Origin of the sequence: Pseudomonas sp. G34 (assembly GCF_031119625.1) — a bacterium.
Lineage (GTDB): Bacteria > Pseudomonadota > Gammaproteobacteria > Pseudomonadales > Pseudomonadaceae > Aquipseudomonas.
This window is the reverse complement of sequence record NZ_JAVHZV010000029.1, coordinates 388,571-498,207: the sequence shown is the minus strand read 5'-3', so window position 1 is coordinate 498,207 and position 109,637 is coordinate 388,571. Positions and strand designations below refer to the sequence as shown.

The following is a 109,637-nucleotide window of genomic DNA, read 5'->3' as shown; positions in this document are numbered from 1 at the left end:
ATTGATTGGAACAGCTTTACCCCCTGGGCTTCCCTGGGGGGCGGGGCGTTGATCGGGTTGGCGGTTAGTGTGTTCATGGTCGTCAATGGCCGCATCGCCGGGATCAGCGGTTTGCTGGCCGCCGCACTGCAACGCGGCAGCGACGGCTGGAGTGAGAAGGTGTGCTTTCTGCTCGGGCTGCTGCTAGCGCCGCTGCTGTGGGGCGCATTCGCCGCCTTGCCGGAGATCGCAATCGATAGCGGCTGGCCCGCATTGATCCTGGCCGGCGTGTTGGTCGGGGTGGGCGTGCGTTATGGCTCGGGTTGCACGAGCGGTCATGGGGTATGTGGAATCTCGCGGCTGGCCCCGCGCTCGCTCGTTGCCACGGTATGCTTCATGGCCACCGGTTTCGCCACGGTGTACCTGATTCGTCATGTGCTGGGGGCTTGAACATGGCCAGGGTGAGCGCATTTTTCGCCGGGTTGCTATTCGGCCTGGGCCTGCTGTTGGCCGGTATGGCAAATCCCGCCAAGGTACTGGCCTTTCTCGATGTGGCAGGCGCCTGGGACCCGTCATTGGCCCCGGTCATGGTCGGGGCCATCGCGGTGGCCGCGATTCCCATGAATTGGGCAGGCAAGCATAAACGCTCGCTGTCAGGTACGCCCATGCAGCTGCCGGCCAGGCGTGAGGTGGATGCCCGCCTGGTCGGTGGCAGCCTGTTGTTCGGTGCGGGCTGGGGTATCGCGGGAATCTGTCCGGGGCCTGCGGTGGTGCTGTTGCTGACCTGGCATTGGCAGGCCCTGTTATTCGTGTCTGCCATGCTGGCTGGCATGTACCTGTTCGCTGCGCTGGAAAGGCAGCGCTCGGCCTGAGTGCAGCGTCGAGCTGCCAGCTGGACAGGCTGCTGCGCAGCAAGCCGGGTTCATTCGCTGGCGGCCCTCTTGAGCCATCAAATGGGCGTTGAATAGCCGCGCATCATGTCTCTCTCACACACGGTTTCTAATCGGGGGCTGCTGCCCCATCCAGCTACCGTCTGTCTCGTTGTACGAATGGCGAATTTTTCGCAACTCTTTGATATAAAAGATAAAAACTAAGAATATCGTTAGGGTATTGCCGACTCTTCCTTGTAGCGCTTTATTTCATATGATCATTAGTGTCATTTTAATACTACTGTAATGTTCATCAGCCGTGGCTGCTGTAGCGTGACCGACAAGGAGGCGTTGGTAATCGACTCCTCCTTATTGGTGCACCAAATGTCTTTTCGGAATTTCAACATCGCCCCTCGGGCGGCTTTTTGCTTCGCCTTGATTTCGCTCCTGGTCGTGGCACTGGGTTTTTTTTCGTTATCCAGGCTCACTGATCTCTATCTTGCCGAACAGGATATCGAGACCAACTGGATGGCCAGCATCCAGGCATCGGGTGAAATGCAGAAGGATCTGCTCAACATTCGTCTGGAAACCTTACGGGTTCTGGCTTCGAGTGAAGGCACGAATGCAGGGGGTGTGGATGACACTGCAATACAGGGCTACCGCTCCTCGCTCGAGGAGGTTCTGGCCCGTTATCAACGCGACTTGCTGATGCCCGGAGAAGAGGGCCAGGTTTTTCAACGCGTATTCGACAGTGCCCAGCGCTATCTCGATATGCAAAAGCAGGTGATGGATCTGTTGCGCCAGCAGCAAACAGCCCAGGCGTTGAGCCTGGTCAACGGCAGCGGCCGCGAACTAGGTGCGACGCTGCAGCAGCAACTCGACGCATTGATTGCCTTCAACGCCGCTGGTGCCAAGCAAGCTGGCGTCAACGCCAGCGAAACCTATAACCACGGGCGAACTGGGGTAATGGTAACCATCGCCGTTGCCTTGGTTCTGACCATTTTACTGGCCACCTTGCTGACCCGCTCGATCTCCAGGCCCATCAATGAAGCCATGCTGAGTGCGGAGAGTATCGCGGCGGGCGATCTGACCAGAACCATCAGCGTCACTGGCAAGGACGAAGCCAGCCGCCTGCAGGCCGCCCAGGCGCTCATGCAACGAAATCTCAATCAGGCGATTCGGCAAATCAGCGAGTCGTCCACGCAGTTGGCATCTGCCGCGGAGGAGATGGCCGCGGTGACCGAGGAAAGCACGCGGGTGATGCAGAATCAGAACGCGGAAATTGATCAGGCGGCGACAGCGGTTACCGAGATGAGCGCCGCTGTCGAGGAAGTATCGCGCAACGCGAGCGGTGCCTCGGATGCCGCCCGCGAATCCACGGGGTCAGCCAAATCCGGTTATCAGCATGTAGAACGCACCGTGTCGGCGATCCGCAAGCTGTCGGACAACGTGCTCGATTCCTCCGCGCAGGTTGAGGGCCTGGCGGCACAGGCACGGGATATCAGCAAGGTGCTGGATGTCATCCGCAATGTGGCGGACCAGACCAACCTGCTGGCCCTGAACGCAGCGATCGAAGCGGCGCGTGCTGGCGAACATGGCCGTGGTTTCGCGGTAGTTGCCGATGAAGTGCGTGGCCTGGCCCACCGTACTTCGGCGTCGACGCAGGAAATTGAACAGATGATCGGCGCCATACAAACTGGCACCGAAAGCGCGGTGCTGGCCATGCAGGCCAGCAGCAACGAGGCCACCAATACGCTGCAAGTGGCTGACGAAGCCGGCCGCTCGCTGGAGCAGATCGTCGAAGCCATCGGCCAGATCAACGAACGCAACCTGCAGATCGCCACCGCATCGGAAGAGCAAGCCCATGTGGCCCGTGAGGTCGATCGCAACCTGGTCAGTATTCGCGATCTGTCGATACAGAGTGCTTCAGGCGCCAACCAGACCGCTGCCGCATGCAGCGAGCTGGCTCGCCTGGCGCTGGACCTGAATGTTCTCGTTGCCCGCTTCAAGGTCTAGAAACGAGCTGGCTGGTGCAGTGGCTGCAACCAGGGGGCGATAACGGTAGCGATCGCCCCCTTACGGCCCGCACTCCCACTTGCCTTGCACCGAGCGCATCGCACTGTCGTTGCGAATGTAGGTGAGCGTGGCGGGCGGGTAGGCAGACGCGCCATCACCATCGGCCTTGCGGGGCTGCTCGGCAAGCTTAACCTCGGCTACCAGTCGTTCACCCTTGAATGTCGTGCCGTGCAGCATCTGATCGAAACCACCGGGCGCCCGCACCGTCATCACCTGATCGGCGAACTTCACGATGGCGTCAGCATCAGCCTGGCTGGCGACGTTGCCGGCGGCATAGAGCAGCGTGCTGCGCCCCACCGAAAAGGCGCAGATCAATTCGCCCTTCAGCGGGTTGGCGGCGATGTCCTGTTCATCGAGCGGGGACAGCTTGGTGCTGGTCGAGGCAGGGGGCGAATCTTGCGAAACCGCCTCGTCCCCGCTTTCGTCGTTGGCTGCGCAGCCGGCGAGGAGTACAAGGCTGGCCGCCACCGCAAGCACGCTAGCGGCTCCCCGGCAAAACCGGCTGACTGTGGCGAGCGGGCAAAACGTTGCATCTTTCATGGGTACCCGGGGTCCTGATACGTGGCACTGAGGTGTCGAGCGCCTGTGCCTAGATCGACCATGAGTGCCGGGATACATTGCGGTTAATTCACCCCGGTGAATGCTTCGCTGTTTTCTTCGCCTGTGCCTCAGGCTTCGTCGAAGCGCACCCGCGCGCTGCGAAAATCCTCGGTGTGTTCGAGCAGCCACATCCACAGCGGCACCATACGTGCCAGAAAGCTGCGGCCCAGCGGTGTCAGCTGGTAATCGACCCGCGGTGGCACTTCGCCGTGGTCGAAGCGGCTGATCAAGCCGTCTCTTTCGAGCTGCCGCAGGCTGCGGGTCAGCATGCGTTGCGTGACGCCCGGCAAGCGTCGACCAAGCTCGGCATGGCGCAGTTTGCCCTGGGTGCCCAGCGCGTGAACGATGCCCAGCGACCAGCGATTGCCGGCGTGGGTCAGCACCTCGCGCTTGAGCGTGTCGTCTTCGTCACTGAGGGCATCGCAGGCGGCCTGGGCAACGCGAATCACCTCATCCTCGGTCATCGTATCCATGCGGTATCACGCGTGTGCCTTCTTCTGAATGTTCGTCAGGGGTGACAGGATGAACGCATCTTACTGAGCGTTCTACGGGAGTCTGCGATGCAACCAAGCCCTCTGGCAACAACCGACAACATCCTGGTACTGGGCGCCGGGGAGCTCGGCATGGCCCTGCTGCATGAGCTGGCAGGCCAGCCTGGCGTACGGGTAACCGTCATGCTGCGGCCCTCGGCACCGGGCGCTGCGTCAGCCGATAAACGCCAGCTTCTCGCCGAGCTCGACAGGCTCGGGGTCAGCGTGGTGACGGCAGATGTGGTGAACGACAGCGAGCAGTCGCTCGCCACGCTGTTCAGTGGCTTCGACAGGCTGATCAGCTGTCTTGGCTTCGTCGCCGGGCCGGGCATGCAACTCAAGCTGACCCGTGCGGCCCTGCGCTCGGCGGTGAAGCACTATGTGCCCTGGCAGTTCGGTGTGGACTATGACCAGATCGGCTACGGCAGCCCCCAGGACCTGTTCGACGAACAGCTCGATGTACGCCAGTTGCTGCGCGCCCAGTCGCGACTGCAGTGGCAGATCATCGCTACCGGCATGGTCACCAGTTTCCTGTTCGAGCCGGCGTTTGGCGTCGTCGATCTGCAGCACGATCGGGTGCGTGCCTTGGGCAGTTGGGATACGGCGGTCACGGTTACCACGCCCGAAGACATCGCCCGTCTCACTGTCAGCCTCCTGTTCGATCCCGAACGGGTCAACCAGGTGACCTTCACGGCTGGCGATACGGTCACCTACCGCCAGCTTGCAGACATCATCGATCAGACCCTGGATCGCCAGGTTGAACGCGTGGCGTGGACGTTGCCCGTGCTCGAAGCCGAACTGGCTGCCCATCCCGATGACTCGATGCGTAAATACAGGGCGGTTTTTGCCCAGGGGCAAGGGCGTGGCCTGGCCCAAGGCGCAGACCTACAATGCCGAGCGCCAGATCGAAACCACCACCGTCAGCGAATGGCTCATCGAGCAGCTACGATAAGTGTTGCGTGCACCGCACGACTGGCCTGTTAGCCGCGCAGGCAGGTGGCTGGCTACAGGCGCGGCCGAGCATTCATGACCCCAGCTTTGCGCGCCAGTGAACGACCAGCGCCTGCTCAGGTCGGAGCAAGCGAGGTGCCATGGTTTGCCTGGCCGGGCAATGGCGCAACACCACAGCGCAATGGCGGAGGGAGGCAGCTAATGATCACCCAGGGTAATTGGAGCGATGGAGTAACCCTCTGGCTCTACGTGCTGGTGCTGGGGGCAGTTGCCCTGCGTGTGCTGTACCGGTACTTCACCTCCGCGAGTCGCAAGTCGTCCAGGAAGAACGACACTGCCGACTCGAACAGCTCCAGCAGCGCGATGGTCGATAACGACCGCGGGTGCGGCGGGGGCATTGACGGACACTGCACAGGTGATGGCGGCGACGGCGGTGGCGGCGACTGAGCGCGCCTGTCCAGCTTGTGGACGCTGCCCGGATGCTTCATTCAGCGTCGTGGTGCGGTAAAACTGCCGACGATAGTTGGCGTTTTCCGTTTTCTCAACTAGAACAATAGCTTGAGCCTTCTGTAGCGCCTGCTGGTGCTCGGCCGCCATCGGTGCGGCTGGCCGCTACGCGGCAAGTGGAAAACCCCACGTCAGGCGCACCTGCATTTCCAGCGTCTGGCACCCACCAAGGACCGATCATGAACAAGCTGCTGTTCGCCAGTCTCAGCCTCGTCGCCTGCACCTGGGCTCAAGCCAACGACAAGCAGGTGCATTTCTACAACTGGTCCGACTACATGGGCCCCGACACCCTGAAGAACTTCGAGAAGGAGACGGGCATCGCCGTCGCCTACGACGTTTTCGAAACCAACGAAATGCTCGAAGCCAAGCTGCTCTCCGGGCACTCGGGTTATGACCTGGTGGTGCCGTCCAGCCAGTTCCTGTCCAAGCAGATTCGCGCCCAGGTGTATCAGCCCCTCGATCGCAGCAAGCTGAGCAACTGGTCGCACCTCGACCCCCGCCTGATGCAGCGCCTGGAGGCCGCCGACCCCGGCAACCGGTACGCCGTGCCGTACATGTGGGGTACGGTAGGCATCGGTTACAACGCCGAGAAGGTCAGGGCGGCGCTGGGCGAGGGCGCGCCGGTGGACTCCTGGGAGCTGGTGTTCAACCCCGCCAAGCTGGCCAAGCTCAAGGGCTGCGGCGTAGCCTTTCTCGACGCGCCGGTAAAGATCATTCCCCAGGCGCTGCATTACCTGGGCCTGGATCCCAACAGCCTGGAGCCCGACGACTACGCCAAGGCCTCGGCGCTGTTGCAGAAACTGGCCCCCTCGGTGACCTACTTTCATTCGTCGCGCTATATCTCCGACCTGGCCAATGGCGACATCTGCCTGGCGGTGGGCTACTCCGGTGACGTGATGCAAGCGCAAAGCCGCGCCAGGGATGCCGGCAAGTCGCTGGACATTCGCTACGTGATTCCGAAGGAGGGCGCCAACCTGTGGTTCGACATGCTCGCCATTCCCCGCGATGCACGCAACGCCGACGGCGGCCACGCACTGATCAATTATCTGCTGCGCCCGGAGGTCATCGCTCCGGTGAGCGATTACGTGGGCTATGCCAATCCCAACAAGGATGCCACTGCACTGCTTGAACCCAGCGTGCGTGACAACCCGGGTATCTACCCGGCGGATGAGGTGATCGCCAAGCTGTACGTGTCTGCCGACCTTCCCGCACCGATCCAGCGGATCATCACCCGCGAATGGACGCGGATCAAAACCGGCCGCTGAGCGGCGAGCCATGGCCCTGCGGTCGGCGTCTTGAACGCGCCGACGGGCCTCGTCTGGCGGTGCCACAGCCGGCCGCGGCGAGGCTCAGGGGCTGGTGCCTGGGCCAATCATCTGTGTAGGATGGCGCCCGGGTGTTAACCGCATAGGGCGGCGATACAGGTCTTGTTGCGTTGGTCGGGCCGCCACGCGGAGCTCGTTCGCCGATGAAAACGCGCCCGTCGTTTCAACACATTCCCCGTGCCCAGCATTTGGCCGAACAGGCTTTCGCCGCCTTTCGCGGCCTGTTGCACCGCGAGTCCTTGAGCGGTGTGGTGCTGCTCCTGGCCACTGCCGTCGCGCTGTTCTGGGCCAACTCGTCCTACGCCCATAGCTATCACGCGCTCTGGCATGCCCCGCTGACCTTCGGCGTCGGCAGCTTCGCGATTTCCCAGTCCCTGCATTTCTGGATCAACGACGGGCTGATGACCCTGTTTTTCCTGGTGGTCGGCATGGAGATTCGCCGCGAGATGCACCAAGGTGCCCTGGCGGATCTACGCCAGGCATCGTTGCCTATCGCCGCCGCCTGCGGCGGGGTGATCATTCCGGCATTGATTTACGCCTCGCTCAACCACCAGGGGCCCGGCGCCGGTGGCTGGGCGATTCCGGCAGCCACGGACATTGCCTTCGCGGTCGGCCTGCTGGCCCTGCTCGGTAAAGGCATCCCTTCCGGTGTACGGGTCTTTCTGCTGACCCTGGCGGTCATCGACGACGTGATCGCGGTGATCCTGATTGCCGTGTTCTATTCCAATGGCCTCGATTACAGCGGCTTCGCCCTGGCCGGCCTCGGTGCATTAGGGGTGCTGGGGCTGCAGCGCATCGGCGTCGGCTCGGCCTACGCCTATGTGCTGCCGGGGCTGCTGATGTGGGGCGGGCTGTTGCTGACCGGCGCCCACCCGACGCTGGCTGGGGTGATCCTCGGCCTGATGACGCCAGTGGCGGCGCTGCCCCGCCGCGAATTACCGCGCGATGCCGTTGGCCGTATCGCCCGTGAGCTGGAAGACGCGGCGTCCGGTGCCGCGGCCCATTCCCTGCGTGAGCTGCGCATCGCCCAGCGCGAACTGATGCCGCCGGTGGTGCGTGTGCAGCTGGCGCTACACCCCTGGGTGACCTTCGCGCTGATGCCGCTGTTCGCCCTGGCCAATGCCGGGGTCAGCCTCGGGGATACCGATCTGTCCCAGGGCGCCTCCCATTGGGTCATCACCGGTGTGGCCGTGGCGCTGCTGGTGGGCAAGCCCGTCGGCGTTATCACCTTCAGCTGGCTGATGGTGAAGCTTGGGCTGTGTCGGTTGCCGGCCGATCTGTCGTGGTCGGCAGTGGCCCTGGTCGGGTTGCTGGCTGGCATCGGTTTCACCATGTCGATCTTCATCGCGAACCTGGGCTTGGCCGACGGCAACCTGCTGGGCGCGGCCAAACTGGGCGTTCTGGCCGGCTCCTGCGCGTCAGCGCTGCTGGGGCTGACCTGGGGTGTGCTGTATATGCGCCAGCTACGTGCGCTGCGCTGATCGGCAAGCCTCCGCCTTGTGGGGTGTCAGCGCCGTGAACGGGCTGATTCTCGCGTAGAAAAAAGGGTTTTTTCGCGCTGCGCTTTTGGGTAAAGTGCGGGCCTCTTTGGGGAGTAGCCTGCTGCCGGTGTTATTCGGCAGCGTTCGTATCAACATTCTCGGCAGCAGCCGTGGTACGAACACCGTTCGGTTGGTGAGACCAATGACAGATACGTGCCTAAGGTCGGGCGCGTGTATCCGTCATTGACTCACAGCCCGACCGAGACGCAACCGTGAGCCTCCTTTCTCTTGTCTTGCTGGCCTTCGCCATGTCCACCGATGCCTTTGCCGCCGCTGTCGGCAAGGGTGCGGCGCTGCATAAGCCCAGATTCCTCGATGCACTGCGTACCGGCCTGATCTTCGGCGTGATCGAAGCCATCACGCCCGTGGTCGGTTGGTTCATCGGCCAGGCCGCGGCGGGGTACGTGGAGGAGTGGGATCACTGGATCGCCTTCACCCTGTTGCTGCTGCTGGGCGGCCACATGATCTACGCCGGCTTGCGGCCCGAGACCGACGAGGCTGAAGAGAAGCCCAAGTCGCATTCGTTCTGGGTGCTGGCTGCCACGGCATTCGCCACCAGCATCGATGCGCTGGCGGTGGGTATCGGCCTGGCATTCGTCGATGTCAACATCTGGGTCGCCGCCCTGGCCATCGGCCTGGCCACCATGACCATGGTCACCATCGGCGTGCTGCTCGGCCGCCTGATCGGCACGGCTATCGGCCACAAGGCGGAGATCCTTGGCGGCCTGGTGCTGATCGGCGTGGGCGCGGCGATTCTGTACGAGCACACCCTTTAAGGTCGCCCACCCGTGCTGTTCATGTCGCGTGCAACGAGCGAGTAGATTGGCGTCTGGATCTTGTTACGGCTGGTTCGAGTGAGGTGGTTGGCCGGCGGCCGTTGCAGAGGCTGCCGGCAGGCTGAAGGGAAGGGCGGTTGGAATGCGCTGGGGTGATACCGCCAGAGGGGGCTACCCCTTGTTCTTGCGCTGCGGCTTGGGTCGCCCCTGCACGCACTTGAGGCGCGGCGCGGTCTTGCAAATCACGTAGATTCGCCCTCGACGTTTGACGATCTGGCAGTCGCGATGACGCCCCTTGGCCTGTTTCAACGAGGCGACGACTTTCATGCTTTGGCGCCTGCAAAGCCGGCGAAGCGCTTGTTGAAACCGGCCACGCGACCTTCGCTGGTGACCTGGCGTTGCTGGCCGGTGTAGATCGGGTGCGAGGCACTGGACACGTCCAGGGCGACATAGGGGTAGGTGGTGCCGTCACTGTGCTGGCGCGTCTTGTCGGTGTCGACTGTGGAGCCGATCAGCCAGTAGGCGTCAGCGCCCACGTCGTGGAACAGCACAGGGCGATAGGTGGGGTGAATGTCGGGTTTCATGATGGCTCCATTGATTACGTTATAAAGTAACTATTTTAGTCTTGATGATTTTAATTCTCATTACAAGCCTCGTCCGTCAATTTCCTCGGCACAGGGAACCGCTGCAGGGCGTTGCCTAAAATGCGCTTGCTAAAATGTTATGTTGTAACAATAATGGCGACGCTTTTCGTAGGCCGTTGTGGGCGCCTGGCTGAACAGGCCAGGTGTCGTCAACGGAAAACAGCGGCAAAGCGCTGCAGGCGGATCACTTAATCGTTTAAGATGCCGCCGCCGGTTTCCGTGAGGAATTAATAGGGAATCCGTCGCCACCTCGGGTGGCCAAACGGAACTGCCCCCGCAACTGTAGGTACCGAGCAGCGCTGCAATCGTGTCACTGGAGCCACTTCCGGGAAGGCCGCAGCGTTGCGCAGACGTACCAGTCAGGAGACCTGCCGGCATGGGTCTGATCCGCTTCTGGCGGGCAGGCGCCAGTAATCGAACCGCCGGCGGGGTGTCCGGGAGGGGGCATCCGTGATCACTTCCCGCAAGGGACAGGTGCGGCCATGGCCGCGCGGCGTGATGTGTTCTCCAGCCTACGCACTGCCGTTATGCGTATTTGTTGATTAGGAGATCACCCGCATGTTCGTGTCACGCCTTGCCCTCATCGGCGCCGCCCTGACGTTGTCTTCCATGGCCCATGCCGCCGGCCCGACCCACTATCCCCTCACGCTGCAGAACTGCGGGCAGTCGCTGACCTTCGCGAAAAGCCCCGGCAATGCCGTGACCATCGGCCAGGCGGGCACCGAAATCCTCTATTCCCTGGGCCTGGGCGAGCGCCTGGCCGGCACCTCGCTGTGGTTCAGCCATGTGCTGCCCGAGTTCGAGGCGCAGAACGCCAAGGTTCCGCGCCTGGCCGACAACGACCCGAGCTTCGAATCGGTGATCAACAAGCGTCCGGGCCTGGTGGCCGTGCAGTTCGAATGGATGGTCGGCGAGCAGGGCGTGGTGGGGACACGCAAGCAGTTTCACGACCTGAACATCCCCACCTACATCATGCCCACCGACTGCGAAGGCAAGGACAACCTGGTCGGTGCCGACGGCACCCGCCTGCAGCCGTTCCAGATCGACAGCCTGTACAAGAGCATCAACCAGCTGGCGCAGATCTTCGACGTGCAGGACAAGGGTGAGGCCCTGGTCGGCGACCTGCAGAAGCGCCTGGCCACGGCGGTGGCCGGTGCCGAGCAGCGCCAGGCCAGGGATATTTCCGCGCTGTTCTGGTTCTCCAGCCCGGACATGGATCTGGATCCCTACGTGGCGGGCCAGAAGGGTGTGGCCGACTACATGATGAAATCCCTGGGCCTGCGCAACGTGGTCGAGTCCAGCGAGGAGTGGCCGAGCGTCGGCTGGGAAACCCTGGCCAAGGCCAACCCCACGGTGTTGGTGCTGGCGCGCATGGACCGCCGACGTTTTCCCGCCGACGACGTCGAGAAGAAGCTCGAATTCCTGCGCAACGACCCGGTTGCCAGGCACATGGACGCCGTCAAGAACGGGCGCATCGTGATCATCGATGCCGATGGCATGCAGGCCTCGCTGCGCATGATCACGGGCATCGAAACCCTCGCCAAGGCCGTTGACGGATTCCAATGATCGCGCGCAGTTCTCGCCTGTTGCTGCTGACCATCGCCTGCCTGCTGCTGCTGGGCGTGGCGGTGGTCGCCGGGGTCGCCCTGGGCGAAACCCGCATCCCGCCCTCGGTGGTCTTCCAGGTGTTGGCCAACAAGCTGTTCGCGGCGGGCTTCGTGCTCGACCCGATCGATGAGGGCATCGTCTGGAATTATCGCCTGACCCGCGCCCTGGTCGCTGCCAGCTGCGGCGCCGGGCTGGCGGTGTCCGGGGTGGTGCTGCAGGCGTTGTTGCGCAACCCGCTGGCCGACCCCTACCTGCTGGGCATTTCTGCCGGCGCCTCGACGGGCGCGGTTTCCGTTGCGCTGTTGGGCGTCGGGGCCGGCATGTTGTCGCTGTCCATGGGCGCCTTTCTCGGTGCGGTCGCCGCCTTCGGGCTGGTCGCGCTGCTGGCCCGGGCGGCAGGCGGCGGGGCGATCAGCGGCAGTGCGCAGATCATTCTCGCCGGTATCGCCGGCTCCCAGCTGTTCAATGCGCTGACCTCGTTTCTGATCACCAAGTCGGCCAGCGCCGAGCAGGCCCGCGGCATCATGTTCTGGCTGCTCGGCAACCTCAGCGGGGTCAACTGGCAGGATGTGCTGCTGGCCGTGCCGATGGCGCTGGCCGGGGTTCTGCTGGTGGCCTGGCACACCCGGGCGCTGGATGCCTTCACCTTTGGCGCCGAGTCGGCGGCCTCCCTGGGTGTGCCGGTGCGCCGCGTGCAAGCCACGTTGATCGCCTGTACCGCGCTGGTCACGGCGGTGATGGTGTCGATCGTCGGCTCCATCGGTTTCGTCGGCCTGGTGATCCCGCATGCCGCGCGGCTGCTGGTGGGCGCGCGACATGGCCGGCTGGTGCCGGTGTCGGCGCTGATCGGCGCGGTATTCCTGATCGCCGCCGATGTGCTGTCGCGTACGGCGATCAAGGGCCAGGTGCTGCCGATCGGCGTGGTTACCGCGCTGGTCGGCGCGCCGGCGTTTGCCGTGATTCTGGTGCGCGGGAGGCGGGCGCGATGAGCACCGTGTTGCAGTGCAGCGACCTGGGCTGGTCGGTAAAGGGCCGGGCGATCGTGGCCGGGGTCGACCTCGAAGTGCGCCAGGGCGAAACCCTGGGGCTGATCGGGCCCAACGGCTCGGGCAAATCGACCCTGCTCAAGCTGCTCTCCGGGATTCGCGTGCCGGGCAGTGGCCAGGTGCAGCTCAATGGCAAGCCGCTGGCGGGCCTGAGCCGCCGCGAAGTGGCCCGGCAACTGGCCTTCGTCGAGCAACAGGCCGATACCAGCGACGCGGTGACGGTGCGCGATGCGGTCGAGCTGGGGCGCACGCCCTGGTTGTCGGCGCTGCAGCCATGGTCGGCCGAGGACGAACGCAAGGTCATGCAGGCGCTGGCCGATGTGGATATGGCCCACATGCACGAACATGCCTGGAGCACCTTGTCCGGCGGTGAGCGGCAGCGCGTGCACATCGCCCGGGCACTGGCCCAGCAGCCCCAGATTCTGTTGCTCGACGAGCCCACCAACCACCTGGATATCCAGCACCAGCTGTCGATCCTCAACCTGGTGCGGGCGCTGCCGGTCACCACCCTGATCGCCCTGCATGACCTCAACCAGGCCCTGGAATGCGACCGCCTCGGGGTCATGGAGCGGGGCCGCCTGGTGGCACTGGGCGAGCCCGACCAGGTGCTGACCACCGAACGCCTGCGCGACACCTTCGGGGTGCGCGCCCGGTACCTGACCGACCCGGAAGACGGCGCCCGGGTCCTGCGTTTTCATCCTGCCTGACACGGACGGTTCCCATGCCCATTCGCCCTGCCATCACGCTTCTGGCAACCCTGTTGTGCACCGCGGCGCTGGCCGAGGTGCACGAAGTGAAAATGCTCAACCGCGGTGCCTCTGGCGCGATGGTCTACGAGCCCGATTACCTGGCCATCGCCCCGGGCGACAGGGTCAGGTTCATCGCCAGCCACCCGAGCCACAACGCCGCCAGCCTGCCGGGCTTGCTGCCCGAAGGCGCCGAGCCGTTCAAGGGCAGGATCAACGAAGAGATCGAGGTGACGTTCGACACGCCCGGCTTGTATGGCATCCAGTGCATTCCGCACCTGGCCATGGGCATGGTGATGCTGATTCAGGTCGGCGACCGCCAGGCCAGCGAAGTGCAGCTTCCCGCCTCGCTGCCGGCACGGGCCAAGGCACGTTTCGAACAGATCCTCGAACAGGCCAATTCGGCATACTGACTGCCTTTTTTCTCAAGAGTGTCGTGCCCTGATGCGCCGTGTTCTGACCACCCTGACCTCGCTATCTCCCGCTGCGCGTGTGCTGATCCTCAATGGGCTGACGTTCAACTTCGGCTTCTACATGCTGATGCCGTATCTGGCTGGGCATCTCAGCGAGAACCTCGGCCTGGCCGGCTGGGCCGTGGGCCTGGTACTGGGCATCCGGGTGTTCAGCCAGCAGGGGTTGTTCCTGCTCGGTGGCTTGCTGGGGGATCGCATCGGTTACCGGCGCGCCATTCTGATTGGCTGCGCGGTGCGTTGTGTCGGCTTCGCGGTGTTCGGCTTTTCCGAGAGCCTCGCGGTGCTGCTGCTGGCTGCCTGCCTGAGCGGTTTCGCCGGCGCGCTGTTCACGCCCTGTGCCCAGGCCTACCTGGCCGATGAATGCCAGGATGCACAGCTGCGCAAGCAGGCGTTCGCCTTGCACAACATGGCGAGCACCGCCGGCATGCTGCTCGGCCCGCTGGCCGGGCTGCTGTTCATCAGCGTGGATTTCTCGGTGACCGGCAGCGTGGCGGCGGCGCTTTTCCTGGTGATGACACTGGTGCAATGGCGCTTCCTGCCGCTCAAGGATCTGGTCTCGGGTGAAGAGCCGGTGACCATGCTGCGCCAGTGCCTGGACATGCTCCGGCAATGGCCGTTCCTGCGCTTCGCCTTGCTGGCGGCGGCCTATCCGCTGTTGTTCCATCCGTTGTACCTGGCGGTGCCGGCCTACAGCCATGCCTATGGCGGCGGTCAGGAATGGATCACCCAGGTGTTCGTGATCACCGCTGTGGTCGGCGTGTTGCTGCAGCTGCCGGTCAGCACCCTGCGCCAGCGCTGGATCAGCGAAGGGCAGGGCATGGGCATTGGCCTGGCGCTGATGGCGGCCAGCTACGGCCTGCTGGCCGAGCCGCTGGTCACCCTGCTGGGCGCGCACCTGGCCGTGCAGTTGATGGCCGCGCTGTTCAGCCTCGGCAGCCTGCTGGTGTTGCCGCTGCTGTCGGCCCATGTGCCCCATTACGCCAAGCGCGGCCAGCTGGCGGCCTATTACGGATTTTTTGCCGGCGTCGGCGGTTTGGTCGCGCTATTCAGCAACGTGTTGATCGGTCGCTTCCTGCCGGCCGACCAGGCGCCGCCACAACTCTTGTGGTGGACCTTGATGGGCATCGGCATGGCGGCGGCATTCAGGCTTTGCCGGCACATGAATTCAATCAAGGAGCAATCATGAATAGATCCTCCCTCGGTGCGCTTGCCGTAACAGCATGCTGCCTGTCACCCCAGGCATTGGCTGCGAGCGACGAGCAGGCGAAAAGCGCCGGCTTCGTCGACGACGCCACCTGGAGCCTCGTCAACCGCAGCGTTTACGAGAATCGCGATTACCGAAATGGCGGGCGCAGCAATGGCGCACGCAACGCCTACAAGCCGCGCGACAGCCGTAACGGTTATGCCGAGGAGTGGGGTTACGGCATGCAGGGCGAGGTGAAATCCGGGTTCACCCAGGGCACCGTCGGTTTCGGGCTCGATGGTCATCTGTACCTGTCACACAAGCTCGATGGCGGCGGCGGGCGGGCCGGCAAGATGCGCCACATGCCGGTGGACAACGACGGCTACGATCAGAATGAAGTTGCTCGCGGCGGTGCAGCCGTCAAGGCTCGGTTGTCATCGACCTGGGTGCGCTATGGCGAACAGCGTGTCAAAACGCCGATCTTTTCCTCGTCGGACAGCCGTCTGCTACCGGAAACCCACACCGGCTGGTTTCTCGACAGCCGCGAGATCGATAACCTGGTGTTGACCGGCGGGCACTTCACCGGCTCGGCGGATCGCAATTCGCGCAGCAACAACAATCCGCTGATCATCAACTATGCAGACCCCGGCAGGCCGTTGGGCAACGCCTTCAGTTTCGTGGGCGGCACCTACACGGGCATGCCGGCGCTAACGCTGAGCCTGTATGGTGGTGAGCTGGAAGACAGCTGGCGCACGGGTTACCTGGGCGTCAACTACATCCATGCATTCACCCAAAGGCGCGCGCTGAGCGCCGATCTCAATCTCTACCGCAGCCGCGATACCGGCCAGGCGCTGGCGGGTCGGGTGTCCAACACCACCGCCAGCCTGCTGCTCGGCTACAGCGAGGGCTTTCACAAGATCGCCCTGGGTTACCAGAAGGTCGATGGCGACAGCCCCTTCGATTATGTGAGCCGAGGCGCCATCTGGCTGGGCAATGCCGTGCAGCTCTCCGACTTCAACGCGCCCAACGAGCAGTCCTGGCAACTGGCCTATACCTACGACATGGCCGGACTCGGTCTCCCCGGGCTCAGTGCCGGCGCCGCCTATGTGCGCGGCAGTGGCATCGATGGCAGCGACGTGGACCCGAACGGCAGCTACGCCTGGCTGGGCTACGGCAAGGGCGGCAAGCATTGGGAGCGCGATTTCAACCTGCGCTATGTAGTGCAGTCCGGCACCCTGAAAGGGCTCAATGTGCTGCTGCGCCAGAGCGTGCACCGCGGCAACGCGGCGCAGGCCGAAGGCGACACCGACCAGCTGCGGCTGGCGGTCGAATACCCGCTGACGGGTCGGTTCTGAATGATCTGCTAGGCTGGCGAACCCGATTGCGAGTGAATGCCGTGTTGCGCTCGATTACTACCGTCCTGTTGCTCTGCCTGAGCGTGTCGGCGCATGCCGCCTTCACCTTGCCGGGCGACGCCATGCGCTGCACCCGCAGCGCGACGCTGCTCAACTGCACGGATCGTTTCGGTAACCACTACGGCATCGCCCAGCAGGGCAATGACACCCTGATGCGCGGCTTCGACGTGATCAGCGGGTTGAGCTGGTCACAGACCAGCACCACCTATGGCCGGCTGCAACTGTTCACCGGTGTCAGCGCCGACGGGCAGGTGTGGTTCGGTTCCAGCCGGCGCATCGGCTGGAACGTGGTCAGCCGCCTGTCCAGCTCCCAGGGGGATCGCGACCGGGTCAACTGCAATCGCCTGACCGGCTGCCGTTGACCCATCGCTTACGCTGCATCAGCTGAAGCGCGGCAGGCGCTGATCCTGCGTGTCGCTGTCCGCCTCGGGTTGCTGCGCAACGCCGGCTACCTTCAGGGTCGGCATGCGCTCGCCGACCAGGCGCAGATCGCGGCGTGGCAGGGCGAAGCGCACATCCAGTTCACGTAGCGCATCGAGCAGTTGCAGGTTGATCTCCTGCTGGATGTCCATGTACTGGTTGTAGTCCGAGCTTTGCACGATATACACCACCTCGAAGGTCAGCTGGCTCTCGTCGAAACCCAGGAAGTGCGCGCGGTCGAACCGGGTTTGCGGCGTGGCGCGGATGATCTCGCCGACCCGTTCCGATACCTGGCGTACCTTGTCGCTTGGCGTGTCGTAGCTGATGCCGAACTTGAACACGATGCGCCGGGTGTCCATGCGCTTGTAGTTGTGCACGATCTGGCGCAGCAGGTCGGCGTTGGCGCAGACCACCTGCTCGCCGCTGAGGCTGCGGATCCGCGTGGTCTTCAGGCCGATATGCTCGATACTGCCGGCCACTTCGCCGAATACCACGAAATCGCCGATCTCGAACGGCTTGTCGACGCCGATCGACAGCGAGGCGAACACGTCGCTCAGCACCGTCTGCACGGCCAATGCCACGGCGATACCACCGACGCCGAGGCTGGCCACCAGGGCGGTGATGTCGACGCCCAGGTTGGCGAGGATCGACAGCAGCATCACCGACCACACCACGATCAGCACCATGATGCTGATGATGGTGGTCATCACCGGGTTGTAGCCGCTGCCGCCGTGCTTGCCGACCACCAGGCTGCGCGACCACAGGCGCACGCCGGTATCTACCCAGAGGGCGATCTGCAGCGCCAGGGCGACGAACCAGGTATGGCTCAGGGCGGCCTGCCAACTGCCGGGCAGGTCGGGCAGGCGCAGGGCCAGCAGCAGCGAGAACGCCAGCAGCAGCGTGCGGTTGGTACGCCCGATCACCACCGCGACGAAATGCTGCCAGTTGCCATCCTGCCCCTTGGACCAGGTGGTCAGCCGCTTGTGAACGATGCCGACCAGCGCGCGCAGCAGGGTATAGATCGCGGCGGTAGCGGCCACCACGATGCCGATGGCGATCCACAGGTCGCGATCCAACCAGATGTTCCACTGTTCCATACGGGGGTCTCCTGATTAAAGCCGATACAGGTTTCTGTAGGCCTCAGGGCGCAGAAGTTCAGGTCAATGGCCTGACGGAGCGGGCGCTGGGGTCGCCGGCATGCGGCAGGCTGTCGCATGTCGGCATGCCAATGGCCGGCAGCTGCGCTATGGTAGAGGGGTGATCTGCAGGCTGCGCCGCGCAACCGGGTAGTGGTCACTGGCCTCTGTCGCCGCAATCGATGCGGCACGGGTAACCCTGATGCGGGCACCAAGCCTGTCCGCCTGGAGAATGACGTGACCTTCTATAGCCTTGATCTGCTGCTGATTCTTTGCGTGGTTACGCTGTTGTTCACCGCTTTGCCGATCATTCTGATGCGCAGCCTCTAGGCCCGGTCAACACCTGCCCACGACCGCGACGGTGTTATCAGGGCCCGGCAGCCCTTGTCGCGCTTCAGCCGGAGATGGCCTGCCCCAGCAACTGGCGAAAGCTGTCGGGCTGTACCTCGCGAATCAGTAGCAGGGCGCCTACCGTGCGTGCTGGCGTATTGGGCAGGGCGTGGGCGGGAATGGCGATGGGCAGCTGCGTTTGCCAGGTACGGATCAGGTCGATGGGGTCGCTGCCAGCAGGCAGCAATTCGTCGAGGCGGACCTCGATACCCATCTGCGCGGCCAGCTCGGCCGACGCCTGCAGCAGTACCTCGGCCATTTCATACTGCTCCACCGGCGTGGCCGCTTCGAAGCATGCCAACCACTCACTTATCTGCTTGCGGCATTGCGCTGCCGGGCTGCGCGCGCGCTGTAGCAGCAAATAGACCGCGCCGACCAGGACGAGGGTTATGGCAGTGAAGAACAGTTCCATCCTGGCTCCGACGCGTGAAAACGTTCAGCCCGCTGGGCTGCATGGCGGCGAAACTAACCGAACGGTCATGCGCGCTCAAGCAATTTAATGGCTAGTGGCCATCTTTGCGTCGAAGGGATCGACCTGGGCAGGCGGCCAGGCGGCAGAAATGCTGGCGGAGGCGGTGGGAGCCGGGCGACCCTCAGGCCGCCCGGTCGAGCCTCAGACCTTGAGCACCAGCTTGCCGAAGTTCTCGCCCTTGAACAGCTTGAGCAGGGTTTCCGGGAAGGTTTCCAGGCCCTCGACGACGTGCTCCCTGGACTTGACCTTGCCCTCGGCCAGCCAGCCAGCAATTTCTGCCGCGGCGCTGGCGAAGTTGGCGGCGTGGTCCATTACCACGAAGCCTTCCATGCGCGCGCGGTTGACCAGCAGCGACAGGTAGTTGGCCGGACCCTTGACCGCGTCCTTGTTGTTGTACTGGCTGATCGCGCCGCAGATGACGATGCGTGCCTTGGGTGCCAGGCGACCGAGTACGGCGTCTAGGGTGTCGCCACCGACGTTGTCGAAATACACGTCGACGCCCTTGGGGCATTCTCGCTTGAGCGCTTCAGGCAGGTCTTCGCTTTTGTAGTCGATGGCTGCATCGAAACCCAGCTCGTCGGTCAGGTAGCTGCATTTCTCCTTGCCGCCGGCGATGCCGATCACGCGGCAACCCTTGAGCTTGGCGATCTGCCCGGCGATGCTGCCCACCGCGCCGGCCGCACCGGAGAGCACCACGGTGTCACCGGCTTTCGGCGCGCCGACATTGAGCAGCGCGAAGTAGGCGGTCATACCGGTCATGCCGAGGGCCGACAGATACACCGGCAGCGGGGCGCGCTTGGGGTCGACCTTGTAGAAGCCCTTGGGCTCGCCGAGAAAATAGTCCTGCACGCCCAGGGCGCCGTTGACGTGATCACCCACTTTGTAATCCGGGTGGTTGGATGCCACCACTTCACCCACACCCAGCGCACGCATCACGTCGCCCAGGCCAACCGGGGCGATATAGGACTTGCCTTCGTTCATCCAGCCGCGCATGGCCGGATCCAGCGACAGGTAGAGGTTCTTGACCAGAATCTGTCCATTGGCCGGTTCGCCGAGGGGTTTTTCCACGTAATCGAACGTATCGCGGCTGACCATGCCGGTCGGGCGTTTGGCGAGCAGGAACTGGCGGTTGAGCTGAGTGGACATGGGTAGCCTCCGTTGAAATAAGCTGTGGTGATAATCCTCGGCCTGCGGTTGGACAAGGATGTCGCAGTGGCCGAATGTTCATCGATCCATTGAACTGATGGGGCAAGGTTAGCCGCCGCATTCGCATGCGAAGCGACAATTGCCCGCTACAGTGTGGATCACGATCATGGACGTCTGACCACGCCGAGGTAGCGATGACTGCAAGTCCCTTGCTGAGTGTGTTTCTCCCCATGGCCCTGGGCATCATCATGCTCGGCCTGGGCCTGTCGCTGACCCTGGCGGATTTCGCCCGGGTGGTGAAGTACCCCAAGCCGGTGCTGATCGGGCTGTTCTGCCAGTTGCTGCTCCTGCCGCTGGCATGTTTCTTCATGGTTCAGGCGTTCGGCCTGGCGCCGGCGCTGGCCGTTGGCATGATGCTGCTGGCTGCCTCACCCGGCGGCACCTCGGCCAACCTGTACAGCCACCTGGCCCATGGCGACGTGGCGTTGAACATCACCCTGACCGCGGTGAACTCGGTGGTCGCGGTGCTGACCATGCCCTTTATCGTCAACCTGTCGCTGGCCTACTTCATGGAAGGCGATCAGGCGATCCCGCTGCAGTTCGCCAAGGTGCTGCAGGTGTTCGCCATCGTGCTGGGGCCGGTGGCCATCGGCATGTTCCTGCGCAGCCGCTTTCCGGGTTTTGCGCTGCGCATGGAAAACCCGGTGAAGATCATCTCGGCGCTGTTCCTGCTGCTGATCATCATCCTGGCGCTGGTCAAGGACTGGCAGACGGTGCTCGATTATGCGCCGGTGGTGGGCGCCGCGGCGCTGGCCTTCAATCTGCTGAGCCTGGCGGTGGGTTACCTGGTGCCGCGCCTGCTCAAGCTGAGCCTGCGCCAGGCCATCGCCATCGGCATGGAGATCGGCATCCACAACGGCACCCTGGCCATCGCCCTGGCGCTGAGCCCGGTGCTGCTCAACAACAGCACCATGGCGATTCCCGCGGCGCTGTACAGCATCATCATGTTCTTTACCGCCGCGGCGTTCGGCTGGTGGGTCAACGCCGCCCATGGCAAGCAGTTGAAGGCCGAGGCGTGAAGGTCGGGTAGCGACTGATACAGGGCAGGTGGAGTGGCTTTAGCCTCGATTTTGCTTTGCTAGGCGTAAAAAGCTCGAGGCTAAAGCCTCTCCCACGAGATCGCGAAAGACCGCTTCTGCCCTATGCCATTGGCCTCAAGCGGTACGTTTCCCGCCTTTGAGCAGCACCGACGTCAGAACTGTAGGGTGGGCTTCAGCCCACCAAGTGGTGCCCGCAGTCAATGGCCGCTATCGCTATACCACTGGCTTCAGGCCTCGCGTTTCCCGGCATTGAGCAGCACCAGCGTCAGCAACCCGGCGACGATGCCCCAGAACGCCGAGCCGACCCCGAACAGGGTCATACCCGATGCGGTGACCAGAAAGGTGATCAGCGCCGCTTCACGCTCCCTGGGTTCGCCCATGGCCTGGGTCAGGCCGCCGATGATCGAGGCGAACAGCGCCAGGGCGGCGACCGACAGGATCAGCGCCTTGGGCAAGGCGGCGAACAGGGCGGCGAGGGTGGCACCGAACAACCCGGCGATGCCGTAGAAGATCCCGCACCAGACTGCTGCCGTGTAGCGCTTGCGCGGATCCTCGTGGGCTTCCGGGCCGGCGCAGATCGCCGCGCTGATGGCGGCCATATGGATGCCGTGGGCGCCGAAGGGCGCCATCAGGATCGACACCAGGCTGGTGGTGTTGAGCAGCGGTGACGCCGGCACGTCGTAACCGTTGGCGCGCAGCACGGCCATGCCAGGCAGGTTCTGCGAGGCCATGGCGACGATGAACAGCGGGATGCCGATACTGATCGCCGCAGCGATGGAGAAGCTCGGCGTGGTCCATTCCGGCGTCGCCAGCTGCAGCTCGAACTGCGAGAAGTTCAGCAGGCCCAACACGCCGGCCAGCACGCAGCCGACCACCAGCGCGCCCAGTACGGCGTAACGCGGCTGCAGGCGTTTGCCCAGCAGGTAGGTGAACAGCATGGCGATCACCAGCAGCGGCTGCTGCTCGGCAGCCACGCAGATTTCCAGGGCAATCTTGAACAGCACGCCGGCCAGCAGCGCCGCGGCGATGGAGCCGGGAATGTGGCGCATGATGCGGTCGAAGCTGCCGGTCAACCCGCACACCAGAATCAGTGCCGAGCAGACGATATAGGCGCCAATCGCCTCGCTGTACGGCACGCCGGGCAGGCTGGTGACCAGCAGCGCGGCGCCGGGCGTCGACCAGGCGACCATCACCGGCGCGCGGTAACGCAGTGACAGGCCGATGCAGGTCACCGCCATGCCGATCGACAGCGCCCAGATCCACGAGGAAATCTGCCCGGCGCTGAGCCCAGCAGCCTGGCCGGCCTGGAACATCAGCACCAGGGAACTGGTATAGCCCGTGAGCATGGCGATGAAGCCAGCCACCACTGCCGACATCGAGGTGTCGGCGAGCGGGCGCAAGCGCGGGCGTTGGGCGTCCAGCATTACAGCACTCCTTTGATGTCGGCGAAGATCGGGTACAGCGATGCTACCAGCAGTATGGCCATGCCGATGTTGAAGGCGCGCAGCACCGCGGCGTTACGCAGCCAGTTGCGCAGCAGCGAGCCGGCTACCGTCCATACCCCTACGCTTGGGCAATTCACCAGGGCGAAAAGACCGGCGATCAGCAGCACATTGAGCAGGAAATTCTCCTGCGGTGTGTAGGTGGTAATGGCGCCAATGGCCATCACCCAGGCCTTGGGGTTGACCCACTGAAAAGCCGCTGCCTGCACAAAGGTGAAGGGTTTGCGCTGCTCGCCTGCGCTACTGTCCGGTGCGCCGGAGCCGGCGATCTTCCAGGCCAGGTAGAGCAGGTAGGCCGCGCCCAGGTAGCGCAGCAGGGTATGCAGCAGCGGCACCTGCTCGAAAACCTGGCCCAACCCCAGGCCCACGCAAATCACCAGCACCATGAAGCCCAGGCTGATGCCGAGCATGTGCGGCACGCTGCGGCGCAGACCGAAGTTCACGCCCGAGGCGAGCAGCATCATGTTGTTGGGGCCTGGGGTGATCGAGGTGACGAAAGCGAAGGCGACGAAGGCGAGCAGCAGTTCCGTTGTCATTGCAGGTTCTCCTGATTGAACGACGACGATAAGGGCATTGGCCCCACCCGTCGCCGTACAGCCCTCGCGATAAGTGACCATACAGTTGTGTTTACATCACTCGGCAGCGTGACCTGTACCGCTAAGCGCCTTGTTCACCGCCATCCAACCGTCCACCGCGTGCTTGCCGCTTTCATCGAAGGCGCGCTGCAGCAACTTGACCTGCTCGCGGCGCAGCGCCCGCTCCAGTTTGGCGCCCTCGGCAGTGAGGCCGAGCAGCCGTTTGCGCTTGTCGTCCTCGGCGGTGACGCTCTGGGTCAGGTGCATTTCCATCAGTTGGCGCAGCGGAATGCTCAACGCCTGCTTGCTCACCCCCAGATAACCGAGCAGTTCGCTGACGCTCAGCCCCGGGTGACGAGCGATGAAGAACAGGATGCGCTGGTGCACCCGCGACAGGCCACGGCGCGCGAGCATTTCGTCGGCCTTGGCGGTGAACGCCTGGTAGCCGAAAAAGAAGGCTTCCATGGCGGTTTGCTGATCGGCTGAATTTTTAAGGTCAATCATGTTGACGTATATGTCTCGGGCGTCGTAGTTTCGGTCAAGCAGTTTGACCTAGTTTTCACGACTTATCACCTGGTGACCCCATGGCCTTCTCCGAACGCATCACCCGCCTGAAAAGCTCACTGATCCGCGAAATTCTCGCGGCTGCCCAGCGCCCGGAAGTGATGTCGTTCGCCGGTGGCCTGCCGGCCGAGCAGATGCTGCCGCTGCTCGACTGGTCGCCAATGCCCAGCAGCATGGGCCAATACGGCATGAGCGAAGGCGAACCGGCGCTGCGCGAAGCCATCGCCGCCGAGGCGCGCCTGCTGGGCGTGCCCTGCGAGGCCAGCCAGGTGCTGATCGTCAGTGGCTCGCAACAAACCCTGGATCTGGTCAGCAAGCTGTTCGTCGACCCGGGTACCAAGGTGCTGCTCGAGGCGCCGACCTACCTGGCGGCACTGCAGGCGTTCCAGCTGTTCGGCGCCGACTGCGTGGCCGTGCCCCAGGAGGCGGACGGCCCGCAGTTGCAGGCGCTCGAAGCGCAGCTGGAGCGCCAGCGCCCAGCGTTCGCCTACCTGATCCCGACGTTCCAGAACCCCAGTGCGGTGCGCTACAGCGAAGCCAAGCGTGACGCCGTGGCCGCCTTGCTGGACCGTTACCAGGTCACGCTGATCGAGGATGAGCCCTACCGCGAACTGGTGTTCGACGCCGGCAGCGCCACGCCCATCGTCAGCCGCCTGCGTCAGGCCAGTTGGATCTATACCGGCACCGTTTCCAAAACGCTGCTGCCCGGATTGCGTGTGGGCTACCTGATCGCCTCGGCGGATCTCTATCCGCATCTGCTGCGTCTCAAGCAGTCGGCAGACCTGCACACCAACCGGGTCGGCCAATGGCAGGCGCTGCAGTGGCTGGGCACCGAGCGATACCGGGCCCACCTGGCCGAGCTGCGGGATTTTTATCGCCTGCGCCGTGATGCGATGCAGGCAGCACTCGTCGAACACTTCAGCGACCTCGCCGAGTGGCAGGTTCCCCAGGGCGGCCTGTTCTTCTGGCTGCAGCTCAAGCAGCCTCAGGACACGCGCCTGCTGCTCGACGCGGCGCTGGCGCAGAACGTGGCGTTCATGCCGGGCGAGCCGTTCTTCATCGACCCGGATCGCCAACCCGGTTACCTGCGGCTGAACTTCAGCCACGTAGCGCCGGAGCGGCTGGGAGAGGGGCTGCGCCGGCTGGCAACGGTGGTGCGGCAGGGATTGGCCGCCGCCGCGGCGTGATTATCGGCGGCTAACGTTCATCGACTTCAGGAGCGAACATGTACAAGGTGTATGGCGATTACCGCTCGGGCAACTGCTACAAGATCAAACTGATGCTGGCCCTGCTTGGCAAACCCTGCGAATGGGTGCCCATCGACATTCTCAAGGGCGACACCCAGAGCCCCGAGTTTCTGGCCAAGAACCCCAACGGCAAGATTCCGGTGCTGGAACTGGAAGACGGCAGTTGCCTGTGGGAGTCCAACGCCATCCTCAACTTCCTGGCCGACGGCAGCGAGTTCCTGCAGACCGAACCGCGTTTGCGTACCCAGGTGCTGCAGTGGCAGTTTTTCGAACAATACAGCCACGAACCTTATGTGGCGGTGGCGCGCTTCATCCAGCTGTACCAGGGCATGCCCGCCGAGCGTCAGGAGGAGTACGAGGTCTGCCAGGTGCGCGGTCACAAGGCGCTGCGGGTGATGGAGCGGCAGTTGCAACAAACCCCGTACCTGGTGGGCGATCGCTACACCATCGCCGACATCGCCCTGTACGCCTACACCCATGTGGCTCACGAAGGCGGCTTTGACCTGAGCGGTTATCCGGCAGTCAATGCCTGGCTGGCGCGGGTCGCCAGTCACCCGAAGCATGTGACCATGTTGGGGTGATTAACCTTAAACCTTACGCAGTCACTCGTAGGTGGGGCGGGCCGCGTAGGTGCAACTCATCAAATAGGTGATGGGTTGCACCCATCTACGGATGAATCGCCGAGGTGATCACTCCTCTTGTGGGAGCGGGCCATGCCCGCGAAGCTGTCGCGCGCATGGCGCGCTCCCACGATGGGGCCGTGGGACAGGCCGGGTTTCGGTCCTCCCATTGCTTACTTTCGCAGCAGCCGCAGCCCGTTGAACACCACCAGCAGGCTGACGCCGACATCGGCGAACACCGCCATCCACATGGTGGCGTGGCCGGTGACGGTCATGGCCAGGAAGATCGCCTTGATACCCAGGGCCAGCAGGATGTTCTGCTTGAGGATCGCCGCCGTCTGTTGCGACAGGCGAATGAACGCCGGAATCTTGCGCAGATCGTCATCCATGATCGCCACGTCGGCGGTTTCGATGGCCGTGTCGGTACCGATCGCCGCCATCGCGAAGCCGACATCGGCGCGCGCCAGGGCAGGGGCGTCGTTGATGCCGTCTCCGACCATGGCCACCACGCCTTGCTGCCCGAGCAGTTTCTCCACGCTGGCCAGCTTGTCAGTGGGCAGCAGGTCGCCGCGGGCCTCGTCGATGCCGACCTGGGTGGCGATGGCCTGGGCGGTAGGCTGGTTGTCGCCGGTCAGCATGACGGTCTTGACGCCCATGGCGTGCAGGCTGGCGATTGCCTCGCGACTGCTGTCCTTCAGCGTGTCGGCGACGGCGAACAGGGCCAGGGCGCGAGCTTGGTCGCTGAGCACGATCACCGTCTTGCCCTGGCGCTCGAGTTCATCGAGGCGGTTTTCGATCTCGGCCGTGCACAGGCCGAGCTCCTCGAGCAGCCGGTGGTTGCCCAGCTGATAGCGCTGGCCAGCGATCGTACCCTGCACACCGCGACCAGCCAGCGCCTCGAACCCCTGCACGTCGAGCAACTCGACATTCCGTTGCTGCGCTGCGCTGGCCACCGCCAGGGACACCGGGTGATCGGAGCGGGCCGCCAGGCTGGCGGCCAACTGGCGATAGCCCTCGGCATCATCGGCGAGCGCCAGGTAGTCGGTCTGTACCGGTTTGCCGTGGGTGAGGGTGCCGGTCTTGTCCAGCGCCAGATGGGTGATGTGCCGGCCGTTCTCCAGGTGCACGCCGCCTTTGACCAGGATGCCCTTGCGCGCCGCCGCGGCCAGGCCGCTGACGATGCTGACCGGCGTGGAGATCACCAGCGCGCAGGGGCAGGCGACCACCAGCAACACCAGGGCGCGGTACACCCACTCGAACCAGGCGCCGCCCAGCAGCAGCGGCGGCACTAGCGCCACGGCCAGGGAAAGCAGGAACACCAGCGGGGTATAGATACGCGCGAAACGATCGACGAAGCGCTGGGTCGGCGCCCGTGCGCCTTGCGCCTCTTCCACGGCCTTGATGATGCGCGACAGCGCGCTATTGCTGGCCGCGGCGCTGACCTGGTACTCCAGCGCGCCGCCCTGATTGATGGTGCCGGCGAACAGGGTATCGCCCAGGGTTTTCTCGACCGGCAGGCTTTCCCCGGTGATCGGCGACTGATCCACCGTCGAGTGCCCGTCGAGCACCTGGCCATCCAGGCCGATACGCTCGCCCGGGCGTACCCGTACCACGCTGCCGATGCTCACCTGGGTGACATCCTGCGCCTGCCAGCTGCCGTCAGCCTGGCGCACCGTGGCCTGCTCCGGGGTCAGCGCCATCAGGCCACGGATGGCATTGCGCGCGCGATCCAGGGACTTCGCCTCGATCCGCTCGGCGATGGCGAACAGCACCATGACCATGGCCGCCTCGGGCCACTGGCCGATCAGCACGGCGCCGGTCACGGCGATGCTCATCAGCGCATTGATGTTCAGGTTGAGGTTCTTGAGGGCGATCCAGCCTTTCTTGTAGACCTCGAGGCCGGCGGTGAGGATGGCGCCCAGGGCGATCAGCGCGACCACCCACTCCGGCGCGCTGTCGGTGAAGTGCACCAGCTCGGCCATGAACGCCGCCACACCTGCGCCGATCAGGCGCCACGGCAGCCCGTTGTCCGCTCGTTCGAGAGGCGCGGGCTGGCCTTCGCCGCGCTCTGGCTGCGGGGTGAAGCCCAGTTCACGGATCGCTTGCAAGGCCGGCTCGAGGGCATCCGGGCGGTGGCGAATGGTCAGCACCCGCTGCATCAGGTTGAATTGCAGCGCCTCGATACCGGGCTGACGGGCCAGCTTGTCGCTGATCAGGCGTTCTTCGGTGGGGCAATCCATCTGCTCGATCCGTACCCGGGTTTCGGCTGCCAGGGGCTGGGCCTGCATGCCCAGGCTGGCGATGGCCTGGATCAGCCGCGGCGCCGCGCCGGGCTGGTGCTCTACGCGCAGGGTGCGGTCGAGCAGGTTGAACTGCAGGCCGTGTACCTCGGGCATGGGCTGCAACTTGCCGCGGATCAGGCCTTCTTCGGTTGGGCAGCACATCTGCTCGATGCGCAGGGTGCTGTTTTCCACCGCATGCGCTGCCTGGGTGGCCCCAGGCTCACTGATCCCGGCGACCAACGAGTTATCCGCCGAGCAGCAGGATGCCTCGGGGCGTGCGGGTTTCGGGATGTGGTCGTGATCGCAACAGTTGGCCATGATGCTTCTCCAAAATGTCCTGTTGCAGAGTGAACACCCTGTAGCCACTATAGGGTCAAGCACCAGGAGGAAGCGATCATGAAAATTGGTGAGTTGGCGACGATTACCGGCTGTCAGGTGGAGACCATCCGTTATTACGAGCGCGAAGGATTGCTACCCGCGCCGCAGCGTAGCGAAGGCAATTACCGCCTGTACCTGCCGGAGCATGTCGAGCGGCTGACCTTCATCCGCAACTGCCGCACCCTGGACATGACTCTCGACGAGATACGCGAGCTGCTCAGCCTGCGCGGCCGGCCGGCGGAAAACTGCGAGGCCATCAACAGCCTGATCGACGAGCATATCGAGCACGTCAATGCACGTATCGCCAGCCTGCAGTCGTTGCAGGGGCAACTGGTGGAACTGCGCAACAGCTGCCTGGCGGATCAGCAGTCGTCGCCCTGCGAGATCATTCGCCAGCTCAGCACCAGTGACACCCTGCATGCCGACAAGGATGTCTCCCATGTCGGACGCAGCCACCAGCACTAAGAGGCTTTTCAGCCCAGATTCGCCGATTTTGGCAGCTAAGTGGCGCAAACGGACGTTCGACCTGTAGGGTGGATGGCGCTTTTTTCATCCACCGTTGCGATTGCAGAGCGGTGGACGGGTGAAGCGTCGTCCACCCTACAAAGAAGCCCTGCTCGCCGTCTGCTTTTGCCTTTTAGCTGCTACTTCAGGCGCATAAAGGTCGTGAACAGGCATCTAAGATGCCGCTAAGGAGCGCCTGTGTTTCAGCCGTCTAGGGGCGCTTCACACCGCGAAGCGCTGATCCAGGTAGGCGGCAATCGCCTTGGATTCGTACAGCCAGGTGCTCTGGCCATTTTCGTCGATGCGCAGGCAGGGCACCTGGATCTTGCCGCCCAGGCTCTCCAGCTCGCTGCGGGAGCTGGCGTCGTTCTTGGCGTCACGCAGGGCGACAGGCACATTCAGGGTATGCAGCTTGCGGCGAATCTTCACGCAGAACGGGCAGGCCTTGAACTGGTAGAGCGCCAGGTTGCCCGCGGCCTGGTCGACGGCGGCCTGGGCTGCAGGCGTGCGCTTCATCTTTGCCGGACGGGTGGCGAGGTCGCCGAGAACGATCAGTTGGCCTAGGCCCAGGCGCAGTGCCTTGATAATCATGATGAGTACCTATGGAGGTGAACGGCGCGCAGCTTACCCGAGTCGAGCGGCCGGCCCAACCGCCTGGCGGTTGCGGCATAATGACCCGCCCATGTAAACCCGACGGCGATGTGATGAAACCCGAAGACCTGAAATTGTTGGTGAGCCGAGAAATGCCCTTTGGCAAATACAAGGGCCGGCTGATCGCCGACCTGCCGGGGCATTACCTGAACTGGTTCGCCCGTGAAGGCTTTCCCAAGGGTGAGATCGGCCAGTTGCTGGCGCTGATGCAGGAGATCGATCACAACGGCTTGTCGTCGTTGCTCGACCCCTTGCGCAGCAGGCCAAGGCAGCCGTTTCGCGAGTGATCAACGCTCGCTGAGTTGCTGTTCCAGGTGCTCGATGATGCTGTCGGGCTTGAGCACCAGGATGTCACTTTCCAGGGCGTCGAGAATCACCTCGGCGGTATTGCCGATGAGTGCACCACTGAAGCCCGTGCGCGCCACGGTGCCGATCACCGTGACGGCCGCGCGCAACTGGTGGGCGAAGTGCGGGATCAGCACATCGGCCGGGCCTTCGGCGATGTGCAGGTGCTCGTCATCGATGTCATAGGCCGCCTGAAACGCCTGGCACTGCTGCCGGTAGCTCTCCTCGAGGGTGTCGCGCAGCTGGAAGGTCGGATCGGCGGCCGCCAGCACTGGCGAGGGACGGGCGCTGAGCACGTGCAGCTCGGCTTTCGCCAGGTTGGCGATGTCAAAGCCATGTTCGACGATGCGGGTGTGCAGGGCGCGATGCTCGCCGTCGACATTGCCGACGTCCACGGCTGCCAGCACCGTGCCGCCAGTCCAGGGCGTCGGCGTCTTCACCAAGAGCACCGGGCAGGGGCAGTAGCGCAAAAGCTTCCAGTCGTCGGGCGTCAAAAGGGCTTTCTTCAGCGGGTTGTCAGGCATGTGCTGCTTGACCACCAGGCCGCAGCCCTCGGCCTGCTGCACCGTGCTGATCGTTTCATGCAGGTTGCCATGCCACGCCTGTTCGCTGCTGACGCTGTAGCCATCCTGCTGCAGGGTATTGCTGAGCAGGCGCAGGTGGCCGCTGTGTTCGCCCGATTCAGCGCAGATCAGCAGGTGCAGATGGGACTGCGTCACGCCAGCGATCAGCTTGGCGCGTTTCAGGGCCAGCGCTTCCAGATGATCCGGCTGGATGACCACGAGAATGCTGCGGATGGCTTGCATGGTGGGTTCCTCTGCGTGTGGCTTGCCCTACTTACTATAGATGGCCTGTAGCGCCTTTGGCCGTGGCCCGATGAGGCGAGCCGCAGCGGCGGCCGGCAGCTTGACCTTGCCGTCGTGGCAAGGTGTAGGTTCTGACCTCCCATCAATGGTCGAGGATCGTCAATGAAAGCCCAAACCCTAGGTGTACTGCTGGTTGCCGCCACGTCGCTGCTGAGCGCCGGCCTGGCTGCCGCCCAGGAAGCAGCCAATGGGCATGCCGGCGGGCATGCCGCGCACTCCGCCGCGGGGCCGTCGGCAAATGCCGATGCCTCGACGGCCGCCTACCGCGCCGTCAACGAGAAGATGCACAAGGCCATGGCCGTCACGCTGACGGGCAGTGCCGACGTGGATTTCATGCGCGGCATGATCCCTCATCATCAGGGCGCTATCGAGATGGCCAAGGTTGAGCTGCAGTACGGTAGCGACGCCAGGGTGCGCGCCTTGGCCAGCGAGATCATCGCCGCCCAGGACCAGGAGATCGACCTGATGAACAAGTGGCTGGCCAGCAATGCGGCACGCCATGAGGCTGCTGCCGACGCCGCCAGGCGCGCTGAGGTCAAGGCCGCATTCGAGGCGGCCAACCAGCGCATGCACGCTGCCATGGCGGTTGATTTCAGCGGCAATGCCGACCAGGACTTCATGCGCGGGATGATTCCTCACCACCAGGGCGCCATCGATATGGCCAAGGTCGCATTGGCCTACGGCTCCGACCCGCAAGTGCTGAAGCTCGCCAAGCAGGTCATCGCCGCCCAGGAGCAGGAAATTGCCCAGATGAACGCCTGGCTGGAAAACAACTGAGCCGGCCGACCCAGCCACAAGCGGCGCGGGCCGATAGACAGGACGCGCCGCTTTGGCGGCCCTATAATGGCCGGCTTACCACTTAGCCAGCCGCCAGAGCCCATACCCGTGTTGTTTCCAGCCACCGCTCCCGATCAGCCATCACCCAGCCGCCGCAGCGCCACGCCGAGCCTGCCGGAAATCCACGAGTTTCTTGGTTGCCGCACGCCCCAGGCCTGGGTCGATGCTGCCCTGGCCAACCAGGACATCATGCTGATCGACCACAAGAACTGCGAGTTCAAGGCCGCCAGCACGGCGCTGAGCCTGATCGCCAAGTACAGCTGCCACGCCGACCTGATCAACATGATGTCGCGCCTGGCCCGCGAGGAGCTGGTACACCACGAGCAGGTGCTGCGCATCATGAAGCGCCGCAAGATCGGCCTGCGCCCGGTGTCGGCGGCGCGTTACGCGTCAGGGCTGCGCAAGGTGACGCGCAATCACGAACCCTACAAGCTGGTCGACACCCTGGTGGTCGGCGCCTTTATCGAGGCGCGTAGCTGCGAGCGCTTCGAGGCAGTGGTGCCGCACCTGGACGACGAGCTCGGCAAGTTCTACTTCGGCTTGCTGAAAAGCGAAGCGCGGCACTTTCAGGGCTACCTGAAGCTGGCCTACCAGTATGGCGAGGCGGCGGATGTCGATCAGGTCATCGAGCGGGTGAGGGCGGTGGAGCAGGAGCTCATCGAGTCACCCGATACGGAGTTTCGCTTCCACAGCGGCGTTCCGCAGGCGCAGGCGGGCTTCGTCGGCCGATAATTCCCGGCTATCGCTTCGCTCAACGCCGGGTTACCTGGGGTTCATGCCAGGGCGAAGGGGCTCTGGTTGAAGCCGTTGTTGTCGACCTGCAGCGCCCAGCCGTACTTGTCCCAGTCGCCCAACACGATACGCCGCGCCGGTTGGCCATCGACCTGCAGTGCATGCACGTCGGGGCGGTGGGTATGGCCGTGGATCAGCGTCTTGACGCCATATCGGCCCATCACCCGCTGCACTTCAGCAGGCGTGACATCGACGATATCGCTGGCCTTCATGCGCGTCTGCGAGCGGCTTTCCGAACGCAGCTTGCGGGCCAGCTGGTGCCGGGTATTGAGTGGCAGGTTACGCAGGATGAACAGGCTCAGCGGGTTGCGCAGCAGGCGGCGCATCTTCTGGTAGCCGATATCCCGGGTGCACAGGCTGTCGCCGTGCATCAGCAGCACCTTCTCGCCCGCCAGCTCAACGGTATGGGGCTCGCCGAGCAGGGTGCAGCCTGCCTCGCGGCAGAAGGCCTTGCCGAGCAGAAAGTCGCGGTTGCCGTGCATCAGGTAGATGCGTGTGCCGCTGTCGCTCAAGCGCCGCAGCGCCCCGGCGATGCCGTGCTGAAAGGGGCTCATGGCGTCGTCGCCAATCCATACTTCGAAAAAGTCGCCGAGGATGTACAGCGCCTCGGCCTGGCGGGCGCGAGTGTCGAGAAAATGCAAGAACGCCCGGGTGATGTCCGGGCGCTCCTCTTCAAGATGCAGGTCGGAGATCAGCAGGATCACTCGACGATCTCGGCCTTCTCGATGATCACGTCTTCGGCCGGAACGTCCTGGTGGCCGGATTTCATGGTGGTGGAGACGCCCTTGATGGCTTCGACCACGTCCAGGCCTTCGACCACTTCACCGAACACCGCGTAACCCCAGCCCTGCACGGTCTGTGCACTGTGGTCGAGGAAGGTGTTGTCGGCAACGTTGATGAAGAACTGCGCGGAGGCCGAATGCGGCTCCATGGTACGGGCCATGGCCACGGTGCCGGTCTTGTTGGAGAGGCCGTTGTTGGCTTCGTTCTTGATTGGCGCACGGGTCGGCTTCTGCTTCATGCCGGGTTCGAAACCACCACCCTGGATCATGAAGTTGCCGATCACGCGGTGGAACACGGTGCCGTCGTAATGGCCGCTCTTCACGTATTCCTTGAAGTTGGCGACGGTTTCCGGCGCCTTGTCTTCGAACAGCTTGAGGGTGATGACGCCGTGGTTGGTGTTCAGCTTGATCATGTGCTTAATCGCTCTGTCGAGAAAATCGCGGGCCGCTTCAGGCTGACCGGGGCATTAATGCTGCCCGAAGGTCAGTGAGCAGGCACCAAGGCCTGTCAGGGGGTTGACAGCTTGGGCTATGATAAGCGCTTTGTTTTAGTCGGCCTACCCTGTGCCGCAATCCGCACGCGCTAAGGACACCATGAGCAAGCCCACCGTCGAAAAAGCTGCCAACTTCCTGCTGCCCATCGTTCAGGCCGACCTGGACGCTGGCAAGCACGCCAAGATCATCACCCGTTTCCCGCCGGAGCCCAATGGCTACCTGCACATCGGCCATGCCAAGTCGATCTGCCTGAACTTCGGCCTGGCCCAGGAATTCGGTGGCGAGTGCAACCTGCGTTTCGACGACACCAACCCGGCCAAGGAAGACCAGGAATACATCGACGCCATCAAGGCCGACGTCCAGTGGCTGGGCTTCAAGTGGGCAGGTGAAGAACGCTACGCCTCCAACTACTTCGACCAGTTGCACGACTGGGCCGTCGAGCTGATCAAGGCTGGCAAGGCTTACGTCGACGACCTGACCCCGGACGAAGCGCGCGAATACCGCGGCACCCTGAATACCCCCGGCAAGAACAGCCCCTATCGCGAGCGCAGCGTCGAGGAGAACCTCGACCTGTTCGCCCGCATGAAGGCTGGCGAGTTCCCGGACGGCGCCCGTTCCCTGCGTGCCAAGATCGACATGGCCTCGCGCAACATGAACCTGCGCGACCCGATCCTCTACCGCATCCGCCACGCCCATCACCACCAGACCGGCGACAAGTGGTGCATCTACCCGAGCTACGACTTCACCCATGGCCAGTCCGATGCCATCGAAGGCGTGACCCACTCGATCTGCACCCTGGAATTCGAGGATCACCGCCCGCTGTACGAGTGGTTCCTGGCCAACCTGCCGGTGCCGGCGCAACCGCGCCAGTACGAATTCGCCCGCCTGAACCTGAACTACACCATCACCAGCAAGCGCAAGCTCAAGCAACTGGTCGACGAGAAGCACGTCAACGGCTGGGATGACCCGCGCATGTCGACGCTCTCGGGCTACCGTCGCCGTGGTTACACGCCGGCTTCGATCCGCACCTTCTGCGACATGATCGGCGTCAACCGCGCCGGGGGCCTGGTGGATATCGGCATGCTGGAGTTCGCCATCCGCGAAGACCTGGACGCCAACGCCTCGCGCGCCATGTGCGTGCTCAAGCCGCTCAAGGTAGTGATCACCAACTACCCCGAAGGCCAGGTCGAGAACCTGGAGCTGCCGCGTCATCCCAAGCAGGACATGGGCACCCGCATGCTGCCGTTCAGCCGCGAGATCTACATCGACGCCAGCGATTTCGAAGAAACCCCGCCGGACGGCTTCAAGCGCCTGGTGCCAGGCGGCGAAGCGCGCCTGCGCGGCAGCTACGTGATCCGCGCCGATGAAGCGATCAAGGACGCCGCCGGCAACATCGTCGAGCTGCGCTGCAGCTATGACGAGAACACCCTGGGCAAGAACCCGGAAGGTCGCAAGGTCAAGGGCGTGATCCACTGGGTGCCGGCTGCAGGCAGCGTCGAGTGCGAAGTGCGCCTCTATGATCGCCTGTTCCGCTCCGCCAACCCGGAGAAGGCCGGTGAAGATGGCGAGCAGGGCGGCAGCTTCCTCGACAACATCAACCCCGAATCGCTGGTGGTGCTCACCGGCTGCCGCGCCGAGCCGTCGCTGGCCCAGGCCGGCGCCGAGGATCGCTTCCAGTTCGAGCGCGAAGGCTACTTCTGCCTGGACAAGGATTCCAAGCCGGACGCATTGGTGTTCAACCGCACCGTTACCCTGCGCGATTCCTGGGGGCAGTAAATGGCACTGAGCATTTACAACACCCTCAGCAAGGTCAAGGAACCGCTCAAGCCGCTGGTTGGTAATCAGGTGCGCATGTACGTGTGCGGCATGACCGTGTACGACTTCTGCCACATCGGCCATGCCCGGGTGATGGTCGCCTTCGACGTGGTCACCCGCTGGCTGCGTCATCGCGGCTATGACGTGACCTACGTTCGCAACATCACCGATATCGACGACAAGATCATCAAGCGCGCCAATGAAAACGGCGAGCCGTTCGAGGCGCTGGTCGAGCGCATGATCGCGGCGATGCATGAAGACGAAGCGCGGCTGAGCGTGCTGCGCCCGGATCTCGAGCCGCGCGCCACCGGCCATATCGCCGGCATGCACCAGATGATCCAGACCCTGATCGACAAGGGCTATGCCTACGCCCCCGGCAATGGCGACGTGTACTACCGCGTCGGCAAGTTCGAAGGCTACGGCAAGCTGTCGCGTCGCAAGATCGACGAGCTGAAGATCGGCGCGCGCATCGAGGTCGACGAAATCAAGGAGGATCCGCTGGACTTCGTGCTCTGGAAGGGCGCCAAGCCGGGCGAGCCAAGCTGGGATTCGCCCTGGGGCCAGGGCCGTCCGGGCTGGCATATCGAGTGCTCGGTGATGTCCACCTGCTGCCTGGGCGAGACCTTCGACATTCACGGCGGCGGCCCGGACCTGGTGTTCCCGCACCACGAGAACGAGATCGCGCAGAGCGAGGCAGCCACCGGCAAGCAGTACGCCAACGCCTGGATGCACGCCGGCGCGGTGCGCGTGGATGGCGAGAAGATGTCCAAGAGCCTGGGCAACTTCTTCACCATCCGCGAGGTGCTGGAGAAATATCACCCCGAGGTGGTGCGCTACCTCCTGGTGTCCAGCCACTACCGCAGCCCGATCAACTATTCGGAAGAAAGCCTGCGCGAAGCCAAGGGCGCCCTGGAGCGTTTCTACAATGGCCTCAAGGGGCTGCCGGAGGCTCAGCCTGCCGGTGGTGAAGCCTTCGTCGAACGCTTCAGCGCGGCGATGGACGACGATTTCAATTCGCCGGAAGCCTGCGCCGTCTTGTTCGAGATGATCCGCGAGGTCAATCGCCTGCGCGAGTCGGATCTGCAAGCGGCGGCTGGCCTGGCCGCACAGCTCAAGCAGCTGGCCAGCGTGCTCGGCGTGTTGCAGCTCGAACCCGAGGGCTTCCTCCAGGCCGGTGCTGCCGGCAAGGTCGATGCCGCTGAAGTCGAAGCGCTGATCGCCGCGCGGCTGCAGGCCCGTGCCGAGAAGAACTGGGCGGAAAGCGACCGCATTCGCGATCATATTACCGCCCTCGGCGTGGTGCTCGAGGATGGCAAGGGTGGTACCACCTGGCGCCTTGCTGAATAATCGCGCACTACACCCAAAAAGGCCGCGTAAGCGGCCTTTTCATTTCCAGACGCTTACCCCGCAAACGCCACGGAAACCCCATGCTGACCCGCTACAAATTGCTGCTCTCCAACACCCTGGCGCGCTACTTTCCGCGTACCGCCGCTTACCTTGAAGCCGAGAAGCATGCCGCTGCCGAGCGCGCCAAAGCAGTGGCGAAAAAGCCGCTGGTGAAGAAAAAGGCCGCAGCGGCAAAACCCGGGGTAAAGGGGGCTGGTGCCAGTAAAGGCAAAGGAGAACCGGCAACAAAAAAGCCGGTAAGGCGCGCTAGCGCCGGCATCTACTCGGCAGCGGCGATCAAGGTTACCGCGGCCCAGGAGCAGGCGATGCGCGAGACCGTAGCGCGCGCCGCCGCTGCCGGCATCATCGGCGCGCCGTCCGATGAGCAGTGGGCGATGATCCTCTGTCGCCAGCCACTGACGCGCATCTTTGCCGGCGCTGGCTCGGGCAAATCGACGACTCTGGTGCTGCGCGTGGTGTTCATGCTTTGCCACCTGAATGTCGAGCCGCAGCGGCTGACGGTGATCTCCTTCACCAATGCCTCCTGCGCCGAGTTGCGTGAGCGACTGACGAGCGTGCTCGGCTTCTGGCAGTCGCCGGTCGACGCGCAGGCGGTGCGCCAGTGCGTGCGCACCTTCCACTCGGCGATGGGTGTGCTGGCGCGCGAGGTGCTGGGCAATCCCGTCTGGTTCGAGCAGTTGGGCGACAAGCAGGCGTCGGCAAGCGAGCCGGACAATCCCTTGGCCGGCGGGCGTCTGGGCCCCGCGCAAACGCGCCTGCTCAAGGACGCCTACCAGGCCTGCTACGCCGATGACCCGGCGTTTCGCGGCTGGGTTCACGAACTGCTCGGCTCCCAGCCGCCCGATCCGCAAAAGGCCCTGCCCAAGGCGCCGATGCAGCCGTTCAGGTTACCGGGTGAGTTGCACGCCGCTCCCTTGTTCGAGGTGTTTTACGGGCAGGCGGGTTTTATCGAAAGCATCGGCATTCGTATCGAGCAGATGGCCGTGGCAGCGCTGGCCTGCTCGCCAGCCGAGCGAACCTTCCTGCTGGCGCTGCAGGCATTCTGGAAGGCCTTTGCCCAGCAGCTGAGCCAGCAGGGCCTGATGACCTTCAATGGCGCCTTCCAGCAACTGACGCAGCGGCTCGATGAGGGTGATGGGCGCCTGGATGCAGAGAGGCTGGCGAGCTTTTCCCATCTGTTGATCGATGAGTTCCAGGACGTCTCGCCGCAGATCGTGCAATGGCTACAGGCCGTGCACAGGCGCCTGGCCGGCACGGCAACGGCGGTGAGCCTGATGGCCATTGGCGACGACTGGCAGTCGATCTACGGCTGGCGGGGCAGCTCGCCGGAGCTGTTCATGGCCTTCGACCGGCACTTCCCGAGCAAAGGCAGGGGCAAGAGCGCGGTGCTGCTGCTGCAAGCCAACTATCGCTCCGTCGAGCCGGTGATCCGCGCTGCCGAATCGATACTCGGCGAGGTGGCCTTCAAGCAGGACAAGGCGACGGTGGCGATCCGCAGCGCGCCGCCAGGCAGTCATGGGGTGAAGCTGGTAACGCCGTTCGATCTGGCCCGCGATCTGAGCGCGCTGCACAGCGAAATCACGGCGCAATGCGACTATGCGCGTTCGATCGATTCCCGGGAGCGTACCGCCGTGCTATTGCTGGGGCGGCGCAACGACACCCTGAAGGACATACAGGCCGGGCTCGACCGCAAGTTGCCCGTCAAGGCCTATACCATCCACCGTGCCAAGGGTCTGCAGGCCGAGGTGGCGATCATCGTCGACGACTGCCTGCCAACCACGCCCCATCCCTTGCGTAATGCGCTGTACGCCTACTGCGGCTTCTTCGCCAACAACTATGACCAGGCGATGGCGGACGAGAGCTTGCGCCTCGGTTATGTGGCGGTGACCCGCGGCGTCAGCCGGGTGCTGTGGTTCGTGCGCAAGCCCCAGGGCGCCACCCGCGCGCTGAGCTGAAATGAAAACGGCGCCCTATGGACGCCGTTTTCGCAGCGGCAGAGCCGTCAGGCGTGCAGGTGTTCCGCGGCGTGCAGGGTGTTTTCCAGCAGGCAGGCGCGGGTCATCGGGCCGACGCCGCCGGGCACCGGGGTGATCCAGCCGGCGCGGGGCAGGGCGGTTTCATGGACCACGTCGCCGATCAGCTTGCCATCGGCCTGCCGGTTGATGCCGACGTCGATGACGATCGCACCTTCCTTCACCCACTCGCCCTTGACCAGCCCGGGCTTGCCCGCCGCGACCACGACGATATCGGCCTGGCCTACGTGGCCAGCCAGGTCCTTGGTGAAACGGTGAGTGATGGTCACGGTGCAGCCGCCGAGCAGCAGCTCCAGCGCCATCGGCCGGCCAACGATATTCGAGGCGCCCACCACCACGGCGTGCATGCCGTAGAGATCCTGGCCGGTGCTGGCCAGCAGGGTCATGATGCCCTTGGGCGTGCAGGGGCGCAGCAGCGGCATGCGCTGGGCCAGGCGGCCGATGTTATAAGGATGGAAACCGTCCACGTCCTTGTCCGGGCGAATGCGCTCGAGCAGCAGCGAGGCGTCGAGGTGGGCCGGCAGCGGCAACTGCAGCAGAATGCCGTCGATGCTGGCGTCTTCGTTCAGCGAGTCGATCAGGTCGCGCAGGTCATCCTGGCTGGTTTCGGCGCCGAGGTCGTAGGCGCGGGAGATAAAGCCGACTTCCTCGCAATCCTTGCGCTTGTGCGCGACATAAACCTGAGAGGCGGGGTCGCTGCCGACCAGGATCACTGCCAGGCCGGGTGCGCGCAGTCCTTGCTGGCGTCGTTCGGCGACGCGCTGGGCGATCTGCTGGCGGATATTGGCGGCAATCGCTTTGCCATCTATCAGTTGTGCGGTCATTGCGCTTGGTTAACCATCGAAAGGGAGAAAAAAGGACGCGCATTCTCGCATGGCATTAAGGAAGGGCAAAGGCGGCAGAACGCAGATTTGGTGTAACTCCTTTATCTAGCTGAATTTTTTTCGATTTGGGTGTTGACGCCCCTAGGGCGCCTCTATAAGATGCGCACCACTTGGCGAGCACAGCAAGTGACAGGGTAAAGTGGCAACGGCAGCAACGAAAGTCGCCGCACTAGCCGAAGCTTGAAGTCTGCTCTGGTGGATGGATAAGTGCCCGTAGCTCAGCTGGATAGAGCATCCGCCTTCTAAGCGGATGGTCGCAGGTTCGAGTCCTGCCGGGTGCGCCACTAGGTGTGTCGGCACAAGTGAAAAGCAGTAACGCAATATGGTGGGCGTAGCTCAGTTGGTAGAGCACAGGATTGTGGCTCCTGGTGTCGAGGGTTCGATCCCCTTCGTCCACCCCATATTCTGAAAACGCCAGGCCCTTAAAAGCCTGGCGTTTTTGTTTGTAAACAGTATTACCACGCGGACGTGGTGGAATTGGTAGACACACTGGATTTAGGTTCCAGCGCCGCAAGGCGTGAGAGTTCGAGTCTCTCCGTCCGCACCATGTAAGTGGCTGATTTCAAAGGGCTGTAGACCGATCCACCCTGAATTGGGAACGGATTTGGGAACACTTTGGGAACGGCGAACGAAAAAGGCAGCCTGCGAAGGCTGCCTTTTGTCGTTCTGGCGGGGTGATTTACAGCTCCAGGGCGCGCTCTAGGATGCCGATCATGTCGGCGCCGTCGCGGTTGATCCATTTGCCGTAGTGGCGCCAGATCATCGCGGTCGACGTGTGACCCATCTGCTCGGCGATCCAATCCACCGGCACCGCGCCGGTGCTCAGCAGCTGGCTGGCATAGGTGTGTCGGCAGTTGTTCGGGCCGCGGTAGCGCACGCCAACCGCATGCAGGTGCGGCTTCCAGAAGCCCTTGAGCAGCATGTCCGAGCTCGAGTGAGCGGCGCCGGTGGTGGTGCAGTGGAAGACGAACCGCACCGCCTGTCGCTTCTTCGTCTTGTTGTCCCGGTCGGTTACTTCGATTTCCACCGGGCGAACCTTTTCCGTGAATCTGCGCTGGGCCTCCAGCGCCTCCATTGCCGGCCGCAGCAGGCGCACCTCACGTGTTGATCGCCGGGTCTTCGTAACCTTGTAATGGCCGCGCACCTGAGAGCGCCGAAACTTCACCGTGCCGTTCTTCAGGTCTACGTCCTCCCAGGCGAGCGGTATGGCCTCGGACACCCTTGGGCCTGCCCAGATCATGAACTGAGCCAGATTCAGCTCCTGCTGCCGCTCTGAGGGGCCTTGCAGGATGTCTCTGATCTCGCTGCGCGTGAATGGGTCGGCTTCGTCTGGGTCTGGTAGGCGGACGGTCAGGCCTTCGGTAGGGTCGTGAGCTGATCGGTTGCGGGTGCGGTAGATCACATACACCTGCCGCAGGATGTTCAGGATCTCCCGCACCGTCTTGTTGTGCAGCTTGGGCAGTAGCTCCTTCTGCACCCAGGCCTGCAGGTCCAGGTGGTCGATCATGTCGGCCTGGTGTGAGCCCCAGCGTGGCCGGATATGGTTCTCCAGCTTGCTCTTGTAGGTGCGGAAGCCGGACGGCGCCATTTCGTTGCGCTTGATATCCAGCCACAGATCGAGGAAGTGCCCTAGGGTGTTGCCCACCAGCCTGGGTGAGTTGGGGAAATGCCGCGCGTAGCTGAAGGTGCCCGCCGCTATTTCGTAGTTGATGATGCCGACCAGGCGTTCGGCGTTCGCGATCACTGCCTTGGTCGCGGTACCGGGGATTGGCTCACGGCAGAGCTCGCCCTCGTACCTAAAATACACACGCACGCGGTTGCCGCGTACTTCAACGCCGTCTGCCATTGGTGCCTCGAGAAAGCCGAAAAGCCCAGTCTATGGGCCGCAAATGAGTGCGGCCCGTTGCCGGGCCTAGAATGAATTTGACGGTGTTCTAGCTGCGCTACGAATCGCTACCGCGCATAACGGCGGCGTTCCTGCTTGGCCTGTTTCTTCGCGGCTTGCTCGGCCATGTGGGTTTGCCAGTAGGCGTCTTTCATCTTCTGGCGGGTGCGGCTGCACTTGGCGTGTTTGCGGGTGGAGCGGGCTTTGCCGCAGATGTCGCAGATGCTGGACATATCCAGGCGACTGCCGGCGAGTGGGGGCCTGGTGCGCGCTGTTGGTGTGGTAGGCTCTGCGCCGCCGCCTTGGGGTTGACTCACTTGCATGGTGCTTCTCCTTTGGGGTGGTTGGCGTCGGGGGTTGCAGCCCCCGGCGCCGCTCTTTTTCCGGCCTGGCCGGTGTCAGCTGAGGCGGTATTGCTTGCCGTCCTCGATCACGTAGAAATCCACGTCCTTCTTGCGGTACACGCCGCCCACGCCACCGTGCACGATGTAGTCGCCGTAGGGCGCCGCAGCCACGCGCACGGGGAACAACTTGTCGCCCTGGTGGGCGTACTCGCTCGATTTCTTGATCACCGCGTAAAGCTGCTGGCCATAGGGGCGGCAGCCGTCCGGGCCATGGGCCGCTTCAAAACCGAGCCAGGCAGCTCGGGTTTCGACGTTGTAGAACTGCTGGTCTGCAGGGTTGCGCTGCATGTCGTAGCCGCGGGGCTTTGCCCAGTCTTCAAAGGCCATGGCCAGTTCCAGGTTGAGCATGGTGCTTCTCCTTTGGGTGTCGCCCAGGCGTTGCAGCGCCTGGGCGGTTGGGTCAGTGGGTGAGGGCAAGCAGCAGGTCCGGGGTGGCGTTTGCGCCGGCGGCGAGCAGCAGCAGGGCGATGCCGCTGCCGATCAGGGTGGCGATGACGCTGGTTGGGGTTTCGTCGTTCATGGCTCAGTCCTCGACCGGGCCACGGGTGCGGCCGACGGTGTGCCAGGCCATGCCGCGCACCTCGGCCTTGGCGGCGTCGAGGGCGACGGCGGGGACGTGGAACAGGCTGTCGAGGAAGTCGAGCAAGGCGATCAGCTGCGCGTGGTTGCGGGCGTCGCGGATGCTGAGCTCGGTGCTCACCTGGTCGGCCAACTCGAAGGCCAGGGCCTCGGCCTTGCCCATGCAGAAGATGGCCATGTCCTGGTGCGCCTTGACGGTGGCCAGGAAGCCTTCCAGCTCGCTGAGGTGCAGGTCATAAAGGGCCTGCACAGCGGCGCTGCGCTCGTGCGCCTGTTCGGCGCGCTTGAGCTGCACTTGCACGCTGCGCTGTTTGAGGATGTTGGGCCCGGTGCCGACGATGACCAGGGCGCCCCGGAAACGTACCGGCTGGCCGAAGTCGGCACGCATGCCCAGGGACGTGCTGTAGCACTCGCGCAGGGCCTCCCAGTCGAAGTGCTCGCCGCCGTCATCGTTGGCCATGTCGTCGATCACCACCGGTTCGTTCACCGCCTTGGCCAACTGGGCCAGCAGGGCACTGAAGGTGTGGTTGCGGTTGGTGACGCCCTCCGGTTCGGTAACGCCCGACAGCTTCCACAAGTTGTCGACCAGTGTGGTCTTACCGCTGCCGCTGTCACCGTTGATCTGCAGGATGGGGTAGGTGCCCTGCAGGTTGCGAATACGCTCGGCGTGGTAGGCGCCGGCCCACCAGGCCAGGGCGACCAGGCCCTTGGCGCCGAACGCGGTGGTGAACAGCTCCAGCCATTGCGGGGTTTGTTGGTTTTGCATGGTGCTTCTCCTTTGGGGTTGTGTGCCTGGGCGTTGCAGCGCCTGGGCGGGGTTATGCCTTGAACACGCAGCACTTCACGGTGCAGGGGCGTGGGGACATGGGGTTGCGGCTGTTGAAAGCGGCGCGTACGGCGCTGTCGACGGCGCGGTTAGGGTCGAGGCAGGGGCGTGAGCGGCTGAGCTTGAGCAGGGTGCGCAGGGTGGCCACGTCGGCCAGCTTCTGTTTGTGCTCAGCGGCGCGTTCGGCGAATTCGTTGAGGTTGATGGCGATCACGTCCGGCTTTTTGCTGTGGTTCACCACTGGGTCATCACTGAGCGACTGCAGATAGTCGTACACGTCCCAGAAGGTGCGCACTTCGTCCGGGTCGGCGTTGATGGCGCCCTGGCGATCCAGTGCCATGGCCAGCAGCTCTTCGCGGGTGCCACGCAGCTGCTCGTCGGTGATGGGCAACACCAGGCGCAGGGCATCGAGCAGGGCGAGCATCTGCGCGTGGTTCTTGATGATTCGCTCCACGCGGATCTCGCGCATGGCGCGCAGCGTTTGCTCGTGCACCTTCACCTGCTCGCGGAACACCTCCAGCACCTTCTGCTCGGCCTTGGTGGCCAGCAGCAGGAAGTGGCTCACGTCACTGGCCTGCAGGTGGTTGAGGTTGTCCGCCGCAGCGCGGCTTGCACTGGTCACGGTGGGGCGCATGAAGTGCAGCTTGACGATGCGCGTGAGGATGGCCTCGGACGCCGCCACCGTGGCGTTCTGGCTGAACACCAGGGAGGCGCGGAAGGGTGGCGCGTTGGTGTCGTTGCCGCCGTTCTTCACGCCGGTCAGGCCCAGGCCGCGGCCGTTGTAGAGCGGCTTGAACTGGTCGAAGTCGAAGGCCTTGCCCTGGCCACCCTCGGGGTCGCTACGGTCGGCCTCGAGCACCACCACCGGCATGTTGGCCGTTTGGCTCAGCCAGCGGCGCAGACCGGCCTTGGTCATCTTGAGCGGGTCGTCGCCTTCTTCGTCCTGCCTGCCGAGCAGCTTCCAGAGGAACATCAGCAGCGTGGACTTTCCCGCGCCGGCCTCGCCGGTCACCTCCAGGAACGGGAAGGACTGAAATTCGGCGCGGATCTGCTCGGCGAACAGCGAGCCGAACCAGTAGGTCAGGGCCACCAGCCCCTGGGCGCCGAAGCACAGCCACAGCCAGTCGAGCCACTCGGTGCGGTAGTCGTGGGCGTCGCCGTTGATCTCCATGCGGATCGACTTCTGCAGCGTTTTCAGGCGCAGCTTCTTGAACTCGAAGTAATCCTCGGCGTTTACGCGCTCCACCTGGCCGCTGCGCACGGCCAGGTCGCCGAACACGTAGCAACCGTGTTCCTTGCTGTAGCCCACGTAATCAATGGTCTGCACGGTTTTCAGGCCGAACAGCTGGTCGCGCATAATCTTGTCGAGCTGGGCGCCGCTGCCGGTGAACACCGCGCCGGCCGCCATGCCCAGCAGGCGCTTCTTGAACTCGCTGGCGGCCGCCACCTGGCCACCGGTGAAGGTGTTGCGCACGGTGGGTTCGTCGTGCGGGAAGTCGACGCGGAAGTAGTACCAGGACTCGTCCGTCACCTCGTTACGCTGGAAGTACAGCGCTTCGGGGTAGCAGTTGGCGATTTCACTGACGGAGCCGCATTGTTCCAGGGCTTTGTCACGTCGCTGCTTATCGTTGAGCAGCTGATCCTCGTGGTGGTCGGAGGCCTCCAGGTTCTGCATGGCCTTGTTGAATTTGTCCTGATCCAACTTGAACCAGTACAAGCGGTTCTCGAAGGCGAAGTGGAATTCGTAGCGCTTGCGCCAGTCATGCATAAGCATGCCTTTTTCGGCAGCGCTGTCGGCCAGCAGCAGGGAGCCGTGGTAGCGGGCTTCCTCGATGTCGCGGTGGATGCGGTCCGCGCGTTGTTCGGCGTTGTCGATGAATTGCCACCGCTGGTGCAGGTCGTTCCAGTCCACCTTGCGGTCACGCTGCGGGATCTGCGCCGCGCTGCAGCTGTAACCCAGCTCGCGGGCCATAGCAGCATGCTTGCGGATGTAGCGACGCGCCCCGGGCTCGTTGTCCAGCGCCCACACCAGCGTTGGCAGCTTGCCGCCGCGGTTGTGGGCCAGCGCTTTGAGCGACTCGAACGGAAAGGCCCCCGAACTCATGGCCGACACGGCGGCGATGCCATGGTGGGTGAGGGCGATGGCGTCGAAGATGCCCTCGACGATCCACAGCTCCTTCACCGTGAGCAGAGCCACGCTCGGCGGGCACCACCAGTAGCCCTTGGGCGACTTGCCTGGGGCGAAGCGTGCCTTCTGCTTGCCGAAGCGGTGCGGGCGGTCGATCAGCCGTTCCCAGTAGCCGCCGTGCTCCAGGGCGAAGCGCACCGTGGCGCTGCCGGCGCCGGCCTCGCGGCTCCAGAAGTTCTCCTGGGTGTACCAGCCCTTGATCAGCGCCAGGTCGAAGCCGCGGGCGAACTGCAGGTAGCTGTCGGCCGAGGCGTTGGGCGCGGCATCGGTGGCCGGCGCGCGGCTGCTCCAGTCGTCGAACAGATCCTCATACAGCTCTTTGATGTGCCACTGCTCGCCGCACTTGCTCTCGCGGCCGCACTTGATGAACCACGGCTCATCACTGCGCGAATACAGCTCCCGCTTGCCGCAGCTGGGGCATACGCCCTTGCGCAGGTACTTGGTGCCCTTGGCTGGCTGCAGGTTGTATTCGGTTTCCAGCCGGCGCAGCACCTCGGTGCGTACAGCGTTATCCATCGCCTTCACGCGCGTTTCTCCGCCTGGCTCAGCGCAAGCTGTAGCACGCCGATGGTTTGCTTGTGGCCAGCGAGGGCGGGGTAGTCCTGCAGGATGCGCGCGCTACGCAGGCCGGCGGGCACGTCGCGGTATTTATCGTCATACCAGTGCTGCTGGAAGCCCTCACGCAGCTCGCTACGCAGGCGCTGCAGCCAGGCCTCGGCGATAGGGTGGGTCAGCTCGATGTGTACGTGCATGGCGTGCTCCGGGCGCAACTTGCCCAAACCCACGGCGTGGGCTGGGTGAAAACGGGGTTATCGGGTGTGTTGGCTCAGGGCCAGGTGCGCCAGGCGCGGCGCCATGAACAAGGGCACCTCCAGGGCATGCACCAGGTGCAGACAGGTGCGCTCGAACAACTGCGGGTCGCCGCTCAGGTGCTCGGCCTGGTGCTGCTCGATGAAGGCCTGGGCACAGCCCTGCATGCGGGTGCGGTAGTCAGTGGCGTCGATGTGTTCGAGCTGGGTCATACCGCTTCCTCCAGTGCTGCAAGCAGATCCATCTGCTTGGTGGCTTTGGCGTTGTCGCGCAGGGCCTTCATGCGCTCCACCGCCGGGGCGACCGGCAGCACCATCAGCGGCTGTTCAAGGCCGGACGGGCTGAGCTGGTAATCGATCGTTACCGAGCCGCTGAACGTTGCGCCGCAGGCCACGTTCTGGCACTGGTAATACGTGGAGCGGAAGCAAGGTGTTTGCCCCACGCTGGTTCGGATGCGCATGCAACCGTGGCATGCCGGGCATACCAGTTTGTACGTACTCAAGCTGTCTCCCCGCCGCTAATCGCGGCACCGGCTGGGCCGGTTAAGTGGTGACGCATCCCGCGCCTGACTCATGTCCTGTTGCCTGCCCTGGATTCCCCAAGATCAGGCGGTTGTTTCGAGGTGCCTACGCCAACGGTTCTGCTATTTCTGCTGCGATCTGCAGAGGCGCCATCGCGTCTCCTATGGCGATGCGCAACGCTGAACCGTCGTCATCTGGATTGGTGGACTCAACGGTTTGCCGTAGGGTGTCCAGGCGCTGCTGGGCTCTATCCAGTACGCGCTCCAACTGTTTCCGTACATCGTCATTGAGGTAGGTCATGGGGTATCACACGCGTAAGGAAGTTGAGAGGCTGGTCGATCGGCTCGTTGAGCGGCACGACGTGTTGGTAAAGGCCATGAATGGGCGCGAGGAAGAGCGCCTCACAGAGAACGGGCTGCAGCCCCGCATCACCGTAAATGCCGAAGACATCCGCTTCGCTGTTGAGGACGTGGCCACCGCGCTCAAGGAAATACGCTCGCGGCTCGGAAAAGGCTGACCCATCACGGCGTTTCCCCATTACGACTGTGCAGCACGATCACCGCGGTGACTTCGCTGTGGCGTGCGGCGATATGCTGGCGGTGGGCGGCGAGGATGGCTTGCACCTCGGCTTCGCAGATAACGCCGTCGTCCAGCGACTTGGCGATCAGCTGGTCGACCATGCCGCGTAGCTGACTGGTGCTCAGGCCACGGGCGTATAGATCCAGGTTGTCGAGCTCGCCTTGCTCGGGCATGGGCACGAACATGCCGCCGTAGAGGTGGCAGATGTAGTCCGGCAGATGGGCTGTGCCGGCCTGCTGCTCGAGCTGGTGCACCTGGGCGTCGGTCAGCGGTTGGCTGCCGGCGTTCTCGTACAGGTGGTTGTCCAGTTTCTTAAGGGGCAGGCCCAGGCGGGCGGCGGCGGACTCACGGCCGCCCGGGAAGGCGGCGATTACCGCGCTCATGACCTGGCGGCGCGTTTCTAGAACGGCGGCGCTGCGCTTCTGGTTTTTGCTGGGGCTGGTAGCCATTACTGTGCAACCACGGCGGCTTTGATACCCAGTAGAACCGCTGCGCGATGGGCTTCGCCGCGAAGGCATTTCTTCTGGCCGCTCAACACCGCGTAGACAGTGCTGGGGTGCAGGTCATTCTCGACTGCCCATTCTTGGACGGTCTTTCCCGCATTTTCCAGCCGAGCACGTGCAGCTATCCGCGCTTGCTCGCTAGTGATGGCATTAGGCATAGTGCAATTCCGTGCAATTTCGTGTGATGGCAAACGAAGAATGATGCGCGTTCCTGCATTTGTAAATAGCGGAGATGAAAAATATTGCATCTTTCCAAAGAGGCGATCGGCAATCGCCTGCAGATTCAACGTAAGGAGCTCGGGTTTATCCAAGAGCGGTTTGCCGCTGAGCTCTCGATTTCTAAACGCACCCTTGCGGGTTATGAGGCAGGCACCAGCGATATTGGCGCGTCCGTATTGGCTAAGGCTTCGGAGCTTGGTGTCGATGTTCAGTTCGTGGTCACTGGGAAGCACGCATTGGCGGGTGCCGATGCGATCAGCGCCCCAGAGTCAGATCTGCTCGAACACTTTCGGAAACTGCCCGAGGGCGAGCAGGGCTACACCAGGACGATGATTGCAGCGCTGGCCGAAAAGGCCGGGCGCTGAAGTAGGTAGCGGCGACGATAGATTGCCGCACCGGATGTTGTTCGCTGGCCATGGGGGCTGGCGTTTCATTGGATGAAGGGGAGGGAGTGCACCTATGGACTTGCATAGCGAGTTTGAGAACAGCCGTTTTTTCAATTCAGCCCGAATGGACCGCCGCTCAGCCGATGCGCTGGCTGGCCTGGCCGCTGGTATTACCGCAGATGGCGTGGTTTCACTGGAGGAAGCGCAGTTTTTGCAGCGCTGGCTTGAGGCAAACGTCGCCCACCTCGAAGACCCCGTGGTCAACCTCTTGTACCAACGCCTTGACCTGATGCTGCGTGATGGCGTGCTCGATGCCGACGAATCAGCCGACCTATTGCATATCCTGCGTCGTTTCGGTGGCGTAGAGCTGGCCAATACTCTGCCCGAACAGCGTTATGCCGCACCCAATGACCTCCCGTTCAACCACCCGGTGCCCGAATTGGTATGCGAGGGCCGGCTGTTCGTGTTCACCGGCACCATGGCTTATGGGCCTCGCAAGGCCTGCCAGCAACTGGTTGAGGAACGCGGTGGTTTGATCGGTGGCAGCGTGAACAAAAAAACCGATTTTCTAATTGTTGGCAGTATCGGCAATGAGCAATGGCGGCATAGCAGCTACGGGCTGAAGATCATGCGCGCTGTTGAACTTCGCGACAGCGGCGTGCCATTGGCGATATTGGGTGAGCAGCACTGGTCGCGAGCGGTGCTCGGCTAAATGCGAATAAATAAACTTTGGAGAATGGCATTGGTGCTCGTAGCTCTGATGCTAACCGTGCCTTTGGTTTCGTATTTCATTGCAATATCTGAGCTAAGCGATTTTACCCTTAAACTTATTTCAATAATTGGTACCGTCGGCTCAATCGCAGGATTGTTATACACCATCGTCCAGATATCACTGATTAGACGAGAGTCAGAGGTTATATCTAGAACTGCTAGCGCCACAAAGGAGCAGGTTTTACTTCTCTCATGTGTGGCTGACTGGGCAAGAGGGATAAAGGTTGCTCAGGAAATACAAAATCACTGCCGAAATAGGAAGCGAGAAATAGCCATTCCTAGGATTCAGGAATTAAAGCAGATTCTCTACGACATTGCCCACTCGTCCGATCAAAGTATTAAGTCTGAACACTCAGAAAGTGCAGGGGATCAAATACTCCTGTTGAATGTTGTTATTAATGGTTTTGAGAAGGCCCCGACTGGCAAGATGAGCAGTGATGAAATTGCAAGCGTAAACGAAATGCTTGAGAAAACGATCGACTTACTCTCTGTAATACAGAGCATGACCAAGAATAAGGGGTGATTTATGGATGATAGAATCAAGGATCTCATAGCCAAGCTTACAATGAAAACTGCAGATTCATCACTAGATTGGGCTAAAACGTCTAGGGATAACGAGTTTATATGTAAAATTGGCAATACATCGGTGACTGTTGATCGGTACTACTACGCGGATGAGTGGGATGGCAGCGATGGCACCATAATTGATATATGTATTTTGAACAAGCAAGGTGAGCAGATTGATCGTCATTATTCAGTGGAAAATAATTCCAACGAATATAGTATCCTATCGGCGCTTCATAGTGCCGCACATAGGCGGTATCACAAAATTGACGACATTATCAATGGTTTAATTTCTGACTTGGATTTGATTTAGCCTTATTTTAAATAAGGACTTAGATAAAAGGCCCTAGTTCGTTAATTGTTACTGGTGCAGTTATATCGGAGAATAAGGCGGGCGGATTTATTTGTCGCTACCCGGGAAGTGGAAAGCAATAAATTTTTGATTCAGCACAAACTAAATGGCAGCTTTCATTGTTATGGCAATAGGCTAATTAATGAGCTTTAGTGAATATCTTGCTTCTTTAAATGGTTATGTGCAAGAACGGCTCAGTAGTCCGCTTCTGCTTTCATTCGCACTTTCATGGGCTGCATGGAATTACAAAATATTCTTTGTGCTTTTCTCGGAGCTAGAGCCTGCTGAAAAATTTGATTTCATGCGGCAGTTATACCGTATGCCTTCTGCTCTGTTAGAGGGTGCATTGCTCTATCCTGCGGTCTCTGCACTTGCGTTTGTAATCGCATATCCATTTATTTCTAGGGAGATTTTAAAGTACAGCATTTGGCAAGATGGCCTTACCAGGAAGGTTAAGGCAAAGGCTGCTGAGGGTAGGATATTGCTACCCGACGAAGCGAAGCAGCTACATGAACACTATCAAGCGATCATTCGAGGGCTTGAGTCCGAGGTTGAACGTAAATCTGAGCAATCAGATAAATCTAAAGTTGCGCTCGAGAAAGCAGAAGCCTTAATTGTAGAAGGGAAGTTGGCTATTCAGAAATTGACAAGCGAGCGGGCTGATCAGGTTGATGAGCTTAATAAAGACTACGATATCCTGCAGCAAGCCCATGAGGAACTTAATGCGAAGCATAACTCAAACGCCGCTTTACTTGCGGACGCAATGAGCCAGGCTGCGATGTTGGAGAGGTTGCTTGGGCGTGAGAAAGACAAGGTTGTGAGCCTGACATCTGAGCTGGAAGCGACAAAGCAACACGTCGAAACTTTGATGCACTCAGTCCCACAGAGACAAATTTTTTCACTTGATAAGGGTTTGGGTATGGGGTTGGGGCCAGTAGTAGAGCCAAACTTATTGAAAGGTCTTCAGGATCTCGCAGACCGCTACACCTCGCAACCAAATATCTTAGAAAAAAATAAGGAAGATGATTCCTGATGCACAGTGCAGCCACTTATAATCGACGGCAGTTCCTTAATTAAGGCGAGGTTCTAAGTTCATCTACACTCTAAGCTGCCAGGACGGCGCGACTCACGAAAGGACTCTCTCATGTCACGCACAAATATCGTCATCTCCAGCTTACTAACCGCGCTTGTTACGGCCTACGCCACAACGTGGTTCCTCAATTCCAACTCCATCGAGCATCCCGTCGTTACCGTTCCGCCGCTGTGGATCGAGCAGGAGGCCGGGCAGCTGGTGGCGTTCGGCGGCTGGGCGGCTGAGCACGGCTATAGCCTGCCAGGCCGCAGCGCGGTGGAGATTCGCTGCTACCGCGATAAGCAGCTTTGCACCGAGGCATTCGCCAATGTGCACCACCACGACGAAGGCGCCGACCTGGAAGCCGAAACCTACCTCTACACCGTGACCGACTGGACGGACGAACGCCTGCAGGCCACCGCCAGCATGGCCGAAGGCTGCCTGGAGCGCCGCCTCGAACTCTTCCTGGACGAGCCCGGCGGCACGCTGGAGTGGGAACCCACCGAGGATTGCGAAGAGGGCGACACCGGCAACGCCGTGCTGATCGGCGATGAGGTGCCACTCGGGTAGAAACCACGCCGTCACATGGCGAGGCTGCACGCTCCACTGCACAACATGGAGCATGCAGAACGATGAGAGATGGGAAAGGGGCTGAGGGTCGTCAACCAGGCTGCGAGGTTGCCCAGCTCGATAAGGAACCACTGACACCGACCGAGCGGATGCTGATCCGCTTCTACCGGCAACTGGACGAAGGCGAGCAGGCCTTTATGCGCCGCGCGATCGAGGCGATGGCCGTCCATAAGGCGAGGCGGTAATAGAAAACCCCGGCCAGGTGCCGGGGTGTTTGTTGGGGTTACCTACTTTCTGCCGGGAAGATTTGCCTTGGCCCACTGCTCTGCAGTGGTAACTGGAATGGACTGCTGTTCATTGAACGTCTCGGCTTTGGGCCAAGACACACCTCGGCCTTGCGCGAACACAGCGCGGTATTTCTTGATGTGGTGGGTGGGATCTTTCTGAAGTTCGTCGAGCAGTTGTGGAACCGTCCATACGTTGCGCTTGAACGGGCGGCCGAGCACACGCTCGAGGATGCCTGCTACTTCGCCGTACTGCACTGTATCGCCGGACAGGTAGACAATTTCATTGCGGAAGCGCGGCTCGAAGAACACGATTTCCGCTGTGAGCTTACCGATGTCGTCCGGTGTGGTCAGGGTCACGCTGTTATCAAGGCCGCCTAGGGCGTTCACGGTATCGTTTTCGAAGTCCACAACCTCAAAAACAGGCTCGAAAAGGAAGCTGGTGAACATGCCCGTGGAGATGATTACCCACTCCGTTTTGTCCTGGGCGCGCAGCAGCTCGCGCACGTCGAGTTGGGCGTCAAACAGATCCTGAGGACTGCCCCGGCCAATTACCTCGAAGTCAACGCCGAACTGCCATGGGAAGTAGCGCCTAACACCAGATTTGAGGGCTGCTGTTGCCAATTTCATGGGTGTTTCGCGGCCGGCGACCATTCCTGCGCAGCCAATCACGGTGTCGAACCGTGCGAAAATCTCAGCCAGCTGATCGATCGAGTCATTCACTAGGTCCGCAGGGATCATGTGGATACCTAGGCCTTTGAGCTCGTCGATTTCTAACTTCTTCTCCGACGCATCGGTGTTAATGGTTGAGTCCCTCAGCAGGACACTGATTTTGGAGCCAGGCACACGCTTTGCCACGCGCGCGAGATTGCGCAGAACGGGAAGGCCAAGCTCACCAGCGCCGAGTACAAGGATCGATTGGGGAGAGGGTTGGGTCGCTGTAGTCATGATTTCTCCTGAGACCGGTTGGCGAATAAGATGGGCAAATGCTGTCACGATCCAGCAACACTCGTAAGAAGGCACACGTGTGATACCAGGTGTAGAAATGACCGATCAGGAAGCGCTCAGACAGGCAGAGATGATCTGCCAAACGCTTAGGGAGGATGACGACGGCGTCAGGCGGGAGGTGCTCGCACACGCTGGTAGCCGTTGGTCACTGGGCATTCTGCATGCCCTAGGCGTGTACGGAACGATGCGCCACGCTGAGATAAAGCGGCAGATGGCGGGCGTGACTCAGCGAATGCTGACGAAGACCCTCCGCTCAATGGAACGCGATGGCCTGGTGATTCGCCGAGAGTTCGGCGAAATTCCCCCACGTGTTGAGTACGAACTCACACCGCTTGGGATGGGGCTGCTGGTACGCATGTCTCCCATATGGACGTGGGTCGTTGAGAACGTGGAGGACTTCCGAAAAGCGCGGCGTAACTTCGACAGCCAGGATGGCAAGAAACCTTTTTGGCAGAGTCCTCCAGCAGAGTGACTATCGCTTATACATGCACCGGCCAACTGCCGGTTTCTTATGGGGCTCAATCTTCCTTCGGCACCGTCCAGAACAGCTGCACACCATCGTCGCGCCAGGCGATGGTGACGTTGTCGTTCTCGCTGATCTCATCGAGGATCCGCGACCAGTCGTCCGGGCTGTCGCCCTCGGCGCGGAGCAATACCGCTGATCGGGATTTTTGCGCGGCCGGTGAGTTGATAACCCGCTGAACTCGGGCTCCGAGCAGCTCGTAGGTGTTGGGAGAGGCTGCCGTTCGGGAGTTGCCTTTTGCCATGATGGGGATGCCTCGATTACTGTATGTGCATACAGTAATCCGAGAATTACCCCCATGTCACTCACCATTCTGGGCCGCAACCAGCGGCTCGCCCACCTGTTGCCCGAAGCCAAGGAACTGCGCATCACGGGCTTTCAATCCCCTGCCGAGGACGAGAAGGAAGAGGGCCTTTCACTCGACGCGCTGACCAGCCTGGGGGCGCCCCATGTGTGGGTGGTACGGGTGGAGGATGACAGCCTGATCGGCTTTGGCATGTACCCCGGCGACCGGCTGGTGGTTGACCGCGGCACCATCACCAAGCGCGAGCAATACGTGGTGGTCGACCTTGAGGACGATGGTTGCTACCGCGTGCGCCTGATGATCGATGACGGTAACGGCAACCTGGTGCTGCGCGCGCCCAGCCGCTTTACCCCGGACATCAACCTCGAATACGAAGAGTGCGTGCAGATCTGGGGCGTAGTGCGCTGGGTGATCAGCTACGTGGGGCGCTGAGCATGAACCAGGTATTCGCACTGATCGACTGCAACAGCTTCTACTGCAGCTGCGAGCGCATCTGCCAGCCGGCCCTGAAGCACAAGCCCGTGGTCGTGCTCTCGAATAACGACGGCTGCGTGATCGCCCGCACGGCGGAAGTGAAGGCCCTGGGCATTCCCATGGGGGCGCCGTACTTCAAGGTACGGGACCAGTTGCGCGCCGGCGGGGTGGTGGTGCGATCGAGCAACTACACGCTGTACGCGGACATCAGCAACCGGGTGATGCGCACCATCCGCGATATGGTGCCGGGTATCGAGGTGTACAGCGTTGACGAGTGCTGGGCCGACCTGACCGGCATCGCTGACCTGGACAGCCTCGGCCGCCAGGTGCGGGCGCGCCTGCTGCGCGATATCGGCATGCCGGTGGGTGTGGGCATCAGCACCACGAAGACGCTGGCCAAGCTTGCGAACTGGGCGTCAAAGAAGTGGCCGGCCACCGGCGGCGTGGTCGACCTGACCGACCCGGCCCGCCAGGCCAAGCTGTTGCGCATCGCGCCAGTGGACGAGGTGTGGGGCATCGGCCGGCGCCTGGCGCCCCAGCTGCAGGCCCTGGGCATCAAAACCGCGTGGGACTTGGCGCACTTCGACGTCGCTACCCTGCGTAAGCAGTTCGGGGTGACCCTGGAACGCACCGCGCGCGAGCTGCGTGGGGTGAGCTGCCTGGACTTCAACGATGGCCCGCCGCCGAAACAGGCCATCTGCTCGAGCAAAATGTTTGGCGAGAAGCTCGAAGACCTGGCGCCGATTCGTGAGGCCCTGGCCACCTACGTGACGCGGGCGGCCGAGAAGCTGCGCAGCCAGCAGAGCCTGTGCGGAGCGATCCAGATCGGGCTCAAGACGCAGATCCACAACCCTGAGCTGCCGCGCTACGCCAATGCACTGACCGTGGCGCTGCCTGTGCCCACCGATGACACGCGGGACATTCTGGCGCCGGCGCTGCGCGCCCTGGACGCGATCTACCGGCCGGGCTTCGCGTACTCGAAATGCTCGATTCTGCTGATGGATTTGAGCCAGCGCGGTGAGGTGACGGCGGATCTGTTCGCTCCGGCAGCCCGGGCCGGCAGTGACCGGGTGATGGCGGCGGTGGATGCGATCAACAGGCGGGAGGGCGCCGGCACCCTGCGGCTTGGCCGGGTGCCGGTTGACCCCTGGTGGGGTATGAAGCGGGAGATGAAGAGCCGGTGTTACACGACCAGGTGGGACGAGGTGATTGGGGTGAGAGGCTGAACGTTGGATTAATCAGAAGGGTATAGGTGGCCAGTATTATTCATAAAGCGATAGATGTTCGTTGCTACACAAAAAGTTATAAGGCAAAGAGGTACAAAGTCATTCATACTCCTGCGCGTTTTTTCGCCGCCTTCGGCCTTTCTCACGAAAGTGGGGCCCCTCAGAGTGTCAGCTCATGATGTCAATGCTGCAGCAGCGCCAGCTGATCGAGGCCTCATTCGTGCCCTACATCTGCAAATGCACTATTTCGACAGAAGGGTTCGTGTCCATCCGCGTAAGCGACCCCAATACTGAGGCCGTGCTGCTCAATCTGACAGGTATTTCCAGCAGCCAGCTGATGAGCTGGAGTTCCATCAGCGCCTTTGTCGAAGGCTTGCATCGCGAGTTGGACAGGATGAAGAGCGAGCGCTGAGCAGCGCTCTGGTATGTCAGCCGGCAGTCGGCTGACGTCTGGCTCTATATCGACTCGCCGCTTGCAGAACGCCCAGCTCGCTGACTGCGGCTACGAAATCCTCCAATGCCAACGGCTTTACGACGTAGGAACTGACCTGCAGGTCGTGTGCCTTCTGCTTGGCAGCAGGATCGCGAGAGTTGGTGAGTACGACAACTGGAATATCGTGCAGAAGCTCGCAACCTCGAATGGCCTCGAGCAGCTCAAGGCCGCTGAGCTTAGGTGTTGCGAGGTCCATAATGACCAACGAAGGGTTGCCTGGCTCGCGGTCGGCGAAGCGGCTATGGCACTTGAGGTAGTCCAGCGCCTCTTGCCCGTCGCGCACCACGGTGAGATTACCGTCCATGCCGGCGCGTCTCAGCGCAATAAGGGTGAGTTCCAGGTCTAGCGCTTGGTCTTCCACTAACAGAATCGAGTTATTCACTGGTGGCGCCGTAGGGGGGTGTTGCGGTGGTGCATCACTGGTCGCGCGGCTGCGTACCAGTTTTAGTGACAGCCCAGCTTCATTCTAAGGTCGCTGTAGATCGCCGTCATCAAGGCCCTGTTCTGCAACTGCGTTCGAGAAATACGGCGATTGGTGACCAGATTGTACTTCTGATCCAGGCAGATGATCTCAAAGCAATCGTCAGTTTCTTCTGTGAAGATCCTGTAACGCCCTGCGGTGGCTGCCCTGAGTTGCTCGACGCGGTTTTCCATAACGGTCTCCCCCTTACCTGTAAAGATTGTGAGCAGGGGCGAGCAGCGGGCGTTCAGCTCTATTTGTTGCCGTTGATCGCTTGCAGTTTCTTCGACTCTCGATCTACTGCCCGCTTGGCGCTGGCCTTGCTGGCGTACAGGTGCGTCAGCCGCTTGGGCTTGGTCTGATCGCCCTTGGTCATCTTGACCTGTTTCCCTGTCTTCCCGTCGCGGTACCAGGCGAGTACGCCGGTGTATCGCTCGGCGCTTTCGGCCAGGTCGGCGATCTCGCTCTCCGGCAGCTGGGATTCCAGCTCGAGGCTGGTGGTGTAGGCCTCGGGGGTGAAGGCGTGCTGCACGTTGCCGCCGAGCCAGATGATGGCGGCGATTTCCTGTTTGATGCCGACCAGGCTGTAAGTCAGCTCGGGGGTGAGCTCTGGCCGGCCCTTGGCGAGGGTGTAGCTGAGGGTGGCGGTGCCGCGCTGCAGGCGTGCCCACTCGGCGCGCGCCGCGCCCAAGGCGGTGGCCTGGTCGGTGTAGGTGTGGCGCAGGTCCTTGAGGTTGTCGCCGCCGCCGGCGATGGCCTCCTTCTTGGCGGCGCTGTTGACCTCGTAGTAGTAGGCGCGCACGCCGGTGTAGGCGTCGCGGTCGGCTTCCAGGAAGCGGTGCTGGTCGCCGTGTGCGCGGGTGAGGGTGATATGGGGCAGTGCCAAGCCGCTGGCGGTGGTGCTGGCCCCGGTGGGCATGAACAGCAGGCGGCCGGCCTTTACGGTGGCGATGGCGTCATGCTGCTGGCCGAGGCGGGTGAGCAGGTTGGCGTCGGACTCGTTGGCCTGGTCTAGGTGCACCAGGGGAATGCTGGCCAGCACGCCGGCGACGATGGCCTGCAGGCCGTTGCCGGTGGCCAGCGCTGTGATGACCGCGCCCAGAGTGGCGGCGTTCCAACTGCGCTCACGCTTTACCTTGAGGCCTTTGCGCAGGTCGGCGCTGCGGGCGCGGATGTTGAGCACGTCCGGCGCGCCGCTGTGTTCGGTTTCGTCGACGGTGTAGCTGCCTTTGTCGATCAGCCCGGTGTCGCTCCAGCCCAGCCACAGGCGCACCAAGGCGCCGCGTGGCGGGATGGCGAGCAGGCCGTCGTGGTCGCTGAGCTGGATATCCAGCGTGTCGGCCTCGAGGCCGCGGTTGTCGGTAAGGTTGATGCTGATAAGGCGCTGGGTGATGGCGGCGGTGATGTCGTTGCCGTCGACCACCACGCGGCAGATCGGCGTGGGGTAGCCGGCCGCTTCGCGGTAGGACTCGGCCGCCTCGCGCAGGTGCCCGCCGGCATAGGTGAGCGCGCGATCGATCACAGCACGCTCCTGAGGATGTTGCCGAGCACGCCGGTGAGGCTGCCGAGCAGGTCGGTGCGGCCGTCGTCGACGCGCTTGAGCACCAGGTTGAATTCGATGCGCCGGGCGGCGCCATCCGAGAAGAACAGGGAGCGGGTTTCACTGAGGCTTTCGATGACCCACAGGCCATAGACGCGGCCGGTGCCTTCGACCAGGGGCCAGGCCTTGCCGGTGTCGGCCATCTGGCGCAGTACGTCGAGGCTGATGGGCGTGCCGGCCAGCTCGGGCAGCAGGGTGCCAGGCAGGGTGATGGTTTCATCACCACGGCCCAGGTACTGCAGGGCAGGGTTGGTGCCGATGCGGCTGGTGCTGCCATGCCGCCAGGCCGTTTGGCGCTGAAACTCCTGGTAGGCGAGGGTGTGCAGGCTGAACACAAACATGCCCAGGGACATCATCATTTCTCGACTCTCCGTTGTAGATCAGTCCGTGTCGCGCAGGCTGCTGCGCAGGCGCGTGGCTTTGTGGCGCTCGCGCTCGTCGAGCAGGCGGTTGAGCATGCGCTGCAGCTCGGCTGTGTCGGTGCCCGGGCCCGCGCTGATGTTGATGGTGATGGTGTCGCCCTGGATGACGGTGTTGCCGCCCGTGTTGGCGGTGAGCGGCGCGCGGCGGTCGAACTGCAGGGGCTGCTGATCGGCCAGCGCCGGCAGACCGAAGCCCAGGCCCAAGGTGGCAGCGCCGGCGGCGGTGAGCTGCTTGGCGGTGCTGGCCACCTGCTTGAGCACGCCGCCTTCGCCCTTGGCCAGGCCCTGGCCGAGGCCGGCCATGGTGAAGCCGCCGAGCTGAGCGAACACGCGCGACGGGGAGTGGATGCCGAGCTTTTCCTTGAACCAGCTGATGGTGCTTTCGCCGGCACCGGTGATGGCGCTTTTCACTTTGCCCAGGCCGGCGGTGATGCCGTTCACCATGCCGTCCATAAGCATGCCGCCGAAGTCGGTGAATTTGCCCGGCAGTTCGACGCCCAGGTAGCTGAGCACGCCGGCGAAAGCGCGGTAGATCAGGCCCAGGGGGCTGAAGTTGGTAAGCGTGGCGATGATGCTGCCGATGCCGCCGCTGAAGCCCTCCTTCAGCTCTGCCCACAGGCCGGCCATGTAGGCCTTCACGGCGTCCCAGTTCTGGTAGATGAGGTAGGCGCCGCCGGCGAGCACGGTGATGAGCAGGCCGATGGGGTTGGCCATGGCGAGGCGGGCGATCCACAGCAGTGCGCTGGCAACGAACTTCAAGGCGGTGACCAGGCCCAGGCTCTTTATGCCGAGCAGCATCATGGCGAAGCGCACCATAGCGAACGGGCCGAGGATGCTGGCTAGGGCCAGGGTGATGCCGCCCATGACGGCCATGAGCAGGCCCAGGCCGGCGACCGTCTTGGTGATTTGCGCGGTGAGCACGGGGTTTTCGCGCACCCAGGCGCCAATGCGGCCGACCATGACGGTGAGGCCCTGGACGAATTCACGCAGGGGGCCATTCTGCTGGTCGAACAGCTCGATGCGCACTTCGTCGAGGCCGGAGAACAGCTCGTCCAGGTCGCCGGTGAAGTTGTCGGCCATGACCTTGGCGGTGCGGCCGGCGGCGCCGGCGTGGTCTTTCACCACGTCCAGGTACTTGAGGATGCCCCCGGCGCCGGCCTGGTTGATCAGCTCGGCCATGCCGGCGGCCGGTTCCTCACCGAAGATGGCCTTGAGGTACTCCAGGCGATCACCTGTGCCCATTTTCTCGGTAGCCTTGGCCACCTCGCCGAGCACAGTGGTGATGCTGCGGACGTTGCCGGCTGAGTCCTTGGCGCGGATGCCCAGCTTCTTCATGGCCTTTTCCGCCGGGCCCATGGGCGCGGCCAGGCGCAGCAGCATGGCGCGCAGGGTGGTACCGGACTTGCTCGCCTGAATGCCGACGTTGCCGAGCAGGCCCGCCATGGCGGCGGCTTCTTCCAGGCCCATGCCTGCCGTGGCAGCAACCGGCCCGACGTAGGACATGGTGTCGCCGAGCATCTCCAGGCTCATGTTGGAGGTGGTGAACGCCTTGGTTAGCACGTCGGCCACGTTGCCCATCTGGCTGGGATCAATGCGGAAGCCGCCAAGGATGTTGGACGCGATATCGGCGGTGCGGCCGAGATCCATATCGCCGGCCTTGGCCATGTCGAGCAGGCCGGGCATGGCGTCCTGGATGGCCTTGGGGGTGAAGCCAGCCATGGCCAGAAACGCCTGGCCGCTGGCGGCGTCGCCAGCGCTGAACATGGTTTCGGCACCCAGCTTGCGCGCCTGGGCGCGCAGCGCGGCGAGCTGCTCGTCGCCCTTGGCCAGGCCGGTGAGGGCCTGCACCTTGCTCATGGTGGTGTCGAACTCGACGCCTGGTGCGAGCAGGCGCTGCATGCCGAAGAGGATGCCGGTACCGGTGGCGACGCCGCCGGCGCCGCTGGCGGCCATGCTGCCGGCATGGGCCTGGGTGCGCTGGTACTGATCTTTGGTTCTGGCCAGGCGCTGCTTTTGCTGAGTGATGCGCTTGAGGCGCGTCTCCTGCTTTAGCAGTTCGCTGTTGGTGGCGGCGATCTTGGCCTTGAGGTCGCGCTCGCCGGCGCCCAGGTTGCGGGTGCTGATGCCGGCGGCGTTGAGTTTGTTGCGCAGGCCCTGGAGCTGGATCTGGTTTTGCTGATGTTCGCGCTTGAGCCCGGTGGCTTCGCGTATGGCGGCCTTGAGGTCACGCGTCATCTGCCGGGTGGGCACCCCGGTGGCCTGCATTTGCACGCCGAGTGCCTTGACGCGATCACGGGCGGCCTGCAGGGCGTCTTCGGTCTGTTTGGCAGCGGTGCGCTGCACACGCCAGGCGCTGACATCCTTCTGGATGCTGTTGAGCTCCTTGAGGCGGTCGCGTGATTCTTTCAGGGCGCGGGCAGCGCCGAGGCTGCCGCCCTGGATCTTTTTCAGCGGGGCGGTAGCGCGATCGAGGGCGGAAAGGATGACCTGCAGTTTGAGGTTACTTGCGGCCATCCGCTTGACTCCGTACTCGGGCGCGCTCGCGCCATTGCATTAGTTCTGTAACGGTGAGGGCGTCCATATCCTGGGGCGCCCAGCCGAAAACGATGGCCAGGTCGGCCATGGCGTTTTCTACGCAGTCAGGGAGGTGTTGATCTCCTCCCGCTGCGCCCTCTTCAACAAAAAATTGCCCACCTTCATGCCCAGATCGAGTAGATCCGCGGGTTCGAGGCGACCGACTTCAACGTCGGTCAGTGCTGGGAGGGTGATGCGTGGCAGCACTTTGCGCAGGGCGTTGACGTCCAGGTTGGCGAGCTCGGCCAGGGAAGTGCCACGCAGCTCGCCAGACAAGGGCTTGCGCACGGTGATGTGAGTGATGGTGGTTTCACCGCGGACGATAGGGGTATCGAGCTCGACGGTATTGGGGTTCGCTGCCTGGGTTTCAGCCGCTGGTGCTTCGGGTGCTTTGGCGTTGCTGTCTTTCTCAGGGGTGGCCATGGGGGTGCTCCTTTACTGGGGAAGTGCCGCCGGCGAACCGGCGGGATATGTGCGAAAGGTTTACAGGCCGATGGCGCGGCGCATTTCTTGGTAGCGGTCGACGCCGTCGACGATGAAGATCATGTTGAGCAGGTCGATTTCGAGCTCTACGCGGCTGTTGACGATGAGCTTGTAGTAGCTGCAGGTGGTGATGACTTTCTGCTCGGTGTCTTCACCGGGTGCAGCGTCGCCGAAGTCGATCTCTTCGTGACGGCCGCGCACGACAACTTCCACGGCGACGGTTTCGCCGGTGTCGTCACGTTGTGCGGCACCTGTCCAGCGCAGCATGACGCCGCTGGCCGAGGTGATGCCGTATTGGCGAACGGCGATCAGGTCGTAGCCGCCAATCGTCCATTCCAGCTGGATGCCGTCGTCGCCCATGCCGAGGTCGACCTTGACGGAACCGTCCATGCCGCCGCCGCGCCAGGCTTCGAGCTTGCGGGTGAGCTTGGGCAGGGTGACGGTGCCGCACTGCCCTTGATAGCTGTTGCCATCGTTGAAGAGGTTCATCTGTTTCAGTTTGAGAGGCAGGGCCATGGTGGCGCGCTCCTAGTGCGTGGGCTGGCCCCGCGTGGCGGGGCGCCGGTGATCAGGCGTTGATGCTGCTGGCGAATTCGGCCAGATAGCGGTCGGTGATGCGCTGGCGAAGGCTCAGATCCTCGAGGGGCGGCACGGGGGTGTAGTCGAAGTCGATGTACAACTTGCCGGCCTTGAGGGTGTCCTTGGTGTTGGCTTCGGGGTCGTACCAGCACTGGCCATCGATGATGTAGCCGCCGGCCTTGAGCTCGCGGAACTTGGCATTGATGCCCTCGATGATGTCGCGCACCAGGGAGGGATGCAGGGGCTTGTCGACGGCCCAGAAATGCCCCTCGGCCATGGTGTCGGCCAGCACCTGGGCGGTGCGGGTGTAGTTCTCGAAGGCGAACAGCGGATCTTCGCTGCAGGTGCGCGAGCCCCAGAAACGGTAGCCGCTGTGGTTGATCAGCGTGGTGACCTCGGCGGCGTTGAGCAGGCCGGCGTCGGTGGCGGGGTTCTGCAGATCCCAGAACACGTCGGCGCTGATGCCGGTAACGCCGTCCACGGCGACGTTGGACAGGGTTTTGTGCCAGCCCTGTTCCTGGTCGAGCTTGGCGCGCAGGCCGAGGGCGACGGCGACCGCTGGAGCGGTGACGGTGGCGTCGGCTGCAGTGCTCCAGCGTTTGAAATCCGGCCAGATGACCATGACTTCGCGGGCGCCGAAGCCTTCGCGGTAGGCGATGGCCTCGCTGACAGATTTGCAGCCATAAGCACTGACGTAGGCGAAGGCGCGCAGCTGCTTGGCGATGCTGACCAGGGCGGTGGCTACCGGCAGCGGGTCGAGGCCCGGCACACCGAGAATGCGCGGGGTGACGCCGAGCTGCGATTTGGCCGCCAGCAGGGCCTTCATGCCGGTGTATTTGCCTTCGGCGGTGGTGGTGCCGACGATGTTGCTGATGAGGCTGGCGAGCTTTTCCTCGTCGGTTGCACCCTCGCCATCCGCCACGCGAACGACGACGGTCACCGGTTTGGTTTGGTCGGCAATGGCCTGCAGGCTGGCGGCCAGGGTGCCCTTGACGCCGGCGGACTTGATGGCCGCTTGCACGTTGGTGACCAGCACGGGGGTGTTGAGCGGGAAGGCAATGAGGTCAGCGTCTTCTGCGGTGCAGACCATGCCGACGATTGCGGTGGAAATGGTGCGGATGGGGCGTGTGCCCTCGTTGATTTCGAGGACTCGGACGCCGTGGTGGTATTCGTCGGCCATGACTGGTGCCTGCGTTGGGAAATGACAGTGCCGAGCCTGACGCGCGCGCGGCAACGCGGCGAGCGGTGGGCGTTGTAGGCCGGCGGGTTACAGCGTGCGGGCATAAAAAAGCCCGCCATATGGCGGGCAACCCTCCCCAGGAAAATCAGTTGGGCGCTGTGGGCCATTCGATGGGGTTGGGGTAAGCGTCTTGCAGCGGCACGCGATTCAGGGCGACGCGGTAGCGCTTCCAGGCTTCGAGCTCGGCGCGTTCGGCTTCGGTAGCGTCCTCAAGGTCGGCGGCGTCCTGCAGCGGTGCAATGCGTGCGGTCGCTTCGACCTGCAGGCGGTTACGCTCGAGCAAGGCGGCGCTGGCGTATGCAGCTCGGGCTGCCTGTTCGTCGAACACCCACTCTTTGCCGTTCCAGGTGTAGTGCTGCCCGGGGACAGGCTCGCGGGTGAACCCTACGGGCAGCGGGCCGAGCTGAGCGTGCTGGATGGGTTCACCGTTGGTGATTTGATAAAGCGTGCCGCGGTTATCCTCGCACTGGTGCCAAGCACCATCTCGCCAACAGCGTACGGAGCCAGCGACCGCCTCCGGTGGTTCTGTGGTAGTGGCCCAGGCCGGAATCAGCCAGTTGTCGGCATCGAGTGGGTCGGGGTCTGCCTGACTGGTGCCGAGCAACTCGCCAGTGGCTGGGTTGTAGTTGTAGATGGTGGGTGCAGTGGTTTGCATGGTGAGACCTCAGTAACGGATGCAGGCAAGCAAGGCGATGTTGTGGGGGCGTGTTTCGCCGGAGAGCCCGCCGCTGGTGGAGTCCGTGCTGAGGCTGGTCAACGCGGCTGCAGCTGGGCCACCGATGCCACCCGCGCCTGCGCGCAGGAATGACAGGGTGGCGTTTCCACTGTGCGTGTGGCCCTGGAGCAACTGATCTTGAACCGTACCGAAAGAGCGTCCGCCGTCGAGGTCGGTGCGGCCGTCGCTCCAGCTGCGGATGAACTCCCCACGCAGATCGGGGAGGTTGAACGTCGATGAGCCGTTGCCCGCGCCGAAGGTGGTACCGATGGCGGCGAACAGGTCGGAATACGTGGCGCGAGAGACGGCAGCGCCGTTGGCTTTCAGCCAGCCGGCTGGCGGGCTGCTCATAGCGAAATGGGCGACTGTGCCTTTCGGCGTGCTGTTGTCTTGCACGAACTCGGTGGTGGCCAGCCGGGTACTGCTATTGCCCAGTGGTGGTGTTGCCGCGGTTGGAGTGCCGGTAAAAGCCGGGCTTACCAATGCAGCCTTGGCAGCCAGTGCCACAACCAGGCCAGCCACGCCGGCTTGCGGGATATCGGTGAGCCCTGCACCGCTGCCGATGTAGGTGCCAGATGTCCAGAAGTTACCGGCGAAGCCAATTGCTGCGCACGGCGTTCCATTGCTGCAGAGAACAAGTTGGTGGCCGAAGGCCATGGCTCCGCCGCTGGTGTTGGTTGTGTGCTTGTAGGCAAGGCCATAGAGATTGCCGAATGTGCTGCCGTCATCAGCAATCCGATAGGCGTTGCCCATCGACCAGACGTGATCAATTAACGCTGGGTTGTAATTGCCGTATAGGCCCGAGTCACGGCTTCCCGCAGTTATGACGCGGCCAGTCAGGGTGCCGCCTGCTGTCGGTAGCTTGGTGCCGTCTTGCACGGTGATTGGCGCAGAACCATCGAACGGCACGCCGTTGATCGTGCGCGCTACCTGCAGCTTGGAGGCTGTACCGGCGTTGCCCGTAACGTCAGGCTGTGGGTCATTCTCCGAATAGACGCGGTACCAGTTACCCCAAACGGTGCCATAGCGGTTGCGAAACCAGGATCTTGAAAAACCTGTTGGATATTCCGAGAGTTCCTGCCTCGCGCCGGCGTGCCTTGAGACCCTGAGGTAGAACGCATTGTGGGTTGGGCAGTTGGCCAGGGTTGCGACCGTTACGTTCGCCGGACAGAAGTAGTCTCCGAAGCCGATCAGGTCATCCAGATCAGTGTTGGCTGCGATATTGATGTACGCCGGCCTGGCTTCGATGGTGATGGGCGCGGAACCATCGAACTCGACGCCGTTGATTGCGCGCGCTGTTTGCAGTTTGGTGGAGGTGGCCGCGTTGCCGGTGGTGTTCTGGTTGCCGATGGTGTTGACGCCAGGCAGGTTGATATTGGCGGTGCCATCGAATGCGGCCCCACCGATGGTGCGCGCGTTTTGCAGCCTGGTAGCAGTGGCGGCATTGCCGCTAGTGCTCTGATTGCCGCCTGTGTTGACGCCCGGCAGGTTGATATTGGCGGTGCCGTCAAAGGCAACACCACCGATGGTACGTGCGGTCTGCAGTTTGGTGGCCGATGCGGCGTTGGCGGTTGTATCCAGCTTGCTGGTGGCCAGGCTCGTGATTTGTGCCTGGAGCTTGCCTAACGCGACAAGCACGGTATCGGCTGCTGCCACTGCCGTGGACGACGCGGTGCTGAGACCGGTGAGCACGGCGGCGCGAACATCGGTAGCGAAGTCGCGCCAGGTCTTGTTGCCCCGCCAGTATTGGGTTGAGGCCCCGGCAGCGATGTTGGCCTCTTTTTCATCCTGCAGCTTCTTGCCCATGGCGGCGGTGAGGGCTTTGACCCTGCTGGAACTGGTAAGACTGTCCTCAAGCTGGACGACGCCTGGGGTATCGATAGTGGCCGGCGGGTTGATGAAGGTGATGTCGCCGAACTGGATGGCGGCGGTGCCGAGCGACTCCAGGATGATATCGGTGGCCAGCAGCAGGGTGGAAGCCGGTGCCTTTTGGATGATCCAGCCAGCCTCAGGGAGCTGCGAATAGACGGCGATGAGCGTGCCCTTGTCACTGATGAGGCCGAACTCACCGACATTGTAGGTGGCGTCGGATTCATCCAGGGCCATGACGTGGATGGTGTCGTCTGCCACGGCCTTACCGGCGATGCTGGTGACCCTTTTGACCTCGGCCTGCAGGGCGGCCTGGGACTTCTGCGGCGTGTAACGGGCCGTGCCCAGGGCCACCGCGGCGATGGTGACCTTGTTTGTGCCGTTGTTTTCGGCGGCGATGATTTCAGCCCGGCCGGCGTTGGTGATGGTGATGTTCAGGGCCATTCAAGGTGCCTCGGTGCATTGGATGCGGCGGTAGGTGATGGGGCGCGACGCGCCGCCCAGGCCCAGGGCGCCAGACGCTGCCAGGCCGATGGTGAGGGTGAAGTGAGAGCGCACGGGCTTGGTGCGCTCGACTTCGGCGATAACGTCCTGCTGGTACTCGATGGTGTTGGGCACGCCGGCGCCGAGGGTGAGCACTAGCTCGAAGGTATGCGGGGTGCCTTTGGGCTCCAGCTGCCACCATTCGCGGATGGCCAGGCTTGAGCCGAAGCTGCGCACGACGTCGCGCACGCTTTTGGCGGTGCCCTTGCGGCGCTGGATCTCGACGGCCATGCGGATTCGCTCGCGCTTGATGGACTCGGGCCAGTAGGGCTGCCAACCGTCGAGCGAGAGCGTCCAGGCGAGCCAGGGAAGTAGCGGCGCGGGGCAGGTGTCGGGGTTCCAGAGCTCGCGCAACGGCACGGCGACCGTGGCGGAACGGGCCTGAAGCTGTTCGAGCGACCGCTCGAGGGCGGTGGCGTTGGGCGGTAGGAGGCTGGGCAGCTTATTCATCCAGCCCACCGTCGATCAGCTCGATAGCCGTGCAGAACGTGGCGCCCTGGCGGCTGACGACGATGCTGGCGGCCGGGCTCTGCAGCTCGACACGTTGCACGCCTGGCTGGTGCAGGGCGGCATGCAGGCCGGAGATGGTTACGTCTCGCCCCAGGCGATGCTGAGCGGCGGCGTAGGCCGTTACGGCAGCCCTGGCGTTGGCCATGACCACTTCGCGGTCGGGCCCGGCGTAGAAGTACAAGCGGGCGTTGATGGCGTAGTTGGTGATGGTAGCTGCCTGCACCTGGACGTAATCAGTCAGCGGGCGCACCGATTCGTCGGTGAGCGCGCGGTTGACCGTGGCGAGCAGCTCGGCGCTTGGCACACCGGCGTCAGTGCGCGATAGCACTGTGACCAAGACTACACCTGGGGTGGGGCTTATTGCGGAAGCGTCGAGTACTTCCCCGCTCGCGCTGAGGGCGTGAAAGATGTAGGCGCCCTCGGGCCCTGCGGTGCTCAGGCCTTCGAGTGAGAGCTGGATGCGGTAGCGCAGCTCGCTGTCTTTCTCGTACTGCGGTGGTACTGACGGAAAGGCAGTCGGGTCGCCGGGCGCAGTGACCAGGCGCTGAACACCAAACAGGGCGCCGATGTTTTCCAGATCCTCGCCCTGGGCGTAGGGCAGCATGACGGCCTTGGCCGCCTCGTTGATGCGCTGGCGTAGCAGCAGCTCACGGTAGGCGAAGACCTCGAGCAGCTTGATGGCTGGGTCGGACTCGAGGAACTGATCCATGGCCGGGTAGCGCTCGGCGAACTCGGCGAGTAGGGCGCCGAGGATCTGCTCGTAGTCCAGGGCCTCGACTACGTTGGGCGCTGGCACGCGGGAGAGGTCGATAGCGGTGAAGCTCATGTGGCGGCCCCCATGGCGAGTGGAATTTGCAGGTTGTAGGGCTGGTTGCCGTCCACGGGGGTGCCTTCCAGGTCGATAACCACTGCGCCGGGTGTTTCGCCCAGGGCGATGCTGACGTGGGTGAGGCGCACGCGGGGCTCCCAGCGCATGAGGGCCATGGCGGTAGCGGCGTAGCAGAGCATGCGGGTGTGGGCGTTGAAGGGCTGGTCGATCAGAAACGGCAGGTTGCTGCCGTATTCGCGACGCATGACGCGCGAGCCGATTGGCGTGGTGAGGATGTCGGCGATGGACTGGCGCAGGTGCTCGACGCCTTCCAGGGCTGCGCCGGTGGTGCGGGATAGGCCGGCCATGGTCAGCCCCCTGCGAATACGTTGGGGCTGCCCGCTGCAACGCTGGAGCCGCATGCCACGGGGTCGCCCACACGGCCGAGCTGCTTGCCGTTGACGAAGACGGTACCGCTGCCGCTGGCCAGGCTGCTGGCGTGGGTTTGCGGGATGCTGGGGCAGGTGTGGGGTGCCCAGGCGTCGCCCTGGCGGTGGGCGGGGATGCCGTTGATGTTCACGTTGGGGCTTGCCGCGGTGTTGACGCGCGCTGGCCAGCAGCCGTGGCCGGTGCAGGTGTCGCCGAGGCGGGCTACGGCCGGCATCAGTTTATGTCCACACGGGCGCCCTTGAGGACCAGGTTGCCCTCGGCGTTGATGGTGATGTTGGCGGCGCTGCTGATGGTGATATCGGCGCTGCAGCTGAGGTTGGCGGCGCCTGGAATAGTGGCGGTGAGCAGGTGGGCGACGCTGTCGTACTCGATCACCGCTCCGTCGCGGTATGTGGTGCGGTGCAGGCCCGCGCGGTCGCCGTTGGCCGGGTTGGCTTCGCTGAACAGGCCGGTGAGGGCAATGCCCTGAGCGAGTAGGCCGGAAGGGCTGAGCAGCACGACCTGTTCGCCCTCGGTGGGCGGGTTCCACTGGCGGTCAGCGCCGGCGCGCAGGGCCAACCAGGGCAGCCAGGTGGTGAGCAGCTCGCCGGACTTCACGCGCACGCGGGCTTTCGGCTCGTCCACCTCGGCGATGGTGCCGAAGCGGACAAGGTTTTCGATCAGACGGGCAAGGGCGGCAAAGGAGTTCATGCCGCGATGGTGGCGCCCTCGCGTGAGGGGCGCAGCAGGTGGGGGTTGTAGTTTGCGTAGCTACAACCTCAACTTCACTCTGAAACGGTCATGGTTCATCTTTACCTATGATTGAGACAAGTTCTGCAAGTGAGTCACGGGATTGGCCAAAGATATGTGCATTAGCTCGTCTAGCTAGCTTCTCGTTTAGTTGCCTTACTTGATGCTCGTCGACGAAATTGATGCCGCTAGCAAAAGTGTCGGAATCACAAATTACGTATGCGATGACCGGGGATATTGGATAATAAAAATCAGCATGTTTTGGAGGCGTGTTTCTAGGCGTTGTTGCGAGGCAGCGATGTATATTGATGATCGGTTGATCTGAAGCTATAAATTGTAGTTGCGAATTGTTGACTAATAATGCATGAGTGTCTTTGAATCGGGTGTCAAAAAGACTTTTACCGAAATTCATTCCCATCATATAGCTATGGAACCACCAAGCGTGCTCCATGGAGTCTGCGAGCCGGCATTCCAAGTCGTTAGTACGAGGTAGAGAAGAAAAAACGGCATCTTTAAAGTTTTTTGTTCTTGTGAATTGATGTCCGAAATACATTAGGAATTTGATCATCTGGTCGAGACAACCCAATACCGACAGATCGCCTTCAGCTAGTCTATTTAGAATTGGCAACACCCTTCGTTCATGGGCAGAGTGAAGGTTCTCTAATAAGTTATGCTTAAGCGCGTGATGTGCGGCTTCAAACTTCGGATTAGGTTGTCTCGTTGCTCTATAATTGCAGTATGTTTGATCTAGCTTTATGAAGTCGGATAGATGACGCATGTGGTGTCGCTGCAACTCTAATGGGCTGTTTTGAGACATAGCCCTGATGAGATTGATATCGACACTGCTTAGATCCGTTAGCTTGTAAAAATCTTTTTCTTTAGCAACCCCTCGTACGCTGTCCAATACAATATTTTTCTTGTTCGTGGTGTAGTAAATGTTTTTCCCATCGCTTGACCATCTCCGCAGGTAGTCCGCCCAGATATGGTGATGGTTGCGTTTGACCTCAAACATTTTTTTGTTCATGAGCAAGATCCATTTTGCTTTAACTGATTTAGATCATTGGTTCAAGACTGTCCAGCAGTTCTGCAAGCCATTGCTTTAATAGCACGCTGAAAAAACTTTTGTTCGCCTCTCTCGAGCTTGCGAAGGTTAACCAACAATATGCGCTCGTCAGCGGTAAGAATCAGGCGGGCAAGAATGATCTTCAACATAGTGAAACTCCCTTGTGTGATGGAGTTCGCCACCGTTGCGACCAAGCAAGAGGGAGGCGAACCGTGCGTAGGTTGGTCGACCGGCCACAAAGGAAACCGGCAGCCCCGAAGGACTCCCACGCACGGCCCGCCATAACGCGGGCACAAAAAAACGCCTTACGGCGCCGTGCGCCTCTGTGATTCCGGGCGACCAAACCCAGGTCGCTGATTTTGCAGCGACGGGCGAACGATAGCGCTGATGCCGGGGAGCGTCAACGGTGCAGTGATACTGCACCGTGTACCTCAGCCTGCGAGCTGCTCAAGCAGCAGGTCGCTGATCATGTCGCGGTCATCTGGGGCGAAGCCGAGCAGCTCACGCTTGGCGTACTGAACGTCGGGCATGCCCTTGCCTGGGCGGTCCCGCAGGCCGTACTGGTGAATGCGGGCGATACGGCTGATGCGGCCGGCGAAGCTGACGGTGGCTTCGGCGGCGTTGCCGCCGGCCTTGAGGTAGCGGACGGTGCGCAGCTTGGTGAACATCCTGGCGCGGGCCTTGATGCGGCCCTGCTTGCTGCGCAGGGTGCGTGCCTTGCGGGGTATGAAGGCGGTGCCGTCCGGGTTGCGCTGGGCCAGGATGCGTTGCTGCTGGGTTCGACGCAGGCGCTTGGCAGCTTCGCGGGCCAGCTCGGCCCGCTGGGCGGGCTGCAGGCGCATCAGCAGCGGCGTGAGCCAGGCGGAAAGGTCGTCGAGTGTGTCAGCCACGGCGCGGCCCTGGGTGTGGGGTTTCGATATCGACGCCGACCGGCTGGCCGCTTGGCCACTGGGCCAGCACCTGGCCTTCGCCGATCAGCTGCACGGTGGTCTGCGGCAGGTGCGGGGTGAGCTGGGGCTCGTCTGGGTGGGTGATATGCAGAGTGCCGTCGGCCTGCCGCTTGACGATGATGCGCTCGGTCAGCGGGAGGGTGAGGGACAGGTCGACGGTGTTGCCGTCGAGCACGTCGACTTCAAACTGGATGCCGTCTTTACCCTTCTGCAGGTTGGTGAGCAGCTCGGACTGGTTGACCAGCAGCCAGGCGAGTAGGGGCACGCTGACGGCATCCGGCGAGCCGGGGAAGTCGGTGATGATGACGTTGAGCTGGTACTCGTATTCAAACGAGAGGCCCGGTGCGCTTGTAGACCTGATTTTGCCGCCATCGACGAACACCAGTAGGCGGTCGGGGTTGTGCTGCAGGCCAGGGATGCTGGCGAGCAGGTGCGCGCGCAGGCTGTTGGGCTTCTTCATGGCGCGGGCCTTTGCTGGTTGTGCTCGTACACGGCATCGACCTGGGCGGCGCAGTCGGCCCAGGCGGCGAGCAGGGCGTCGTTGTCGTCGCTGAGACCGCCGTTATCGATCGGCGCCGCCGGCGGCAGGGCGCAGCGCGTTACGACCGGACAGGAAAGTACGGTAACCAGCGGTTCCGGTGATGGCGGGGCGCTGGTGCAGGCGGCGAGTGAGAGCAGGCAGAGGCTGAGCAGCCCAGTTCTGTGCAGGCGGGTCATTACGGACGGTCTCCTTTTTCTGCACCTGGTGCACGGCTTTGGCCTGCTGCAGGTCGGCGCGGGTGTTCTGCAGGTTCTGCTGGGCCAGGCGCTGGGCGGCGATATCGGCGCCCAAATTAATGATGGTCTGGGCCTGGCGGGCGCTGCGCTGTTCGAGGGTGGCGATGCGCTCGGCGTCGGCCTTGGCGCGGGCCTGGGCGGCCTGGCTCTGCTGGTAGCTGCCCCAGATGAGCAACGCGATGGCCAGCAGCAGGGCGAGGCCGTAGGCGGCTTGGCGCAGGGTGCTCACGCGACCGCCTGCTGGCCGCAGCCACAGCCGGCGTGGCGCTGGTAGGCGCGTTCGAGCTTCACGTCGTAGAGGTTACGGGCGTAGCTGGGGCCGTTGTAGGTGGCGGCGAAGTCCTTCCATTTGCGCGCCTTCAGGGCCTTGTGTAGCACCGGGTCGGATTCGATGAACGCCACGAAGGCGTTGAACTGGGCTTTTTCGTCCTGGGCCATGGCGGCGGCGAAGGCCTGGACGGAGGGGTAGCCGAGGCGGGTGGCGTGAAAACCCATGATCTGGAAGGCGCCCCAGCTGGCTGACTCCAGCGCGGCGGTGTCGTCGAGCTGGCGAGCCTGGGCCAGGCGCTGGTGCTCGGCCACGCCGCCGGCGTAACCACCGGGGCGAGTGTTGACCAGGTTGGGGAATTCACTGGCGAGCAGATCGGCGCGGGCCTTGAGCTTGCCGGCGACCTGGTCGGGGCTGCGCGGGGTGCTCAGCTGGCGATGCATGATGTGCCGCTCGAACAGGATGGCGGGCTTGCCGTTGGCCAGGAACCCGGCGCCGGCGGATTCCACTTCGTTGACGGCGTAGACGCTGGCCAGCTCGACGCCGAGGCGTTCCGCAGCAGCCACCAGGGTGGCGTTGCTGAGCAGCTTGGAACAATCAGCGCCGGCGAGGGCGGCGAGGGTTTTCGGGCCGGCTGCGCCGTCGACCACCAGACCCACCTCGAGTTGGAAGGCGCGGACGGCGGCCTCGGTCTTGTCGCCGAAGTCCCCGTCCGGGTAGAGCTGGTAGCCGCGGGCGATCAGGGAGCGCTGCAGCTGCTGGACGGCCTGGGAGCGGTCGCCGTGGCGAAGGGTTTGGCTCATAGCGTTTCTACCTTGCGTTCGAAGAAGCGTTTGGCGGCCGCGCGTGTGCCTTCCACACCGAGCAGCCCGATGGCGCCGCCGAAGAATGGGGCGGTGGTGGCGGGGATACCCAGCAGCTCGATGCCGTGGCTTGTGGCCATGGCCAGGAAGCCGCACAGCGGCGCCTCCAGGGCGACGCGGCGCAGGTTGCCGCCGCCGTAGATGATGCGCAGTGCTGCGATGAAGAAGGCCAGACCGCCGCTGTAGAGCGCGGGCCAGTTGTGTTCGAGCCAGGTGGCAAACCAGGCCCAGGTGTCGGGACGGTCAGGCATTTTCATGGTTCCTTTGCCCTGTAGTGATGGTCAGTCCCATAGGGTTACCGCTTGCTGCTCGGGCTGCGGGGCGGCTTCGGGCAGGGTGACGGGGTGGCCTTGTGGAAGATTGGGGCCCAGATCGGCGAGACCTGGGTTTGCCTCGAGCACGGCCTCGACGACGCCAGCGGTGCGGCCGTAGTGCCGCCAGCAGAGGGCGTCGAGGGTTTCGTTCTGGTGGGCGCGGAGGATGGCCATCACAGCAGCTCGACGGTGGTGCGGCTGATGCCGAGCAGGTCGCGGATGGCGAAGCGGCTGTCGCGCCGGTAGTCGTCGACGGTGGGCTCTTCTTCCTCGGCCTTGGCGGCTCCGCTATTGGTGGCGTCGAAGCTGCGGTAGCGCTCGGCCACCTCGGCGCTGGCGGCGCTGTAGACGGCGCGCTCGTAGAGAATGGTGAGGACGCTGCGCTCGGCGATTTTGTCGGCGGGCACGGCGTCCAGGTGGGTGTGCCCCTCGGCCTGGTACCGCAGCTTGCGGGTGCTGAGCTCGCGGTTGACGCTGATCATGGCTGCCACCACGGCGGTTTCCAGGCGGCCATTGGTGACGCTGCTGGCGATGCGCTGGGCGTCGCGCAGGTCGGCAAGGTCGATGTCCGGCCAGAAGCCGTCGTTGGTGAGTGTGAGCGGCGCTGCAACGCCACCCGCTATGAATGCGCTCATGTTCAGGGCCTCAAGTCGGCGGTGGTCGGGGTTTCACAGGGCAGGGAAGGAGAGACCCTGTCTGATTCACCCCGAGCCGCCGGGCGCGTGGGGACGCTCGGTTAGCCGGTGGTGCCGGCGTGTTTCTTCAGAAGGCGCTCGACGCGCTCCAGATCCTTTTTGCCGCCGCAGTTGGTGTGCAGCTCGATGGCGCGTGCCAGATCCTGCTTGGCCATTAGCAGCAGGGGCAGGGCGTCGACCGCTTCGGCGTCGTCCGGCACCAGGGCGGATGCCGCCTTGCCGATGGCCAGATGCAGCTTGGCGCGGGCTTCGTCGGGCATGTCCTCGCCGGCAGTGGCGGCCTCGGTGCGCAGCAGCAGGCCGAGGTCGAACGAGCCGCTGGCCTTCTGCAGCTTGATGGCGACGTTGGCGATTTCCTCGGCCACTACGCAGCCCAGCGACCGTTCGAAGCTGTCGGGCATGGTGAGGTTGTAGGGCAGCGCGTATTCGGCGATGTCCAGGGCGCCGGCGTAGTCGCCCACGTCGATGCGCCACAGCATGATGGTGGTGAGCACGTCGTCCTGGGCGCCCTTGCCGGCGCTGAGTACGCCTTCGACGTAGGGGGCATAGTCCGGCAGCAGCTTGCGCTTGGTGTCGGCCTTGCCTTCCTGGCTCTGGATCTTCTTGAGTTGCTGTTTGTGCTGGTGGAGCTGGGCCTGGTAAAGCTCGTAGACGCTGGCACCGGCCATGGTGATGGCCGGGCCTACCGCTGCTGCTGCCTGGACAGCTGCGCGTTTGCGCAGCTGGGTGCGTTGGGCGAGGGTCAGTGCCATGGCTTAGCCCTCAGCGGCTTCTGCGGCGGGCTCGTCGTCCGGCTCTGGGGCCCGCTCGATGTTCTCCACTAGGGCAACCAGGCCGAAGTCTTCAACGACGTAGGCCTCGTTGACCGATTGGTAGTCGGCAATGCGGTCGTAGTCCGGCTCGTCGCGGACGAGGCGGCGACGGGTTTTCTCCTGCCAGTAGATGGACAGGTTGGCCAGGGTGGTGATGAGAATGGTGCCTTCCGGGAAGAAGGGCGCATCCACGATGGGCAAGCCACCCAGGCGAGCGCGACTGACCACTTCCTGGGCCGCATTCTCTTCGACGTTGGAATCGCCACCCTTCTCGACAGCCTTGAGCAGCTTGGCGTGCAGCAAACCGCGAGACACCAGTACCACCAGGTCGGGATGGTTGCGGTGCCAGGGTTCAAGGAGCTGCACAGCATCGAAGACGATGCCATCCAGCGTTTTGTAGTCACCGCCTTTGCCTACGACGATCTTGCCGCTGCCGGCGACGCCTTCTTCGAGCACGCGATCTGGCGCCTTGGTGCGGACTTTCTCCAGCCAGCCGATGTTGACGTCCTCAAGCATCGGGTTGGCTTCGATGTCGGTGTCCACTGCTACTTCCTTGCCATGGAAACCGATGGTGATGCGATCCAGGCCCTGGCGGGTGACGATGGCATTGCTCAGGCGCACCTGGAAGTCGGGGAATTTGGCCCACTGATCCACGGTGGCGTAGAGGAACGAGGTGTCGAAGTTGGTCTGTACGCAGGCGTAGCTGTCTTTGGTCAGCTTGTGGCGCTCGCCAGGGTTACGACGCTTCCCGCCTTTGGTATTGGTGCGGCTGGCTACCGGGCCATTTACGCCGATCTGCAGCGCTTCGCCGGTTTGCTCGTCAACGCCGATGATGTTGATGCGGCCGAGCAGAGCGTTCGACTCTTGGATAGCAGTCTCCAGCTTCTGATGGACGCTGGGTTCGACGTTGAACTTCTCGGTTGCATCGTCGGCACCATTGAGCTTGGCGACTTGGGACTGATAGGCCCGGAAGGCCTGGCGGGTTTCTTTACGCATGGTGTTGCTCCGAAGCTGGGTGTGTTGATCAGAACTGGGCCAGTTGCTGCTTACCGTCGGCACCGGTTACCGGCGGGCGCTGGCTGTGCTGCTGGTCAGGGGTTTGTTCCAGGCGGTTGAGCAGGTCGGCGAACTCGCCGGCCAGTTTGGTGTGGTCGGCCTGGAGCTTTTCATGGGCGGACTTCACGGCGCTGAAGGCTTCGGCCTGTTGGGCGCCGTGTTCGGCGAGGTCGCCGATCATTTCGCCCAGCTCGGCGAAGTGGGCAGCGTCCTTGCCTTCCTTGTCCTTGCTCAGTTTCAGCAGCTCGGTCATGCGCCCCTTGAGGGCTGCGAACATGCTGGGGGTGTCGTCCTGCTCTTCGAAAATGAGTTCGTCAATCTGCTCTGCAGCCGTGAACAGTGTGTCCGGGCTGCTTTTGCGGCCGGCGAGAGTGCCGTGCTGTGCGCTGAATTCGAGCGCCTCGGTGCCGAGGCTGGCCGGGTTGTCGGTGATGGCTACGCCTTTGAGGTAGGCGCCTTTGGTATCGGCGAATTCAGGATCGACTTCGATGGAGGTGTAGATTTTCTGACGTTTCTTGTTCAGTGCGATCAGGGCTTCGTTGGGCTCCATGCGCGCGAACAAGGCCAGCTTGGTCTTGCCTCCGATCTCAACCTTTTCGGCCTTGAGCTCGAGCACGTCACCGTAAGCGCCGAATGGGGAGTCGGGCAGCACGCTCTTGATGTGCTCGCAGTTGAGGCGGGCACCGTAGAGGTTGCGGTCGTAGGAGGCCGCCATCTGGGTGATCCATGCCGGTTCGATTTTGCGGCCATCAGTGGTCGCGCCTTCGAGTGCAATACGGGTCCATTTCGATACGGTTTTCTTGGTGCCGGACATGCTGGGTAATCCTCGGTGCGGGTTTCGCGTTGAGGGCATGGTCGACAGTGGGCGAGGCGGCGGCAACGACGTGAGGTTGTAGGGAAGCGCGCTACAACGCCCGCCGATAGGGGCTTACGCGCGCGGGCGGCAGCATCGGCGCCATGAACACTACCGCCCCCTACCAGCCGACCACCGACTCCCGCCGCCAGGCCAAATTCCTGTACTGGACGGGTTGGCGCATCACCGATATCGCCGACTACTTGGGCGAGAAGGAAAAGACCGTCCACAGCTGGAAGACCCGGGACGAATGGGACAGGGCCGATAACGTCGAGCGCATCGGCGGGGCGCTGGAAGCGCGGCTGGTGCAGCTGATCCTGAAAGAGGGGAAGACGGGCGGCGACTTCAAGGAAATTGACCTGCTGCACCGTCAACTCGAACGGCAGGCGCGCATCCAGCGCTTCCAGGATGGCGGTACCGAGGGCGAGCTCAACCCGAACCTGGCCAAGCGTAACGAGGGGCCGAAAAAACAGGCGGTTCGCAACGAGCTCAGCGAAGAGCAGATCGAGAAGCTGGTCGAAGCGTTCAAGGATGGATGCTTCGATTACCAGCTCGATTGGTACCGGGCTGGCAACCAGCGCACGCGGATGTTGCTCAAGTCGCGCCAGATCGGCGCCACCTATTACTTCGCGCGGGAAGCCTTGATCGACGCGATCACCACTGGGCGCAACCAGATCTTCCTATCGGCCAGCAAGGCGCAGGCGCATCAGTTCAAGAACTACATGCAGTCGTTCATGAACGAGGTGCTGGGGGTGAAGCTGACGGGCGATCCCATCGTGCTGTGGAACAACGCCGAGTTGCACTTCCTGGGCACGAACTTTCGCACCGCCCAGGGGCGCAGCGGCAATTTCTACTTCGACGAATTCTTCTGGGTGCAGGGGTTCGAGGAGATCAACAAGGTGGCGTCGGGCATGGCGCTGCACAAGCACTGGCGCAAGACGTACTTCTCGACGCCATCGAGCATGGCTCACCCGGCGTATATCTACTGGACCGGCGAGCGGCACAACAAGGGCAAGCCCACGGCCCAGCACCTGAATATCGATGTGAGCCACGACGCCCTGCAGCAGGGGCGCCGCTGTGAGGACGGGATCTGGCGACAGATCGTGACCATCCTCGACGCCGAGGCCCGCGGCTGCAATCTGTTCGACCTGGAAGAGTTGCGCCTTGAGTACGACGCCCAGGCCTTCGAAAACCTACTGATGTGCCAGTTCGTGAACGATGGCGACAGCATCTTTCCGCTTCAGATGTTGCAACCGTGCATGGTCGACAGCTGGGAGGTGTGGGAGGACTACAAGCCGTTCGCGCCGCGACCGCTGGGCGAGCGCCAGGTATGGGTGGGTTACGACCCGGCCGAGACCGGCGACACGGCCGGCCTGGTGGTGGTGGCGCCGCCGCTGGTGCCGGGCGGCAAGTTCCGGCTGGTGGAAAAGCGCCAGTTCCGCGGCATGGATTTCGAAGCCCAGGCACGCACCATCCAGCAGATCACCCAGCGCTACTGGGTGACCTATATCGGCATCGACACCACGGGCATGGGCGCCGGCGTAGCGCAGCTAGTGAAGCAATTTTTCCCGGGGCTGCGCACGTTCAGCTACAGCCCGGAAGTGAAAACCCGCCTGGTGATGAAGGCCTGGGACGTAATCCGCAAGGGGCGCTTCGAATTCGACGCCGGCTGGACGGACGTCGCCCAGGCGCTGATGGCCATCCGCAAGACCATGACGCCCAGCGGGCGCCAATTCACCTACACGGCCGGGCGCAGCGATGCGACCGGGCATGCCGACCTGGCGTGGGCGCTGTTCCACGCACTAATCAATGAGCCGCTGGAAGGGCAGACCACCAGCAACACGGCCATCATGGAGTTCAGCTGATGAGCGATAACCAAGGGGCGCAGGCCCAGCAATTGAGTGGCCAGGGCGCGCGCGCTGAGGCGTTCACGTTCGGAGACCCGGTGCCGGTGCTCGATGGCCGGGAGATCCTGGACTATCTGGAATGCTGGGCCAATGGACGGTGGTATGAGCCGCCTATGTCGTTGGATGGGCTGGCCCGGTCGACCAGGGCGAGTGTCTACCTGCAGTCGGGCCTGAACTTCCGCCGCAACATGCTGGTGCGCACCTTCAAGCCGCACCGGCTGTTGAGCCGCCAGGCTTTCGAGCAGTTCGCTACGGACTGGGGCACCTTCGGCAACGCCTATCTGGAGAAGCACGACAACATGCTGCGCAGCACGCTGGGGTTGCGGCCGGTGCTGGCAAAGTACATGCGGCGCGGTACCGACCTGGACCAGTACTACCAGGTGCGCGGCTGGAAGGATGAGCACGAATTTCGGCGCGGCACGGTGTGCCATGTACGTGAGGCTGACATCAACCAGGAAATTTACGGGCTACCCGAGTGGCTGGCAGCGCTGCAAAGCGCGCTGTTGAATGAGTCGGCCACGCTGTTCCGGCGCAAGTACTACCAGAACGGGTCGCACGCAGGCTTCATCCTGTACATGACGGACGCGGTGCAGGATGAGTCGTTCGTCACCGATCTGCGCCAGGCCATGAAGGACAGCAAGGGGCCGGGCAACTTCCGTAACCTGTTCATGTACGCACCAGGTGGGAAGAAGGAGGGCATCCAGCTGATTCCGATCAGTGAGGTGTCGGCGAAGGACGACTTCGCGGCGATCAAGAACATCAGCCGTGACGACCTGCTGGCGGCCCTGCGTATTCCGCCGCAGTTGATGGGCATCGTGCCGCAGAACGCTGGCGGCTTCGGCTCGATCAGGGACGCCGCCCAGGTGTGGGCTATGAACGAGCTGGAGCCGATTCAGGCCAGGCTGCTGCAGGTGAATGAGTGGCTTGGGGAGGAGGTGGTGCGGTTCGATGAGTTCCAACTGCCTGCGCCGGGAGCTGGCAACTGACTGGGAGCGAGCTGGCTGGTGGCCGTAAACCGCCGGACACTTATCTAGTGGGTGTGGTGAGCACTCGACCGGCCAACTGCTGAGCTGAATTCTAAACACACGTGAACCGCCTTCGGGCGGTTTTTTTGTGCCTGGGCGCCTAGAAAACGTGCGGCTGAATGAATGAACTGCCCCACTGCAGCGTGCCAGGACGGGGTGTTGGTGTCTATTTGAATATGGCTGAAAGCCTCGGATTACGGGGCCTTCGTGCGATTGGCCGGGCGCTTGAGGCGCGGTGAGACGTGGTCGCCGGCCGGCCAGGTGGCAGGGAGGTCAGACGGGGCCGGGGGAGGCCAGCCAGGGGCAGCAGCACCCGGCGCGCGCAGTCGTCCCCCCACCACACCTGGCCGCTAAACGTGTCGCTTTTTCTGCATACCTGCGCTGGGCGCCGCGCAGCACCGCCACTGGGCTGCCACGATCAATGCAGAGGAGCAAATGCCTGCAGAACCCTGCGCCGCACTCATATATAGGAGGGCTCAAGACCCGTTTCAGGAGCGGCGTCTGAAAAAGGTAATAACGGTCAGGAGCATGCAAAGCCTGCCTCTAACCCGCATGGTTACTGGGTTTCAGTCATTACCTTTGGAGGTAATTTTGGGTAATGGGTAAGGTAATAAAAATCTATCTGACTGATTCTAAAGGTTTTTTTATTTCGCTCGGATTACACCTGAAATGGGTAATGAGCTTACCTAAAAATTACCAAATTATTACCTTTAAGAAATTACGCTAACCCATTGATCTGACTGGCTTTCAGAGCAGTAAACCAAAAAAATTACCAAAATTACCTAAAAATGAGGGCTGAACCGAAAATTTGGTTGACCCCGGTGGGGGCGCCTTTTAAAGTGCCGCTCCCCTTCGTTCTTGGGAACGACTTGGGAACAAATTCAGGCTCACGCTCTGAGCGAGAGCCAGAGAAAATGCGGGTTACAGGTGTGGTGGGGGAGGCTGCGATGAGTTCGAGTCTCTCCGTCCGCACCATCTTTTAGCGCCCCTCCCGTTTGCCACCTGCATCTAGGGTGACTTCTGCAACACCTCCCTCTAGAATGCATGCCCTTGAATGGGGCCGGTAAGCGGCCGGCATACGTCTGTGCAACGAGGAATATCCATGCAAGTTTCTGTTGAAAGCACTTCCGCTCTCGAGCGCCGCATGAGCATCACTGTGCCGGCCGAGCGTATCGAGACCCAGGTCAACAAGCGTCTGCAGCAGACTGCCCAGAAAGCCAAGATCCCTGGCTTCCGTCCTGGCAAAGTGCCGATGAGCGTGATTCGTCAGCGTTTCGAAGCTGACGCGCGCCAGGAAGCAGTAAGCGACGTTATCCAGTCTTCCTTCTATGAAGCCGTTGCCGAGCAGAAGCTCGCGCCTGCCGGTCAGCCTTCGGTCGAGCCGAAAGTGCTGGAGAAGGGCAAGGATCTGGAGTTCGTTGCGACCTTCGAAGTGTTCCCGGAAATCAAGGTCGGCGGCCTCGAAGCGATCGCCATCGAGCGTCAGCAGGCTGAAGTGGCCGATTCCGACGTCGACAACATGCTGGACATCCTGCGCAAGCAGAACACCCGTTTCGAAGCCGTGGACCGCGCTGCCGAAAAGGACGATCAGCTGAATATCGACTTCGTTGGCAAGATCGACGGCGAAGCCTTCGCTGGCGGTTCCGCCACCGGCACTCAGCTGGTGCTGGGCTCCGGCCGTATGATCCCGGGCTTCGAAGATGCCCTGATCGGCGCCAAGGCCGGTGAAGAGCGGGTGATCAACCCGACTTTCCCCGAGGACTACCAGAACCTCGATCTGGCTGGCAAAACCGCTGAGTTCACCGTCAAGGTCAACAGCGTTTCCGCCCCGCAGCTGCCGGAACTGAACGACGAATTCTTCGCCCTGTTCGGCATCAAGGAAGGCGGCCTCGAAGGTTTCCGCGCCGAAGTTCGCAAGAACATGGAGCGTGAACTGCGTCAGGCCATCAAGTCGAAGATCAAGAACCAGGTCATGGAAGGTCTGCTGACCGCCAACCCGGTCGAAGTGCCCAAGGCACTGATCGCCAGCGAAGTGAACAACCTGCGCGTGCAGGCCGTTCAGCAGTTCGGCGGCAACATCAAGCCTGACCAGCTGCCGGCCGAGCTGTTCGAAGAACAAGCCAAGCGCCGTGTGTCGCTGGGCCTGATCGTCGCTGAAGTGGTCAAGCAGTTCGAACTCAAGCCTGACGACGCCCGCGTCCGTGAGCTGATCCAGGAAATGGCCTCGGCCTACCAGGAGCCGGAGCAGGTCGTGGCGTGGTACTACAAGAACGACCAGCAGCTGAACGAGGTGCGTTCGGTTGTACTGGAAGAGCAAGTTGTAGATACTGTTTTGCAGAAGGCCAATGTGACTGACAAATCGGTCTCTTACGAAGAAGCAGTCAAGCCGGCAGAAGCTCCACAAGCCGCCTGATCGCTTCGCCTCGTTCGAGCACACCATAAGCCAGCCTCAGTGCTGGCTTATGCGTATTCGAGACATGACTTTTATTAGGGAGCGAGTGCTGGAAATGTCGCACAATCCTTTCATGCAGCAAATGTCCGATATCCAGGCCGCTGGTGGCCTGGTTCCCATGGTCGTGGAGCAGTCCGCTCGTGGCGAGCGCGCCTACGACATCTATTCGCGTCTGCTCAAAGAGCGCGTGATCTTCCTGATCGGCCCGGTCGAAGACTACATGGCCAATCTGGTAGCCGCACAGCTGCTGTTCCTCGAGGCCGAGAACCCGGACAAGGACATCCACCTGTACATCAACTCGCCAGGCGGTTCGGTAACGGCTGGTATGTCGATCTACGACACCATGCAGTTCATCAAGCCGGACGTATCGACCACCTGTATCGGTCAGGCGTGCAGCATGGGTGCGTTGCTGCTGGCTGGCGGCGCTGCAGGCAAGCGTTACTGTCTGCCGCATTCGCGGATGATGATTCACCAGCCGCTGGGTGGTTTCCAGGGCCAGGCGTCGGACATCGAAATCCACGCCAAGGAAATCCTGTTCATTCGCGAGCGCCTGAACCAGGTGCTGGCCAACCACACCGGCCAGCCGATCGAAGTGATCGCCCGTGACACCGACCGTGACCGCTTCATGAGCGGTGAGGAAGCGGTCAACTACGGTCTGATCGACAAGGTACACAGCCGTCGCGAGCAAATCGGCTGAAGCGTGACGCCACAGGCCGGCAATGGTCGGTCTGCGGCACATCGGGCTTGAAAATGCCCCGGTTTGGCTCCATCTTGTGTTTTAAGCCTACGGTATTGGATTGATCGAATGACTGACACCCGCAACGGCGAGGACAACGGCAAGCTGCTCTATTGCTCCTTCTGCGGCAAAAGCCAGCATGAAGTACGCAAATTGATTGCTGGCCCCTCGGTATTTATCTGCGACGAGTGCGTCGACCTGTGCAACGACATCATCCGCGAGGAGGTGCAGGAAGCCCAGGCCGAGAGCAGCGCGCACAAGCTGCCGGCTCCCAAGGAGATCAGCGCGATCCTCGATCAGTACGTGATCGGGCAGGAGCGCGCCAAGAAGATCTTGGCGGTCGCGGTCTACAACCACTACAAGCGCCTCAACCAGCGCGAGAAGAAGGATGACGTCGAGCTCGGCAAGAGCAACATCCTGCTGCTTGGCCCGACCGGTTCGGGCAAGACGCTGCTGGCCGAAACCCTGGCGCGTCTGCTCAACGTTCCGTTCACCATCGCCGATGCGACCACCCTTACCGAGGCTGGCTACGTGGGTGAAGACGTCGAGAACATCATCCAGAAGCTGCTGCAGAAGTGCGACTACGATGTCGAGAAGGCCCAGATGGGCATCGTCTACATCGACGAGATCGACAAGATTTCCCGCAAGTCGGACAACCCCTCGATCACCCGTGACGTATCGGGCGAGGGCGTGCAGCAGGCGCTGTTGAAGCTGATCGAGGGCACCGTGGCCTCGGTGCCGCCCCAGGGCGGGCGCAAGCATCCGCAGCAGGAGTTCCTGCAGGTCGATACGCGCAACATCCTGTTCATCTGCGGCGGTGCCTTCGCCGGTATCGAGAAGGTCATCCAGGGGCGCTCGACCAAGGGCGGCATCGGCTTCAGCGCCGAAGTACGTACCAAGGACGTCGGCAAGAAGATCGGCGAGTCGCTGCGGGAAATCGAGCCGGACGATCTGGTCAAGTTCGGCCTGATTCCGGAGTTCGTGGGTCGCCTGCCGGTCATCGCGACGCTCGAAGAGCTCGACGAGGAAGCGCTGGTACAGATCCTCACCGAGCCGAAGAACGCGCTGACCAAGCAGTACGGCAAGCTGTTCGAGATGGAAGGCGTCGATCTCGAGTTCCGTCCCGACGCACTCAAGGCCGTTGCCCAGAAAGCGCTGGAGCGCAAGACCGGTGCACGCGGCCTGCGTTCGATTCTCGAGGGCGTGCTGCTCGACACCATGTACGACATTCCGTCGCAATCGGACGTCAGCAAGGTGGTCATCGATGAAAGCGTGATCGACGGCAGCTCCAAGCCGCTGTTGATCTACGAGAACAGCGAACCGCCTGCCAAGGTGGCGCCAGACGCGTAACGCGTTCGTCATATGTTGTAAGCAAGGGGCCTGCGGGCCCCTTTTGCTTTTACCGACGTCAACGCTTGTTTTTTCGTGGGGCTACCCCCATCTTAGGGTCAAGGGTACTCCCACCGTTTACGGCCGCAAGGCCGCCGTAGAGCTCAAAATCATGAAGACAACCATCGAATTGCCTCTCCTGCCTTTGCGCGATGTCGTGGTCTATCCGCACATGGTCATCCCGCTTTTCGTAGGCCGTGAGAAATCCATCGAAGCGCTCGAAGCGGCGATGAGCGGCGAAAAGCAGATTCTGCTGCTCGCCCAGAAAGATCCCGCGGACGATGAACCGAGTGAGGAGGGGCTCTACCGAGTCGGTACCGTAGCCACCGTGCTGCAGCTGCTCAAGTTGCCCGACGGCACCGTCAAGGTGCTGGTCGAGGGCGAGCAGCGCGGCGAAATCGAACAGTTCATCGAAGCCGACGGCTACAGCAGCGCCGAAGTGCAGCTGCTCGACGAGATCGAGGCACCGGAGCGTGAAAGCGAGGTGTTCACCCGCAGCCTGCTCAGCCAGTTCGAGCAGTACGTGCAATTGGGCAAGAAGGTGCCGGCCGAGGTGCTTTCCTCGCTCAACAGCATCGACGAGCCCAGCCGCCTGGTCGACACCATGGCCGCGCACATGGTGCTGAAGATCGAACAGAAGCAGGAAATCCTGGAAATCGTCGACCTGCCGACCCGGGTCGAGCACGTGCTGGCCCTGCTGGATGCGGAGATCGACCTGCTGCAGGTCGAGAAACGCATTCGTGGCCGCGTGAAGAAGCAGATGGAGCGCAGCCAGCGCGAGTACTACCTGAATGAGCAGATGAAGGCCATTCAGAAGGAGCTCGGCGACAGCGAGGAAGGCCACAACGAGCTCGATGAGCTCAAGCGCCGCATCGAGAATGCCGGGCTGACCAAGGAAGCCTACGGCAAGGCCCAGGCCGAGCTGAACAAGCTCAAGCAGATGTCGCCGATGTCCGCGGAAGCCACCGTGGTGCGTTCCTACATCGACTGGCTGGTGAACGTGCCGTGGAAGGCCCAGAGCAAGGTGCGCCTGGACCTGACGCGCGCCGAGAGCATTCTCGACGCCGATCACTATGGCCTCGAGGAGGTCAAGGAACGCATCCTCGAGTACCTCGCCGTGCAGAAGCGCGTGAAGAAGCTCAAGGGGCCGGTGCTGTGCCTGGTAGGGCCGCCCGGCGTGGGCAAGACCTCGCTGGCCGAGTCCATCGCCAGCGCGACCAACCGCAAGTTCGTGCGCATGGCCCTGGGCGGCGTGCGTGACGAAGCGGAAATCCGCGGCCATCGCCGCACCTACATCGGCTCGATGCCTGGGCGTCTGATCCAGAAGATGACCAAGGTCGGCGTGCGCAACCCGTTGTTCCTGCTCGACGAGATCGACAAGATGGGCCAGGACATGCGCGGCGACCCGGCTTCGGCGCTGCTCGAGGTGCTCGACCCGGAGCAGAACCACAACTTCAACGACCATTACCTGGAAGTCGACTACGACCTGTCCGACGTGATGTTCCTGTGCACCGCCAACTCCATGAACATTCCGGCTGCACTGCTGGATCGCATGGAGGTGATTCGCCTGCCAGGCTACACCGAGGACGAGAAGGTCAATATCGCCACCAAGTACCTGGCGCCAAAGCAGATTCAGGCCAACGGTTTGAAGAAAACCGAGCTGGAATTCGAGGAGGCGGCGATCCGTGACATCATTCGTTACTACACCCGCGAGGCAGGCGTACGCAGCCTCGAGCGGCAGATCGCCAAGGTGTGCCGGCGTGCGGTGAAGAAGCATGCCAAGGAAAAACGCTTCCACGTGCTGGTCACCGCCGATTCCCTCGAGGACTTCCTGGGCGTGCGCAAGCATCGCTACGGTCTGGCCGAACAGCAGGATCAGATCGGTCAGGTGACGGGGCTGGCCTGGACCCAGGTAGGCGGTGAGCTGCTGACCATCGAGGCGGCGGTGGTGCCCGGCAAGGGCAACCTGATCAAGACCGGCTCCCTGGGCGATGTCATGGTCGAATCGATCACAGCCGCGCAGACCGTGGTCCGCAGCCGTGCCCAGAGCCTCGGCGTGGCACCGGATTTCTATGAAAAACGTGACATCCACATCCACATGCCGGAGGGCGCCACGCCCAAGGATGGCCCGAGCGCCGGGGTCGGCATGTGCACCGCGCTGGTGTCGGCGTTGACGCAGATTCCGGTGCGTGCCGATGTGGCGATGACCGGGGAAATCACCCTGCGTGGCCAAGTATTGGCCATCGGTGGCCTCAAGGAAAAACTGCTGGCGGCGCATCGTGGTGGAATCAAAACCGTGATTATTCCCCAGGAGAATGTTCGCGATCTCAAGGAGATTCCCGAGAACATCAAACAGGACCTGCAGATTAAACCGGTTAAATGGATTGACGAGGTCCTGCAAATTGCGCTGCAATACGCGCCGGAGCCCTTGCCAGACGCGGCTCCGGAGTTGGTTGCAAAGGATGAAAAACGCGAGTCTGATTCCAAGGAGCGAATCAGCACGCATTAGCCGGATGCCTTCCTTGACACATTTTTGGAGCCCTTGATATAAAGCGGCTCTTACCGTGTCGGTAGGCCATCCAGCACCCGATTCGCTTCCATTAAAATCAAGAAACAACCTAAACCGAAATTAAGGGGACTTAGAGTGAACAAGTCGGAACTGATCGATGCCATCGCCGCATCTGCTGATATCCCGAAAGCTGTTGCTGGCCGTGCGCTGGACGCAGTGATTGAATCCGTTACTGGCGCTCTGAAGGCTGGTGATTCCGTTGTACTGGTTGGTTTCGGTACTTTCGCTGTCAAAGAGCGCGCTGCTCGCACTGGCCGTAACCCGCAGACTGGCAAGCCGATCAGCATCGCTGCTGCCAAGATCCCAGGTTTCAAAGCTGGTAAAGCGCTGAAAGACGCCGTCAACTAAGCGTCTTCGGGCCTTTGCCCGCCGGGTCGGCTAATCCCGGCTCGGTTGTGGGGCGGCAATAAGACCTTGAGGTCTGTCACGCCGGGGATTGTAGAGTTTTGATCCCGATCCGCTTCGCACGTTACGAGAAGGCGCATCCCAGGATGCGCCTTTCTTCTATCCGGATTTTACCCACGCTGCGCGGCCATTTTTAGTACGTGGCCGTTCTGGGGGAAGCATGCTGCAAAATATCAGGGACAATTCACAGGGTTGGATTGCCAAAACCATCATCGGCCTGATCGTCGTTCTCATGGCGCTGACTGGCGTTGATGCGATCATTACCGGCACTGGCAACAGCCAGAACGCAGCCGCGGTGAATGGCGAGAAGATCAGCCTGAACGAACTCAACCAGGCTGTGGAAATGCAGCGCCGTCAGTTGCTGCAGCAACTGGGCAAGGAATTCGATCCGTCCATGCTGGATGAGCGCCTGCTGCGCGATGCCTCCCTCAAGGGGCTGATCGAGCGCTCGCTGCTGTTGCAGGGCGCCAAGGACTCCGACTTCGCCTTTTCTCAAGCTGCGCTCGACCAGGTGATCGTGCAGACGCCGGAATTCCAGGTGGACGGTCGCTTCAATGCCGATCGCTTCGACCAGGTGATTCGTCAGCTCGGCTACACCCGTATGCAGTTCCGCCAAATGCTCGAGCAGGAAATGCTCATCGGCCAACTGCGTGCCGGACTCTCCGGTAGCGGTTTCGTCACCGACGAAGAAGTGGCCGCGTTCGCCCGCCTGGAAAAGCAGACCCGTGATTTCGCCACGCGCACCATCAAGGCCGACCCCGCTGCGGTGAAGGTCAGCGATGATGACGTGAAGGCCTATTACGACGCCCAGCAGGCTCAGTTCATGAGTCCGGAGCAGGTGGTCATCGAGTATGTGGAGCTGAAGAAGGATGCATTCTTCTCGCAGATTTCCGTCAGCGACGACGAGCTGAAAGCTGCCTACGAGTCGGAAATCGCCAACCTGGCCGAACAGCGTCAGGCGGCGCACATCCTGATCGAGGTGGGCGGTGGCGTCAGCGACGAGCAGGCCAAGGCCAAGATCGACGAGATTCAGAAGCGCCTGCAGGGCGGTGAAGACTTCGCCACCCTGGCCAAGGAGTTCTCCCAGGATCCGGGTTCTGCCAGCGAAGGCGGTGACCTGGGCTACGCCGGCAAGGGTGTATACGATCCAGCCTTCGAGGACGCGCTCTACGCGCTGAAGCAGGATGAAGTGTCGGCACCGGTACGCACCGAGTTCGGCTGGCACCTGATCAAGCTGCTGGGCGTTCAGGCCCCTGAAGTACCGTCGTTTGCCAGCATGAAGGAAAAGCTCGAGACCGACCTCAAGACGCAACGCGTCGAGCAGCGTTTCGTCGAGGCCACCAAGCAGCTTGAAGATGCCGCTTTCGAATCCTCCGACCTGGTGCAGCCCGCTCAGGAACTGGGCCTGAAAGTGCAGACCAGCGCGCCGTTCGGCCGCCAGGGTGGTGAAGGCATCGCCGCCAACCGTCAGGTTCTGCAGGCCGCCTTCAGCCAGGAAGTGATGGAAGATGGCAGCAACAGCGGTGCCATCGAGCTCGACCCGAATACCCTGGTGGTGATTCGCGTCAAGGAACACCGCAAGCCGCAACAACTGGAACTTGACCAGGTCAGCGAGAGCATTCGTGCTCAACTGACCAAGACCCGTGCCAGTGAAGCGGCCAAGGCAGCAGGTGAGCAATTGGTAGCCGAGCTGCGTGACGGCAAGGCCAAGCCCGAGGGGGACGAGTGGCAGGTCGTCGAGGCAGCCACCCGCAACCAGGACGGTGTCGATCCGGCCGTGCTGCAGGCATTGTTCCGGATGCCCAAGCCGACGGGTGAGGCGTCCGAGTTCAGCGGTATCGCGCTGGCCAACGGTGACTTCACGGTGATCCGCCTGAAGGGCGTCAGCGAGCCGGAGCAGGCACTGAGCGATGAGGAGAAGGCCATGTATCGCCGCTTCCTCGCCTCGCGCAGTGGCCAGCAGGACTTTGCCGCCTACCGCAAGCTGCTGGAAAGCAAGGCGGATATCGAGCGCTTCTAAGGCTGCTATCCGCTGCAATGACAAAGGCCCCGATTTCGGGGCCTTTGTGCATCTGCAGGTTTTGTAGGGCTCAGCCTGCGGCGTGTCGAGCCTGCGCCGGCTTTGCGCCGCAGGTTCAAGGCGCCGCTTCAGGCCGTTGCAGGTTTCACGCTGGTCAGGAATGCCGCTTCCAGAAGCTGCTGGGTATAGGGGTGCTGGGGCGCCTGGAAGAGTGCCTTGGCGTCGCCTTGCTCGACGACCTTGCCTTGTTTCACCACCATCAACTGGTGGCTGATGGCGCGAACCACCGCCAGGTCATGGCTGATGAACAGGTAGCTGAGGTTGTATTTGACCTGCAGCGAGCGCAGCAGGTCGACCACCTGGCGCTGCACGGTACGATCCAGGGCCGAGGTCGGCTCGTCGAGCAGGATCAGCGCCGGCTTGAGCACCAGGGCGCGGGCGATGGCGACGCGTTGGCGCTGGCCACCCGAGAACTCGTGGGGGTAGCGGTGACGGCTCTCGGGGTCGAGGCCGACCTCCTGCAGGGCTGCGATGATCGCCTGCTCCTGTTCGGCAGCGCTGCCGATACCGTGGATGCGCAGCCCTTCACCGACGATCATGCCCACCGTCATGCGCGGGCTGAGGCTGCCGAACGGATCCTGGAACACCACCTGCATTTCCCGGCGCAGTGGGCGTACCTCACCTTGCGACATGGCGCCCAGCTGGTGCTCGCCAAAGCGGATACCACCCTGGCTGCCGATCAGGCGCAGGATCGCCAGGCCCAGAGTGGATTTCCCCGAGCCGCTTTCGCCGACGATGCCCAGGGTCTGGCCGCGCTGCAGGCTGAAGTTGATGCCATCGACGGCCTTGACGTGATCGACCGTGCGGCGCAGCAAGCCTTTCTTGATCGGGAACCAGACGCGCAAGTCTTCGACCTGCAGCAAGGTATCGGCGTCTTCGCTGGCGACCGGCTCGCCGTCCGGCTCGGCAGCCAGCAGTTCGCAGGTGTAGGGGTGCTGGGGGGTGTTGAACAGGGTCTCGCAGTCCGCCTGCTCGACCAGCTCGCCGTTCTGCATCACGCACACGCGTTGCGCGATACGGCGTACCAGCTTGAGGTCATGGGTGATGATCAACATGGCCATGCCCAGGCGCGCCTGCAGATCCTTGAGCAGCTCGAGGATCTTCAATTGCACCGTCACGTCCAGCGCCGTGGTCGGCTCGTCGGCGATCAGCAGCTCCGGCTCGTTGGCCAGGGCCATGGCGATCATCACCCGCTGGCGTTGCCCGCCGGACAGCTCGTGGGGCAGGGCCTTGAGGCGCTTGTGCGGCTCCGGGATGCCGACCAGTTCGAGCAGCTCCAGGGTGCGCTGGGTAGCGGCCTTGCCGCGCAGGCCCTTGTGCAGGGCGAGCACCTCGTTGATCTGTTTTTCGATGTTGTGCAGCGGGTTCAGCGAGGTCATCGGCTCCTGGAAGACCATGGCGATGCGGTTGCCACGGATGCCACGCAGTTTGCGTTCGGGCAGTTTGAGCAGGTCCTGGCCATCGTAGTTGATCGTGCCGCTGGGATGCTGGGCGAGCGGGTAGGGCAGCAGGCGCAGGATCGAGTGGGCGGTGACCGACTTGCCGGAGCCGCTTTCGCCGACCAGGGCCAGGGTTTCACCGCGGCGGATGTCGAAGCTGATGTGGTTGACCACCTGGCGGTGGCTGTCACCACTGACGAAGGCGACGGAGAGGTCGCGGATTTCGACGAGGTTATCAGGGTGGCTCATGTCATTTCCTCGGGTCGAACGCATCGCGAGCCGCCTCGCCGATAAACACCAGCAGGCTCAACATGATGGCCAGTACGGCGAAGGCGCTGATACCCAGCCACGGCGCTTGCAGGTTGGACTTGCCCTGGGCGACCAGCTCGCCGAGCGACGGCGAACCGGCCGGCAGGCCGAAGCCCAGGAAGTCCAGGGCGGTAAGGGTGCCGATGGCGCCCGTGACGATGAACGGCAGGAAGGTCATGGTCGAGACCATGGCGTTGGGCAGGATGTGGCGGAACATGATCGCGCCGTTGCGCATGCCCAGTGCCCGCGCCGCGCGCACGTATTCGAGGTTGCGGCCCCGCAGGAACTCGGCGCGCACCACATCGACCAGGCTCATCCAGGAGAACAGCAGCATCAGCCCCAGCAGCCACCAGAAGTTGGGCTGCACGAAACTGGCGAGAATGATCAGCAGGTAGAGCACCGGCAAACCCGACCAGATCTCCAGGAAACGTTGCCCGGCCAGGTCCACCCAGCCGCCGTAGAAGCCCTGCAGGGCGCCAGCGGCAACACCGATCACCGAGCTGGCCAGGGTCAGCGCCAGGGCGAACAGCACGGAAATGCGGAAGCCATAGATGACCCGCGCCAGCACGTCGCGACCCTGGTCGTCGGTGCCCAGCCAGTTGGCCGCCGAGGGCGGCGCGGGGGCGGGCACCTTGAGGTCGTAGTTGATGCTCGAATAGCTGAAGGGGATCGGCGGCCAGACCATCCAGCCGTCCTTCTGCTCGATCAGGTCCTGGATGTACGGGCTCTTGTAGTTGGCCTGCAACGGGAACTCACCGCCAAAGGTGGTCTCCGGGTAGCGCTTGAGCACCGGGAAGTACAGCTCGCCGTCATAGCTGACCACCAGCGGTTTGTCGTTGGCGATCAGCTCGGCGCCCAGGGTCACGAAGAACAGCGCGAGAAAGATCCACAGCGACCACCAGCCGCGTTTGTGGGCCTTGAAGCGTTCGAAACGGCGTTGGTTGAGCGGGGAAAGTGCCATGGCTCAGGCCTCCCTGCTTTCGAAGTCGATGCGCGGATCGACCAGGGTATAGGTGATGTCACCGATCAGTTTCACGACCAGCCCCAGCAAGGTGAAGATGAACAGGGTGCCGAAGACCACCGGGTAATCGCGGTTGATCGCCGCCTCGAAGCTCAACAGGCCCAGGCCGTCGAGGGAGAAGATCACCTCGATGAGCAAGGAGCCGGTGAAGAACATGCCGATGAAGGCGGCCGGAAAGCCGGCGATGATCAGCAGCATGGCGTTGCGGAACACGTGGCCATAGAGCACCCGGGCGTTGCTCAGGCCCTTGGCCCGGGCGGTGGTCACGTACTGTTTGTTGATCTCGTCGAGAAAGCTGTTCTTGGTCAGCAGGGTGAGGGTGGCGAAGTTGCCGATCACCAGCGCGGTCACCGGCAAGGCCAGGTGCCAGAAGTAGTCGAGGATCTTGCCGCCCAGGCTCAGCTGCTCGAAGTTGCTGGACGTCAGGCCGCGCAGCGGGAACCAGTCCCAATAGCTGCCGCCGGCGAACAGCACGATCAGCAGGATGGCGAACAGGAAGGCCGGAATGGCGTAGCCGATGATGATCGCCGAGCTGGTCCATACGTCGAAGGCGCTGCCGTGCCGGGTGGCCTTGGCGATACCCAGGGGGATGGACACCAGGTACATGATCAAGGTGCTCCACAGTCCCAGGGAGATGGATACCGGCATTTTTTCCATGATCAGGTCGATGACCTTGGCATCGCGAAAGAAGCTGTCGCCGAAGTCCAGCTGGGCGTAATTCTTGATCATGATCCAGAAGCGTTCGGGGGCCGATTTGTCGAAGCCGTACATCTTCTCGATCTCGGCGATCAGTTCCGGATCCAGGCCCTGGGCGCCGCGGTAGTTGGAGCCGGCGGTGGACACCTCGCCACCGCCACCGCCGGAGATGCGCCCGGTGGCACCACCGGCGGCGGCGTCGAAGCCCTCGAGCTTGGCGATCATCTGTTCCACCGGGCCGCCGGGCGCGGCCTGGATGATCGCGAAGTTGATGACCAGAATGCCGAACACGGTGGGGATGATCAGCAGCAGGCGGCGCAGGATATAGGCGAGCATCTAGCGTTCTTCCTGCTCTGGGGTGGTTTTGTCCTCGTTGCTGATCACTTCGCCGATCGGCTTTTCCTGCCACCAGGTCATCAGGCCGTAGTCGTAGAGCGGCGATTTCTGCGGATGGCCGAAGCGCTTCCAGTAGGCGACGCGGTAGGCGTCCACGTAGTAGTTGGGCACCACGTAGTTGCCCCACAGCAGCACACGATCCAGGGCGCGGGTGTGGGTGATCAGCGACTCACGGGAGTCGGCCTGGATCAGCCCCTCGACCAGCTTGTCGATCGCCGGGTCACGCAGGCCAATGAGGTTACGGCTGCCCGGGTTGTCGGCGCTGCTGGAGTGCCAGAACTCGCGTTGCTCGTTGCCGGGCGAACTCGATTGCGGCCAGATCGCCGAGGTCATGTCGAAATCCCGCGAACGCAGGCGGTTGATGTACTGGGAAACGTCGACCCGGCGGATCTGCAGGTCGATGCCCAGCTCGGCCAGGTTGCGTTTGAACGGCAGGATCACCCGCTCCAGGTTGGCCTGGGTATTGAGGAACTCGAACGCCAGCTGGTTGCCGTTGGCATCGACCATCTTGTCGTTCTCGATCCGGTAGCCGGCCTCGGTGAGCAGTTGATAGGCGCGCCGCGCCTGGTCGCGGATGATGCCGCTGCCGTCGCTGACCGGCGGCGCGAAGGCCTCGGTGAATACGCGGTCGGGAATCTGCCCGCGCAGCGGTTCGAGCAGCTTCAGCTCGGCCGGGCTGGGCAGGCCCCGGGCGGCCATTTCCGAGTTTTCGAAGTAGCTGTGGGTGCGCTTGTAGGCGCCGTAGAACAGCTGCTTGTTGGCCCATTCGAAATCGAACAGCTGGGCGATCGCCTCGCGCACCCGCGGGTCCTGGAACATCGGCTTGCGGGTGTTGAACACGAAACCCTGCATGCCGGCCGGATTGCGGTTGGGGAAGGCTTCCTGGACGAAGCGCCCGGCGCGCAGCGCCGGCGAGTTGTAGCCGGTGGCCCAGTCCTTGGCCGAGTACTCGAGGTTGACGTCGAACTGGCCGGCCTTGAAGGCTTCCAGGGCGACCGCCATGTCGCGGAAGTACTCGATGCGGATTTCGTCGAAGTTGTACATCCCGCGGGCCACCGGCAGATCCTTGGCCCACCAGTCCTTTACTCGCTCGAAGCGGATCGAGCTGTTTGGCGAGAACCCGGCGATGCGGTACGGGCCGCTGCCCAGTGGCGGCTCCAGGCTGCCACGGGAGAAGTCGCGACCTTGCCACCAGTGCTTGGGGAGCACCTGCAGCTGGCCGAGAATCAGCGGCAGCTCGCGGTTGCCGGCATGCTTGAAGTTGAAGCGCACGGTGCGCGGGTTTTCGGCGACCACCTCGGCGACATCGGCGTAGTAGTGCCGGTACATCGGGTCGCCGTGTTCGAGCAGCACGTTGAAGGTGAAGATCACATCCTCGGCGGTGACCGGCTGGCCATCGTGAAAGCGCGCCTTGGGGTTGAGATAGAAGCGCACGTAGCTGTCATCGGCGCCTTTCTCGACCTTTTCGGCGAGCAGGCCGTATTCGGTGAAGGGTTCGTCCGGCGAGTGGTAGGTGAGGGTGTCGTAGATCAGCCCGATACGGTCGGCCGGGTTGCCCTTGGGAATGAACGGGTTGAAGCTGTCGAAACCGTTGAGGCCGGGCAGGCGCAGCACGCCGCCCTTGGGTGCATCGGGGTTCACGTAATCGAAATGCTTGAAGTTGGCCGGGTATTTCGGCGCTTCGCCGTACAGCGTCAGGGCATGTTGCGGGGCGGCCTGGGCGAGGCTCGCGAGGCCAAGCAGCAGGGCGCTGCCGAGCACGAGAAATGAACGCAGTGGGCGCGTCATTGGGTGGTCTCCGTGGGTTTCAGCCACCAACTGCGCAGCCCCAGCGTGTAGGGCGGCGTGGCGACGAAGGCAAAGCGATTGCGGTACGCCAGGCGGTGATAGTCGATGTACCAATTGGGAATGGTGTAGTGCTGCCAGAGCATCACGCGATCCAGGGCGCGGGTGGCGGCCACCTGTTCATCACGCGTACGGGCAGAGAGCAGCTTTTCGAGCAGGGCATCGACGACCGGATCGTTGATGCCGGCGTAATTCCTGCCGCCCTTCACGCTGGCCTGGCTGGAATGGAAGTACAGCGCTTGCTCCAGGCCGGGACTGAGGGTTTGCGGCAGGGTCAGCAGGATCATGTCGAATTCGAAGCGATCCAGGCGTTGTTTGTATTGGGCGCGATCCACGGTTCTCAGGTTGGCCTGGATGCCGATGCTGGCCAGGTTCTCGGTGAATGGCTGGAGAATGCGCTCCAGGTTGGGGTTGACCAACAGGATTTCGAAACTCAGCGGCTGGCCTTTGCCGTTGATGAGGCGCTGCCCCGAGGGTTTGAAGCCGGCCTCGGCCAATAGACCGAGCGCACGGCGCATGGTTTCGCGGGGAATGCCACGGCCATCGGTAACCGGCATCCTGAAAGGCTCGGTGAACAGCCTGGGGGGCAACTGCCCGCGAAACGGCGACAACAGCAGCCATTCGGCGCCTTGCGGCTTGCCCTTGGCGGAGAACTCGCTGTTGGGGTAATAGCTGGCGGCACGGGTATAGGAGCTGTTGAACAGGGTGCGGTTGGTCCACTCGAAATCGAACATCAGGCCCAGTGCTTCGCGCACGCGGGCGTCCTCGAAGGTGGCGCGGCGGGTGTTCATGAACAGCGCCTGGGTCTGAGTGGGAATCTGGTGAGGGATCTCCGCACGCACCACCTCGCCACGGGTTGCCGCCGGGAAGCGGTAGTTGTTGGCCCAGTTCTTCGCCTGCTGCTCGATGTAGAAATCGAATTCGCCGGCCTTGAAGGCCTCGAAGGCGACGTGGCTGTCGCGGTAGAAATCCACTTCGACCCGGTCGAAGTTGTACTTGCCGCGGTTGGCCGGCAGCGCCGCGCCCCACCAGTCCTGCACCCGCTCGAAGGTCAGGCTGCGCCCCGGGTTGACCCGGGTGATGCGATAGGGGCCGCTGCCCAGCGGCGGCTCGAAGGTGGTGGCCTTGAAATCGCGATCCTTCCAGTAGTGCTGCGGCAGCACCGGCAGCTCGCCCAGGCGCAGGATCAGCAGCGGATTGTTGGCACGCTTGAGCACGAAGCGCACGCGGTGGCGATTGAGGATATCGACCCGTTTCACTTCCTGCAGGCTGGTGCGGTACTGCGGGTGGCCTTCCTTGAGCAGCAACCGGTAGGAAAACGCCACGTCATAGGCGGTGATCGGTTTGCCATCGTGAAAACGCGCCTCGGGGCGCAGGTTGAACACCACCCAGCTGCGCTCTTCGCTGTATTCCACGGAGCTGGCGATCAGCCCGTAGCTGGAGGCCGGCTCGTCACCGGACGGATCGTACGGCCCGGTGCCCACCATCAGCGGCTCGTTCAGTTCGGTCACGCCGTATTGCAGAAAGTTGGCGGTGGCCACCGGGCTGGTGCCCTTGAGCGTATAGGGGTTGAGCGTGTCGAAACTGCCGGCGGCCATGATGCGCAGGGTGCCGCCCTTGGGCGCTTCGGGGTTGACCCAGTCGAAATGGGTGAAACTGGCGGGGTACTTGAGCGCGCCGAATTGCGCATAGCCGTGGCTTTCGCTGAGCGTTGCCGAGGCCGGGAAGCTGGTGGCCAGGCCAAAAAACAGCGAGAGGAGGGGGCGTCTCAAGAGCAATATCCGATCCGGGGCAGCAAGGTTTCCGTACAGTAACAGCTTGTCTGTACAGGAAAAAGAGCGACCCCGGCGGCCCGCCTCAAGTGTGTTGCAATGCGCGTCAGTCAGGCAGGCGCAGGGTCAGTACCTGGCCCGGTTTCAGGGCCTTGCCGGTGCGCGGGTTCCAGCTCTGCAGGTTCTTCATCTGCACGTTGAAACGCTTGGCGATCAGGTGCAGGGAATCGCCCTTGCGCACCTTGTAGTAGGTGACGCCGTCCCGTTGCGCGACGCTTCGTGCTTTGCCGGTGCCGGTGCCGCCCTGCAGCTTGATGGTTTGCCCGACACGCAGCGAGTTGCCCTTCAGGGCATTCCAGCGCTGGATGTCGTTGACCGCGACATTGTGGGCCCTGGCGATCTGCCAGAGGTTGTCGCCATTGCGGATGGTGTAGTTGCGCGAGGCCACGGCGGTATTGACGGTGCGCTGCGGCGCCTGGTCAGGCACTGACTGCAGGCTGGTCGGCAGGCTCAGGTGCTGGCCCACGGCGAGGGTGTTGCCGCTGAGCTGGTTGAGCTCCTTGATGCTGGCAACGCTCAGCTCGTAGCGGTTGGCGATGCCGTGCAGGTTGTCGCCGGCGCGCACCACGTATTCCTGCAGGCCCCGATCCTCGGGTTTGAGCGTCGACAGATTGGCGGTCAGCAGTTCGACCTTCTGGGTCGGCACCAGCAGGTGCTGCGGGCCGTCGACGGTGACGCGTTTCTTGAACGCGGGGTTGAGCAGGTACAGCTCGTCTTCGTCGACCTCGGCCAGGGCCGCTACCCGAGCCAGGTCCATGCGCTGCTTGAGCTCCACCTCCTCGAAATAGGGCTCGTTGGCGATCGGTGCCAGGCTCACGCCATAGGCGTTTGGCGCCATGACCACCTGGGACAGGGCCAGCAGCTTGGGCACGTAGTTCTGGGTTTCCTGGGGCAGCGACAGGTTCCAGTAGTCGGTTGGCAGGCCGAGCTTCTGGTTGCGCTCGATGGCGCGGCTGACCCGGCCTTCGCCGGCGTTGTAGGCCGCCAGGGCCAGCAGCCAGTCACCGTTGAACATCTCGTGCAGGCGCGCCAGGTAGTCCATGGCCGCCTGGGTGGACGCCGTGACGTCGCGGCGACCGTCGTACCAGCGGGTTTGCCGCAAGTTGAAGTTGCGCCCCGTGGAGGGGATGAACTGCCACAGCCCGACGGCATCGGCCGGCGAATAGGCGAAGGGGTTGTAGGCGCTCTCGATCATCGGCAGCAGCGCCAGCTCCATCGGCATGTTGCGCTCTTCGAGGCGCTCGACGATGTAATGGATGTAGGGATTGCTGCGCTCCCCGGCCTTCTCGACGAACGACGGGTTGCTGGAGAACCACAGGCGCTGTTGTTCGATGCGCGGGTTGACGCCGATCGCGTCCTGCAACTGATAACCGGAGCGCACACGTTCCCAGATATCCTTGGGCTGCTCGGCCTTGGCCGTGCCCTCGATCCATAGCGGCTGGTGCGGCGTTCTGCCGCTCAAGTCCACTGCCGGCGCGTTCTCGACCTGTTGTTGATCGAGGCTCTGGCAGCCGCTGAGCACGGCACAAACCGCCAGGGCCAGCGCCGGATAGCGCAGAGCCAATGCCTTTGAATTCAAGGGGTTAGGTCGGGAAGAAGGCATTGGTTATGGGGGGTATCCTGGATCGAAAGTCGGGCGATTCTAGAAACCGATCCAGGGGTGGTCAAGTTTTGACCAGGATTTTTGCGGGCCAGTCGGTACTTCAGAAGTGATCCTTCCAGGCGCGCAATGCGGCAAAAACCTCGCCCTCGCTGGCCATGGCGCGTGCTTCCCGGCTGGCGATCATTTCTTTAACCGATGTTTCGCCGGCGCGCAGAAACGGGTTGGTGGCGCGTTCGAGCTTGAGGTCGGACGGCAGGCTGATCTGCCCTTGCTGACGCCAGGCCTCGACCTGCGCGAAGCGCTCGGCAATCGCCTGGTTGGCCGGCTCGACGGCCCTGGCGAAGCGCAGGTTGCTGAGCGTGTATTCATGGGCGCAATAGATCAGCGTGTCGTCCGGCAACTCTGCCAGGCGCTGCAATGACTGGTGCATCTGTTGCGGCGTGCCTTCGAACAGCCGACCGCAGCCGGCGGCGAACAGCGTGTCACCGCAGAACAGCCAGTGCTGCTCGGGTTGATAGAAGGCGATATGGCCCAGGGTATGGCCGGGCACCTCGAAGACCTGCATGGCCAGGCCCAGCACCTCGATACGCTCGCCATCGACCAGCGCCTGGTCGCGGCCCGGAATGTTCTCGCTGGCCGGGCCGTAGACCCGTGCGCCGGTTTCGCGGCGCAGCTGCTCGACCCCGCCGACGTGATCGTTGTGGTGATGGGTGATCAGGATATCGCTCAGCGTCCAGTCGCCATGCTGCTGCAGCCAGGCCTGCACGGGGGCGGCGTCGCCGGGGTCGACCACCGCGACACGCTTGTGCTGCGCATCCTGCAGCAGCCAGATGTAGTTGTCGGAGAATGCGCTCAGGGCTTCGATCTTGATCATCAGGTGGTCGCCAAGCTGGGGACAAAGGTGCATCTTAGGTGTCATTGTTAGAGATGGCTATGCAGGTATTTTTCATGAACAAGCAGCCCATGAGCACGCGTCCATGACCGACAACCCCTTCGCCCAGGCCGATGCCGACTGGCTGCAACTGATCGGTGCGGCCCGGCAGTGGTTCACCAGCCCCCTGGGCCGCCTGCTGCTCGAGCAGGAGCAGCGTTTGCTCGACGAAGAGCTGGCACGGTTCTTCGGCGGCTACCTGGTGCATTACGGCCCTTGCGCCGAAACCTCCCTGGAAACCCAGCAGATCCAGCGCAGCGTGCGCCTGGGGGCGCCGTTCGCGGGGGTGGAGATCGTCTGCGAGGAGCAGTCCTGGCCGCTGGTCGAGCACGCCGCCGACGTGGTGGTGCTGCAGCACGGCCTGGATTTCAGCCAGTCGCCCCATGGCTTGCTGCGTGAGGCGGCGCGCAGCGTGCGTCCGGGCGGGCACCTGCTGGTCGTCGGTATCAACCCGATGAGCGCCTGGGGCGTGCGCCACCTGTTCGCCCACGACGTGTTGCACGACGCCCGCTGCATCGCCCCTGGGCGGCTCGCTGACTGGCTCAACCTGCTGGGCTTCGCGCTGGAGAAACGGCGCTTCGGATGTTATCGTCCGCCGCTTGCTTCGGCGGCCTGGCAGGCTCGGCTGGCCTCCCTGGAGCGCTGGGGCGGTGCCTGGCAATCGCCGGGTGGCGGGTTTTACGTATTGGTGGCGCGCAAGCTGGTCGTCGGCCTGCGCCCGCTGCGCCAGTCCCGTCGCGAGCCGATGGGCAAGCTGATGCCCATGCCGGTGGCCAAACTCAGCCGTCGCGACCGTGACGGCGCATAACCTGGCCCCGCACATCGAAATCAGAGCATAGATAAAGGCGCTGCATGTCCGATCAAGTTGAGCTTTACACCGACGGTGCCTGCAAGGGCAATCCCGGCGTCGGTGGCTGGGGTGCATTGCTGGTGTTCCAGGGCGTGGAAAAGGAGTTGTGGGGCGGCGAGGCCGTGACCACCAACAACCGCATGGAGCTGATGGGCGCGATTCGCGGCCTGGCCGAACTCAAGCGCCCGTGCAACGTGCGCCTGGTCACCGATTCGCAGTACGTCATGAAGGGCATCAAGGAGTGGATGCCCAACTGGAAGAAACGCGGCTGGAAAACCGCCGCCAAGGAACCGGTGAAGAATGCCGACCTCTGGCAGCAGCTGGACGAGCAGGTCAACCGCCACAACGTCACCTGGGAATGGGTGCGCGGCCATATCGGCCACCCCGGCAACGAACGCGCCGACCAGCTGGCCAATCGTGGCGTCGAAGATATCAGGAGCATGAAGCGTGCGTAGAGTCGTACTGGATACTGAAACCACCGGTATGCCGGTAAACGATGGCCACCGGGTCATCGAGATCGGTTGCGTGGAGGTCGAGGGGCGGCGCCTGACCGGGCGGCATTTCCACATCTACCTGCAGCCGGACCGTGAGATCGATGAGGGCGCCATCGCGGTGCACGGCATCACCAACGAGGATCTCAAGGACAAGCCGCGCTTCAAGGAAGTCGCCGACGAGTTCTACGAGTTCATCAAGGGTGCGCAGCTGATCATTCACAACGCGCCCTTCGACATCGGCTTCCTGAACAACGAGTTCGCCCTGATCGGCCAGCACGAGCGTGCGGACATCTCGGCCTATTGCGACGTGCTCGACACCCTGCAGATGGCCCGCGAGCGTCACCCGGGCCAGCGCAACAGCCTCGATGCGCTGTGCAAGCGCTACGGCGTCGACAACTCCGGCCGTGAACTGCACGGCGCCTTGCTCGACTCGGAGATCCTCGCCGACGTCTACCTGGCGATGACCGGTGGGCAGACCAACCTGTCCCTGGCCGGCGAAGGCGCCGAGGGCGATGGCAGTGGTCGCCAGCAGGCCACGCCGATTCGCCGCCTGCCCGCCGAGCGGCCCCGTGGCGTGGTGATCGCTGCCAATGCCGACGAGCTGGCTGCCCATGTCGCACGCCTGGCGGTGATCGAAAAGGCCGCTGGTGCGCCGGCCCTGTGGGCTCAGCTGGACGCCGCAGAGCAGGGCACATCCGCCTCCTGATCGGTCAATTGCGACCTTTTCGTACAGCGCTCTGCGCGAGGGGTTCCGTCCAATCCGGCGAGCCTCTACCCTGAGGGCATAGCGGGTTCGTTCCGCATGACCTCAGGTGCAACTGATGTACAAAGACCTCAAGTTCCCGGTACTCATCGTTCATCGTGACATCAAGGCCGATACCGTGGCCGGCGAGCGGGTGCGGGCCATCGCCACCGAGCTGGAGCAGGACGGCTTCACCATTCTCTCCACCGCCAGTTCGGCGGAAGGCCACATCGTCGCCTCGACCCACCACGGCCTGGCCTGCATCCTGGTGGCCGCCGAGGGCGCTGGTGAGAATCGCCACCTGCTGCAGGATATGGTCGAGCTGATCCGCATCGCCCGCCGCCGCGCACCGCAACTGCCGATCTTCGCCCTGGGCGAGCAGGTGACCATCGAGAATGCGCCGGCCGAAGCCATGGCCGATCTCAACCAGCTGCGCGGCATTCTCTACCTGTTCGAGGACACCGTGCCGTTCCTGGCCCGCCAGGTGGCCCGTGCCGCGCGCAATTACCTCGACGGCCTGCTGCCGCCGTTCTTCAAGGCCCTGGTGCAGCACACCTCGCAGTCCAACTATTCCTGGCACACGCCGGGCCACGGCGGTGGCGTGGCCTACCGCAAGAGCCCGGTCGGGCAGGCGTTTCACCAGTTCTTCGGGGAGAACACCCTGCGCTCCGACCTGTCGGTGTCGGTGCCCGAGCTCGGCTCGCTGCTCGACCACACCGGCCCGCTGGCCGCCGCCGAGGAACGCGCCGCGCGCAACTTCGGCGCCGACCATACCTATTTCGTGATCAACGGCACCTCGACCGCCAACAAGATCGTCTGGCACTCGATGGTCGGCCGCGATGACCTGGTGCTGGTCGACCGCAACTGCCACAAGTCGATCCTCCACGCGATCATCATGACCGGCGCGATTCCCCTGTACCTGTCGCCGGAACGTAACGAGCTGGGCATCATCGGGCCGATTCCGCTGAGCGAATTCACCCGCGAGTCGATCCAGGCCAAGATCGATGCCAGCCCGCTGGCCCGCGGCCGCGAGGCCAAGGTCAAGCTGGCGGTGGTGACCAACTCGACCTACGACGGCTTGTGCTACAACGCCGAACTGATCAAACGCACCCTCGGCGATTCGGTCGAGGTGCTGCACTTCGACGAGGCCTGGTACGCCTACGCCGCGTTCCATGAGTTCTATGCCGGGCGCTATGGCATGGGCACCACCCGCGAGGCCGCCGGCCCGATGGTGTTCACCACCCATTCGACCCACAAGTTGCTGGCCGCCTTCAGCCAGGCGTCGATGATCCACGTGCAGGACGGTGGCGCCGGCACCGGCGGGCGCAAGCTCGACCGCGACCGCTTCAACGAAGCCTTCATGATGCACATCTCCACCTCGCCGCAGTACGGCATCATCGCCTCGCTGGATGTGGCTTCGGCGATGATGGAGGGGCCGGCCGGGCGGTCGCTGATCCAGGAAACCTTCGACGAGGCCCTGAGCTTCCGCCGGGCCCTGGCCAACCTGGGGCAGAGCCTGAGCAGCGAGGACTGGTGGTTCAGCATCTGGCAGCCGCCGCAGACCGAGGGCACCGACGACGTGTCGACGCCGGACTGGCTGCTGCAACCCGAAGCCGACTGGCACGGTTTCGGCGACGTGGCCGAAGACTACGTGCTGCTCGACCCGATCAAGGTGACCCTGGTGATGCCCGGGCTGACCGCCGGCGGCCGGCTCGACGAGCGCGGCATTCCCGCCGCGGTGGTCAGCAAGTTTCTCTGGGAGCGCGGCCTGGTGGTCGAGAAGACCGGCCTGTATTCGTTCCTGGTGCTGTTCTCGATGGGCATCACCAAGGGCAAGTGGAGCACCCTGTTGACCGAGCTTCTGGAGTTCAAGCGCAGCTACGATGCCAACCTGCCGCTGAGCTCGGTGCTGCCCTCGGTGGCCCGCGAAGGTGGGCTTCGTTACCAGGGCATGGGCCTGCGCGACCTGTGCGACTCATTGCATGACTGCTACCGCGAAAACGCCACCGCCAAATCCCTCAAGCGCATGTACACCGTACTGCCCGAAATCGCCCTGAAACCGGCCGATGCCTATAACCAGCTGGTACGCGGCGAGGTTGAAGAGGTGCTGGTCGATGACGTCGAAGGGCGTATCGCCGCGGTGATGCTGGTGCCCTATCCGCCGGGTATTCCGCTGATCATGCCGGGCGAGCGTTTCACGGCGCAAACCCGCTCGATCATCGACTACCTGCGCTTCGCCCAGGCCTTCGAGCGGCGTTTCCCGGGTTTCGACGCCGATGTCCACGGCCTGCAGCGCCATGAGGGCGAGCAGGGCAGTTACTACACGGTGGACTGCATCATCGAGCAGTGAGCCCGGTGCTGCCAATGGCGCGGCGTGATCGACTTTCAGGCGCCGCTTGCTATAGTTGCGCGGTTCGCCCCCTGCTGCCGTGGTGGGGCGCGTGCCGCCACCAGAAGGATGACTTGCATGTCGCAGTACCAGGCTTTTCGCGTCGAACTCCAGGACAAGATCGCCCATGTGGTGATTGATCGAGCGGACAAGATCAATGCGATGAACGCCGCCTTCTGGACGGAGATCATCGATGTTTTCCGCTGGGCCGACGAAACCGACGAGGTTCGGGTGGTGGTGCTCTCCGGTGCCGGCAAGCACTTTTCCTCGGGCATCGACCTCAACCTGCTGGCCCAGGTCAGCAGCCAGCTGGGCAAGGATGTCGGCCGCAATGCGCAAACGCTGCGCCGCAAGATTATCGAACTGCAGGCCTCGTTCAACGCCGTCGACCAGTGCAGCAAGCCGGTGCTGGCGGCCATCCAGGGCTATTGCCTGGGCGGCGCCATCGACCTGGTCAGCGGGTGCGACATGCGCTACTGCAGCGCCGACGTGCAGTTCGCCATCAAGGAAATCGACATCGGCATGGCCGCCGACGTCGGCACGCTGCAGCGGCTGCCACGGCTGATCGGCGACGGCATGCTGCGTGAACTGGCCTACACCGGGCGCACCGTCGAGGCCGCTGAAGCCCGGGAAATCGGCCTGGTGAACCGCGTATTCGAGACCCACGACACATTGCTGGCCGGTGTGATGGACATTGCCCGGGCGATCGCCGCAAAATCGCCGGTTGCCGTACGTGGCACCAAGGAGATGATTCGCTACATGCGCGATCACCGGGTCGACGACGGCCTCGAATACGTCGCCACCTGGAACGCCGCCATGCTGCAGTCGGCCGATTTGCGTGTGGCGATGATGGCCCATATGAACAAGCAGAATCCCGAGTTCGCTGATTGAGCGCGGTTTCATCACCTGTGCGGGAGGCACACTAGCGAATGGTTTCTGGAGCATCGTCACTGGGGCTGGTTCGCGACGAACTGTTCGCCACGATCGAAGAGGCCGAAGCGAGCCTCGAACAGTTCATCGTCGAGCGCAATAACGGTGCCCTGTTGCAGCAGGCGGTCGATAACCTGCAGCAGGTGCGCGGCACGCTCAACCTGATCGAACTGACCGGGGCGGAATTGCTTGCCCAGGAAGTGCTCGACCAGGCCACCGATATTCCAGCCGGCGTCGGCAACGAGCGCGATGCGCAGCTGGCGGCGCTGAGCAATGCGCTGCATGTGCTGCGCCGTTATCTGGAAGGGCTGGATGCCCATCGCCAGGAAATGCCCGAGCTGCTGCTGCCGGCGATCAATGACCTGCGCCAGGCCTGCAAGCAGCCGCCGCTGCCCGAGAGTTTCTTCTTCAGCGTACGCCTCGACCAGGCCCGGCCGCGCATGGTGCCGCCGGCGCTGGACGCGGCCGCCAAGGAGAGCGAGGGCCGCCGTTTGCGGCAGATGTACCAGGTCGGCCTGCTGGGCTATCTGCGCGAGCAGAACCCGGCGGCCAGCATGAAGCTGATGGGCCGGGCCATGAGCCGTCTCGATGGCCTGTTCGCCAACGAGCCGCGCGGGCGCCTGTGCTGGCTCGGCGCGGCGGCTCTCGAGGCCCTCAACGAGGGGCAGCTGCTGCCGCGCAAGTCGCGCAAGCAACTGCTCTCGCGCCTCGACCGTGAGTTGCGGCAGATGCTGGTCAATGGCTCCTACGAGCCGCCGCGCAGCCTGCTCAAGGAGCTGCTGTACCTCGTCGCGCTGTCCGCCGGCCGCGGCCCGCTGGCCAGTGAGGTGCGCGAGCTGTTCGGCATCACCGCGCTGCCCTTTACCGATCATTTGCTCGAAGAGGAGTACCAGCGTCTTTCCGGCCCCGGCAAGGCGGTGATGCGTTCGCTGAGTTCGGCGATTCGCGAGGAGCTGGCCAGCGTCAAGGATCTGCTCGACCTCAGCGAGCGCGGTACCCTGCAGGAAGACGGCCTGAGCAGCCTGCATGCGCTGCTCGGCAAGCTGAGCAAGACGTTGGCCATGGTCGGCCTGAGCTCGGCGGGCAACTCGCTGGCCAATCAACTGCCAACGGTCGGCGCCTGGTGTGAAGGCGCACCGGTCGAGTCGGACCAACTGATCGCCCTGGCCGACGCCGTGCTCTATGTCGAAGGCATGGTGGCCACCCTCGAGCGTGGTGAGCGCGTATCGGCGCCGCGGGTCGACCCCGAGATGTGCACCTTCGCCCAGCATCAACTGTTCGAGGCGCGCGTGGTGGTGCTCGATGAAGCCCGCGCCGGTCTGGCACTGGCCAAGCGCGCGATCACCGCGTACCTGGAGTCGTCCGGCGATCGCATGCACCTGTCCAATGTGCCGTTCAGCCTGCAGGCCGTACGCGGTGGCCTGTGGTTTCTCGGTCAGGAACGTGCGGCGCTGCTGGTGGCCGCCTGCGCCGATTACATCCAGACGCAGATGCTCGATAGCGAGCAGATGCCGGCCGAAGCACGCCTGGAAGTGCTGGCCGATGCCCTGAGCAGCCTGGAGTATTACCTGGAGGCCGATAACGGCCTGGCCCAGCCGAGCGTGCTGGATCTGGCCGCCGAGAGCGTGCGCGCCCTGGGTCAAGAGGTGGCCGCCTGATGGCCGGGCACTGGCAACCCGGCTTGCTCGATCCTGAGCAGCCAGGCGGCTTGGTGCTGGCCCACCATCGCCAGCATTTTCTCAGTGACGCCAATGGCCTGCTGTTTCCCCGCGAATGGTTGAAGCAGCAGGAGTTGCCGGTAATAGCCGAGCATGGTCTGGGCCATTTTGGTGGCGAGCCGCTGTACTTGCTCGAACTGCAGGGCAAGGCCGAACTGCCGGGCTGTCACTGGCAGGGGTTGCGCCAGGTGATGCTCGAGGGCGACGCCGCGCTGTTCCAGATGCTCGGCTTCGCGGCGCAGATCGGCACCTGGGCCAGCGACAATCGCTTCTGCGGCAGCTGCGCCACGGCGATGCTGCAGGTGCCTGGCGAGCGTGCGATGCAGTGCCCGGCGTGCAACCTGCGCCACTATCCGCGCCTGTCGCCAAGCATGATCGTACTGGTTACCCGTGGTGACGAGGTGCTGCTGGCCCGCTCGCCGCGCTTCGTCTCGGGGGTGTACAGCACCCTGGCCGGTTTCGTCGAGCCGGGCGAGTCGGTGGAGCAGTGCGTGGCCCGTGAGGTGCGCGAAGAGGTCGGCGTCGAGGTCTGCAATATCCGCTACCAGGGCAGCCAGAACTGGCCGTTCCCGCACTCGCTGATGCTCGGCTTTCATGCCGACTATGCGGGCGGCGAGATCGTCCTGCAGGAAGAGGAGATCGAGGACGCAGGCTGGTTCTCGATCCACGCGCTGCCGCCATTGCCGGCCTCGCGCTCGATCGCCCGCTACCTGATCGACTGCTACGTGGCGCGCCGCCTAGGCGGCGCCGAACCAGTGTTGCCAGACTAGCCGCGTAGTAAGCCCCAACACCACCAGGATGAATACCGGGCGGATGAACTTCGAGCCGCCGCCAATCGCCGTGCGCGCGCCGAGAAAGGCGCCGGCCATCAGCGAAAAGCCCATGCACAGGCCCACCACCCAGGCCACCTGACCGGCGACGATGAACACCGCCAGGGCGCAGGCATTGCTGATGAAGTTCATTGAGCGCGCCACACCGCTGGCACGCACCAGGTCCAGTGGGTACATGAGCAAGGTGCTGACCGTCCAGAACGCGCCGGTGCCCGGGCCTGCCACGCCGTCGTAGAAACCCAGGCTGATGCCTTGCGGCCATTGCCGGCGGCTGGCGATGGGCAGGTCGGCGTCCAGTGGCGCGTCCGGCGTCTTGCCGAACAGCAGGTAAATGCCGCAGGCGAACACCACCACCGGCAGCATCTTGTTGATCCATTCGGCCGGCATCCAGTGCACCAGCACCGCGCCGCCAATGGCGCCAATGGCGGTGCCGACCATCGCGTTCTTCCATTTGCCCGGGCTGAACAGCTTGCGCCGGTAGAAGGTGTAGCCCGCGGTTGCCGAACCGAAGGTCGCGCACAGCTTGCTGGTGCCCAGCACCAGGTGCGGCGGCATGCCGGTGGTGAGCAGGGCAGGGATGGTCAGCAGGCCGCCGCCGCCGGCAATGGCATCGATGAACCCGGCGATGAAGGCCACCAGGGCGAGCAGCAGCAACGTCGTGGGATCGACGGCCAATTCGAAGGGGAACGACATAAAAGGCGACCTGTATCCGATTGTGCGGCAACGGCGCTATTCGCCGATGAATGGGCTGCGCATAATGCCGGCATTTTCACTGACAAGGAATCGATTCGATGCAGTACAACGCGCTCGCCTGGGCAACGGCTCTGTTGGCATTGCTGGTGCTGTTCATCGCCCTGCGCATTCTGTTCGGCGGGCGCTGGTTTCTCGCCTGGTTGCGCGGCACCAGCGGCCTGCTGTTTCTCGCCGCGGCGGCGCTGGTAGGCCTGGTGGCCTATGACCTGAGCCGTTATGCCGCCTTGCCCGCCAACAAGCCGCTGCTGACCCTGAGCTTTCATCGCACGGCCAACGTTTACCAGGTCGACATTCTCGAAGGCGGCGTACAGCGCAGCGTCAACCTGGAAGGCGACCTGTGGCAGCTGGATGTGCGCCTGCTGCAATGGAAGGGGCTCGCCGAGCTGATCGGCCTGGAGCCTGGCTATCGGCTGGAGAAACTCAATAGCCGCTTTCTGTCCATCGAGCAGCAGAGCCAGGCCCGTTACACCCAGGCCGAGCTGACCCACAGCCTGTATGGCATCGATCTATGGCGCTGGCTGCGCCTGGGCCAGCACGACCTGTTCATGTTCGATGCCCAGGCCCGCCGGGTGGCCTACCTGCCGATGGCCGACAAGGCGGTGTTCAACGTCAACCTGACGCCCACCGGCCTGCTGGCCGAGCCGATGAACGAGGCCGCCCACCAGGCGCTCAAGGATTGGCAGTGAGCTGCTGAGCTGGTTTTGGCGCAGTTCGCGGTTGTTCATGTGCAATGACTGCAACGTGGCGCTAGCGGCCTTTCGTAGGGTGGACGACGCTTCATCCGTCCACCGCTCTGCGAGCGCAATGGTGGGCAAAAAGAGCGTTGTCCACCCTACGCTGGGAACGTCCGCTTTTGCCTTTTTACCATCCATACATAGCAATACGAGTCGCCAGCCTCAAAGAGCGCGAACAGGCTCTCAGGAGAGGAACCCGCCATCGACGTTCAGCGCCACACCAGTGGTGTAGCTCGATGCCTCGCTGGCCAGGTACAGCACCGCACCGGCCATTTCGCTCGGCTCGGCGACGCGCTTGAGGGGGATGCGCTGCAAGGCGAAGTTGAGGATCGCCTCGTTCTTGGTCAGCGCCGAGGCGAAGCGCGTGTCGGTCAGGCCCGGCAGCAGGGCATTGCAGCGGATGCCGAACTGCGCGCATTCCTTGGCGAACACCTTGGTCATGCTGATCACCGCCGCCTTGGTCACCGAATAGATACCCTGGAATTCGCCGGGTGATACACCGTTGATCGAGGCCACGTTGATGATGCTGCCGCCGCCGTTCTCCTTCATCAGCTTGCCGCCTTCGATGGACATGAAGTAATAGCCGCGAATGTTCACGTCGACGGTCTTCTGGAAGGCGCCGAGATCGGTGTCCAGCACGTTGCAGAACTGCGGGTTGGTGGCCGCGTTGTTGACCAGAATATCGAGGCGGCCGAAGCGCTGGCGAATCTCGGCGAACACCGCCTGAATCTGTTCCATCTCGCCAATGTGGCAGGCCATCGCCACGGCCTTGCCGCCTTTGGCGACGATGGCGTCGGCGACGGTCTGGCAATCGTCCAGCTTGCGGCTGGCGACGATCACCTCGGCGCCTTGCTGGGCGAGCAAGTGGGCGATCGC

Annotated in this window: 117 protein-coding genes, 3 tRNA genes, 2 pseudogenes and 1 riboswitch (2 of these 123 running past the window's edge); of the genes and pseudogenes, 55 read left to right on the top strand and 67 right to left on the bottom strand. The window is 62.9% G+C overall.

What is annotated here, in order from left to right; translation table 11 throughout:
• The 3 genes from QYS36_RS20705 to QYS36_RS20695 all read left to right on the top strand — a co-directional run.
• A protein-coding gene (locus QYS36_RS20705; protein ID WP_308841237.1) for a YeeE/YedE family protein crosses the window boundary here: on the top strand, positions 1-429 show its 3' portion. Its footprint begins 6 nt before the window's first position; the window shows 429 of its 435 coding nt (coding positions 7-435); its start codon lies off the left edge, out of view; its stop codon occupies positions 427-429.
• Positions 430-431: 2 nt separating this feature from the next.
• Positions 432-851, top strand: a complete 420-nt coding sequence (locus QYS36_RS20700) for a DUF6691 family protein (RefSeq protein ID WP_308841236.1) — start codon at positions 432-434, stop codon at positions 849-851.
• 381 nt (positions 852-1,232) lie between these two features.
• Positions 1,233-2,864 (top strand): methyl-accepting chemotaxis protein, encoded by a 1,632-nt coding sequence (locus QYS36_RS20695; RefSeq protein ID WP_308841406.1) that lies wholly within the window; start codon positions 1,233-1,235, stop codon positions 2,862-2,864.
• 60 nt (positions 2,865-2,924) lie between these two features.
• Here QYS36_RS20695 and QYS36_RS20690 read toward each other — a convergent pair whose 3' ends face one another.
• Together QYS36_RS20690 and QYS36_RS20685 are read right to left on the bottom strand one after the other, a co-directional pair.
• The gene (locus tag QYS36_RS20690) at positions 2,925-3,464 is read right to left on the bottom strand and encodes a hypothetical protein (protein ID WP_308841235.1); all 540 of its coding nucleotides are present in this window, start codon (positions 3,462-3,464) and stop codon (positions 2,925-2,927) included.
• A gap of 128 nt (positions 3,465-3,592) precedes the next feature.
• Positions 3,593-3,997 (bottom strand): winged helix-turn-helix transcriptional regulator, encoded by a 405-nt coding sequence (locus QYS36_RS20685; RefSeq protein ID WP_374990479.1) that lies wholly within the window; start codon positions 3,995-3,997, stop codon positions 3,593-3,595.
• Positions 3,998-4,084: 87 nt separating this feature from the next.
• Between QYS36_RS20685 and QYS36_RS20680 the strand changes: the two are divergent.
• The 5 genes and pseudogenes from QYS36_RS20680 (at position 4,085) to mntP (ending at position 9,154) form a co-directional block, all read left to right on the top strand.
• Positions 4,085-5,006, top strand: a pseudogene (locus tag QYS36_RS20680) (aromatic alcohol reductase).
• Between the two features lie 200 nt (positions 5,007-5,206).
• Positions 5,207-5,452 (top strand): hypothetical protein, encoded by a 246-nt coding sequence (locus tag QYS36_RS20675; protein ID WP_308841234.1) that lies wholly within the window; start codon positions 5,207-5,209, stop codon positions 5,450-5,452.
• Between the two features lie 239 nt (positions 5,453-5,691).
• Positions 5,692-6,777 carry a polyamine ABC transporter substrate-binding protein gene (locus QYS36_RS20670; protein WP_308841233.1) on the top strand — a complete coding sequence of 362 codons (1,086 nt, stop codon included), beginning with the start codon at positions 5,692-5,694 and terminating at the stop codon, positions 6,775-6,777.
• A 203-nt stretch (positions 6,778-6,980) separates the two neighbouring features.
• On the top strand, positions 6,981-8,318 hold the full coding sequence (gene nhaA / locus QYS36_RS20665) for a Na+/H+ antiporter NhaA (RefSeq protein WP_308841232.1): 1,338 nt from the start codon (positions 6,981-6,983) through the stop codon (positions 8,316-8,318).
• Between the two features lie 272 nt (positions 8,319-8,590).
• A complete protein-coding gene (mntP, locus tag QYS36_RS20660) occupies positions 8,591-9,154 on the top strand; it encodes a manganese efflux pump MntP (RefSeq protein WP_308841231.1) in 564 nt (187 codons plus the stop codon).
• 171 nt (positions 9,155-9,325) lie between these two features.
• Here mntP and ykgO read toward each other — a convergent pair whose 3' ends face one another.
• Complete coding sequence (gene ykgO, locus QYS36_RS20655; protein ID WP_308841230.1) at positions 9,326-9,481, bottom strand: type B 50S ribosomal protein L36; 156 nt, start codon at positions 9,479-9,481, stop codon at positions 9,326-9,328.
• Positions 9,478-9,738 carry a type B 50S ribosomal protein L31 gene (locus QYS36_RS20650; protein WP_308841229.1) on the bottom strand — a complete coding sequence of 87 codons (261 nt, stop codon included), beginning with the start codon at positions 9,736-9,738 and terminating at the stop codon, positions 9,478-9,480. Before QYS36_RS20650 ends, ykgO begins: the two co-directional genes overlap by 4 nt.
• A 254-nt stretch (positions 9,739-9,992) precedes the next feature.
• Positions 9,993-10,189: riboswitch (cobalamin riboswitch) on the top strand.
• A 167-nt stretch (positions 10,190-10,356) separates the two neighbouring features.
• Here QYS36_RS20650 and QYS36_RS20645 point away from each other — a divergent pair.
• Genes QYS36_RS20645 through QYS36_RS20615 form a run of 7 tightly spaced genes read left to right on the top strand, consistent with a single transcriptional unit; the run spans position 10,357 to position 16,631 of the window.
• Entirely contained in the window at positions 10,357-11,364 is a 1,008-nt protein-coding gene (locus QYS36_RS20645; RefSeq protein WP_308841228.1) for an ABC transporter substrate-binding protein, read from the top strand.
• Entirely contained in the window at positions 11,361-12,395 is a 1,035-nt protein-coding gene (locus tag QYS36_RS20640) for a FecCD family ABC transporter permease (RefSeq protein WP_374990478.1), read from the top strand. Before QYS36_RS20645 ends, QYS36_RS20640 begins: the two co-directional genes overlap by 4 nt.
• Positions 12,392-13,159 carry an ABC transporter ATP-binding protein gene (locus QYS36_RS20635; RefSeq protein WP_308841227.1) on the top strand — a complete coding sequence of 256 codons (768 nt, stop codon included), beginning with the start codon at positions 12,392-12,394 and terminating at the stop codon, positions 13,157-13,159. The genes QYS36_RS20640 and QYS36_RS20635 overlap by 4 nt, the downstream gene beginning before the upstream one ends.
• 14 nt (positions 13,160-13,173) lie before the next feature.
• Positions 13,174-13,611, top strand: a complete 438-nt coding sequence (locus QYS36_RS20630; RefSeq protein WP_308841226.1) for a pseudoazurin — start codon at positions 13,174-13,176, stop codon at positions 13,609-13,611.
• Between the two features lie 31 nt (positions 13,612-13,642).
• Positions 13,643-14,857, top strand: a complete 1,215-nt coding sequence (locus QYS36_RS20625) for an MFS transporter (protein ID WP_308841225.1) — start codon at positions 13,643-13,645, stop codon at positions 14,855-14,857.
• Positions 14,854-16,209, top strand: a complete 1,356-nt coding sequence (locus QYS36_RS20620) for an OprD family porin (RefSeq protein ID WP_308841224.1) — start codon at positions 14,854-14,856, stop codon at positions 16,207-16,209. Before QYS36_RS20625 ends, QYS36_RS20620 begins: the two co-directional genes overlap by 4 nt.
• Before the next feature lie 32 nt (positions 16,210-16,241).
• Positions 16,242-16,631 (top strand): hypothetical protein, encoded by a 390-nt coding sequence (locus QYS36_RS20615; RefSeq protein WP_308841223.1) that lies wholly within the window; start codon positions 16,242-16,244, stop codon positions 16,629-16,631.
• A gap of 18 nt (positions 16,632-16,649) precedes the next feature.
• On the opposite strand, the gene QYS36_RS20610 is transcribed toward QYS36_RS20615, so the two are convergent.
• The 3 genes from QYS36_RS20610 to QYS36_RS20600 all read right to left on the bottom strand — a co-directional run bounded on the left by QYS36_RS20610 (position 16,650) and on the right by QYS36_RS20600 (position 19,833).
• Positions 16,650-17,786 carry a mechanosensitive ion channel family protein gene (locus QYS36_RS20610; RefSeq protein WP_308841222.1) on the bottom strand — a complete coding sequence of 379 codons (1,137 nt, stop codon included), beginning with the start codon at positions 17,784-17,786 and terminating at the stop codon, positions 16,650-16,652.
• Positions 17,787-18,219: 433 nt separating this feature from the next.
• Entirely contained in the window at positions 18,220-18,627 is a 408-nt protein-coding gene (locus tag QYS36_RS20605; protein WP_308841221.1) for a hypothetical protein, read from the bottom strand.
• Positions 18,628-18,828: 201 nt separating this feature from the next.
• Positions 18,829-19,833, bottom strand: coding sequence for an NADP-dependent oxidoreductase (locus QYS36_RS20600; RefSeq protein WP_308841220.1), 1,005 nt, complete (start codon positions 19,831-19,833; stop codon positions 18,829-18,831).
• Between the two features lie 194 nt (positions 19,834-20,027).
• Here QYS36_RS20600 and QYS36_RS20595 point away from each other — a divergent pair, with 194 nt between their 5' ends.
• Positions 20,028-20,912, top strand: coding sequence for a bile acid:sodium symporter family protein (locus tag QYS36_RS20595; protein ID WP_308841219.1), 885 nt, complete (start codon positions 20,028-20,030; stop codon positions 20,910-20,912).
• Between the two features lie 248 nt (positions 20,913-21,160).
• Here the strand turns inward: QYS36_RS20595 and QYS36_RS20590 are convergent, their stop codons facing one another.
• The 3 genes from QYS36_RS20590 to QYS36_RS20580 form a co-directional block, all read right to left on the bottom strand.
• Positions 21,161-22,357 (bottom strand): benzoate/H(+) symporter BenE family transporter, encoded by a 1,197-nt coding sequence (locus QYS36_RS20590; RefSeq protein WP_308841218.1) that lies wholly within the window; start codon positions 22,355-22,357, stop codon positions 21,161-21,163.
• Positions 22,357-22,971, bottom strand: coding sequence for a LysE family translocator (locus QYS36_RS20585; RefSeq protein WP_308841217.1), 615 nt, complete (start codon positions 22,969-22,971; stop codon positions 22,357-22,359). The genes QYS36_RS20590 and QYS36_RS20585 overlap by 1 nt, the downstream gene beginning before the upstream one ends.
• A gap of 96 nt (positions 22,972-23,067) precedes the next feature.
• On the bottom strand, positions 23,068-23,514 hold the full coding sequence (locus tag QYS36_RS20580; RefSeq protein WP_308841216.1) for a MarR family transcriptional regulator: 447 nt from the start codon (positions 23,512-23,514) through the stop codon (positions 23,068-23,070).
• Between the two features lie 80 nt (positions 23,515-23,594).
• On the opposite strand from QYS36_RS20580, the gene QYS36_RS20575 reads away from it, so the two are divergent.
• Complete coding sequence (locus QYS36_RS20575; RefSeq protein ID WP_308841215.1) at positions 23,595-24,761, top strand: PLP-dependent aminotransferase family protein; 1,167 nt, start codon at positions 23,595-23,597, stop codon at positions 24,759-24,761.
• A 38-nt stretch (positions 24,762-24,799) separates the two neighbouring features.
• Positions 24,800-25,402 (top strand): glutathione S-transferase family protein, encoded by a 603-nt coding sequence (locus QYS36_RS20570; RefSeq protein WP_308841214.1) that lies wholly within the window; start codon positions 24,800-24,802, stop codon positions 25,400-25,402.
• A 212-nt stretch (positions 25,403-25,614) separates the two neighbouring features.
• Here QYS36_RS20570 and QYS36_RS20565 read toward each other — a convergent pair whose 3' ends face one another.
• A complete protein-coding gene (locus QYS36_RS20565) occupies positions 25,615-28,041 on the bottom strand; it encodes a heavy metal translocating P-type ATPase (protein WP_374990477.1) in 2,427 nt (808 codons plus the stop codon).
• 78 nt (positions 28,042-28,119) lie between these two features.
• On the opposite strand from QYS36_RS20565, the gene cadR reads away from it, so the two are divergent.
• Positions 28,120-28,566 (top strand): Cd(II)/Pb(II)-responsive transcriptional regulator, encoded by a 447-nt coding sequence (cadR, locus tag QYS36_RS20560; protein WP_308841213.1) that lies wholly within the window; start codon positions 28,120-28,122, stop codon positions 28,564-28,566.
• 261 nt (positions 28,567-28,827) lie between these two features.
• On the opposite strand, the gene QYS36_RS20555 is transcribed toward cadR, so the two are convergent.
• Positions 28,828-29,196: a glutaredoxin domain-containing protein gene (locus tag QYS36_RS20555; protein WP_308841212.1), complete on the bottom strand. Its 369-nt coding sequence runs from the start codon at positions 29,194-29,196 to the stop codon at positions 28,828-28,830.
• A 113-nt stretch (positions 29,197-29,309) separates the two neighbouring features.
• Here QYS36_RS20555 and QYS36_RS20550 point away from each other — a divergent pair, with 113 nt between their 5' ends.
• Positions 29,310-29,543 (top strand): DUF3820 family protein, encoded by a 234-nt coding sequence (locus tag QYS36_RS20550; RefSeq protein ID WP_074887485.1) that lies wholly within the window; start codon positions 29,310-29,312, stop codon positions 29,541-29,543.
• Here QYS36_RS20550 and QYS36_RS20545 read toward each other — a convergent pair whose 3' ends face one another.
• Positions 29,544-30,407, bottom strand: coding sequence for a universal stress protein (locus tag QYS36_RS20545; protein ID WP_308841211.1), 864 nt, complete (start codon positions 30,405-30,407; stop codon positions 29,544-29,546).
• Between the two features lie 162 nt (positions 30,408-30,569).
• Between QYS36_RS20545 and QYS36_RS20540 the strand changes: the two genes are divergently transcribed.
• Positions 30,570-31,244, top strand: coding sequence for a DUF305 domain-containing protein (locus QYS36_RS20540; RefSeq protein WP_308841210.1), 675 nt, complete (start codon positions 30,570-30,572; stop codon positions 31,242-31,244).
• A gap of 111 nt (positions 31,245-31,355) precedes the next feature.
• A complete protein-coding gene (locus QYS36_RS20535; protein ID WP_308841402.1) occupies positions 31,356-32,036 on the top strand; it encodes a tRNA isopentenyl-2-thiomethyl-A-37 hydroxylase MiaE in 681 nt (226 codons plus the stop codon).
• Between the two features lie 41 nt (positions 32,037-32,077).
• Here the strand turns inward: QYS36_RS20535 and lpxH are convergent, their stop codons facing one another.
• On the bottom strand, positions 32,078-32,800 hold the full coding sequence (gene lpxH, locus QYS36_RS20530; RefSeq protein WP_308841209.1) for a UDP-2,3-diacylglucosamine diphosphatase: 723 nt from the start codon (positions 32,798-32,800) through the stop codon (positions 32,078-32,080).
• Complete coding sequence (locus QYS36_RS20525; protein WP_308841208.1) at positions 32,797-33,291, bottom strand: peptidylprolyl isomerase; 495 nt, start codon at positions 33,289-33,291, stop codon at positions 32,797-32,799. The genes lpxH and QYS36_RS20525 overlap by 4 nt, the downstream gene beginning before the upstream one ends.
• Before the next feature lie 181 nt (positions 33,292-33,472).
• Between QYS36_RS20525 and QYS36_RS20520 the strand changes: the two genes are divergently transcribed.
• The 3 genes from QYS36_RS20520 to QYS36_RS20510 all read left to right on the top strand — a co-directional run bounded on the left by QYS36_RS20520 (position 33,473) and on the right by QYS36_RS20510 (position 38,550).
• Positions 33,473-35,149: a glutamine--tRNA ligase/YqeY domain fusion protein gene (locus QYS36_RS20520; protein ID WP_308841207.1), complete on the top strand. Its 1,677-nt coding sequence runs from the start codon at positions 33,473-33,475 to the stop codon at positions 35,147-35,149.
• Positions 35,150-36,535, top strand: coding sequence for a cysteine--tRNA ligase (gene cysS / locus QYS36_RS20515; protein WP_308841206.1), 1,386 nt, complete (start codon positions 35,150-35,152; stop codon positions 36,533-36,535).
• 80 nt (positions 36,536-36,615) lie between these two features.
• Positions 36,616-38,550, top strand: coding sequence for an ATP-dependent helicase (locus QYS36_RS20510; RefSeq protein WP_308841205.1), 1,935 nt, complete (start codon positions 36,616-36,618; stop codon positions 38,548-38,550).
• Between the two features lie 47 nt (positions 38,551-38,597).
• Here the strand turns inward: QYS36_RS20510 and folD are convergent, their stop codons facing one another.
• Positions 38,598-39,452, bottom strand: coding sequence for a bifunctional methylenetetrahydrofolate dehydrogenase/methenyltetrahydrofolate cyclohydrolase FolD (folD, locus tag QYS36_RS20505; RefSeq protein ID WP_308841204.1), 855 nt, complete (start codon positions 39,450-39,452; stop codon positions 38,598-38,600).
• Positions 39,453-39,719: 267 nt separating this feature from the next.
• On the opposite strand from folD, the gene QYS36_RS20500 reads away from it, so the two are divergent.
• The 3 genes from QYS36_RS20500 to QYS36_RS20490 all read left to right on the top strand — a co-directional run bounded on the left by QYS36_RS20500 (position 39,720) and on the right by QYS36_RS20490 (position 40,059).
• Positions 39,720-39,796: transfer RNA gene (locus QYS36_RS20500), tRNA-Arg, on the top strand.
• Between the two features lie 41 nt (positions 39,797-39,837).
• Positions 39,838-39,913: transfer RNA gene (locus QYS36_RS20495), tRNA-His, on the top strand.
• 61 nt (positions 39,914-39,974) lie between these two features.
• Positions 39,975-40,059 (top strand) — tRNA-Leu (locus tag QYS36_RS20490).
• A 132-nt stretch (positions 40,060-40,191) separates the two neighbouring features.
• Here the strand turns inward: QYS36_RS20490 and QYS36_RS20485 are convergent.
• The 9 genes from QYS36_RS20485 to QYS36_RS20445 all read right to left on the bottom strand — a co-directional run bounded on the left by QYS36_RS20485 (position 40,192) and on the right by QYS36_RS20445 (position 47,025).
• Positions 40,192-41,358: an Arm DNA-binding domain-containing protein gene (locus QYS36_RS20485; RefSeq protein WP_308841203.1), complete on the bottom strand. Its 1,167-nt coding sequence runs from the start codon at positions 41,356-41,358 to the stop codon at positions 40,192-40,194.
• 107 nt (positions 41,359-41,465) lie between these two features.
• Complete coding sequence (locus QYS36_RS20480; RefSeq protein ID WP_308841202.1) at positions 41,466-41,630, bottom strand: hypothetical protein; 165 nt, start codon at positions 41,628-41,630, stop codon at positions 41,466-41,468.
• Positions 41,631-41,795: 165 nt separating this feature from the next.
• Positions 41,796-42,149, bottom strand: coding sequence for a hypothetical protein (locus tag QYS36_RS20475; protein ID WP_111462595.1), 354 nt, complete (start codon positions 42,147-42,149; stop codon positions 41,796-41,798).
• A 175-nt stretch (positions 42,150-42,324) separates the two neighbouring features.
• Positions 42,325-43,146: a hypothetical protein gene (locus tag QYS36_RS20470; RefSeq protein WP_308841201.1), complete on the bottom strand. Its 822-nt coding sequence runs from the start codon at positions 43,144-43,146 to the stop codon at positions 42,325-42,327.
• A gap of 52 nt (positions 43,147-43,198) precedes the next feature.
• Positions 43,199-45,910 carry a toprim domain-containing protein gene (locus tag QYS36_RS20465; protein ID WP_308841200.1) on the bottom strand — a complete coding sequence of 904 codons (2,712 nt, stop codon included), beginning with the start codon at positions 45,908-45,910 and terminating at the stop codon, positions 43,199-43,201.
• 5 nt (positions 45,911-45,915) lie between these two features.
• Positions 45,916-46,146 carry a hypothetical protein gene (locus QYS36_RS20460; protein WP_308841199.1) on the bottom strand — a complete coding sequence of 77 codons (231 nt, stop codon included), beginning with the start codon at positions 46,144-46,146 and terminating at the stop codon, positions 45,916-45,918.
• 57 nt (positions 46,147-46,203) lie between these two features.
• Positions 46,204-46,416 (bottom strand): hypothetical protein, encoded by a 213-nt coding sequence (locus QYS36_RS20455; RefSeq protein ID WP_308841198.1) that lies wholly within the window; start codon positions 46,414-46,416, stop codon positions 46,204-46,206.
• Positions 46,413-46,706 carry an ogr/Delta-like zinc finger family protein gene (locus QYS36_RS20450; RefSeq protein ID WP_308841197.1) on the bottom strand — a complete coding sequence of 98 codons (294 nt, stop codon included), beginning with the start codon at positions 46,704-46,706 and terminating at the stop codon, positions 46,413-46,415. The genes QYS36_RS20455 and QYS36_RS20450 overlap by 4 nt, the downstream gene beginning before the upstream one ends.
• 124 nt (positions 46,707-46,830) lie before the next feature.
• Positions 46,831-47,025 carry a hypothetical protein gene (locus QYS36_RS20445; RefSeq protein WP_308841196.1) on the bottom strand — a complete coding sequence of 65 codons (195 nt, stop codon included), beginning with the start codon at positions 47,023-47,025 and terminating at the stop codon, positions 46,831-46,833.
• Between QYS36_RS20445 and QYS36_RS20440 the strand changes: the two genes are divergently transcribed.
• A complete protein-coding gene (locus QYS36_RS20440; RefSeq protein WP_308841195.1) occupies positions 47,024-47,242 on the top strand; it encodes a hypothetical protein in 219 nt (72 codons plus the stop codon). The genes QYS36_RS20445 and QYS36_RS20440 overlap by 2 nt on opposite strands.
• Positions 47,243-47,246: 4 nt before the next feature.
• On the opposite strand, the gene QYS36_RS20435 is transcribed toward QYS36_RS20440, so the two are convergent.
• The gene (locus QYS36_RS20435) at positions 47,247-47,753 is read right to left on the bottom strand and encodes a YmfL family putative regulatory protein (RefSeq protein ID WP_308841194.1); all 507 of its coding nucleotides are present in this window, start codon (positions 47,751-47,753) and stop codon (positions 47,247-47,249) included.
• Complete coding sequence (locus QYS36_RS20430) at positions 47,753-47,965, bottom strand: DNA-binding protein (RefSeq protein ID WP_308841193.1); 213 nt, start codon at positions 47,963-47,965, stop codon at positions 47,753-47,755. Before QYS36_RS20430 ends, QYS36_RS20435 begins: the two co-directional genes overlap by 1 nt.
• Before the next feature lie 84 nt (positions 47,966-48,049).
• Here QYS36_RS20430 and QYS36_RS20425 point away from each other — a divergent pair, with 84 nt between their 5' ends.
• The 6 genes from QYS36_RS20425 to QYS36_RS20400 all read left to right on the top strand — a co-directional run bounded on the left by QYS36_RS20425 (position 48,050) and on the right by QYS36_RS20400 (position 51,741).
• Entirely contained in the window at positions 48,050-48,391 is a 342-nt protein-coding gene (locus QYS36_RS20425) for a helix-turn-helix transcriptional regulator (protein ID WP_308841192.1), read from the top strand.
• A gap of 94 nt (positions 48,392-48,485) precedes the next feature.
• Positions 48,486-49,124, top strand: coding sequence for a BRCT domain-containing protein (locus tag QYS36_RS20420; protein ID WP_308841191.1), 639 nt, complete (start codon positions 48,486-48,488; stop codon positions 49,122-49,124).
• A gap of 33 nt (positions 49,125-49,157) precedes the next feature.
• The gene (locus QYS36_RS20415; RefSeq protein ID WP_308841190.1) at positions 49,158-49,706 is read left to right on the top strand and encodes a hypothetical protein; all 549 of its coding nucleotides are present in this window, start codon (positions 49,158-49,160) and stop codon (positions 49,704-49,706) included.
• 3 nt (positions 49,707-49,709) lie between these two features.
• Positions 49,710-50,060, top strand: coding sequence for a hypothetical protein (locus QYS36_RS20410; RefSeq protein ID WP_308841189.1), 351 nt, complete (start codon positions 49,710-49,712; stop codon positions 50,058-50,060).
• A 181-nt stretch (positions 50,061-50,241) separates the two neighbouring features.
• Complete coding sequence (locus QYS36_RS20405) at positions 50,242-51,132, top strand: hypothetical protein (protein ID WP_308841188.1); 891 nt, start codon at positions 50,242-50,244, stop codon at positions 51,130-51,132.
• Positions 51,133-51,243: 111 nt separating this feature from the next.
• A complete protein-coding gene (locus QYS36_RS20400; protein WP_308841187.1) occupies positions 51,244-51,741 on the top strand; it encodes a hypothetical protein in 498 nt (165 codons plus the stop codon).
• 287 nt (positions 51,742-52,028) lie between these two features.
• Here the strand turns inward: QYS36_RS20400 and QYS36_RS20395 are convergent, their stop codons facing one another.
• Positions 52,029-52,973, bottom strand: coding sequence for an aromatic alcohol reductase (locus tag QYS36_RS20395; protein WP_308841186.1), 945 nt, complete (start codon positions 52,971-52,973; stop codon positions 52,029-52,031).
• Between the two features lie 97 nt (positions 52,974-53,070).
• On the opposite strand from QYS36_RS20395, the gene QYS36_RS20390 reads away from it, so the two are divergent.
• On the top strand, positions 53,071-53,505 hold the full coding sequence (locus QYS36_RS20390) for a helix-turn-helix domain-containing protein (RefSeq protein ID WP_308841185.1): 435 nt from the start codon (positions 53,071-53,073) through the stop codon (positions 53,503-53,505).
• 46 nt (positions 53,506-53,551) lie between these two features.
• Here the strand turns inward: QYS36_RS20390 and QYS36_RS20385 are convergent, their stop codons facing one another.
• The gene (locus tag QYS36_RS20385; RefSeq protein ID WP_308841184.1) at positions 53,552-53,800 is read right to left on the bottom strand and encodes a DUF1654 domain-containing protein; all 249 of its coding nucleotides are present in this window, start codon (positions 53,798-53,800) and stop codon (positions 53,552-53,554) included.
• 54 nt (positions 53,801-53,854) lie between these two features.
• Between QYS36_RS20385 and QYS36_RS20380 the strand changes: the two genes are divergently transcribed.
• The 3 genes from QYS36_RS20380 (at position 53,855) to QYS36_RS20370 (ending at position 55,972) form a co-directional block, all read left to right on the top strand.
• Positions 53,855-54,292 carry a S24 family peptidase gene (locus tag QYS36_RS20380; RefSeq protein WP_308841183.1) on the top strand — a complete coding sequence of 146 codons (438 nt, stop codon included), beginning with the start codon at positions 53,855-53,857 and terminating at the stop codon, positions 54,290-54,292.
• A 2-nt stretch (positions 54,293-54,294) separates the two neighbouring features.
• Complete coding sequence (locus QYS36_RS20375) at positions 54,295-55,560, top strand: Y-family DNA polymerase (protein ID WP_308841182.1); 1,266 nt, start codon at positions 54,295-54,297, stop codon at positions 55,558-55,560.
• Positions 55,561-55,744: 184 nt separating this feature from the next.
• Positions 55,745-55,972, top strand: coding sequence for a DUF1652 domain-containing protein (locus QYS36_RS20370; RefSeq protein WP_308841181.1), 228 nt, complete (start codon positions 55,745-55,747; stop codon positions 55,970-55,972).
• 16 nt (positions 55,973-55,988) lie between these two features.
• Here QYS36_RS20370 and QYS36_RS20365 read toward each other — a convergent pair whose 3' ends face one another.
• The 29 genes and pseudogenes from QYS36_RS20365 to QYS36_RS20230 form a co-directional block, all read right to left on the bottom strand.
• Entirely contained in the window at positions 55,989-56,435 is a 447-nt protein-coding gene (locus tag QYS36_RS20365) for a response regulator (protein ID WP_308841180.1), read from the bottom strand.
• A 62-nt stretch (positions 56,436-56,497) separates the two neighbouring features.
• Positions 56,498-56,707 carry a hypothetical protein gene (locus QYS36_RS20360; protein WP_308841179.1) on the bottom strand — a complete coding sequence of 70 codons (210 nt, stop codon included), beginning with the start codon at positions 56,705-56,707 and terminating at the stop codon, positions 56,498-56,500.
• 59 nt (positions 56,708-56,766) lie between these two features.
• Complete coding sequence (locus QYS36_RS20355; RefSeq protein ID WP_308841178.1) at positions 56,767-58,035, bottom strand: phage late control D family protein; 1,269 nt, start codon at positions 58,033-58,035, stop codon at positions 56,767-56,769.
• Positions 58,032-58,472: a phage tail protein gene (locus QYS36_RS20350; RefSeq protein ID WP_308841177.1), complete on the bottom strand. Its 441-nt coding sequence runs from the start codon at positions 58,470-58,472 to the stop codon at positions 58,032-58,034. The genes QYS36_RS20355 and QYS36_RS20350 overlap by 4 nt, the downstream gene beginning before the upstream one ends.
• A gap of 21 nt (positions 58,473-58,493) precedes the next feature.
• Positions 58,494-61,049, bottom strand: coding sequence for a phage tail tape measure protein (locus QYS36_RS20345; protein ID WP_308841176.1), 2,556 nt, complete (start codon positions 61,047-61,049; stop codon positions 58,494-58,496).
• Positions 61,036-61,158 (bottom strand): GpE family phage tail protein, encoded by a 123-nt coding sequence (locus QYS36_RS20340; protein ID WP_308841175.1) that lies wholly within the window; start codon positions 61,156-61,158, stop codon positions 61,036-61,038. Before QYS36_RS20340 ends, QYS36_RS20345 begins: the two co-directional genes overlap by 14 nt.
• An 8-nt stretch (positions 61,159-61,166) precedes the next feature.
• The gene (locus QYS36_RS20335; RefSeq protein WP_308841174.1) at positions 61,167-61,532 is read right to left on the bottom strand and encodes a phage tail assembly protein; all 366 of its coding nucleotides are present in this window, start codon (positions 61,530-61,532) and stop codon (positions 61,167-61,169) included.
• A 60-nt stretch (positions 61,533-61,592) separates the two neighbouring features.
• A complete protein-coding gene (locus QYS36_RS20330) occupies positions 61,593-62,108 on the bottom strand; it encodes a phage major tail tube protein (protein WP_308841173.1) in 516 nt (171 codons plus the stop codon).
• 52 nt (positions 62,109-62,160) lie between these two features.
• Positions 62,161-63,351, bottom strand: a complete 1,191-nt coding sequence (locus tag QYS36_RS20325; RefSeq protein WP_308841172.1) for a phage tail sheath protein — start codon at positions 63,349-63,351, stop codon at positions 62,161-62,163.
• A gap of 145 nt (positions 63,352-63,496) precedes the next feature.
• Complete coding sequence (locus QYS36_RS20320; RefSeq protein WP_308841171.1) at positions 63,497-64,066, bottom strand: tail fiber assembly protein; 570 nt, start codon at positions 64,064-64,066, stop codon at positions 63,497-63,499.
• Between the two features lie 9 nt (positions 64,067-64,075).
• Positions 64,076-66,439, bottom strand: coding sequence for a tail fiber protein (locus tag QYS36_RS20315; RefSeq protein ID WP_308841170.1), 2,364 nt, complete (start codon positions 66,437-66,439; stop codon positions 64,076-64,078).
• Entirely contained in the window at positions 66,440-66,988 is a 549-nt protein-coding gene (locus tag QYS36_RS20310; protein ID WP_308841169.1) for a phage tail protein I, read from the bottom strand. It abuts the gene before it with no gap.
• Positions 66,981-67,874: a baseplate J/gp47 family protein gene (locus QYS36_RS20305; protein WP_308841168.1), complete on the bottom strand. Its 894-nt coding sequence runs from the start codon at positions 67,872-67,874 to the stop codon at positions 66,981-66,983. The genes QYS36_RS20310 and QYS36_RS20305 overlap by 8 nt, the downstream gene beginning before the upstream one ends.
• Positions 67,871-68,224, bottom strand: a complete 354-nt coding sequence (locus QYS36_RS20300; protein WP_308841167.1) for a GPW/gp25 family protein — start codon at positions 68,222-68,224, stop codon at positions 67,871-67,873. The genes QYS36_RS20305 and QYS36_RS20300 overlap by 4 nt, the downstream gene beginning before the upstream one ends.
• Positions 68,225-68,226: 2 nt before the next feature.
• On the bottom strand, positions 68,227-68,520 hold the full coding sequence (locus QYS36_RS20295) for a PAAR domain-containing protein (RefSeq protein ID WP_308841166.1): 294 nt from the start codon (positions 68,518-68,520) through the stop codon (positions 68,227-68,229).
• Positions 68,520-68,996 (bottom strand): phage baseplate assembly protein V, encoded by a 477-nt coding sequence (locus QYS36_RS20290; protein ID WP_308841165.1) that lies wholly within the window; start codon positions 68,994-68,996, stop codon positions 68,520-68,522. The genes QYS36_RS20295 and QYS36_RS20290 overlap by 1 nt, the downstream gene beginning before the upstream one ends.
• A gap of 88 nt (positions 68,997-69,084) precedes the next feature.
• A complete protein-coding gene (locus tag QYS36_RS20285) occupies positions 69,085-70,059 on the bottom strand; it encodes a DUF4238 domain-containing protein (RefSeq protein ID WP_308841164.1) in 975 nt (324 codons plus the stop codon).
• Positions 70,060-70,100: 41 nt separating this feature from the next.
• On the bottom strand, positions 70,101-70,247 hold the full coding sequence (locus QYS36_RS20280; RefSeq protein WP_308841163.1) for a hypothetical protein: 147 nt from the start codon (positions 70,245-70,247) through the stop codon (positions 70,101-70,103).
• Positions 70,248-70,529: 282 nt separating this feature from the next.
• Positions 70,530-70,988, bottom strand: coding sequence for a phage virion morphogenesis protein (locus QYS36_RS20275; protein WP_308841162.1), 459 nt, complete (start codon positions 70,986-70,988; stop codon positions 70,530-70,532).
• Positions 70,981-71,508, bottom strand: a complete 528-nt coding sequence (locus QYS36_RS20270) for a phage tail protein (RefSeq protein WP_308841161.1) — start codon at positions 71,506-71,508, stop codon at positions 70,981-70,983. Before QYS36_RS20270 ends, QYS36_RS20275 begins: the two co-directional genes overlap by 8 nt.
• Positions 71,505-71,690: pseudogene (gene lysC / locus QYS36_RS20265) on the bottom strand (Rz1-like lysis system protein LysC); the annotation flags it as partial. The pseudogene lysC and the gene QYS36_RS20270, both read right to left, overlap by 4 nt.
• Complete coding sequence (locus tag QYS36_RS24075; protein WP_374990476.1) at positions 71,611-72,054, bottom strand: DUF2570 domain-containing protein; 444 nt, start codon at positions 72,052-72,054, stop codon at positions 71,611-71,613. The pseudogene lysC and the gene QYS36_RS24075, both read right to left, overlap by 80 nt.
• Positions 72,051-72,896, bottom strand: a complete 846-nt coding sequence (locus tag QYS36_RS20260) for an N-acetylmuramidase family protein (RefSeq protein WP_308841159.1) — start codon at positions 72,894-72,896, stop codon at positions 72,051-72,053. The genes QYS36_RS24075 and QYS36_RS20260 overlap by 4 nt, the downstream gene beginning before the upstream one ends.
• Positions 72,893-73,207 carry a phage holin, lambda family gene (locus tag QYS36_RS20255; RefSeq protein WP_308841158.1) on the bottom strand — a complete coding sequence of 105 codons (315 nt, stop codon included), beginning with the start codon at positions 73,205-73,207 and terminating at the stop codon, positions 72,893-72,895. Before QYS36_RS20255 ends, QYS36_RS20260 begins: the two co-directional genes overlap by 4 nt.
• Positions 73,208-73,237: 30 nt before the next feature.
• Positions 73,238-73,444: a tail protein X gene (locus tag QYS36_RS20250; protein ID WP_308841401.1), complete on the bottom strand. Its 207-nt coding sequence runs from the start codon at positions 73,442-73,444 to the stop codon at positions 73,238-73,240.
• A complete protein-coding gene (locus QYS36_RS20245) occupies positions 73,444-73,905 on the bottom strand; it encodes a head completion/stabilization protein (RefSeq protein ID WP_308841157.1) in 462 nt (153 codons plus the stop codon). Before QYS36_RS20245 ends, QYS36_RS20250 begins: the two co-directional genes overlap by 1 nt.
• 101 nt (positions 73,906-74,006) lie before the next feature.
• Positions 74,007-74,717, bottom strand: coding sequence for a phage terminase small subunit (gpM, locus tag QYS36_RS20240; RefSeq protein WP_308841156.1), 711 nt, complete (start codon positions 74,715-74,717; stop codon positions 74,007-74,009).
• Between the two features lie 3 nt (positions 74,718-74,720).
• Positions 74,721-75,773, bottom strand: coding sequence for a phage major capsid protein, P2 family (locus QYS36_RS20235; protein ID WP_308841155.1), 1,053 nt, complete (start codon positions 75,771-75,773; stop codon positions 74,721-74,723).
• A gap of 28 nt (positions 75,774-75,801) precedes the next feature.
• Positions 75,802-76,647, bottom strand: a complete 846-nt coding sequence (locus QYS36_RS20230) for a GPO family capsid scaffolding protein (protein ID WP_308841154.1) — start codon at positions 76,645-76,647, stop codon at positions 75,802-75,804.
• Positions 76,648-76,790: 143 nt separating this feature from the next.
• On the opposite strand from QYS36_RS20230, the gene QYS36_RS20225 reads away from it, so the two are divergent.
• From QYS36_RS20225 to QYS36_RS20190, 8 genes are all read left to right on the top strand, one after another.
• The gene (locus QYS36_RS20225; protein ID WP_308841153.1) at positions 76,791-78,551 is read left to right on the top strand and encodes a terminase ATPase subunit family protein; all 1,761 of its coding nucleotides are present in this window, start codon (positions 76,791-76,793) and stop codon (positions 78,549-78,551) included.
• The gene (locus QYS36_RS20220) at positions 78,551-79,579 is read left to right on the top strand and encodes a phage portal protein (protein WP_308841152.1); all 1,029 of its coding nucleotides are present in this window, start codon (positions 78,551-78,553) and stop codon (positions 79,577-79,579) included. Before QYS36_RS20225 ends, QYS36_RS20220 begins: the two co-directional genes overlap by 1 nt.
• A 1,141-nt stretch (positions 79,580-80,720) precedes the next feature.
• A complete protein-coding gene (tig, locus tag QYS36_RS20215; protein ID WP_308841151.1) occupies positions 80,721-82,031 on the top strand; it encodes a trigger factor in 1,311 nt (436 codons plus the stop codon).
• A gap of 94 nt (positions 82,032-82,125) precedes the next feature.
• Positions 82,126-82,767 carry an ATP-dependent Clp endopeptidase proteolytic subunit ClpP gene (clpP, locus tag QYS36_RS20210; protein WP_070887516.1) on the top strand — a complete coding sequence of 214 codons (642 nt, stop codon included), beginning with the start codon at positions 82,126-82,128 and terminating at the stop codon, positions 82,765-82,767.
• A gap of 108 nt (positions 82,768-82,875) precedes the next feature.
• The gene (clpX, locus tag QYS36_RS20205; RefSeq protein WP_308841150.1) at positions 82,876-84,156 is read left to right on the top strand and encodes an ATP-dependent Clp protease ATP-binding subunit ClpX; all 1,281 of its coding nucleotides are present in this window, start codon (positions 82,876-82,878) and stop codon (positions 84,154-84,156) included.
• Between the two features lie 151 nt (positions 84,157-84,307).
• A complete protein-coding gene (gene lon / locus QYS36_RS20200; protein WP_308841149.1) occupies positions 84,308-86,704 on the top strand; it encodes an endopeptidase La in 2,397 nt (798 codons plus the stop codon).
• 135 nt (positions 86,705-86,839) lie between these two features.
• On the top strand, positions 86,840-87,112 hold the full coding sequence (gene hupB / locus QYS36_RS20195; RefSeq protein WP_003239952.1) for a nucleoid-associated protein HU-beta: 273 nt from the start codon (positions 86,840-86,842) through the stop codon (positions 87,110-87,112).
• Positions 87,113-87,329: 217 nt separating this feature from the next.
• Positions 87,330-89,189 carry a SurA N-terminal domain-containing protein gene (locus QYS36_RS20190; protein WP_308841148.1) on the top strand — a complete coding sequence of 620 codons (1,860 nt, stop codon included), beginning with the start codon at positions 87,330-87,332 and terminating at the stop codon, positions 89,187-89,189.
• A gap of 128 nt (positions 89,190-89,317) precedes the next feature.
• On the opposite strand, the gene QYS36_RS20185 is transcribed toward QYS36_RS20190, so the two are convergent.
• The 7 genes from QYS36_RS20185 to gloB all read right to left on the bottom strand — a co-directional run bounded on the left by QYS36_RS20185 (position 89,318) and on the right by gloB (position 99,264).
• Positions 89,318-90,937 carry an ABC transporter ATP-binding protein gene (locus tag QYS36_RS20185; RefSeq protein ID WP_308841147.1) on the bottom strand — a complete coding sequence of 540 codons (1,620 nt, stop codon included), beginning with the start codon at positions 90,935-90,937 and terminating at the stop codon, positions 89,318-89,320.
• 1 nt (position 90,938) lies between these two features.
• A complete protein-coding gene (locus tag QYS36_RS20180) occupies positions 90,939-91,958 on the bottom strand; it encodes an ABC transporter permease (protein ID WP_308841146.1) in 1,020 nt (339 codons plus the stop codon).
• 3 nt (positions 91,959-91,961) lie between these two features.
• Positions 91,962-93,050, bottom strand: a complete 1,089-nt coding sequence (locus tag QYS36_RS20175) for a microcin C ABC transporter permease YejB (protein WP_308841145.1) — start codon at positions 93,048-93,050, stop codon at positions 91,962-91,964.
• The gene (locus QYS36_RS20170) at positions 93,051-94,898 is read right to left on the bottom strand and encodes an extracellular solute-binding protein (protein ID WP_308841144.1); all 1,848 of its coding nucleotides are present in this window, start codon (positions 94,896-94,898) and stop codon (positions 93,051-93,053) included. It abuts the gene before it with no gap.
• Complete coding sequence (locus QYS36_RS20165) at positions 94,895-96,727, bottom strand: extracellular solute-binding protein (RefSeq protein ID WP_308841143.1); 1,833 nt, start codon at positions 96,725-96,727, stop codon at positions 94,895-94,897. Before QYS36_RS20165 ends, QYS36_RS20170 begins: the two co-directional genes overlap by 4 nt.
• Before the next feature lie 106 nt (positions 96,728-96,833).
• The gene (locus tag QYS36_RS20160; protein ID WP_308841142.1) at positions 96,834-98,390 is read right to left on the bottom strand and encodes a LysM peptidoglycan-binding domain-containing protein; all 1,557 of its coding nucleotides are present in this window, start codon (positions 98,388-98,390) and stop codon (positions 96,834-96,836) included.
• 100 nt (positions 98,391-98,490) lie between these two features.
• Positions 98,491-99,264 (bottom strand): hydroxyacylglutathione hydrolase, encoded by a 774-nt coding sequence (gloB, locus tag QYS36_RS20155; RefSeq protein WP_308841400.1) that lies wholly within the window; start codon positions 99,262-99,264, stop codon positions 98,491-98,493.
• A 103-nt stretch (positions 99,265-99,367) separates the two neighbouring features.
• On the opposite strand from gloB, the gene QYS36_RS20150 reads away from it, so the two are divergent.
• From QYS36_RS20150 to nudC, 7 genes are all read left to right on the top strand, one after another.
• Positions 99,368-100,129: a methyltransferase domain-containing protein gene (locus tag QYS36_RS20150; RefSeq protein WP_308841141.1), complete on the top strand. Its 762-nt coding sequence runs from the start codon at positions 99,368-99,370 to the stop codon at positions 100,127-100,129.
• Between the two features lie 44 nt (positions 100,130-100,173).
• The gene (gene rnhA, locus QYS36_RS20145) at positions 100,174-100,626 is read left to right on the top strand and encodes a ribonuclease HI (protein ID WP_070887466.1); all 453 of its coding nucleotides are present in this window, start codon (positions 100,174-100,176) and stop codon (positions 100,624-100,626) included.
• Entirely contained in the window at positions 100,619-101,371 is a 753-nt protein-coding gene (gene dnaQ, locus QYS36_RS20140) for a DNA polymerase III subunit epsilon (RefSeq protein ID WP_308841140.1), read from the top strand. Before rnhA ends, dnaQ begins: the two co-directional genes overlap by 8 nt.
• 115 nt (positions 101,372-101,486) lie before the next feature.
• Positions 101,487-103,757: an arginine/lysine/ornithine decarboxylase gene (locus QYS36_RS20135; RefSeq protein WP_308841139.1), complete on the top strand. Its 2,271-nt coding sequence runs from the start codon at positions 101,487-101,489 to the stop codon at positions 103,755-103,757.
• Between the two features lie 117 nt (positions 103,758-103,874).
• A complete protein-coding gene (locus QYS36_RS20130; RefSeq protein WP_308841138.1) occupies positions 103,875-104,687 on the top strand; it encodes a crotonase/enoyl-CoA hydratase family protein in 813 nt (270 codons plus the stop codon).
• A gap of 38 nt (positions 104,688-104,725) precedes the next feature.
• The gene (locus tag QYS36_RS20125; RefSeq protein ID WP_308841137.1) at positions 104,726-106,384 is read left to right on the top strand and encodes a ferrous iron transporter B; all 1,659 of its coding nucleotides are present in this window, start codon (positions 104,726-104,728) and stop codon (positions 106,382-106,384) included.
• Complete coding sequence (nudC, locus tag QYS36_RS20120) at positions 106,384-107,214, top strand: NAD(+) diphosphatase (RefSeq protein ID WP_308841136.1); 831 nt, start codon at positions 106,384-106,386, stop codon at positions 107,212-107,214. The genes QYS36_RS20125 and nudC overlap by 1 nt, the downstream gene beginning before the upstream one ends.
• Here the strand turns inward: nudC and QYS36_RS20115 are convergent.
• On the bottom strand, positions 107,182-107,967 hold the full coding sequence (locus tag QYS36_RS20115) for a TSUP family transporter (RefSeq protein WP_308841135.1): 786 nt from the start codon (positions 107,965-107,967) through the stop codon (positions 107,182-107,184). The two genes, nudC and QYS36_RS20115, sit on opposite strands and share 33 nt — an antisense overlap.
• Before the next feature lie 98 nt (positions 107,968-108,065).
• On the opposite strand from QYS36_RS20115, the gene QYS36_RS20110 reads away from it, so the two are divergent.
• A complete protein-coding gene (locus QYS36_RS20110; protein ID WP_308841134.1) occupies positions 108,066-108,713 on the top strand; it encodes a hypothetical protein in 648 nt (215 codons plus the stop codon).
• A 231-nt stretch (positions 108,714-108,944) separates the two neighbouring features.
• Here the strand turns inward: QYS36_RS20110 and QYS36_RS20105 are convergent, their stop codons facing one another.
• Positions 108,945-109,637, bottom strand: partial view of an SDR family oxidoreductase gene (locus QYS36_RS20105; RefSeq protein WP_075930344.1) — the 3' portion only. It continues 75 nt past the right edge of the window; 693 of the gene's 768 nt are visible here — the last part of the coding sequence; its start codon lies off the right edge, out of view; the stop codon is at positions 108,945-108,947.

Excerpts from the sequence above, each read along its gene's own strand:
- QYS36_RS20430 (WP_308841193.1), bottom strand. The coding sequence starts at position 47,965 with ATGCCTAATGCCATCACTAGCGAGCAAGCGCGGATAGCTGCACGTGCT.
- QYS36_RS20475 (WP_111462595.1), bottom strand. The coding sequence starts at position 42,149 with ATGCTCAACCTGGAACTGGCCATGGCCTTTGAAGACTGGGCAAAGCCC.
- gpM (WP_308841156.1), bottom strand. The coding sequence starts at position 74,717 with ATGGCACTGACCCTCGCCCAACGCACCCAGCTGCGCAAACGCGCAGCT.
- QYS36_RS20400 (WP_308841187.1), top strand. The coding sequence starts at position 51,244 with ATGTCACGCACAAATATCGTCATCTCCAGCTTACTAACCGCGCTTGTT.
- QYS36_RS20315 (WP_308841170.1), bottom strand. The coding sequence starts at position 66,439 with ATGGCCCTGAACATCACCATCACCAACGCCGGCCGGGCTGAAATCATC.
- QYS36_RS20605 (WP_308841221.1), bottom strand. The coding sequence starts at position 18,627 with ATGGAACTGTTCTTCACTGCCATAACCCTCGTCCTGGTCGGCGCGGTC.
- QYS36_RS20545 (WP_308841211.1), bottom strand. The coding sequence starts at position 30,407 with ATGCAAGCCATCCGCAGCATTCTCGTGGTCATCCAGCCGGATCATCTG.
- QYS36_RS20670 (WP_308841233.1), top strand. The coding sequence starts at position 5,692 with ATGAACAAGCTGCTGTTCGCCAGTCTCAGCCTCGTCGCCTGCACCTGG.
- cysS (WP_308841206.1), top strand. The coding sequence starts at position 35,150 with ATGGCACTGAGCATTTACAACACCCTCAGCAAGGTCAAGGAACCGCTC.
- QYS36_RS20350 (WP_308841177.1), bottom strand. The coding sequence starts at position 58,472 with ATGATGATGTCCCTGGGCATGTTTGTGTTCAGCCTGCACACCCTCGCC.
- QYS36_RS20580 (WP_308841216.1), bottom strand. The coding sequence starts at position 23,514 with ATGATTGACCTTAAAAATTCAGCCGATCAGCAAACCGCCATGGAAGCC.
- tig (WP_308841151.1), top strand. The coding sequence starts at position 80,721 with ATGCAAGTTTCTGTTGAAAGCACTTCCGCTCTCGAGCGCCGCATGAGC.
- QYS36_RS20565 (WP_374990477.1), bottom strand. The coding sequence starts at position 28,041 with ATGGCCAACTGTTGCGATCACGACCACATCCCGAAACCCGCACGCCCC.
- QYS36_RS20270 (WP_308841161.1), bottom strand. The coding sequence starts at position 71,508 with ATGAAGAAGCCCAACAGCCTGCGCGCGCACCTGCTCGCCAGCATCCCT.
- ykgO (WP_308841230.1), bottom strand. The coding sequence starts at position 9,481 with ATGAAAGTCGTCGCCTCGTTGAAACAGGCCAAGGGGCGTCATCGCGAC.
- QYS36_RS20370 (WP_308841181.1), top strand. The coding sequence starts at position 55,745 with ATGCTGCAGCAGCGCCAGCTGATCGAGGCCTCATTCGTGCCCTACATC.
- QYS36_RS20260 (WP_308841159.1), bottom strand. The coding sequence starts at position 72,896 with ATGAGCCAAACCCTTCGCCACGGCGACCGCTCCCAGGCCGTCCAGCAG.
- QYS36_RS20445 (WP_308841196.1), bottom strand. The coding sequence starts at position 47,025 with ATGACCTACCTCAATGACGATGTACGGAAACAGTTGGAGCGCGTACTG.
- QYS36_RS20510 (WP_308841205.1), top strand. The coding sequence starts at position 36,616 with ATGCTGACCCGCTACAAATTGCTGCTCTCCAACACCCTGGCGCGCTAC.
- QYS36_RS20330 (WP_308841173.1), bottom strand. The coding sequence starts at position 62,108 with ATGGCCCTGCCTCTCAAACTGAAACAGATGAACCTCTTCAACGATGGC.
- QYS36_RS20175 (WP_308841145.1), bottom strand. The coding sequence starts at position 93,050 with ATGCTCGCCTATATCCTGCGCCGCCTGCTGCTGATCATCCCCACCGTG.
- QYS36_RS20395 (WP_308841186.1), bottom strand. The coding sequence starts at position 52,973 with ATGACTACAGCGACCCAACCCTCTCCCCAATCGATCCTTGTACTCGGC.
- QYS36_RS20170 (WP_308841144.1), bottom strand. The coding sequence starts at position 94,898 with ATGACGCGCCCACTGCGTTCATTTCTCGTGCTCGGCAGCGCCCTGCTG.
- QYS36_RS20335 (WP_308841174.1), bottom strand. The coding sequence starts at position 61,532 with ATGGCCACCCCTGAGAAAGACAGCAACGCCAAAGCACCCGAAGCACCA.
- lon (WP_308841149.1), top strand. The coding sequence starts at position 84,308 with ATGAAGACAACCATCGAATTGCCTCTCCTGCCTTTGCGCGATGTCGTG.
- QYS36_RS20485 (WP_308841203.1), bottom strand. The coding sequence starts at position 41,358 with ATGGCAGACGGCGTTGAAGTACGCGGCAACCGCGTGCGTGTGTATTTT.
- QYS36_RS20345 (WP_308841176.1), bottom strand. The coding sequence starts at position 61,049 with ATGGCCGCAAGTAACCTCAAACTGCAGGTCATCCTTTCCGCCCTCGAT.
- QYS36_RS20675 (WP_308841234.1), top strand. The coding sequence starts at position 5,207 with ATGATCACCCAGGGTAATTGGAGCGATGGAGTAACCCTCTGGCTCTAC.
- QYS36_RS20385 (WP_308841184.1), bottom strand. The coding sequence starts at position 53,800 with ATGGCAAAAGGCAACTCCCGAACGGCAGCCTCTCCCAACACCTACGAG.
- QYS36_RS20135 (WP_308841139.1), top strand. The coding sequence starts at position 101,487 with ATGTACAAAGACCTCAAGTTCCCGGTACTCATCGTTCATCGTGACATC.
- QYS36_RS20380 (WP_308841183.1), top strand. The coding sequence starts at position 53,855 with ATGTCACTCACCATTCTGGGCCGCAACCAGCGGCTCGCCCACCTGTTG.
- QYS36_RS20630 (WP_308841226.1), top strand. The coding sequence starts at position 13,174 with ATGCCCATTCGCCCTGCCATCACGCTTCTGGCAACCCTGTTGTGCACC.
- QYS36_RS20130 (WP_308841138.1), top strand. The coding sequence starts at position 103,875 with ATGTCGCAGTACCAGGCTTTTCGCGTCGAACTCCAGGACAAGATCGCC.
- gloB (WP_308841400.1), bottom strand. The coding sequence starts at position 99,264 with ATGATCAAGATCGAAGCCCTGAGCGCATTCTCCGACAACTACATCTGG.
- QYS36_RS20255 (WP_308841158.1), bottom strand. The coding sequence starts at position 73,207 with ATGCCTGACCGTCCCGACACCTGGGCCTGGTTTGCCACCTGGCTCGAA.
- QYS36_RS20570 (WP_308841214.1), top strand. The coding sequence starts at position 24,800 with ATGTACAAGGTGTATGGCGATTACCGCTCGGGCAACTGCTACAAGATC.
- QYS36_RS20325 (WP_308841172.1), bottom strand. The coding sequence starts at position 63,351 with ATGGCCGACGAATACCACCACGGCGTCCGAGTCCTCGAAATCAACGAG.
- QYS36_RS20185 (WP_308841147.1), bottom strand. The coding sequence starts at position 90,937 with ATGAGCCACCCTGATAACCTCGTCGAAATCCGCGACCTCTCCGTCGCC.
- QYS36_RS20640 (WP_374990478.1), top strand. The coding sequence starts at position 11,361 with ATGATCGCGCGCAGTTCTCGCCTGTTGCTGCTGACCATCGCCTGCCTG.
- QYS36_RS20245 (WP_308841157.1), bottom strand. The coding sequence starts at position 73,905 with ATGAGCGCATTCATAGCGGGTGGCGTTGCAGCGCCGCTCACACTCACC.
- QYS36_RS20480 (WP_308841202.1), bottom strand. The coding sequence starts at position 41,630 with ATGTCCAGCATCTGCGACATCTGCGGCAAAGCCCGCTCCACCCGCAAA.
- QYS36_RS20650 (WP_308841229.1), bottom strand. The coding sequence starts at position 9,738 with ATGAAACCCGACATTCACCCCACCTATCGCCCTGTGCTGTTCCACGAC.
- QYS36_RS20435 (WP_308841194.1), bottom strand. The coding sequence starts at position 47,753 with ATGGCTACCAGCCCCAGCAAAAACCAGAAGCGCAGCGCCGCCGTTCTA.
- QYS36_RS20610 (WP_308841222.1), bottom strand. The coding sequence starts at position 17,786 with ATGGAACAGTGGAACATCTGGTTGGATCGCGACCTGTGGATCGCCATC.
- QYS36_RS20685 (WP_374990479.1), bottom strand. The coding sequence starts at position 3,997 with ATGGATACGATGACCGAGGATGAGGTGATTCGCGTTGCCCAGGCCGCC.
- QYS36_RS20520 (WP_308841207.1), top strand. The coding sequence starts at position 33,473 with ATGAGCAAGCCCACCGTCGAAAAAGCTGCCAACTTCCTGCTGCCCATC.
- QYS36_RS20420 (WP_308841191.1), top strand. The coding sequence starts at position 48,486 with ATGGACTTGCATAGCGAGTTTGAGAACAGCCGTTTTTTCAATTCAGCC.
- QYS36_RS20220 (WP_308841152.1), top strand. The coding sequence starts at position 78,551 with ATGAGCGATAACCAAGGGGCGCAGGCCCAGCAATTGAGTGGCCAGGGC.
- QYS36_RS20410 (WP_308841189.1), top strand. The coding sequence starts at position 49,710 with ATGGATGATAGAATCAAGGATCTCATAGCCAAGCTTACAATGAAAACT.
- QYS36_RS20190 (WP_308841148.1), top strand. The coding sequence starts at position 87,330 with ATGCTGCAAAATATCAGGGACAATTCACAGGGTTGGATTGCCAAAACC.
- QYS36_RS20405 (WP_308841188.1), top strand. The coding sequence starts at position 50,242 with ATGAGCTTTAGTGAATATCTTGCTTCTTTAAATGGTTATGTGCAAGAA.
- QYS36_RS20620 (WP_308841224.1), top strand. The coding sequence starts at position 14,854 with ATGAATAGATCCTCCCTCGGTGCGCTTGCCGTAACAGCATGCTGCCTG.
- QYS36_RS20590 (WP_308841218.1), bottom strand. The coding sequence starts at position 22,357 with ATGCTGGACGCCCAACGCCCGCGCTTGCGCCCGCTCGCCGACACCTCG.
- QYS36_RS20440 (WP_308841195.1), top strand. The coding sequence starts at position 47,024 with ATGGGGTATCACACGCGTAAGGAAGTTGAGAGGCTGGTCGATCGGCTC.
- QYS36_RS20160 (WP_308841142.1), bottom strand. The coding sequence starts at position 98,390 with ATGCCTTCTTCCCGACCTAACCCCTTGAATTCAAAGGCATTGGCTCTG.
- QYS36_RS20280 (WP_308841163.1), bottom strand. The coding sequence starts at position 70,247 with ATGTTGAAGATCATTCTTGCCCGCCTGATTCTTACCGCTGACGAGCGC.
- QYS36_RS20295 (WP_308841166.1), bottom strand. The coding sequence starts at position 68,520 with ATGCCGGCCGTAGCCCGCCTCGGCGACACCTGCACCGGCCACGGCTGC.
- QYS36_RS20625 (WP_308841225.1), top strand. The coding sequence starts at position 13,643 with ATGCGCCGTGTTCTGACCACCCTGACCTCGCTATCTCCCGCTGCGCGT.
- QYS36_RS20110 (WP_308841134.1), top strand. The coding sequence starts at position 108,066 with ATGCAGTACAACGCGCTCGCCTGGGCAACGGCTCTGTTGGCATTGCTG.
- QYS36_RS20305 (WP_308841168.1), bottom strand. The coding sequence starts at position 67,874 with ATGAGCTTCACCGCTATCGACCTCTCCCGCGTGCCAGCGCCCAACGTA.
- QYS36_RS20390 (WP_308841185.1), top strand. The coding sequence starts at position 53,071 with ATGACCGATCAGGAAGCGCTCAGACAGGCAGAGATGATCTGCCAAACG.
- cadR (WP_308841213.1), top strand. The coding sequence starts at position 28,120 with ATGAAAATTGGTGAGTTGGCGACGATTACCGGCTGTCAGGTGGAGACC.
- nhaA (WP_308841232.1), top strand. The coding sequence starts at position 6,981 with ATGAAAACGCGCCCGTCGTTTCAACACATTCCCCGTGCCCAGCATTTG.
- QYS36_RS20465 (WP_308841200.1), bottom strand. The coding sequence starts at position 45,910 with ATGGATAACGCTGTACGCACCGAGGTGCTGCGCCGGCTGGAAACCGAA.
- QYS36_RS20600 (WP_308841220.1), bottom strand. The coding sequence starts at position 19,833 with ATGTCCACTCAGCTCAACCGCCAGTTCCTGCTCGCCAAACGCCCGACC.
- QYS36_RS20310 (WP_308841169.1), bottom strand. The coding sequence starts at position 66,988 with ATGAATAAGCTGCCCAGCCTCCTACCGCCCAACGCCACCGCCCTCGAG.
- QYS36_RS20150 (WP_308841141.1), top strand. The coding sequence starts at position 99,368 with ATGACCGACAACCCCTTCGCCCAGGCCGATGCCGACTGGCTGCAACTG.
- QYS36_RS20540 (WP_308841210.1), top strand. The coding sequence starts at position 30,570 with ATGAAAGCCCAAACCCTAGGTGTACTGCTGGTTGCCGCCACGTCGCTG.
- QYS36_RS20235 (WP_308841155.1), bottom strand. The coding sequence starts at position 75,773 with ATGCGTAAAGAAACCCGCCAGGCCTTCCGGGCCTATCAGTCCCAAGTC.
- QYS36_RS20290 (WP_308841165.1), bottom strand. The coding sequence starts at position 68,996 with ATGAACTCCTTTGCCGCCCTTGCCCGTCTGATCGAAAACCTTGTCCGC.
- QYS36_RS20455 (WP_308841198.1), bottom strand. The coding sequence starts at position 46,416 with ATGACCCAGCTCGAACACATCGACGCCACTGACTACCGCACCCGCATG.
- QYS36_RS20470 (WP_308841201.1), bottom strand. The coding sequence starts at position 43,146 with ATGCAAAACCAACAAACCCCGCAATGGCTGGAGCTGTTCACCACCGCG.
- QYS36_RS20575 (WP_308841215.1), top strand. The coding sequence starts at position 23,595 with ATGGCCTTCTCCGAACGCATCACCCGCCTGAAAAGCTCACTGATCCGC.
- folD (WP_308841204.1), bottom strand. The coding sequence starts at position 39,452 with ATGACCGCACAACTGATAGATGGCAAAGCGATTGCCGCCAATATCCGC.
- clpX (WP_308841150.1), top strand. The coding sequence starts at position 82,876 with ATGACTGACACCCGCAACGGCGAGGACAACGGCAAGCTGCTCTATTGC.
- QYS36_RS20695 (WP_308841406.1), top strand. The coding sequence starts at position 1,233 with ATGTCTTTTCGGAATTTCAACATCGCCCCTCGGGCGGCTTTTTGCTTC.
- QYS36_RS20595 (WP_308841219.1), top strand. The coding sequence starts at position 20,028 with ATGACTGCAAGTCCCTTGCTGAGTGTGTTTCTCCCCATGGCCCTGGGC.
- QYS36_RS20285 (WP_308841164.1), bottom strand. The coding sequence starts at position 70,059 with ATGAACAAAAAAATGTTTGAGGTCAAACGCAACCATCACCATATCTGG.
- QYS36_RS20340 (WP_308841175.1), bottom strand. The coding sequence starts at position 61,158 with ATGGCCGACCTGGCCATCGTTTTCGGCTGGGCGCCCCAGGATATGGAC.
- QYS36_RS20690 (WP_308841235.1), bottom strand. The coding sequence starts at position 3,464 with ATGAAAGATGCAACGTTTTGCCCGCTCGCCACAGTCAGCCGGTTTTGC.
- QYS36_RS20645 (WP_308841228.1), top strand. The coding sequence starts at position 10,357 with ATGTTCGTGTCACGCCTTGCCCTCATCGGCGCCGCCCTGACGTTGTCT.
- QYS36_RS20300 (WP_308841167.1), bottom strand. The coding sequence starts at position 68,224 with ATGGCCGGCCTATCCCGCACCACCGGCGCAGCCCTGGAAGGCGTCGAG.
- QYS36_RS20125 (WP_308841137.1), top strand. The coding sequence starts at position 104,726 with ATGGTTTCTGGAGCATCGTCACTGGGGCTGGTTCGCGACGAACTGTTC.
- QYS36_RS20525 (WP_308841208.1), bottom strand. The coding sequence starts at position 33,291 with ATGATCAAGCTGAACACCAACCACGGCGTCATCACCCTCAAGCTGTTC.
- clpP (WP_070887516.1), top strand. The coding sequence starts at position 82,126 with ATGTCGCACAATCCTTTCATGCAGCAAATGTCCGATATCCAGGCCGCT.
- QYS36_RS20375 (WP_308841182.1), top strand. The coding sequence starts at position 54,295 with ATGAACCAGGTATTCGCACTGATCGACTGCAACAGCTTCTACTGCAGC.
- QYS36_RS20225 (WP_308841153.1), top strand. The coding sequence starts at position 76,791 with ATGAACACTACCGCCCCCTACCAGCCGACCACCGACTCCCGCCGCCAG.
- QYS36_RS20585 (WP_308841217.1), bottom strand. The coding sequence starts at position 22,971 with ATGACAACGGAACTGCTGCTCGCCTTCGTCGCCTTCGCTTTCGTCACC.
- QYS36_RS20250 (WP_308841401.1), bottom strand. The coding sequence starts at position 73,444 with ATGGCCATCCTCCGCGCCCACCAGAACGAAACCCTCGACGCCCTCTGC.
- nudC (WP_308841136.1), top strand. The coding sequence starts at position 106,384 with ATGGCCGGGCACTGGCAACCCGGCTTGCTCGATCCTGAGCAGCCAGGC.
- rnhA (WP_070887466.1), top strand. The coding sequence starts at position 100,174 with ATGTCCGATCAAGTTGAGCTTTACACCGACGGTGCCTGCAAGGGCAAT.
- QYS36_RS20230 (WP_308841154.1), bottom strand. The coding sequence starts at position 76,647 with ATGTCCGGCACCAAGAAAACCGTATCGAAATGGACCCGTATTGCACTC.
- QYS36_RS20320 (WP_308841171.1), bottom strand. The coding sequence starts at position 64,066 with ATGCAAACCACTGCACCCACCATCTACAACTACAACCCAGCCACTGGC.
- QYS36_RS20555 (WP_308841212.1), bottom strand. The coding sequence starts at position 29,196 with ATGATTATCAAGGCACTGCGCCTGGGCCTAGGCCAACTGATCGTTCTC.
- QYS36_RS20550 (WP_074887485.1), top strand. The coding sequence starts at position 29,310 with ATGAAACCCGAAGACCTGAAATTGTTGGTGAGCCGAGAAATGCCCTTT.
- QYS36_RS20180 (WP_308841146.1), bottom strand. The coding sequence starts at position 91,958 with ATGGCACTTTCCCCGCTCAACCAACGCCGTTTCGAACGCTTCAAGGCC.
- QYS36_RS20460 (WP_308841199.1), bottom strand. The coding sequence starts at position 46,146 with ATGCACGTACACATCGAGCTGACCCACCCTATCGCCGAGGCCTGGCTG.
- QYS36_RS20635 (WP_308841227.1), top strand. The coding sequence starts at position 12,392 with ATGAGCACCGTGTTGCAGTGCAGCGACCTGGGCTGGTCGGTAAAGGGC.
- QYS36_RS20360 (WP_308841179.1), bottom strand. The coding sequence starts at position 56,707 with ATGGAAAACCGCGTCGAGCAACTCAGGGCAGCCACCGCAGGGCGTTAC.
- QYS36_RS20700 (WP_308841236.1), top strand. The coding sequence starts at position 432 with ATGGCCAGGGTGAGCGCATTTTTCGCCGGGTTGCTATTCGGCCTGGGC.
- QYS36_RS20115 (WP_308841135.1), bottom strand. The coding sequence starts at position 107,967 with ATGTCGTTCCCCTTCGAATTGGCCGTCGATCCCACGACGTTGCTGCTG.